This is a genomic window from Pseudodesulfovibrio halophilus DSM 5663 (genome assembly GCF_059568665.1).
This window is the reverse complement of record NZ_JCANTV010000008.1, coordinates 404,594-519,936: the sequence shown is the minus strand read 5'-3', so window position 1 is coordinate 519,936 and position 115,343 is coordinate 404,594. Positions and strand designations below refer to the sequence as shown.

Annotated in this window: 104 protein-coding genes, 2 tRNA genes and 1 pseudogene (2 of these 107 running past the window's edge); 75 read left to right on the top strand and 32 right to left on the bottom strand. The window is 60.0% G+C overall.

Annotation, left to right across the window (positions count from 1 at the left end; genetic code table 11):
- The 6 genes from potC to BR24_RS04535 form a co-directional block, all read left to right on the top strand.
- Positions 1-113, top strand: partial view of a spermidine/putrescine ABC transporter permease PotC gene (gene potC, locus BR24_RS04560; protein ID WP_496540315.1) — the 3' end only. It extends 655 nt beyond the left edge of the window; only the last 113 of its 768 coding nucleotides appear in the window; the start codon falls outside the window, past its left edge; the stop codon is at positions 111-113.
- Positions 110-1,153 (top strand): ABC transporter substrate-binding protein, encoded by a 1,044-nt coding sequence (locus BR24_RS04555; RefSeq protein WP_496540314.1) that lies wholly within the window; start codon positions 110-112, stop codon positions 1,151-1,153. The genes potC and BR24_RS04555 overlap by 4 nt, the downstream gene beginning before the upstream one ends.
- 158 nt (positions 1,154-1,311) lie before the next feature.
- Positions 1,312-1,917, top strand: coding sequence for a cobalt transporter CbiM (gene cbiM, locus BR24_RS04550; RefSeq protein ID WP_496540313.1), 606 nt, complete (start codon positions 1,312-1,314; stop codon positions 1,915-1,917).
- A gap of 8 nt (positions 1,918-1,925) precedes the next feature.
- Entirely contained in the window at positions 1,926-2,516 is a 591-nt protein-coding gene (locus BR24_RS04545; protein ID WP_496540312.1) for a NikL family nickel/cobalt ECF transporter subunit, read from the top strand.
- 140 nt (positions 2,517-2,656) lie between these two features.
- A complete protein-coding gene (locus BR24_RS04540) occupies positions 2,657-3,103 on the top strand; it encodes an RrF2 family transcriptional regulator (protein ID WP_496540311.1) in 447 nt (148 codons plus the stop codon).
- Positions 3,104-3,337: 234 nt separating this feature from the next.
- Positions 3,338-4,948: a methyl-accepting chemotaxis protein gene (locus BR24_RS04535; RefSeq protein WP_496540310.1), complete on the top strand. Its 1,611-nt coding sequence runs from the start codon at positions 3,338-3,340 to the stop codon at positions 4,946-4,948.
- Between the two features lie 152 nt (positions 4,949-5,100).
- Here BR24_RS04535 and BR24_RS04530 read toward each other — a convergent pair whose 3' ends face one another.
- From BR24_RS04530 to BR24_RS04510, 5 genes are all read right to left on the bottom strand, one after another.
- Entirely contained in the window at positions 5,101-6,693 is a 1,593-nt protein-coding gene (locus tag BR24_RS04530) for a methyl-accepting chemotaxis protein (protein ID WP_496540309.1), read from the bottom strand.
- 132 nt (positions 6,694-6,825) lie between these two features.
- On the bottom strand, positions 6,826-7,554 hold the full coding sequence (locus tag BR24_RS04525) for an amino acid ABC transporter ATP-binding protein (RefSeq protein ID WP_496540308.1): 729 nt from the start codon (positions 7,552-7,554) through the stop codon (positions 6,826-6,828).
- Between the two features lie 10 nt (positions 7,555-7,564).
- Entirely contained in the window at positions 7,565-8,236 is a 672-nt protein-coding gene (locus BR24_RS04520; RefSeq protein ID WP_496540307.1) for an amino acid ABC transporter permease, read from the bottom strand.
- Between the two features lie 81 nt (positions 8,237-8,317).
- Positions 8,318-9,061, bottom strand: a complete 744-nt coding sequence (gene glnH / locus BR24_RS04515; protein WP_496540306.1) for a glutamine ABC transporter substrate-binding protein GlnH — start codon at positions 9,059-9,061, stop codon at positions 8,318-8,320.
- A gap of 215 nt (positions 9,062-9,276) precedes the next feature.
- Positions 9,277-10,125, bottom strand: a complete 849-nt coding sequence (locus tag BR24_RS04510; protein ID WP_496540305.1) for a hypothetical protein — start codon at positions 10,123-10,125, stop codon at positions 9,277-9,279.
- Positions 10,126-10,268: 143 nt separating this feature from the next.
- Between BR24_RS04510 and BR24_RS04505 the strand changes: the two genes are divergently transcribed.
- On the top strand, positions 10,269-13,136 hold the full coding sequence (locus tag BR24_RS04505) for a PAS domain S-box protein (protein ID WP_496540304.1): 2,868 nt from the start codon (positions 10,269-10,271) through the stop codon (positions 13,134-13,136).
- Here BR24_RS04505 and BR24_RS04500 read toward each other — a convergent pair.
- Positions 13,131-13,598: an Lrp/AsnC family transcriptional regulator gene (locus tag BR24_RS04500; protein ID WP_496540303.1), complete on the bottom strand. Its 468-nt coding sequence runs from the start codon at positions 13,596-13,598 to the stop codon at positions 13,131-13,133. The genes BR24_RS04505 and BR24_RS04500 overlap by 6 nt on opposite strands.
- A 206-nt stretch (positions 13,599-13,804) precedes the next feature.
- Between BR24_RS04500 and BR24_RS04495 the strand changes: the two genes are divergently transcribed.
- A complete protein-coding gene (locus tag BR24_RS04495) occupies positions 13,805-14,995 on the top strand; it encodes a glycine C-acetyltransferase (protein ID WP_496540302.1) in 1,191 nt (396 codons plus the stop codon).
- Positions 14,996-15,018: 23 nt separating this feature from the next.
- Entirely contained in the window at positions 15,019-16,062 is a 1,044-nt protein-coding gene (gene tdh, locus BR24_RS04490) for an L-threonine 3-dehydrogenase (RefSeq protein WP_496540301.1), read from the top strand.
- A gap of 120 nt (positions 16,063-16,182) precedes the next feature.
- Here the strand turns inward: tdh and BR24_RS04485 are convergent, their stop codons facing one another.
- Positions 16,183-18,264, bottom strand: coding sequence for a molybdopterin-containing oxidoreductase family protein (locus BR24_RS04485; protein WP_496540300.1), 2,082 nt, complete (start codon positions 18,262-18,264; stop codon positions 16,183-16,185).
- 315 nt (positions 18,265-18,579) lie between these two features.
- Here BR24_RS04485 and BR24_RS04480 point away from each other — a divergent pair, with 315 nt between their 5' ends.
- The 16 genes and pseudogenes from BR24_RS04480 to BR24_RS04405 all read left to right on the top strand — a co-directional run bounded on the left by BR24_RS04480 (position 18,580) and on the right by BR24_RS04405 (position 32,627).
- On the top strand, positions 18,580-18,957 hold the full coding sequence (locus BR24_RS04480) for an NADH-quinone oxidoreductase subunit A (RefSeq protein WP_496540299.1): 378 nt from the start codon (positions 18,580-18,582) through the stop codon (positions 18,955-18,957).
- Positions 18,936-19,472 (top strand): NADH-quinone oxidoreductase subunit B, encoded by a 537-nt coding sequence (locus BR24_RS04475; RefSeq protein ID WP_496540298.1) that lies wholly within the window; start codon positions 18,936-18,938, stop codon positions 19,470-19,472. The genes BR24_RS04480 and BR24_RS04475 overlap by 22 nt, the downstream gene beginning before the upstream one ends.
- Positions 19,433-19,882: pseudogene (locus BR24_RS04470) on the top strand (NADH-quinone oxidoreductase subunit C); the annotation flags it as partial. The gene BR24_RS04475 and the pseudogene BR24_RS04470, both read left to right, overlap by 40 nt.
- 183 nt (positions 19,883-20,065) lie before the next feature.
- The gene (locus BR24_RS04465; protein WP_496540358.1) at positions 20,066-21,211 is read left to right on the top strand and encodes an NADH-quinone oxidoreductase subunit D; all 1,146 of its coding nucleotides are present in this window, start codon (positions 20,066-20,068) and stop codon (positions 21,209-21,211) included.
- The gene (gene nuoH, locus BR24_RS04460) at positions 21,208-22,191 is read left to right on the top strand and encodes an NADH-quinone oxidoreductase subunit NuoH (protein ID WP_496540297.1); all 984 of its coding nucleotides are present in this window, start codon (positions 21,208-21,210) and stop codon (positions 22,189-22,191) included. The genes BR24_RS04465 and nuoH overlap by 4 nt, the downstream gene beginning before the upstream one ends.
- An 8-nt stretch (positions 22,192-22,199) precedes the next feature.
- Positions 22,200-22,814, top strand: coding sequence for a 4Fe-4S binding protein (locus BR24_RS04455; RefSeq protein WP_496540296.1), 615 nt, complete (start codon positions 22,200-22,202; stop codon positions 22,812-22,814).
- Positions 22,815-23,315, top strand: coding sequence for an NADH-quinone oxidoreductase subunit J family protein (locus BR24_RS04450; RefSeq protein ID WP_496540295.1), 501 nt, complete (start codon positions 22,815-22,817; stop codon positions 23,313-23,315).
- Positions 23,312-23,620, top strand: coding sequence for an NADH-quinone oxidoreductase subunit NuoK (nuoK, locus tag BR24_RS04445; RefSeq protein WP_496540294.1), 309 nt, complete (start codon positions 23,312-23,314; stop codon positions 23,618-23,620). The genes BR24_RS04450 and nuoK overlap by 4 nt, the downstream gene beginning before the upstream one ends.
- Positions 23,621-23,624: 4 nt before the next feature.
- Entirely contained in the window at positions 23,625-25,109 is a 1,485-nt protein-coding gene (locus BR24_RS04440) for a monovalent cation/H+ antiporter subunit D family protein (protein WP_496540293.1), read from the top strand.
- A 1-nt stretch (position 25,110) separates the two neighbouring features.
- Positions 25,111-25,374 carry a hypothetical protein gene (locus BR24_RS04435; protein WP_496540292.1) on the top strand — a complete coding sequence of 88 codons (264 nt, stop codon included), beginning with the start codon at positions 25,111-25,113 and terminating at the stop codon, positions 25,372-25,374.
- A complete protein-coding gene (locus tag BR24_RS04430) occupies positions 25,361-27,196 on the top strand; it encodes a Na(+)/H(+) antiporter subunit D (RefSeq protein ID WP_496540291.1) in 1,836 nt (611 codons plus the stop codon). The genes BR24_RS04435 and BR24_RS04430 overlap by 14 nt, the downstream gene beginning before the upstream one ends.
- A 13-nt stretch (positions 27,197-27,209) precedes the next feature.
- Complete coding sequence (locus BR24_RS04425; RefSeq protein WP_496540290.1) at positions 27,210-28,754, top strand: complex I subunit 4 family protein; 1,545 nt, start codon at positions 27,210-27,212, stop codon at positions 28,752-28,754.
- A gap of 12 nt (positions 28,755-28,766) precedes the next feature.
- A complete protein-coding gene (locus BR24_RS04420; RefSeq protein ID WP_496540289.1) occupies positions 28,767-30,191 on the top strand; it encodes an NADH-quinone oxidoreductase subunit N in 1,425 nt (474 codons plus the stop codon).
- A gap of 49 nt (positions 30,192-30,240) precedes the next feature.
- Complete coding sequence (locus tag BR24_RS04415) at positions 30,241-30,780, top strand: 4Fe-4S dicluster domain-containing protein (protein ID WP_018125099.1); 540 nt, start codon at positions 30,241-30,243, stop codon at positions 30,778-30,780.
- Between the two features lie 23 nt (positions 30,781-30,803).
- Positions 30,804-31,928, top strand: coding sequence for a sulfite exporter TauE/SafE family protein (locus tag BR24_RS04410; RefSeq protein ID WP_496540288.1), 1,125 nt, complete (start codon positions 30,804-30,806; stop codon positions 31,926-31,928).
- A 60-nt stretch (positions 31,929-31,988) separates the two neighbouring features.
- Positions 31,989-32,627, top strand: a complete 639-nt coding sequence (locus BR24_RS04405; protein ID WP_496540287.1) for a hypothetical protein — start codon at positions 31,989-31,991, stop codon at positions 32,625-32,627.
- Positions 32,628-32,652: 25 nt separating this feature from the next.
- Here BR24_RS04405 and BR24_RS04400 read toward each other — a convergent pair whose 3' ends face one another.
- From BR24_RS04400 to BR24_RS04370, 7 genes are all read right to left on the bottom strand, one after another.
- Positions 32,653-33,699 (bottom strand): protein-tyrosine phosphatase family protein, encoded by a 1,047-nt coding sequence (locus BR24_RS04400; RefSeq protein WP_496540286.1) that lies wholly within the window; start codon positions 33,697-33,699, stop codon positions 32,653-32,655.
- A gap of 2 nt (positions 33,700-33,701) precedes the next feature.
- Entirely contained in the window at positions 33,702-36,152 is a 2,451-nt protein-coding gene (locus tag BR24_RS04395) for a PEP/pyruvate-binding domain-containing protein (RefSeq protein ID WP_496540285.1), read from the bottom strand.
- A gap of 10 nt (positions 36,153-36,162) precedes the next feature.
- Complete coding sequence (locus BR24_RS04390; protein WP_496540284.1) at positions 36,163-36,528, bottom strand: response regulator; 366 nt, start codon at positions 36,526-36,528, stop codon at positions 36,163-36,165.
- 30 nt (positions 36,529-36,558) lie between these two features.
- Complete coding sequence (locus tag BR24_RS04385; RefSeq protein ID WP_496540283.1) at positions 36,559-38,571, bottom strand: ATP-binding protein; 2,013 nt, start codon at positions 38,569-38,571, stop codon at positions 36,559-36,561.
- Positions 38,568-39,515, bottom strand: a complete 948-nt coding sequence (locus BR24_RS04380; RefSeq protein ID WP_496540282.1) for a phosphate/phosphite/phosphonate ABC transporter substrate-binding protein — start codon at positions 39,513-39,515, stop codon at positions 38,568-38,570. The genes BR24_RS04385 and BR24_RS04380 overlap by 4 nt, the downstream gene beginning before the upstream one ends.
- Before the next feature lie 158 nt (positions 39,516-39,673).
- Positions 39,674-39,775, bottom strand: coding sequence for a MetS family NSS transporter small subunit (locus BR24_RS04375; RefSeq protein ID WP_496540281.1), 102 nt, complete (start codon positions 39,773-39,775; stop codon positions 39,674-39,676).
- A gap of 3 nt (positions 39,776-39,778) precedes the next feature.
- Positions 39,779-41,287 carry a sodium-dependent transporter gene (locus tag BR24_RS04370; RefSeq protein WP_496540280.1) on the bottom strand — a complete coding sequence of 503 codons (1,509 nt, stop codon included), beginning with the start codon at positions 41,285-41,287 and terminating at the stop codon, positions 39,779-39,781.
- Positions 41,288-41,489: 202 nt separating this feature from the next.
- On the opposite strand from BR24_RS04370, the gene BR24_RS04365 reads away from it, so the two are divergent.
- Both BR24_RS04365 and BR24_RS04360 read left to right on the top strand, forming a co-directional pair.
- Positions 41,490-42,329 carry a substrate-binding periplasmic protein gene (locus tag BR24_RS04365; protein ID WP_496540279.1) on the top strand — a complete coding sequence of 280 codons (840 nt, stop codon included), beginning with the start codon at positions 41,490-41,492 and terminating at the stop codon, positions 42,327-42,329.
- A gap of 54 nt (positions 42,330-42,383) precedes the next feature.
- Complete coding sequence (locus tag BR24_RS04360) at positions 42,384-42,728, top strand: hypothetical protein (protein WP_496540278.1); 345 nt, start codon at positions 42,384-42,386, stop codon at positions 42,726-42,728.
- Positions 42,729-42,794: 66 nt separating this feature from the next.
- Here the strand turns inward: BR24_RS04360 and BR24_RS04355 are convergent, their stop codons facing one another.
- Positions 42,795-44,750, bottom strand: a complete 1,956-nt coding sequence (locus BR24_RS04355; RefSeq protein ID WP_496540277.1) for a HAMP domain-containing methyl-accepting chemotaxis protein — start codon at positions 44,748-44,750, stop codon at positions 42,795-42,797.
- Between the two features lie 261 nt (positions 44,751-45,011).
- On the opposite strand from BR24_RS04355, the gene BR24_RS04350 reads away from it, so the two are divergent.
- Complete coding sequence (locus BR24_RS04350) at positions 45,012-46,994, top strand: methyl-accepting chemotaxis protein (protein WP_496540276.1); 1,983 nt, start codon at positions 45,012-45,014, stop codon at positions 46,992-46,994.
- Positions 46,995-47,218: 224 nt separating this feature from the next.
- Here BR24_RS04350 and BR24_RS04345 read toward each other — a convergent pair.
- Positions 47,219-47,295 (bottom strand) — tRNA-Arg (locus BR24_RS04345).
- Between the two features lie 235 nt (positions 47,296-47,530).
- Between BR24_RS04345 and BR24_RS04340 the strand changes: the two genes are divergently transcribed.
- The 17 genes from BR24_RS04340 (at position 47,531) to BR24_RS04260 (ending at position 64,172) form a co-directional block, all read left to right on the top strand.
- Positions 47,531-48,685 (top strand): Bcr/CflA family efflux MFS transporter, encoded by a 1,155-nt coding sequence (locus tag BR24_RS04340; protein ID WP_496540275.1) that lies wholly within the window; start codon positions 47,531-47,533, stop codon positions 48,683-48,685.
- Positions 48,686-48,822: 137 nt separating this feature from the next.
- Complete coding sequence (locus BR24_RS04335; RefSeq protein WP_496540274.1) at positions 48,823-50,247, top strand: DegQ family serine endoprotease; 1,425 nt, start codon at positions 48,823-48,825, stop codon at positions 50,245-50,247.
- Positions 50,248-50,291: 44 nt separating this feature from the next.
- On the top strand, positions 50,292-51,161 hold the full coding sequence (ispE, locus tag BR24_RS04330; RefSeq protein ID WP_496540273.1) for a 4-(cytidine 5'-diphospho)-2-C-methyl-D-erythritol kinase: 870 nt from the start codon (positions 50,292-50,294) through the stop codon (positions 51,159-51,161).
- Positions 51,162-51,168: 7 nt separating this feature from the next.
- Positions 51,169-51,244 (top strand) — tRNA-Gln (locus BR24_RS04325).
- 26 nt (positions 51,245-51,270) lie between these two features.
- Complete coding sequence (locus BR24_RS04320; protein ID WP_496540272.1) at positions 51,271-52,209, top strand: ribose-phosphate diphosphokinase; 939 nt, start codon at positions 51,271-51,273, stop codon at positions 52,207-52,209.
- Between the two features lie 69 nt (positions 52,210-52,278).
- Positions 52,279-52,932, top strand: a complete 654-nt coding sequence (locus BR24_RS04315) for a 50S ribosomal protein L25 (protein ID WP_496540271.1) — start codon at positions 52,279-52,281, stop codon at positions 52,930-52,932.
- Between the two features lie 72 nt (positions 52,933-53,004).
- A complete protein-coding gene (pth, locus tag BR24_RS04310) occupies positions 53,005-53,652 on the top strand; it encodes an aminoacyl-tRNA hydrolase (RefSeq protein WP_496540270.1) in 648 nt (215 codons plus the stop codon).
- Positions 53,653-53,701: 49 nt separating this feature from the next.
- Complete coding sequence (locus BR24_RS04305; protein ID WP_496540269.1) at positions 53,702-54,229, top strand: CarD family transcriptional regulator; 528 nt, start codon at positions 53,702-53,704, stop codon at positions 54,227-54,229.
- A gap of 301 nt (positions 54,230-54,530) precedes the next feature.
- Entirely contained in the window at positions 54,531-55,832 is a 1,302-nt protein-coding gene (rho, locus tag BR24_RS04300; protein ID WP_496540268.1) for a transcription termination factor Rho, read from the top strand.
- 120 nt (positions 55,833-55,952) lie between these two features.
- Positions 55,953-57,353: a beta-barrel assembly-enhancing protease gene (locus tag BR24_RS04295; RefSeq protein WP_496540267.1), complete on the top strand. Its 1,401-nt coding sequence runs from the start codon at positions 55,953-55,955 to the stop codon at positions 57,351-57,353.
- A gap of 111 nt (positions 57,354-57,464) precedes the next feature.
- Entirely contained in the window at positions 57,465-58,442 is a 978-nt protein-coding gene (locus BR24_RS04290; RefSeq protein WP_496540266.1) for a bifunctional riboflavin kinase/FAD synthetase, read from the top strand.
- A gap of 4 nt (positions 58,443-58,446) precedes the next feature.
- A complete protein-coding gene (locus tag BR24_RS04285) occupies positions 58,447-60,276 on the top strand; it encodes a chloride channel protein (protein ID WP_496540265.1) in 1,830 nt (609 codons plus the stop codon).
- A gap of 8 nt (positions 60,277-60,284) precedes the next feature.
- The gene (locus tag BR24_RS04280; protein ID WP_496540264.1) at positions 60,285-61,253 is read left to right on the top strand and encodes a hypothetical protein; all 969 of its coding nucleotides are present in this window, start codon (positions 60,285-60,287) and stop codon (positions 61,251-61,253) included.
- A 53-nt stretch (positions 61,254-61,306) separates the two neighbouring features.
- Complete coding sequence (locus BR24_RS04275; RefSeq protein ID WP_496540263.1) at positions 61,307-61,855, top strand: macro domain-containing protein; 549 nt, start codon at positions 61,307-61,309, stop codon at positions 61,853-61,855.
- 18 nt (positions 61,856-61,873) lie between these two features.
- Positions 61,874-62,413, top strand: a complete 540-nt coding sequence (gene hslV / locus BR24_RS04270) for an ATP-dependent protease subunit HslV (protein WP_496540262.1) — start codon at positions 61,874-61,876, stop codon at positions 62,411-62,413.
- The gene (hslU, locus tag BR24_RS04265) at positions 62,414-63,778 is read left to right on the top strand and encodes an ATP-dependent protease ATPase subunit HslU (RefSeq protein WP_496540261.1); all 1,365 of its coding nucleotides are present in this window, start codon (positions 62,414-62,416) and stop codon (positions 63,776-63,778) included.
- Positions 63,779-63,977: 199 nt separating this feature from the next.
- Positions 63,978-64,172, top strand: coding sequence for a hypothetical protein (locus BR24_RS04260; protein WP_496540260.1), 195 nt, complete (start codon positions 63,978-63,980; stop codon positions 64,170-64,172).
- A gap of 35 nt (positions 64,173-64,207) precedes the next feature.
- Here BR24_RS04260 and BR24_RS04255 read toward each other — a convergent pair whose 3' ends face one another.
- The 3 genes from BR24_RS04255 to BR24_RS04245 form a co-directional block, all read right to left on the bottom strand.
- Positions 64,208-64,408 (bottom strand): heavy-metal-associated domain-containing protein, encoded by a 201-nt coding sequence (locus BR24_RS04255; RefSeq protein ID WP_496540259.1) that lies wholly within the window; start codon positions 64,406-64,408, stop codon positions 64,208-64,210.
- Positions 64,409-64,434: 26 nt separating this feature from the next.
- Positions 64,435-66,918 (bottom strand): heavy metal translocating P-type ATPase, encoded by a 2,484-nt coding sequence (locus tag BR24_RS04250; protein ID WP_496540258.1) that lies wholly within the window; start codon positions 66,916-66,918, stop codon positions 64,435-64,437.
- Between the two features lie 121 nt (positions 66,919-67,039).
- Positions 67,040-67,441, bottom strand: a complete 402-nt coding sequence (locus BR24_RS04245) for a hypothetical protein (RefSeq protein WP_496540257.1) — start codon at positions 67,439-67,441, stop codon at positions 67,040-67,042.
- Positions 67,442-67,706: 265 nt separating this feature from the next.
- Between BR24_RS04245 and BR24_RS04240 the strand changes: the two genes are divergently transcribed.
- The 4 genes from BR24_RS04240 to cysC all read left to right on the top strand — a co-directional run bounded on the left by BR24_RS04240 (position 67,707) and on the right by cysC (position 71,521).
- Positions 67,707-68,552, top strand: coding sequence for a sulfide/dihydroorotate dehydrogenase-like FAD/NAD-binding protein (locus BR24_RS04240; RefSeq protein ID WP_496540256.1), 846 nt, complete (start codon positions 67,707-67,709; stop codon positions 68,550-68,552).
- Entirely contained in the window at positions 68,545-69,966 is a 1,422-nt protein-coding gene (gene gltA, locus BR24_RS04235) for an NADPH-dependent glutamate synthase (RefSeq protein ID WP_496540255.1), read from the top strand. The genes BR24_RS04240 and gltA overlap by 8 nt, the downstream gene beginning before the upstream one ends.
- A gap of 128 nt (positions 69,967-70,094) precedes the next feature.
- On the top strand, positions 70,095-70,919 hold the full coding sequence (cysQ, locus tag BR24_RS04230) for a 3'(2'),5'-bisphosphate nucleotidase CysQ (protein ID WP_496540254.1): 825 nt from the start codon (positions 70,095-70,097) through the stop codon (positions 70,917-70,919).
- A 2-nt stretch (positions 70,920-70,921) separates the two neighbouring features.
- Positions 70,922-71,521 carry an adenylyl-sulfate kinase gene (gene cysC, locus BR24_RS04225; protein WP_496540253.1) on the top strand — a complete coding sequence of 200 codons (600 nt, stop codon included), beginning with the start codon at positions 70,922-70,924 and terminating at the stop codon, positions 71,519-71,521.
- Positions 71,522-71,595: 74 nt separating this feature from the next.
- Here cysC and BR24_RS04220 read toward each other — a convergent pair whose 3' ends face one another.
- From BR24_RS04220 to BR24_RS04195, 6 genes are all read right to left on the bottom strand, one after another.
- A complete protein-coding gene (locus BR24_RS04220) occupies positions 71,596-72,429 on the bottom strand; it encodes a glycine betaine ABC transporter substrate-binding protein (protein ID WP_496540357.1) in 834 nt (277 codons plus the stop codon).
- A gap of 154 nt (positions 72,430-72,583) precedes the next feature.
- Positions 72,584-73,432: a glycine betaine ABC transporter substrate-binding protein gene (locus tag BR24_RS04215; RefSeq protein ID WP_496540252.1), complete on the bottom strand. Its 849-nt coding sequence runs from the start codon at positions 73,430-73,432 to the stop codon at positions 72,584-72,586.
- Positions 73,433-73,466: 34 nt separating this feature from the next.
- Positions 73,467-74,303 (bottom strand): ABC transporter permease, encoded by an 837-nt coding sequence (locus tag BR24_RS04210; RefSeq protein ID WP_496540251.1) that lies wholly within the window; start codon positions 74,301-74,303, stop codon positions 73,467-73,469.
- Positions 74,290-75,492, bottom strand: coding sequence for a quaternary amine ABC transporter ATP-binding protein (locus BR24_RS04205; RefSeq protein ID WP_496540250.1), 1,203 nt, complete (start codon positions 75,490-75,492; stop codon positions 74,290-74,292). The genes BR24_RS04210 and BR24_RS04205 overlap by 14 nt, the downstream gene beginning before the upstream one ends.
- Before the next feature lie 884 nt (positions 75,493-76,376).
- On the bottom strand, positions 76,377-79,061 hold the full coding sequence (locus tag BR24_RS04200; protein ID WP_496540249.1) for a PAS domain S-box protein: 2,685 nt from the start codon (positions 79,059-79,061) through the stop codon (positions 76,377-76,379).
- Between the two features lie 128 nt (positions 79,062-79,189).
- Complete coding sequence (locus tag BR24_RS04195) at positions 79,190-79,372, bottom strand: ferredoxin (protein ID WP_496540248.1); 183 nt, start codon at positions 79,370-79,372, stop codon at positions 79,190-79,192.
- Between the two features lie 123 nt (positions 79,373-79,495).
- Between BR24_RS04195 and BR24_RS04190 the strand changes: the two genes are divergently transcribed.
- On the top strand, positions 79,496-80,218 hold the full coding sequence (locus tag BR24_RS04190) for a sulfite exporter TauE/SafE family protein (RefSeq protein ID WP_496540247.1): 723 nt from the start codon (positions 79,496-79,498) through the stop codon (positions 80,216-80,218).
- A gap of 72 nt (positions 80,219-80,290) precedes the next feature.
- Here BR24_RS04190 and BR24_RS04185 read toward each other — a convergent pair whose 3' ends face one another.
- The gene (locus tag BR24_RS04185) at positions 80,291-80,785 is read right to left on the bottom strand and encodes a peptidylprolyl isomerase (protein ID WP_496540246.1); all 495 of its coding nucleotides are present in this window, start codon (positions 80,783-80,785) and stop codon (positions 80,291-80,293) included.
- 126 nt (positions 80,786-80,911) lie between these two features.
- Between BR24_RS04185 and BR24_RS04180 the strand changes: the two genes are divergently transcribed.
- The 3 genes from BR24_RS04180 (at position 80,912) to ilvN (ending at position 83,137) form a co-directional block, all read left to right on the top strand.
- Positions 80,912-81,049: a hypothetical protein gene (locus tag BR24_RS04180; protein WP_496540245.1), complete on the top strand. Its 138-nt coding sequence runs from the start codon at positions 80,912-80,914 to the stop codon at positions 81,047-81,049.
- 122 nt (positions 81,050-81,171) lie between these two features.
- Positions 81,172-82,851: an acetolactate synthase large subunit gene (ilvB, locus tag BR24_RS04175; protein ID WP_496540244.1), complete on the top strand. Its 1,680-nt coding sequence runs from the start codon at positions 81,172-81,174 to the stop codon at positions 82,849-82,851.
- Positions 82,844-83,137, top strand: coding sequence for an acetolactate synthase small subunit (ilvN, locus tag BR24_RS04170; protein ID WP_496540243.1), 294 nt, complete (start codon positions 82,844-82,846; stop codon positions 83,135-83,137). The genes ilvB and ilvN overlap by 8 nt, the downstream gene beginning before the upstream one ends.
- Positions 83,138-83,140: 3 nt before the next feature.
- On the opposite strand, the gene BR24_RS04165 is transcribed toward ilvN, so the two are convergent.
- From BR24_RS04165 to dsrA, 4 genes are all read right to left on the bottom strand, one after another.
- Positions 83,141-84,532 (bottom strand): cobyrinic acid a,c-diamide synthase CobB, encoded by a 1,392-nt coding sequence (locus BR24_RS04165; RefSeq protein WP_496540242.1) that lies wholly within the window; start codon positions 84,530-84,532, stop codon positions 83,141-83,143.
- A gap of 74 nt (positions 84,533-84,606) precedes the next feature.
- Entirely contained in the window at positions 84,607-84,855 is a 249-nt protein-coding gene (locus BR24_RS04160; RefSeq protein WP_496540241.1) for a dissimilatory sulfite reductase D family protein, read from the bottom strand.
- Positions 84,856-84,930: 75 nt separating this feature from the next.
- Complete coding sequence (gene dsrB, locus BR24_RS04155) at positions 84,931-86,076, bottom strand: dissimilatory-type sulfite reductase subunit beta (RefSeq protein ID WP_496540240.1); 1,146 nt, start codon at positions 86,074-86,076, stop codon at positions 84,931-84,933.
- A gap of 18 nt (positions 86,077-86,094) precedes the next feature.
- The gene (gene dsrA, locus BR24_RS04150) at positions 86,095-87,414 is read right to left on the bottom strand and encodes a dissimilatory-type sulfite reductase subunit alpha (protein WP_496540239.1); all 1,320 of its coding nucleotides are present in this window, start codon (positions 87,412-87,414) and stop codon (positions 86,095-86,097) included.
- 479 nt (positions 87,415-87,893) lie between these two features.
- Here dsrA and BR24_RS04145 point away from each other — a divergent pair, with 479 nt between their 5' ends.
- The 20 genes from BR24_RS04145 (at position 87,894) to BR24_RS04050 (ending at position 109,713) form a co-directional block, all read left to right on the top strand.
- The gene (locus BR24_RS04145; RefSeq protein ID WP_496540238.1) at positions 87,894-88,562 is read left to right on the top strand and encodes a YkgJ family cysteine cluster protein; all 669 of its coding nucleotides are present in this window, start codon (positions 87,894-87,896) and stop codon (positions 88,560-88,562) included.
- Positions 88,563-88,574: 12 nt separating this feature from the next.
- Positions 88,575-88,832: a hypothetical protein gene (locus BR24_RS04140; RefSeq protein WP_496540237.1), complete on the top strand. Its 258-nt coding sequence runs from the start codon at positions 88,575-88,577 to the stop codon at positions 88,830-88,832.
- A gap of 6 nt (positions 88,833-88,838) precedes the next feature.
- Positions 88,839-89,918, top strand: a complete 1,080-nt coding sequence (locus BR24_RS04135; RefSeq protein ID WP_496540236.1) for an SGNH/GDSL hydrolase family protein — start codon at positions 88,839-88,841, stop codon at positions 89,916-89,918.
- A gap of 815 nt (positions 89,919-90,733) precedes the next feature.
- Complete coding sequence (locus tag BR24_RS04130) at positions 90,734-92,542, top strand: ABC transporter ATP-binding protein (RefSeq protein WP_496540235.1); 1,809 nt, start codon at positions 90,734-90,736, stop codon at positions 92,540-92,542.
- Between the two features lie 122 nt (positions 92,543-92,664).
- Entirely contained in the window at positions 92,665-93,189 is a 525-nt protein-coding gene (locus BR24_RS04125; RefSeq protein WP_496540234.1) for a winged helix-turn-helix domain-containing protein, read from the top strand.
- Between the two features lie 55 nt (positions 93,190-93,244).
- Positions 93,245-94,195, top strand: a complete 951-nt coding sequence (locus BR24_RS04120) for an aldolase/citrate lyase family protein (RefSeq protein WP_496540233.1) — start codon at positions 93,245-93,247, stop codon at positions 94,193-94,195.
- Between the two features lie 2 nt (positions 94,196-94,197).
- A complete protein-coding gene (locus tag BR24_RS04115) occupies positions 94,198-94,890 on the top strand; it encodes a GNAT family N-acetyltransferase (RefSeq protein WP_496540232.1) in 693 nt (230 codons plus the stop codon).
- Positions 94,891-94,987: 97 nt separating this feature from the next.
- Entirely contained in the window at positions 94,988-96,076 is a 1,089-nt protein-coding gene (locus BR24_RS04110; protein ID WP_496540231.1) for a glycosyltransferase family 4 protein, read from the top strand.
- Between the two features lie 29 nt (positions 96,077-96,105).
- The gene (gene pseB, locus BR24_RS04105; protein ID WP_496540356.1) at positions 96,106-97,089 is read left to right on the top strand and encodes a UDP-N-acetylglucosamine 4,6-dehydratase (inverting); all 984 of its coding nucleotides are present in this window, start codon (positions 96,106-96,108) and stop codon (positions 97,087-97,089) included.
- Entirely contained in the window at positions 97,086-98,219 is a 1,134-nt protein-coding gene (gene pseC, locus BR24_RS04100; protein ID WP_496540230.1) for a UDP-4-amino-4,6-dideoxy-N-acetyl-beta-L-altrosamine transaminase, read from the top strand. Before pseB ends, pseC begins: the two co-directional genes overlap by 4 nt.
- Entirely contained in the window at positions 98,216-99,112 is an 897-nt protein-coding gene (locus BR24_RS04095) for an aldo/keto reductase (RefSeq protein WP_496540229.1), read from the top strand. Before pseC ends, BR24_RS04095 begins: the two co-directional genes overlap by 4 nt.
- A complete protein-coding gene (locus tag BR24_RS04090) occupies positions 99,109-100,413 on the top strand; it encodes an aminotransferase class III-fold pyridoxal phosphate-dependent enzyme (protein WP_496540228.1) in 1,305 nt (434 codons plus the stop codon). The genes BR24_RS04095 and BR24_RS04090 overlap by 4 nt, the downstream gene beginning before the upstream one ends.
- 1 nt (position 100,414) lies before the next feature.
- The gene (locus BR24_RS04085) at positions 100,415-101,176 is read left to right on the top strand and encodes a cytidylyltransferase domain-containing protein (protein WP_496540227.1); all 762 of its coding nucleotides are present in this window, start codon (positions 100,415-100,417) and stop codon (positions 101,174-101,176) included.
- Complete coding sequence (gene pseG, locus BR24_RS04080) at positions 101,173-102,651, top strand: UDP-2,4-diacetamido-2,4,6-trideoxy-beta-L-altropyranose hydrolase (RefSeq protein WP_496540226.1); 1,479 nt, start codon at positions 101,173-101,175, stop codon at positions 102,649-102,651. Before BR24_RS04085 ends, pseG begins: the two co-directional genes overlap by 4 nt.
- A gap of 11 nt (positions 102,652-102,662) precedes the next feature.
- On the top strand, positions 102,663-103,682 hold the full coding sequence (gene pseI, locus BR24_RS04075; protein WP_496540225.1) for a pseudaminic acid synthase: 1,020 nt from the start codon (positions 102,663-102,665) through the stop codon (positions 103,680-103,682).
- A 41-nt stretch (positions 103,683-103,723) separates the two neighbouring features.
- Positions 103,724-105,232, top strand: a complete 1,509-nt coding sequence (locus BR24_RS04070) for a hypothetical protein (RefSeq protein WP_496540224.1) — start codon at positions 103,724-103,726, stop codon at positions 105,230-105,232.
- A 1-nt stretch (position 105,233) separates the two neighbouring features.
- A complete protein-coding gene (locus BR24_RS04065; protein ID WP_496540223.1) occupies positions 105,234-107,069 on the top strand; it encodes a DEAD/DEAH box helicase family protein in 1,836 nt (611 codons plus the stop codon).
- A gap of 192 nt (positions 107,070-107,261) precedes the next feature.
- A complete protein-coding gene (locus BR24_RS04060; RefSeq protein WP_496540222.1) occupies positions 107,262-107,825 on the top strand; it encodes a phosphotransferase in 564 nt (187 codons plus the stop codon).
- Positions 107,822-108,673 carry a glycosyltransferase family 2 protein gene (locus BR24_RS04055; protein WP_496540221.1) on the top strand — a complete coding sequence of 284 codons (852 nt, stop codon included), beginning with the start codon at positions 107,822-107,824 and terminating at the stop codon, positions 108,671-108,673. Before BR24_RS04060 ends, BR24_RS04055 begins: the two co-directional genes overlap by 4 nt.
- 50 nt (positions 108,674-108,723) lie before the next feature.
- On the top strand, positions 108,724-109,713 hold the full coding sequence (locus BR24_RS04050) for a GHMP family kinase ATP-binding protein (protein ID WP_496540220.1): 990 nt from the start codon (positions 108,724-108,726) through the stop codon (positions 109,711-109,713).
- Here BR24_RS04050 and BR24_RS04045 read toward each other — a convergent pair.
- A complete protein-coding gene (locus BR24_RS04045) occupies positions 109,710-111,326 on the bottom strand; it encodes an SGNH/GDSL hydrolase family protein (RefSeq protein ID WP_496540219.1) in 1,617 nt (538 codons plus the stop codon). The genes BR24_RS04050 and BR24_RS04045 overlap by 4 nt on opposite strands.
- A gap of 91 nt (positions 111,327-111,417) precedes the next feature.
- Between BR24_RS04045 and BR24_RS04040 the strand changes: the two genes are divergently transcribed.
- A complete protein-coding gene (locus BR24_RS04040; RefSeq protein WP_496540218.1) occupies positions 111,418-112,461 on the top strand; it encodes a glycosyltransferase in 1,044 nt (347 codons plus the stop codon).
- Here the strand turns inward: BR24_RS04040 and BR24_RS04035 are convergent.
- The gene (locus BR24_RS04035) at positions 112,454-114,661 is read right to left on the bottom strand and encodes a hypothetical protein (protein WP_496540217.1); all 2,208 of its coding nucleotides are present in this window, start codon (positions 114,659-114,661) and stop codon (positions 112,454-112,456) included. The two genes, BR24_RS04040 and BR24_RS04035, sit on opposite strands and share 8 nt — an antisense overlap.
- Before the next feature lie 261 nt (positions 114,662-114,922).
- Between BR24_RS04035 and BR24_RS04030 the strand changes: the two genes are divergently transcribed.
- Positions 114,923-115,343: the 5' portion of an MBOAT family O-acyltransferase gene (locus BR24_RS04030; protein WP_496540216.1), read on the top strand. It continues 989 nt past the right edge of the window; the window shows 421 of its 1,410 coding nt (coding positions 1-421); its start codon is at positions 114,923-114,925; its stop codon lies beyond the right edge, outside the window.

Below are 115,343 nucleotides of genomic sequence, written 5' to 3'. Positions count from 1 at the left end.
CAATGGTGAGGATGGGCGTGAAACCGGACGTCAACGCCCTGAGTGCGATCATGGTCGGCATCACCGTATGCCTTGTTTTCACTTCGCAACTGCTGATGAGGAAAAAGAAATGAAACGACTCGTGACCGTCGCCGCGCTTCTCGCCGCGGCACTGCTGTCTGCGGCCACGGCCTTTGCCGGTTCCGGAAAAGTGTACGTGTACAACTGGACCGAATACATCCCCGAGGGCGTGCTGGAGCAGTTCACGGAGGAGACCGGCATCGAGGTGGTCTACTCCACCTATGACAGCAACGAAGCCATGTATGCCAAGCTCAAGCTCATGGACGGCAAGGGCTTCGACGTCATCGTGCCCTCCACCTACTTCGTGAGCAAGATGCGCCGCGAAGGCCTGCTGCGCGAGCTCGACAAATCCATGCTTCCCAACTGGAAAAATCTTGACAAGGACTTCCTCGGCAAGAGCTTCGACCCCGAGGCCGCCTACTCGGTCCCATACAGCTGGGGCGGCAGCGGCCTCCTGCTGAACACCGAATGGTACGAGAACCCCGGATCCATGTCGTGGGACGACCTCTGGGACGAGAAGTACAAAGGACAGATCCAGCTGCAGAACGACGTTCGCGAAGTCTTCGGCATGGCGCTGGCGTCACTCGGCTACTCCATCAACGACACCGACCACGCGCACATTGAAGAGGCCTACGAGAAACTCAAGAAGCTCTTCCCCGCCGTGCGCACCTTCAACAACGACACGCCCAAGACGCCTTTCCTCAACGGGGAGGTTTCCGTGGGCATGATCTGGAACGGCGAGGCCTACGTGGCGTCGGGCGAAATCGAGTCTCTCGAGTTCCACTGGCCAGAAGAAGGCGGCATCATGTGGATGGACTGTCTGGCCATCCCCGCCGGCGCCGAGAACGTGGAGGAGGCGCACGCCTTCATCAACTACATCCTGCGCCCGGAAGTGGCGGCGCAGATGGTGCGCGAGTGGGGCTACGGCACCCCGAACAAGGCGGCCATGGACCTGCTGCCCGAAGAGCTGCGCAACAACCCGGTCATTTTCCCGCCCGCGGAAGTCATGAAGAAGTCCGACTTTCAGGATGACGTGGGAGAAGCCGTGGTTACCTACGAAAAATACTGGAACCTGCTCAAAAGCGGCAATTAAGCCCCCTACAGCTACCGTCCATGCAGGGCCGTCCCGAGTCTTCGGGGCGGCCCTTTTCATTTTTTCCGCTTCAAGCGCACCCCGACTTGCTTTCCTTTTTGCCGGGGTGTATACGTCTTTTTCATTCTTCACACGAAACATGGCCCACCGGAGAATTCATGCACATTTCGGAAGGCGTACTCACGGCACAGGTGCTCATCGGCGGAGGCCTGCTCGGCGCAGCGGGAACCGCCATCGGCCTTGGCAAAATGGATTACGACAAGGTCATGGGGGCAGCCATCATGTCCGCCGCGTTCTTCGTGGCCTCACTGATTCACGTCCCCATCGGCCCGGCCAACGCCCATCTGATACTCAACGGCCTGCTGGGCGTCATTCTGGGCTGGGCCGCGTTCCCCGCCATACTCACCGGCCTGCTTCTGCAGGCGGTTCTTTTTCAATACGGGGGCCTCACCGTGCTGTGCCTGAACACGTTCAACATGGCCGCCCCGGCCGTACTGTGCTGGTATGTCTTCGGCCCCATGCTCCGCTCAGGCGGCAGCCGCAGCTTTGCGGGCGCGTTCGCCTGCGGCTTTTCGGCGGTCCTTTTGAGCACATTGCTCACCGCCGCCTCGCTGGCCTTCTCCGGCGAAGCGTTCATTGCACCTGCCAAAGCAATGGCACTGGCCCACCTGCCCGTCATGATAATCGAAGGCATCGTCACCGGCTTCGCCTACACCTTTCTCGCCCGTGTCAAACCCGAAATCCTGCACGGCAGCGCCGCCTAGGAGTCCACATGCGCCACTTCATCCTTGCTCTCGCCCTCACCCTGTGTCTCCCCGCCCTCGCCCCGGCCCACGGAGTGAACATTTTCGCCTATGTCGACGGTGACCGCATCGTCACGGACAGCGGCTACAGCCGCAGCAACCGGGTCAACAAAGGGACTGTCACCGTGCACGCCCCCGACGGCCGGGAGCTGCTCTCAGGCACCACCGATGAAACTGGCCACTTCGCTTTCACCATACCGAAAGAGGCTCGCGACGGCAGCATGGACCTCAAGCTCGTCATACACGCCGGAGAAGGGCATCAGGCCGACTGGACCGTACGCGCCTCTGAGATAGTTCCGCAGGCTGCCCCCAGTCCCCCCGAAGGCGGCAATGACGCAGCGCCCTCCGCGAAGGCTGAACGAACCGGCGCACCTGTCCCGACAGAGGCCGACCTGCGGCGCATGGTTCGCGAAGAGCTTCGGAAGGAGCTGGCTCCCGTCAAGTCCATGCTCTCCCAGATGCAGGACAAGGGCCCAGGAATGAAGGAAATATTCGGCGGTATCGGTTGGCTTGTCGGCCTTGGCGGTCTGCTGGCATACGCTCGCTCCCGTCGCGGCTGAGCAGGTTTTCTTATCGAAAATCCGGACTTGCCAGCCTCTCGAATTTTTCCTACCATAATGGAATGAAATGTTGCATTGGCGTAATCGGTATTGATTTACCGTCCGAATTGATATATCCGCACATTTTGTAGGGAATAATCATGAGACTCACGACACGAAGCAGATACGGCACAAGGATGGCGCTGGACATTGCCCAGAACGGCCAGGAGACCCCGGTTCGCATCGGCGACATCGCCGAACGGCAGGGCGTTTCCGTCAAATACCTCGAAAAGCTCATTCGCGAACTCAAGATGGCCGGATTCATCAAGAGCAAGCGCGGCCCCCGCGGCGGCCACATGCTCGCCCGGGACCCGTCCGAGATCACGGTGGGAGAGATCGTGCGCGTTCTGGAAGGCGGCACCAGCCTCGTCGAGTGCACCGGCGATCCGTCCGTTTGCTCCCGTGCGGAGTCATGCCTGACGCGCTCTCTCTGGCAGCAGGCTGCGGAAGCCATGTACGACAAGCTCAACTCCATCACGCTCTCAGAGCTTCTCAGTGACGTGGGCCAGTGCTCGGAGCCGGATAAAATCGGCACCCCCCTCTTCTGATTCAAAGAACCAAGATGGTATCTCAAGGCCGTCCCCGATATCGGGGTCGGCCTTTTTTACGCACATCAATATACGTCATTATAATAATTCGCCCACACGTTTGATCTGATACGGTTTTCAATAATCGGACGTGCAGCCCGGCAGTCTTCTGGCGACGGGGTTTCTGGCCATGAGACAGCTTGAAGCGGGCACACGAGCCGCCTGGACGGGAACCGCCAAACATCAGGAGTGAAAATGCTCAAGAACATGAGCGTCAAATGGAAAACACTGGGCATAGCGGTCGCGGGCCCGGTCATCGTGGCGCTGATCATGGCGTATCAGGAAGTGCGAGCCATTCGTACCGGTGCGGACGAGTCGTTGCTGGAAAAAAGCAGGGCCATCGTCCTCATGGCGGAAGCCGCGAGAACTGAAATGTCCAACAAGCTGGCCAAGGGAATCATCAGACCGCTCGATGAACTCCCGGATGAGAAGGTGGTTCAGGCCGTCCCGGTCATCACGGCCATCCGCATGGCGGAAACCAATGCGGAAAAAGCCGGATACAAGTTCCGAGTCCCCAAGGAGGACCCGCGAAACCCGAAGAACAAACCCACCGAGTTGGAACGGAAGGTCCTGCGGGAGATGAAGGCCGAGAATCTCACCGAGAAAGTCGTCCATGAAGAAAACCAGATACGGTATTTTCGCGCAATCCGGCTGACGGAGGATTGTCTATACTGCCACGGATACCCGTCCGGGGAAAAGGATGCCGTGGGCGGCACCAAGGAAGGCTGGAAAGCCGGAGAAATACACGGGGCGTTCGAGATCATCACCTCTCTTGAAGAGGCGAACGCCAAGGTCCGCTCCGCCGCACTTTCCACCACAGCCTGGACCATGCTCATCCTCGCGGGCATCGCCACAGCGGTCTGGATGCTGATGCGCAGCTCGGTCATACGTCCGCTGTTCAGCATCAAGGGCCTGTCGGAGTCCATGGCATCCGGCGACTTCACGACAAAGCTCGACACTGACTCGCGAGACGAGATCGGCCTTGTCAGCCGCTCCCTGAACAGGATGGTCGGCTCACTGTCCGGCGTCATCGCCCGGGTCCGGAACGTGACCATCGGCGTGGCGGACATGAGTCAGGAACTTTCCGGAGCGGCGAACAGCCTCTCGGCAGGCGCTTCGCAACAGGCCGCCAACATTGAGCAGGTGGCTTCCAGCGTTGCGCAGATCACGAGCAGTATCGGCCAGACAGCCGAGAACTCAGACAACACGGAGTCCATAGCGAACAAGGCCGCCAGCGATGCGGAGGAGTGCGGCAATGCCCTTGGCGAAGCGCTGGACGCGCTGAAGCATATTGCGGAAAAGATTTCCATCATCGAGGAAATCGCACGCCAGACCAATCTGCTGGCGCTGAACGCCGCCATCGAGGCCGCCCGCGCCGGAGAAGCAGGCAAGGGATTCGCCGTCGTAGCCGCAGAAGTCCGCAAGCTCGCGGAGCGAAGCGGCAATGCGGCAGGTGAAATCAGCGAGCTCTCCAATTCAAGCGTTCAGGTCGCGGACCGCGCGGGCAAACTCCTTGCGGACCTCGTGCCCGACATCAAGCGCACGGCGGAGCTGGTTCAGGAGATTTCCTCCGCCTGCAACGAGCAGAGTTCCGGCGCGGAGCAGATCAACACGGCCATACAGGACCTGGACGACGTGATCCAGCAAAATGCCGCAGCAGCCGAACAGATTGCCTCCACGGCCAACGGCCTCTCCGATCAGTCTGACGACCTCAAGGACACCACGGCGTTTTTCCGGGTGAATGAAACCGAGGACAGTTATGATGACGATGACCTTGCCCCCGACATGAAGCAGCTGCCGGAATAGCCTCCTCCCCGGCAGTGGGTACGGGTGCGGAAATGGTTCCGCACCCGTTTTTTCTGTGCTCCCGCCATTGAAACAATGCATTCGATTGCCGCCTCTCGGGGCAAAAAAAGGCCGCCCTTCCGTGCGGCCTCGCTTATCGACATGGGTCCTGCCTACGCAGGTGGCAGCGGCTGGCGCTTATTGTCGCCATGGCGTTCCTTGACCTTGAAGAAGCCCATCACACGCAGAAGCTGTTCGGCCTGTGCGCTGAGCTCCTCGGCTGTGGAGGCCAGCTCCTCGGAGGCGGCGGCATTGTTCTGGACAACCCCGTCCAGTTCCCGGATGGCCGTGGCGATCTCCTTGACTCCCGAGCCCTGCTCTTCACTGGCGCTGACGATTTCCTTGACCAGCTCGGCGGTGCGCTGAATGTCGGGGACCATGTTGCGCAGCAGTTCGCCGGCTTCATCCGCCTTGCCGAGCGTGGCGGAAGACAGTTCGCCGATCTCGGCGGCGGCGCCGCCGCTTCGCTCCGCGAGCTTGCGGACTTCCGCCGCGACCACGGCGAATCCCTTGCCCGCTTCGCCCGCGCGGGCAGCCTCGATGGCGGCGTTCAGCGCCAACAGGTTGGTCTGACGCGCTATCTCTTCAATAATGGAAATCTTCTGCGCGATGTCCTTCATGGACTCCACGGCCTCGAGCATGGTGTCCCCGCCCCGTTCGGCATCCTGCGCGGACTTGACCGCGATTCGCTCGGTCTCGCGGGCATTTTCCGAATTTCGCTCGATGTTGCCCAGCATCTCTTCCACGGAAGACGAGACCTGCTCCACGGAGGCCGCCTGCGAGCTGGCTCCGGAGGAAAGGTCGTTGGCAGAGTTGCTCACCTCGTGACTGCCGTCGCCCACGTTTTCCGCCGTGCTCTTGACTTCACCCACGATGCCGCTGAGCTTCTCGGTCATGCTCTTGAGGGTGTTGTTCACCATCCCCGGCAGATCAAGATACTGAATGGAGAACGAGCGGGTCAGATCGCCCTTCGCGACCATGCCCGCGGCCTCCACCGACACCTCGAGCGGCTTGACGATGCTCCGGTTGATGAAAAGACACAGCGGCAGGATGACAATGATGAAGAAGCCGACAACAGCGGCCCCGACGCCCCATGTATACGAATCGGTTACAGTGTCGATCTTGGATTCGAGGGCCTTGCGCTCCGCGGCGACATTATCCATGTAGACGCCGGTCCCGATCCACATGTCGGTGCCGGGAATCATTTCGGCATAGGAAACCTTGGGCTGGTCGCCCTTGCCCGGCTTGGGAAAGACGTAGTTCACGAACCCACCCCCGGATGCCGCCTGCCGGCTCAGTTCGGTCACGAAGCGTACGCCGTTAACGTCCTCGGCGCCTCCCAGGTCCTTGCCTTGCAGTTCGGGCTTGGGCGGTACGCTGACCACCGTGGTTCCACGGTAGACGAAGAAATAGCCGGACTTGTCCTTTTCGAAACGGATGTCCTTGATGAGTCCGCGGATGACATCATCCCGCTCATTCTGCGGCACATTTTGCACCGCCTCGGAAAGCGCCAGCGCCAGCGAATGAGTCGAGACCTCGAGCTTGCGGTGCTCGCCTTTGGTCATGGCTTCCACGGAATTGTCGATTCCTATGTCGGCAACGGAGCCAATCCCCTGCAGGAACACAAACAGACACACGGCGGAAAAAACCGCCATGAGCCCTGTCAGTCCGAGCATTCGGGCGTTGATTGAAAGTCTGCGCAACATGTCATCCCCCTCGATAATGGAAAGTTTTACGCAAAATTAGCAGTAAACAGCGGGCGTGTCTGTGATAATTTTCATGCCAACAAAAAAGGGCACCTCGAGGGTGCCCTTTGCGCAGGTCATGTTCGAACGAATCTACTCGGCAACCACTTTGCTCAGGAAGTCCCTGAGTCTGGGGTGCTTGGGGTTGGAGAAAAACTCTTCGGGCTCCGCCTCTTCCTGAATGCGGCCTTCGTCGATGAAGATGACGCGGTCGGCCACTTCCTTGGCAAAGCCCATCTCGTGGGTCACCACGACCATGGTCATGCCCTCGCGGGCCAGACGCTTCATGACTTCGAGCACTTCACCGACCAGCTCCGGGTCCAGCGCGGAGGTGGGCTCGTCAAAGAGGATGACCTTGGGGCGCAGAGCGAGCGAGCGCGCTATTGCCACACGCTGCTTCTGGCCGCCGGAGAGCTGGTCCGGGTAGTTGTGCGCCTTGTCTTCGAGTCCGACCTTGGCGAGCAGGTCGAGGCCGAGCGAGTTGGCCTCGTTGCGGGTCATGCCGCGAACCTTGATGGGGCCGAGCGTCACGTTGTCCAGCACCGACATGTGAGGGAAAAGGTTGAACTGCTGGAAGACCATGGTGGCCTCGGTGCGGACGTAGTTGATGTCCGTTCGGGGATCCATGATGTCGAACCCGTCGACCACGATGGTGCCGTCGGTGGGCTCCTCCAGCTTGTTGATACAGCGCAGCACGGTGGATTTGCCGGAGCCCGAAGGCCCGAGAATGACCACCACCTCGCCCTGCTTCACGTGCAGGTCAACGCCCTTGAGAACCTGAAAGTCCCCGAAACTCTTGTGCAGCTTATCTATCTTGATCACGGGCGGCCTCCTAGCGCTTGCTCTTCAGATGCAGTCGCTTTTCCACGACGTTGAGCACCTTGGCGATGGACATGGTCATGGCGAGATACATCAGCCCGACGGTCAGGTAGACCTCGAAGGCGCGGAAGTTCACGGCCACAATCTCGTCGCCGGTGCGCAGCAGCTCGCCCACCCCGATGATCATGAGCAGGGACGTGTCCTTGAGGCTGATGATGAACTGGTTGCCAAGCGGCGGAATCATGCGCTTGAAGGCCTGTGGCCAGATGATGTAGCGCATGGTCTGGCCCCGCGTCAGGCCGATGGTCCGCCCCGCCTCCATCTGGCCAACGTCGATGGACTGCACCGCGCCGCGCACGATCTCGGCGATGTAGGCGCCGGAGTTGATGGCGATGATGATTATCCCTGCCGCGAGAGCGGAAATGCGGATGCCAAGGGCCATCGGCAGGCCGAAGTAGAGGAACATCGCCTGAACGAGCATTGGCGTACCGCGAATCACCTCGACGTATACCCCTGCGATCTTTCGCACGAGCATGCTTCTGGACAGTTTCATCAATCCCGCCACGGCTCCGAGGGCGAAGCCGAACATCAGACCGCCGAGGGTGATGACGATGGTCATCCCAGCGCCCGACATCAAGGTGGGGACCGAGTCGATCATCACGGAAGGTTCGAAATCAAAGGCCATGGCTATATTCCCGATGAGTATGAAAAAAGTGCGGGGAGGCCCAAGGCCTCCCCGTAAACATTATTCAGCTATTGCGACGAGTTACTCGGGAGCAACTCCAAACCACTTGGTGTAGATTTCGGCGTAGGTGCCGTTTTCGCGCAGGGTCTTGAGTGCGGCGTTGACCTTTTCCACGAGGTCGGAGCCCTTGGGAAAGCCAATGCCGTAGGGCTGGCCCTGGTAGAGGTCGCCGACGACCTTGACCTTGCCCTGACCACGCTTGCCGATGAAGTTTTCGACAACGGGCTTGTCGAACATCACCGCGTCGACGCCGCCGGTCATGAGTTCCATGAACATCGCGTTATCGTTGGGGAACAGCTTGAGTTCCTCGGGCTTGGCGTTTTCCTTGAGGTACTTCTCGGAGGTGGTGCCCTGCTTGGTGGCCACCATTTTGCCGTCGAGGTCGTCGATGCCCTTGATGTCGGAATCGCTCGGAACCGCGATCAGCAGACCGGACTTGTAGTAGCCGTCGGAAAAGTCGATGGTCTTCTTGCGCTCTTCGGTGATGGACATGCCGGCGATGCCCGCATCCAGCTGACCGGCCTGAAGGCCCGGCACGATGCCCTTGAAGGCCATGGGCTGCAGCTCGTATTCCACGCCGATTTCCTTGGCGATGGCGTCCCAGAGTTCCACGTCGAAACCGGTGTGCTCGCCGGTGTCGGGGTCCTTGAATTCAAACGGGGGGAAGTTGGTGTCGGTGGCCACGACGAGCTTGCCGGCAAACGCGGGCGCGCACATGGCGACGGTCACGACAACGGCACACAGAAGGGTCAGAATGCGTTTCATGGGTTACCTCTCTCTCTGGTTGCGGTTCTTGCGGGAAGGTCTCCCGCTCACGGCCCCGCGTCGGGGCGGGATGGCGCAATCGGAAGGACGGCTCTCTCCGTCCTTATCTGAAGCCCGGTTGTTTTGCACCATAATGAGATTTTTTTCAAGCCTGACGAACATCGCCGGATTGCCGTCGCAATCATTGAAAAAATCGCCGCTTCGTCCGCACAGCTTCAGCTGTTGTCCAAGAGCTCCCTCACCTGCTTCAGCATGCGCTCGGCCTGCATGTCGGCTCCCGGCACATCCTCCGTGCGGTAGGCCTCCAGCGCATCCGCGTAGGCCTTCTCGGCCTCCCGGAGCCTGTCGGGATCGTTCATGGCCTGCCCCAGCGTGAGCGCCACGCCGCCCTGCGCCTGCCTTGCCTGTGCCCAGTTGAGCGGCAGCTCCTCACGGGTCCAGAGGCTCAGACAGTTCTCCAGCGCCTCGGCGGCCTCACCCATCAACTCAACGTCGCAGTCTCCGAACTGCTGGGACATGAGCAGCGCGTCCGCAAGGCTGTAGTTGAGCGAAGCCCACCAGTCCGGCTGGACGTCATGGGTTATGACAGCCAGCATGGAGCGCAGGATCCTCGCGGTGGCGAGGTACGCCTCGGGCGTGCCGACCATGACCGCGCGGCGGCCTCTGGCCATGGCCATGTTGCTCATGAGACGGGACCAGGTGTCCCGATCGTTTTCGAGCGTATACACCTTCAGCGCGTTCTCATAGGCCTCGGAAGCCTTGGCGAGCGCGACCTCGTCATCGCCCATGTGCCCCTTGCCGTAGAGGATGTTCCCCATGTTCACCCAAGCGTCCGCCCAGCGCGCCGGATTGCGGGTGCGGTTGTATATGCCCAGCGCCTTGCGGCAGGCGTTCTCCGCTTCCCGAAAGAACTCCTTCTCCCCCTCTTCGGCGAGCTGGCGCAGCCGAACGGCAAGGTTGTTCTGGATACCAGCCCACCTGAGGGGCTCCTTGGCCTTCTTCACCTGCTTGAGCCCTGCCCGATACTGCTCCACCATTTCCAGAAGTTCCTGCCTGTCAGCCACGTTGTCCTCCTTGCCCTTCGGGGGTATTTCAGGCGTGGATTCTGCCCGAAATCCGCCTCGGGCACAAACCCCGGAATAATAGAAGGTGACGTATCACCTAACAAGATTCTTGACTTGAGGCGGTATTTCTGCACCATTGGCGGATGGTGCAAGACAGTATCAGACTCTCCCCGCTCGAAGACGGCGCCCATTCGCAATGGGATGATCAGTTCATCGACTCGCTGTTCCTCCCGGTCTTCGAAGTGCGAGAGGACGGCGCCATAATTTATATCAATGTGGCCGGGAAGGACCTTCTGGGTATTGAAGACGACAGGGACATCCCGGCGCTTGCGACCGACGTGCTGCACCCGCAGGACAGGGACCGCTTTCTCACCGAACTGCGGTCCGCCGGAAGACTGCCCAGCCAGAGAAACGAGTACAGGCTGACGCCGGGGAACGGGTCGATCATCCACGTCACCGGCTCCATGGCCCCCTGCAGAAAAGACGAAGACCTTGTCGTGCAGCGGGGCTTTTTTGTGGACATCTCCCCGGTTGTCGAAGCCGAACAACAGCTTCGCATCAGCGACGAACGCTACGCGCTCGTGACCCGCGGAGCCAACGACGGCATCTGGGACTGGGACCTCCTCACCGACGAAGTCTATTTCTCCCCGCGCTACAAGGAGATCATCGGCTACGCGGAGGACGAGTTCGCCAACCACGCGGATGAGTGGCGGCGGCGCATCCACCCGGACGATCTGGACATGGTCGTGGAGGAGAACATGCGCTGCGTGCGTGGCGAGACCGATCAGTTCGAGGTCGAGTTCCGCATGCTGCACCGCGACGGCAACTGGAAGTGGATTCTCGGGCGCGGCGCGGGACTTGCCGACGAGGAAGGCAAGGTCATCCGACTCGCGGGCACCCACACCGACATCAGCCGCAGCAAGAACGCCGAGGCCGCCCTGCGGGCCAGCGAGGAACTGCACAGCGCCCTCTCCAGAGCCAGCTTCGAAGCCGTGCTCATTATCGAAAACGGCGTCATCGTGGCCGCCAACGAAGCCACGCGCAGGCTCTTCGGGCACGGCCTCTCCGAGATCGGCGGCAGGGCGCCTTCATCCCTCATGAGCCCTTCATCGCGCGCCCTCGTACGCCAGCATCTGCACAGGGACAGCGGGGCAGCCTTCGAGGCCACCGGCCAGAAGCTCGACGGCGGCACGTTTCACGCCGAGCTGCGCAGCCGGAGCTTCCGCTATCAGGGCCGCCAGACGCAGGTCCTGAGCATCCGCGACATTTCCCGCCGCAAGCAGGCCGAGGAGCGCTATCGTACCATCTTCGAAAACGCACTCGAGGGGATCTACCAGAGCACGCCGGAGGGCCGGTTCATCACAGCCAACTCCACCCTCGCCACCATGCTCGGTTACGACTCACCGACCCAGCTCATGGAAGAGGTCACCAACATTGGGGACCAGATCTACATCGACCGCAGGGAAAGAAACGAGCTCGTCAGACAGCTCTCCCTGCACGGGCAGGTGCGCGACTTCGAGACGCGGGTTCGCAAACGCGACGGCTCGCTGGTCTGGATTTCGCAGTCCGTTCGCGCGGAAGTCGACAGCTCCGGCGGGTTCCTGCATTACGAAGGCTTCGCGCAGGACATCACGACCCGCAAGACCAATGAACTCATCTCCGGCGCCCTGTACAAGATTTCCCGGGCGGTCAGCGCCACCGCAGACCTCACCGAACTGTACCAGACCATTCATCAGGTGCTTCGGGAGGCCATCAACGCAAACAATTTCTTCATCGCGCGAGTCTACGCCGAGGAAAATCGACTCTCCTTTTCGCATTTCAAGGACGAGCGCGACCACATGTACGACCTGTTCGACATCGACAACCCCGAGACGAGAGGGTTGACGCTGGATGTGGTGCGCGACGGAAGGTCGCTGCTGCTCAAGCGCGAACAGCTGGAACGGGAGATGGCGGAAGGCAAGCGCGTTGTCCGGGGGACCATCCCCGCGGTCTGGATCGGCGTTCCCCTCACTTCGCGGGGCAAAATCATCGGCGCCATGGCGGTGCAGGATTATGAAAACCCCAACCAGTTCACCGAGCGCGACGTGCTCTTTCTGGAATCGGTTTCCGACCAGATCGCCCTCGCCATCGAACGCAAAAGCAACGAAGAGCGGATCATCCGCCTGAACGAAACGCTTGAAAGCAAGGTCGTGCAGCGAACCGCCGAACTGGAGAGAAAGGCCTGCGAACTCGAGGCCGCCAACCTCCGCCTCCGGGAACTGGACCAGCTCAAATCCACGCTCATTTCCTCCATCTCCCACGAGCTCCGCACGCCGCTGACCTCCATCCGCGGGTTCGCCAAGATCGTGGCGCGCGACATTTCCCGCAAGCTGTGCCCCATGTTGGAGCCGGATGTCTCCGACAGGCTTACCGGTCGCATGATCGGCAACCTCTCGATAATCGAGAGCGAAGGTGAACGGCTCACGCGGCTCATCAACGATTTTCTGGATCTGAGCCGCATCGAGTCCGGCAAGACCTTCTGGAACGATGTGGAGTTCGACCCGGTACCGCTGCTGCGCGAGACGGGGCACTCCATCGCGGGCCAGCTCGCCGGGCGTCCGGTGGAACTTGAAGTTGACGTGCCCGACGGGCTGCCGCTGGTCGTCATGGACAAGGACAGGCTGAAGCAGGTCATGATCAACCTGCTGAACAACGCGGCCAAGTTCACGGATCACGGGCGGATACGCGTACTTGCCGGAGAGGCGGACGAGAGGCTTTTCGTACGGGTGGAAGACACAGGCATCGGCATAGCGCCGGAGCATCACCGCCAGATTTTCGACCGCTTTCACAAGGCAGGCGAAGGAGACACGGTCCCCGGCAGGGGCGGGACCGGCCTCGGCCTTTCCATCTGCAAGGAAATCGTGGAACACTACGGCGGCGAGGTCCACCTGGACTCGCAGCCGGAACAGGGGAGCCGTTTTACGGTTTTCCTTCCGAAAAAAACGGCTGTTTTTTCATCCAGAGCGTCATGAACCGTTTTTCTGCTCGGCCCACTTCCCGATACCGTCGAGCAGCACGAAACTCTCCGTAGAGGTGATGCCCCCGACCTCGGAAAGGTCGTCGATAAGAAAACGCCGGAGTTCGTCGCGGGAATTCACGAAAACCTCCACCATCAGATCGAACCGGCCGGAGACGTTGACGACGGACTGAACGCCCGGCAGCCCGGCGATACGGCTCATGATCTCCCGGCTTGCGGGATTGGCGAGGTTGAGCCCGACCAGCGCCAGCAGCGAGTCGCCAAAGTACAGGGGATTCACGGAAGCGGAGATGCGCAGGTAACCGCTCTTGACCATGCGTTCCGTGCGCAAACGCACGGTTCCGTCGGACACGCCGAGCTTTTTGGCGATGTTTTTGTAGGATTCCCTGCCGTTTTTTTCCAGTTCGGCAATAATGGCCTTGTCGGTGTCGTCGAGCACGAGTGATTTGCTTTTCACAACTCTTCCTTCCCGTTGTTGGCGTATCGTGGATAAATTCAGCCGGTTAGTTTATATAGTAGGCATTTAACACCCGCGTCAACACTATGGTGCAAGATGCCTCTTGATTCGTATCTCCTTTTTTTCTACACCTCTGACAACCCGTCGTGCAACGACGCAGTTATTTTTTTACGGAATACACAAAAAAAGATCAGCAGGAGAGTGTCATGCGGCATCCGTTGCTAGCCGAGCTTTCGGCCCAGTTGGAGGAGCTCAGGGAACAGGGCCTTTTCAAAGAGGAAAGGGTCATCACCTCCCCGCAGCAGGCGGCCATCGAGGTACAAAATGCCGACGAGGTGCTCAACTTCTGCGCAAACAATTACCTCGGGCTGTCCAACCACCCCGACCTCGTGCGCACCGCCAAGGACGCGCTGGACAAATACGGCTTCGGCCTGTCCTCGGTGCGCTTCATCTGCGGCACGCAGGACATCCACAAGGAACTTGAGGACAAGCTCTCCGAGTTTCTGGGCATGGAGGACACCATCCTCTACTCTTCCTGCTTCGACGCCAACGGCGGACTCTTCGAATCCATCCTCGGCCCCGAGGACGCCATCATCAGCGACCAGCTCAATCACGCGTCCATCATCGACGGCATCCGCCTGTGCAAGGCCAAGCGCTTCCGCTACGCCAACAACGACATGGGCGAGCTGGAACAGTGCCTCAAGGACGCATCCGACTGCCGCCACAAGCTCATCGTCACCGACGGCGTGTTCTCCATGGACGGCATCATCGCCAACCTTGAAGGTGTCTGCGATCTGGCAGAAAAATACGGCGCCCTGACCATGGTGGACGATTCGCACGCCGTGGGCTTCGTGGGCCAGAACGGCCGCGGCACCCACGAGCATTGCGGCGTCATGGACCGCATCGACATCATCACCGGCACGCTGGGCAAGGCGCTCGGCGGCGCTTCCGGCGGCTACACCGCCGCTCGCAAGGAGATCGTGGACTGGCTGCGCCAGCGTTCCCGTCCGTACCTCTTCTCCAATTCGCTGGCGCCGGTCATCGCCGCCACCTCCATCGCGGTTCTGGACATGCTCAACAGCACCAACGAACTGCGTGACCGTCTGAACGCCAACAGCGTCCGTTTCCGCGAGCGCATGACCGAAGCCGGGTTCGATCTGGTGCCGGGCGAGCACGCCATCATCCCGGTGATGCTTGGCGATGCTGCACTGGCCCAGAAATTCGCCGCCAGAATGCTGGAGGAAGGCATCTACGTCATCGGCTTCAGCTTCCCCGTGGTTCCGCGCGGACAGGCGCGCATCCGCACACAGATGTCCGCGGGCCACACCCCCGAGCAGATGGACCGCTGCGTGGACGCCTTCATCAAGGTGGGCCGCGAACTGGGCGTCATCAACTAGCAACTTCTCAGGATCGACAGAAAATGCAGACCGTCAAGACCATGAAGGCGCTCGTCAAGAGCAAGGCCGAACCCGGCATCTGGATGGAGGAAGTCCCCGTCCCGGAATGCGGGCCCAACGACGCGCTCATTCGCGTGAAAAAGACCGCCATCTGCGGCACCGACGTCCACATCTACAACTGGGACCAGTGGTCGCAGCAGACCATCCCCGTGCCCATGGTTGTGGGACACGAATTCTCCGGCGAAGTGGTGGCCGTCGGTTGCGAGGTTCCCGGGCTGGAACCCGGCGACCGCGTCTCCGCGGAGGGACACATTACCTGCGGACACTGCCGCAACTGCCGCGCCGGGAAACGCCACCTGTGCCGCAACACCACCGGCGTGGGTGTGAACCGCCCCGGCTGCTTCGCGGAGTACCTCTGCGTACCCGCCACCAACGTCTTCAAGCTGCCAGAGGCCCTCTCGGACGACGAAGGCGCGGTGCTCGACCCGCTCGGCAACGCGGTGCACACCGCCCTGTCCTTCGATCTGGTTGGCGAGGACGTGCTCATCACCGGGGCCGGGCCCATCGGCATGATGGCCGCCGCCGTCTGCCGCCGCGCCGGTGCCCGTCACATCGTCATCACCGACATCAACGACTATCGCCTCGAACTTGCCAAGCAGCTCGGCGCGACCCGCGCGGTGAACGTCATGAACGAAAAACTTCAGGACGTCATGGACGAGGTGGGCATGGTCGAAGGGTTCGACGTGGGGCTGGAGATGTCCGGCAACCCGTCGGCGTTCCATGAAATGATCGACAAGATGAACCACGGCGGCAAGGTGGGCCTGCTGGGCATCATGCCCGGCGAAACACAGGTGGACTGGAACCAGATCGTGTTCAAGGGCCTCGTGCTCAAGGGCATCTACGGCCGCGAGATGTTCGAGACGTGGTACAAGATGGCCGCCATGATCCAGAGCGGCCTCGACATCTGCCCCGCCATCACGCACCACTTCAAGGCCGACGATTACGAGAAAGGCTTTGAAGTCATGCGCTCGGGCCAGTCCGGCAAGGTCATCCTCGACTGGAGCTAGGTCCAAAGCGCCGCATCACTCCGGTCTCCCTGAGCGGAAACCGGACATTCCACACAAGAAAAGGGCCGTCCGCGTCAGCGCGGGCGGCCCTTTCCCTACCTTGTTTCGTTTCGGGGAGGCTTACGCCCTGGCCACCGTGACGAAATGTTCCTGCAGCGCGAGACCGCCGCCGGCCTTGTCCATCTTGTCCAGCCCGCCCTTCATGAGTTCATGGTCGGCAGCGCCCTTGCCGTAGGCGCGGGACTCGATGGGCAGCTTGTGACCGAAGCCGTGCACCATGAACACGCAGTCCGGATGCACAAAGTCGGTGACGTAGGCCCGGATGCGACCGTCCGCACCCTCGTTGTTCACGGTAACGTAGTCGCCGTCACCGATCCCCAGTTCCTCGGCGCGGGAGGTGTGAATCCAGAGCTTGTTTTCGGGCATCTGCTCGTTGAGCAACGGATTGTTCACGGTATGCCCCTGAGTATGCAGGGCGCAGCGGCCGAAGGTGATGCGGAAGCGGCCTTCCGGCACACGCTCGGGCGACTCGTACGGCTTGAGGCTCGGCAGGTCCATCTCCTCCCAGACCGGATTGATGACCTCGATCTTGCCCGAGGGGGTCTTGAAAGAGATTTCGTCCATTGTGCGGTACTTGGGCTTGTCCGTGAGCCAGACTTCGCCGGTTGCCTTGAAGTCCTCGCGAGTCACGCCGGTGTCCTTGAGCTGATACTCGTGCAGGTCTTCGAGCGACTTGCCGGAGAGCTCCTCCAAACCGAGCCGCTCGGCGATGCCGCAGATGATTTCCCAGTCCGCGCGGGTCTCGTAGCGCGGCTCCACGGCTCTGTCGCGATAGAAGAAGTAGGACTTGATGCCGTTCTTGCAGGCGATGATGGAGTCGCGCTCCAGATACGGTGACATGGGCAGCACCACGTCGGCGTGCCATGCCGTATCGGACCAGCTGAAAGTGGTGGCCACCAGCAGGTCGAGATTTTTCCACTTCTCCTTGATGGCTTCGGGGTCGGGGAGGGCCATGAGCGGGTCGTGACGGTGAACGATGTAGGCCTTGATGGGGTACGGGTCGCCGGAGACCATGACGTCGTAATTGAGATGGATCAGGCCCGGACCGCCGTCGATGTGCTTGAGGGTGGAGCCGCAGCCGTCGGCGCGGGGCTTGTCCGGCTTGGGGTAAAGGTCCACGAACTTCTTGAGACCCTTACGCCCGAAGTCACCCGGCTTGTTGGTAATCGGCAGGCCGCCCTTGGCGCCGAGGGAACCCAGCAGCGCGTTGATGAGGTAGGCGGTGCGGCTGACATAGAAGGAGTCGGAGTAGCGGGCGACCATCCAGCCGGGATGCCAGATCACCGCCGGGGCCGCGTGGGCGAGTTCGCGCGCCAGCGCCTTGATGCTGGAGGCCTTGATGCCGGTCTCTTCCTCGGCCCATTCGGGCGTGTATTCCTTTACGAAGGTCCGCAGCTTGTCGAGGTCGTGGATGTGTTTGGCCGCGAATTCCTTGTTGTAGAGGTTCGAGGCCAAAAGCTCGTGGATCATGGCGAGGTTGAAGGCGTAGTCCGTGCCGGGACGGATCAGGAAGAAGTTGTCGGCCTTGCTGGCGGAAATATTGGCCCGGATGTCGATGACGGTGAGTTTGCCGCCCTTGTCCTTCATGTCCAGTACGCCGTTGACTTCCTTGACGTTGATGGCCTCGAAGATGTTTCGGGTCTGCAACACGAGGTGCTTGCAGTTCTTGTAGTCGTAAGAGACGTCCTTGCGGCCCATGCCCATGACGGACTTGGCGGCGTGCTGCACGTTGCGCGCGCACGAAGAGTCGTGGTTGCAGTAATTGGGAGAGCCGAGTCCGCGGACAAAGGCCATGTGCAGGTCGCGAAACGGGCCGCCGCGGTCGGACCAGAGGACGGACTCGGGGCCGTGTTCGTCGATGATGCCCTTGAGCTTGTCGGCCACGTAGTCGAGGGCTTCATCCCACGAAACCCGCCGCCATTTGCCTTCCCCGCGTTCACCGTCGCGAATCATCGGAAACTGCGGCCGCTCGTCGTCGAGGGTCAGGGCGTAGCCGGCTCCGCCTCTGGGGCAAAGCGCACCTGCCATCCCCGGATCGTGGGGGTTGCCTTTGATAAAGGAAACCTCCCCGTTATCGACTTCCACCTCGATGGGACACCGCACGGTGCACATTCCGCACACGCTGTAGACTTTTTCCGCCATGACCTCTTTTCTCCTTGAAATATGACCAAACGCATCCCCCGCCCGGACCATGCACGGACGGCCTATAGAGTACCACGTTATGATCTTCGGGTAGCAACGTCATGAACGGTAGCGCAACGGCATTATGAACTTGTGAAAAATCTCACTTGCCAAAGGGGAATTCTTCCCGGCTCGGCTGGTGGAAACACGCCGACTTTGTGAAAATGAAAACATGGGCATGTTTTCCTTTACGATTGGGCAACTATCGGCAATCTCCAATAGTACGTGGAATGATGCGTTTTCGCGTCCCAACGTAAGAAAAGGGGGTGGAGGAACATGGTTTTTTCGTGGCTCAACGTGGCAATCATTGCGGCCCTTGCCCTCGGTGCGGTCTTTGCCGCCGCGCCCATGGCCGGTTCGCTGCTGCTTGCCCCCAAAGCCAAAGGCGGTGAGCTGAACACGCCGTACGAATGCGGCATCCGCCCCCACGGCACGCCGTGGATGCGCTTCGGGATCAACTACTTCTTCTACGCGCTGCTGTTCCTGGCCTTCGACGTGGACGTGCTCTACCTCTTCCCGGCCGCCGCAGCGTGGCCGCAGGCCGAAGGAATCGCCCCGCTCGTCAAGATCACCATCTTCCTCGGCGCCCTCGCCGCGGGCTGCCTGTACTTCGTCAAAAAGGGAGTGTTCGAATGGCCGCGCAGGATTCGCTAAACAGGGCGGTCACCACCGTCGATTCCGCCATGATCTCGGCGGAACCCGTGCAGAAAATCGTGGACGTCTGCAGGGCAATGTCCCTGTGGCCCATGACCTTCGGGCTGGCCTGCTGCGCCATCGAGATGATGGCCGTCGGCATGTCGCGCTTCGACATCTCCCGGTTCGGAGCGGAGGTCTTTCGTCCCTCACCTCGCCAGTCCGACCTCATGATCGTGGCCGGTACGGTGTCAAAGAAGATGGCCCCCTCCGTGGTCCGGCTCTACGAGCAGATGCCTGCGCCGCGCTGGGTTCTGGCCCTCGGGAACTGCGCCATCTCGGGCGGTCCGTTCTCGTTCAAGGGTCAATACGGCATTGTGGAGGGTGTTGACAAGCTCATTCCCGTGGACGTCTACGTCCCCGGCTGCCCGCCGCGTCCCGAAGGACTGCTGGAGGGCCTCTTCCAGTTGCAGGAAAAGATCACCGGCAGACGCTGGTGGCCTGTTCCAGAAGGCTACGAGGAACACGGGAGGTAGGCGTGCGCGACGAGATACTTTTCGAATACGAGAATGAAAACCGCGCGGTGAGCGACGACGGAAAATCCGGTCAGGGCTGCACCGTCCACATCGCGCGGGAGCGGCTCACGGAAGCGGCCCGGACCATGCTCTCCGAAGATTACCTTCTGGAAGACGTGACCGTCTCCGACTTCAAGGAAGGCTTTCAGGCGCAGTACCACTTCGCTCGCTGGGGCAACAAGGGGCGCATCACCCTGCGCACCCACGCCCCGCACGCTGACGCCTGCTTCCCCTCCATCAGCCACATCTATCAGGGCGCAGACTGGCACGAGCGCGAAGCCATGGACTTCTACCCCGTGCAGTTCAACGGGCACCCGAACCCGGCCCCGCTGCTGCTGCCCGAAGACATGGAGACCGAATTCCCCCTTGAAAAGAAGGAGGACAAGCGCAAGTCGTTCTTCGAGATCGTCTGCTGCCAGAAGATCATCGAGACCGACGGCGAGCATCTGCTCTGCAACTGCGGCATGAACCTCGGCTACGACGAGCTGGCCGACGAAATCCGCTGCGCCCCGGACTTCCGTAACGAAACGCACCCCGAAGCCAAGCGGCTCGAAGTGGAGGACGGCGACTTCTACACCCGGAATTTCGAAGAGGGAACCGAAGACCGCCTGATCCTCAACATGGGCCCCCAGCACCCGTCCACCCACGGCGTGCTTCGCGTGGTCCTCGAACTCGACGGTGAATACGTCATGCGCGCGGAGCCGGTCCTCGGCTATGTCCACCGCATGCACGAGAAGATGGGCGAGATAAAGCAGTGGCATCAGTACCTGCCCAACATGGGCCGCGTGGACTATCTGCACGCCCTGGCGTGGAACGAGGCTTACTGTCAGGCCGTGGAAAAACTCGCGGACATGGAGCTGCCCCGCCGGGCGCAGGTCATCCGCGTCATCGCCTCCGAGCTCAACCGCATCACCTCCCACCTGCTGTGGTGGGGCGCGTATCTGCTGGACCTCGGCGCCTTCACGCCCATCATGTACGGCTTTGAGGACCGGGAGCGGATCATGGACCTGCTGCAGAAGGTCACCGGGTCGCGCCTGACCTACTGCTACTACCGCTTTGGCGGCGTCAGCCACGACTTTCCCAACGAGCTCATCCCAGAAACGCGGGAGATTCTCAAGATCCTCCGCGACCGGCTGCCCATGTTCAAGGCGCTGGTCACGGACAACGTCATCCTCCGCAAACGCGTGGAGGACATCGGCATCATCGACGACTCCATGTGCCTGCGCTACGGGGCCAGCGGCCCGGTCCTGCGCGGCTCCGGCGTGGCCTGCGACGTGCGCCGCTCCGACCCGTACTCCATTTACCCGGAGCTGGACTTCGAGGTTCCGGCGTACGGCGGACAGGACGCCTTCGCACGGTACCTGGTGCGCATGGACGAGATCGAACAGAGCATTCACATCGTGGAACAGGCCCTGGACATGCTCCCGGGGTGCGACGACGGCCATATAATGAAGAAGGCTCCCAAGCCGGGCTTCAAGCCCCCGACCGGAGAGGCTTACGGCTGCGTGGAGGGCGGACGCGGGCGCATCGGCGTCTACGTCGCCAGCGACGGCACCAACACCCCCTACCGGGTGAAGCTGCGCGCGCCGAGCTTCTGCAATCTGAGCCTCTTCTCCGAGTGCGCTTCGGGCGTGCTCCTGGCCGACGCCGTGTCCATTCTGGGCAGCCTTGACCTCGTCATCCCGGAGATCGACCGATGAACGCCGTATTGCAATCCATACCGGAACCAGCGCTGAGACTCGGTCTCGGCCTGATGGTCTTCGCGAGCTTCATAGCCCTGAATGCGCTGGTGCTCGTGTACCTCGAAAGAAAGGTGGCGGGCCACATTCAGCGGCGGCCCGGACCGTTCGAGGTCGGCCCGCACGGCATCCTCACTCCCGTGTGCGACGCGCTCAAACTCGTGGGCAAGCAGCTCACCAGCCCGAGCGGTTCGGACCGCCTCCTGTTCTGGACGGCGCCGATCCTGTCCTTTGCGCCGATCTTTCTGCTGTTTCTGCCCATCGAGTTCGGGCCGGGGCTCTACGCCCTCAAGTTCGACCTCGGGCTGCTGCTGATCCTCGCCTTCGCCGGATTCAACGTGCTGGCGCTGTGTCTGGCTGGCTGGGGCTCCAACAACAAATGGTCGCTGTTGGGCGCCGCGCGCGCCGTGGCCCAGTCCGTGGCTTACGAGATCCCCCTGCTGCTGACCGTGCTGGCGGTGGTCTTCATGTCAGGCTCGCTTGACATGGGCCAGCTCGTCTCCTCGCAGGGACCGTGGCCGTGGCAGTGGAACGCCGCGGTGCAGCCGCTGGCCTTCGTTATCTTCTTTACCTGCGCGGTGGCCGAGACCAACCGCGCCCCGTTCGACATGCCGGAGGCCGAGTCCGAGCTCACCGCTGGCTTCCACACCGAGTATTCGGGCATGGGCTTCGGCCTGTTCTTCCTCGCCGAGTACGCCGAGATGATCGTGGTCTGCTCCGTGGCGACCGCGCTGTTCCTCGGCGGCTGGCAGGGCCCCTTCGCGCCCGGACCGTGGTGGTTCCTGCTCAAGATGTACGCGCTGCTGCTGGTCATGATGTGGTTCCGCTGGACCTACCCCCGCGTGCGCTTCGACCAGGTGCTCAACATCTGCTGGAAATGGTTCATCCCGCTGGCTCTGGCGAACCTGTTCGTCACCGCCGTAGTGGTCAAGGTTTTCTAGGAGGCACCGTGAACGACCGGACACACATGCAGCAAGCCAAACGGATGCCCGCGCCGCCTGAAGGGTTCGCGGGCCGCCTGAAGGAGACGGCCAAGGGGCTCTGGAGCCTTGTGGTGGGCCTCGGCGTCACCGGACGCGTTTTCACGAAGAAGCAGGACACCGTCCACTATCCGCGCGTCACCGTCCCCGAGACCGCACTCGAGGGCTACCGGGGACACATCGAACTCGTCTCCAAGGAAGAAGACCCGCACACCGCGCGCTGCATCATGTGCATGCGCTGCGTCAAGGTCTGTCCTTCGGGGTGCATCACCATCAAGTCCAAGAAAATCGAGCACGTTGAACACAAGGAGCAGGACCCGGACCCCAACACCCATCACAACGGGGGTCTGCAACCGCTTCCCAAGCAGTCCGTCCCGCGCCCAGGCAAGGGCAAGCGCGAACTGACCATGTTCAAGCTCGACTACTCGCTGTGCAGCCTCTGCGGCCTGTGCGTGCAGACCTGCCCCGCGAGCTCCCTGCGACACTCCAAGCACGTCTACTGGGCCGGACTCGAACGCAAGGATTTCACTCTCGACCTCCTCGACCGCATGCACAGGCAGGCCGAGGCAAAGGAGGAAAGCTAGATGACGGCTGACATCGCGGCAAAAGTCCTCTTCGGCCTCTACGCGCTGGTGATCCTCGCCGGAGGCGCGCTGGCGGTCTCGTCGGCTAGCCTCGTCAGAGCGATGATCGGCCTGATCATGACGCTTTTCGGCGTGGCGGGCATGTATCTCCTCATGAACGCGCCCTTCCTGGCCATGATGCAGGTGCTCATCTACGTGGGCGCCGTGGCGGTCCTGATCTTTTTCGCCATCATGCTGACCCGGGGCGACGACGCAGGCTCTCCCGGCGTGGGGCTGCCCATGGGCCTCGGCGCGGCAGTGTTGCCCACGGCGATCATCGCCACGGTAATCGGCAAGTCCAATCTGCAGACCACGGCGGTTCCCGTGGACCTGCCCCTCTCCACCGTGGGCACCGTGCTCATGAACGAATACGTGCTGGCCTTCGAGCTCATCTCGGTGGTGCTCTTCGTTGCCATGGCGGGCGCGGTGGTGCTCGGATTCGAAAAAAGGAGGCCCAGATGAGCGCCCTCACCGCATATCATCTCGTGGCCCTGGTCCTTCTGGCGTTCGGCATCTTCGGCTTCGTACGCCGGAAAAGCCTCGTGGGGATGCTTATCAGCGTGGAGCTGATGCTCAACGGCGCAGGCCTTTCCATCGCGGCCTCCGGCCAGCTCACAGACGCGGATGCCGCGATGGCTCAACTCTCTTCCCTGCTGGTCATGGGACTGGCTGCCGCGGAGGCCACACTGGCGCTCGCCATCATTCTGGTGGTCGCCAAGCGCTTCGGCTCCAGCGGCACGGAAGACGTTACGGAACTGAAGGGGTAACGGCATGATGCAGTTCATCGACACTCCCAGCGTCCTGATCCCGCTCGCCGTGACCTTTGTTGCGCCGCTGCTCGTCTGGCTGCTCAGGCACGACCAGAACAAGCGCGAGGCCGTGAGCTTCGCCGCCGCGGCCTCGGCGTTCCTGTCCGTGCTTTCCTTCGCCCCGGGCGTGCTGGACGGCAACATCTACGTGTACACGCTGTTCACCATCCTGCCGGGCATCACGGTCAAGTTCACCTTCGACGGGCTGGCGATGATCTTCGGACTCATCGCCCCGTTCCTGTGGTTCCTGGTCACCGCCTATAACATCGGCTACATGCGCAGCCTCGACGAGCACGCGCAGACCCGGTACTACTTCTGCTTCGCCGTCGCCATCTTTGGCGCCCTCGGCGTGGCCACCGCGGCCAACGTGTTCACGCTCTATCTCTTCTACGAGATCATCTCGCTCTTCACCTACCCGCTGGTCGCCCACCACGAGGACGATGAAGCCTTCGCCGGAGCGCGCAAATACTTCGTCTACCTCATGGGCACCTCCAAGCTGTTCCTGCTGCCCGCCATGGTGCTGACCTACGTGCTGGCCGGAACGCTGGATTTCAACCTCGGCGGCCTCGTGAACGGCGTATTCCCGGCGGACGCGAATCCGACCCTCGTGACCCTGACCTACGTGCTCTACGTGGCGGGGCTCGCCAAGGCGGCCATCATGCCGCTGCACAACTGGCTGCCCTCGGCCATGGTCGCACCCACCCCGGTCTCCGCACTGCTGCACGCGGTGGCGGTGGTCAAGGCGGGCGTATTCTCCATGAGCCGCATCATGCTCTCGCTCTTCGGCGTGGACACGCTGGACCGCCTTTTCCTCGGCATCCCCACGGCGTACCTCGCGGCCTTCACCATCGTGGCGGCCTCGATCATCGCCCTGACCAAGGACGACATCAAGGCGCGACTGGCCTACTCCACGGTGAGCCAGCTCTCTTACATCATCATCGGCGTGGCCATGCTGACCCCGGCCGCGGTGCAGGGCGGGCTGATGCACATCGCCCACCACGCCTTCAGCAAGATCACCCTCTTTATGGGCGCGGGCGCCATCTACGTGGCCGCGCACATCAAGAAGATCAGCCTCATGAACGGGCTGGGCCGCCGCATGCCGTGGACCTTCGGCGCCTTCGCGGTGGCGAGCCTGAGCATGATCGGCGTGCCGCCGGTCTGCGGGTTCGTGAGCAAGTGGTACATGGCGCAGGGCGCGGTCACCATTCATCACTGGTGGCTGCTCGGCGCGCTGCTGGCCTCCACCATCCTCAACGCCGGGTACTTCGGCCCCATCATCCTGCGGGCCTTCTTCAAGGCACCCGACCCCGGCGCGAACATGGAGCAGTACTCCGAAGCCCCGGCCATCATGGTGGTCCCCCTCATGATCACCTCCGCCATCTCGGTACTTCTCGGGCTGTATCCCGAGACGTTCCTGAACTTCATCCACACCTTCAAGGGGTTCTAGCATGTTCAGGGAATCACTCGGCAAATGGCTCTACGCGCAGCGCAACAAGTCGGACGGCTGGTTCTGGGCGCTGCTGGCATTCCTCGGCTTTCTGGTGCTGGGCAACGTCTTCGTCAAGCCGCACCATCCGCACTTCGGGCTGGACGCCTACCCCGGATTCTGGGCCATCTTCGGGTTCTGCGGCGCGGTGATCATGGTCTTCGTACTCAAGAAATTCGTCGCACCGCTGCTGGCACGGGAGGAGGACTGCTATGACCGCGACTAACAGCTTTCTCGCCCATCCGGCGCTCTATTTCCTGCTGGCGTCGTTCGCGGTGCCCTTCATTCCGGGCAGGCTGCTCAAGTGGCTGCTGCCGCTGCCCGCCGTGCTGGCCGTCCTGTCCGTGATCGGCCTCGACCACGGCACCAGCGGCGTGTTCCAGTGGCTGGACACAGACCTGACCCTGTTCCGCGTGGACCAGCTTTCCGTGGTCTTCGCGCACGTCTTCGCCATTCAGGGCGTCATCGCGCTGATCTTCGCCATGCACATCAAGGACAAGGGCCAGCACATGGCCGCGCTGGCCTACGTTGGCGGCGGGTTCGGCTGCCTGTTCGCGGGCGACTACCTGACGCTTTTCATTTTCTGGGAAATCATGTCCGTGGCCTCCACCATGCTGGTGTGGCTCAACCGCTCCGACCGCTCGGTGCGCGCGGGCTTCCGCTACTTCATGTTCCACACCCTCGGCGGCCTGTTCATGCTGGCCGGCCTGCTGCTGCGCTGGGGCCACCTCGGCACGCTGGCCTTCACGCCCGTGGATCCCGCCGGGGCCATGTACTACGACTGGCTGATCATGATCGGCTTCTGCGTCAACGCCGCCGTGGTGCCCCTGCACGCTTGGCTGCCCGACGCCTACCCCGAAGCCACGGTCACCGGCGCGGTCTTCATGAGCGCCTACACCACCAAGACCGCCGTGTACGTTCTGGCCCGCGCCTTCGCCGGATTCGAGGTGCTGGCCATCGCCGGAACGGTCATGTGCGTCTACGGCGTCTTTTACGCGACCATCGAGAACAACGCCCGCCGCATCCTCGGTTATCACATCGTCTCGCAGGTGGGATACATGGTGGCGGGCATCGGCATCGGCACGGCCATGACGGTCAACGGGGCCAGCGCCCACGCGTATGCGCACATCCTCTACAAGGGGCTGCTGTTCATGGGCGCGGGCTGCCTGCTCTACTCCGCAGGGACCGCCAAGCTCACGGAACTGGGCGGCCTCGTGAAGCGGCTGCCGCTGGTCTTCGTCTTCTATATGGTGGCCGCGGTCTCCATTTCGGGCATGCCCTTCTTCAACGGCTTCGTGTCCAAGACCATGACCATCACCGGCGCGGCCGAGGCGCACCGCACCTGGCTGGCGCTCGGCATGGAACTGGCCGCGGTGGGTACTTTCCTCTCGGTGGGACTGAAGCTGCCGTACTTCGCGTTCTTCTCCAAGGACGACAACCCGCAGCGTGAACTCAAGCCCATCCCCGTGAACATGTACGTGGCCATGGGCATCGGCTCGGTGCTCTGCTTCTTTACCGGCATCTACCCGGACTTCCTGTACAACCTGCTGCCGATTCAGGAAGGCATCGCCGCATACAGTCCGTACGTCACCCACGTGGCCGAAGCCATCGAGCATCCGTACGTGCCCTACACCACCTGGCATGTGCTGCAGGCCTTCATGATCCTCGGCTTCACGGGCCTCGGCTTCTGGGCCATGCGCCGCATCGTGGTCCCCCACGCCCAGCGCAACGTGGACTTCGAATGGTTCTACATCCTCGGCGGCAAGGCGTTTCTGGCCATATTCTCCCGCACTTTCGCATGGATCGACAGCCGCTGGAGCGAAGTCTACCGCACCGTTGGCCTGCGCGGCCTCGTGGGGACGGCGGACAGCTCCGCAAAGTTCGACCGTGTCGGCATCGACGGCGCTGTGGACGGCACGGCCCGAGGTGTGGCGGGAATCGGCTCGGCACTGACCCGAATCCAGACCGGAAGGCTCCAGTCGTACGCCTCGGCCGCGCTCGTGGCCGCGTTCGTCATCGGCGCGCTGGCCTTCGTACTGGTGAAATAGGAAGGAGAACGAGATGATGCACTACCCTGTCCTGAGCGTTCTGATCTTCTTCCCGCTGGCGGCGGCCCTGTTGCTTATGGTGCTGCCGCTGAACGAAGACGCCGTGCGCCGCTACACCTTCGCGGTGGGCATCGCGGAGTGCCTGCTGGCACTGCCGCTGCTCACGGGATTCCAACTCGGCGAGGCCGGGTTCCAGTTTGCCGAAAAAGCCGTCTGGGTACCCCAGTGGGATCTGGCATATTCGCTGGCGGTGGACGGCATCAGCCTGCTCATGGTCATCCTGAGCGTTGCCCTGCTTCCGTTGTGCGTACTCTGTTCGTGGACCTACGTGGGCAAGCGGCTCAAGGAGTTCCACATCTGCCTGCTGCTCATGACCACGGCCTGCGTGGGCGTGTTCACGGCCATGGATCTGGTGCTCTTCTATATCTTCTGGGAGGCCATGCTCATCCCCATGTACCTGCTCATCGCGGTCTGGGGCGGTCCGGAGCGTCGCTACGCCTCCATCAAGTTCTTCCTGTACACGCTGGCGGGCTCCACCCTGCTGCTGGCGGCCGTGGTGGGGCTGTTCCATCAGGGCGGCACCTTCAGCATCCCGCAGCTCATGCAGACCGACTTCCCCATGGGCTTCCAGACGTGGGTCTTTTTGTTCATGGCGCTGGCCTTCGCCATCAAGGTGCCCATGTTCCCGTTCCATACGTGGCTTCCGGCCGCGCACGTGCAGGCCCCTTCGGCCGGGTCCGTGCTGCTGGCATCGGTGCTGCTGAAGATGGGAACCTACGGATTCCTTCGCTTCTGCCTGCCCATGTGCCCTGACGCGTCGCTGTACTTCGCGCCAATGATGATCGCCCTGTCGCTGGCCTCCATCATCTACGGCGGGCTCGTGGCGCTCGGACAGACCGACATCAAGAAACTCATCGCATACTCGTCCGTGGCCCACATGGGCTTCGTGACGCTGGGCATCTTCCTTTTCAACGCACGCGGGGCCGAAGGTGCGGTCATGGTCATGCTGAACCACGGCATCGTCACCGGGGCGCTCTTCATGATGATCGGCGCCATCTACGAACGCAGCCACAGCCGGGAGCTGTCGGACCATCTCGGCATGGGCAAGTACCTGCCCGCCTACATGGGCCTGTTCGGGCTGTTCGCGGTCTCGTCCTTCGGATTCCCGGGGCTGAACAGCTTCGTGGGCGAGGCGCTGGTGCTCATCGGCGCGTTCGAGGCCAAGGTCTCCATCGGTCTGCTGGCGATTCCCGGCGCCATGCTCGCGGCAGCCTACATGCTGCGGCTGGGCATCAAAATGGCCTGGGGCCGTCCGGCATCCCCCAAGGACAAGGGCTGGAGCGACCTCAACACCCGCGAATGGGCCTATCTGCTGCCGCTGGCGGTACTCGTGGTCTACATCGGCCTCGCTCCGGGACTGACGCTGCGCGTCATCAGCCCCTCCACCGGCAAGATGATCAACGATTTCCACGCGCGTACGACCGTTGTCGCGGAAACGCCGGAACACGAAGCACCCGCCACGGTCGCGGCAAACACGCTGCCCGGCGCAGAACAATAACGGGGGAACGAGATGAATTTCGACATCATGCTTGTACTGCCGGAACTGGCGCTGCTTCTGGTGGCGGCGGCGCTGTTCGTCCGCTCCATCGCGGCCCCGGCCTCCGCCTCTCCCAGAGCCGGATGGCTCCCGACCGCCTCTATCGCGGTGCTGGCGGTAAGCCTGTTCTCGCTCGGCGCACGGGGCGAGATGTTCCACGGCACCTATGTGGTGGACGGGCTTTCCCAGCTCTTCAAGGCGGCCATTGCGGCGGGCTTCCTCATCACCTCGCTCTTCACGCCCGAAGCGCGCGGCGTGGATGAAGACAAACGCGACGACTATCTGATGTTTCTTGCCTTCTCAGCCTGGGGGCTGATGCTGCTCTCGTCCGCTGCCGAGCTGATGACGCTGTACGTGGCCATGGAGATTTCCTCATACAGCCTGTACGCCGTCATCCCCCTGCGGGCCGGGAACAGAAATGCCGCGGAATCAGGCATCAAGTACATCATGTTCGGGGCCATGGCCACGGCGCTGGCCCTGTTCGGCTATTCCTACATCCTCGCGGCGCATGGGACCGCCTACATCTCGCAGCTTGCGGGGCTGGACTGGAGCTTTGCCGGGAACCCCACCGCCATGATCGGGCTGATCCTGTTCCTGTGCGGGGTGCTGTTCAAGCTGGCGCTGTTCCCGTTCCACTTCTGGGCTCCCGACGTCTACGAGGGTACCGGAAACGAAACCGCGGCCTTTGCCGCGACCCTTCCCAAGCTGGGCGCCGCCGCCGTGCTGGTGCGACTGGCCGCCCTGCTGAAACCCGATATGGAGATAACCTTCCTGCTGGCGCTGTTCGCCGCCGTGTCCATGACGCTCGGCAACCTCTCGGCGCTAGTGCAGAAGGACCTCAAGCGAATGCTCGGATACTCCGGCATCGCCCACGCCGGCTACCTGGTCATCGGGCTGGCTGCGGGCACCGCCGAGGGTCTCGGGGCAATGAGCTTCTATGCCGTTGTCTACCTGCTCATGAACATGGCCTGCTTCTGGGTGGTCTGCCACCTGCGCTGCGACGGGCGCAACCCGGTCTACACGGATCTGGACGGCCTGAGCCGACGCGCCCCGGCGATGGCACTGGTCCTTGCCGTATCCGCTTTCGCCCTGGTGGGACTGCCTCCCACGGCGGGCTTCATGGGCAAGCTTTTCCTGCTCACGAGCGCGTGGAACCACGGGTACGCGTGGCTGGTCATCGTCGCGGTGGTGAACACCGCGCTGGCCATCTACTACTACCTTGGCCTGTTCCGGCACGCGTACACGGCGGAAACCGCCGACAGTACGCCGCTTCGCGACAGGAGCTGGATGGGTGTCGTCGCCGGCACGGCCATGGCCGCGGCCATTCTCGTGCTGGGAGCGCTGCCCGGCGGGCTGTACAGCATGGCAGTCGAAGCCGGGACCGGCCTGCTGCCCTAACAACTAGGCCGGGTCGGTCTCCACCGGCCGGTATTCAGGAGGATAACCAATGGCTGACTTCGTGATAACCTTCAACCAGGACCGTTGCATAAACTGCTACGCCTGCGAGACCCACTGCAAGGCCAAGAACCACGTGCCCGAGGGAGCGCGTCTGGGCCAGCTTATTTCCGTGGGTCCTGTGAACCGGGGCGGCAAGCCCCGCATTCTCAACATGTACATGACCTGTTTCCACTGTGCGCAACCGTGGTGCGTGGGCGCGTGCCCCACGGGTGCCATGATGCGTCGCGAGGACGGCATCGTATACGTGGATCAGGATCTTTGCGTGGGATGCAAGGCATGCATCCAAGCCTGTCCGTGGCGCATTCCCCAGTGGGATTCGCTGCAGGGCAAGGTGGTCAAGTGCGACTACTGCCGCGACCGCATCGATCGCGGCCAGAAGCCCGCTTGCGTGGATGCCTGCTGCGGCCATGCGCTGGAGTTCAAGGAAGCCAACGATGCATCGGCCGACGCCAGGCGGTCCTATGCGGAGAAGGCGCTTTTGAAAACAAATGACCCGCACGCGGTATTTGCCGCTGCAAGAAAAGCCTAACAACCTTTGAGAGGAGGGAACTCATGTCCAAACATCGCAATGTATTCATTGTGCTCGCTGCCTTCGCAGCGGTACTGCTGATCCAGGAGTCGGCCCTTGCCGCACGTCTTGGTGACGCAATCAACGAAGCCGTGGCCACCGGGGCCATGGACGCAGGTGCCGACAAAGGCTACCTCGGCATCCCCGGCGCTCCGGAGCTCACCTGGTGGTGGGGCCTGATCTGGGCGATCTGGGTAGGCTGGATTTTCTCCACCGTCGGCGCGTTCGGCGGCATCATGGCCGGTGTCGGTCACATCACCATCTACGGTCTGGGCGACTACGCCAAGAGCTTCGGCAAGACCATGAAGATCAACAAGGTGGTCACCGACTCCATCCGCGTGTCCAACCAGTGGCTCGTCGGCTGCTCCGCCGGTCTGTCCTCCTTCAACTACTGGAAGATGGGCCGCCTCGTGCTGCCGCTGGGCATCGCGCTCGCCATCGGCTCCGTGGCCGGTTCCTGGCTCGTCCCGGCACTGACCGCGGGCAAGATCAGCCTGAAGGCCTACATCGGCTACTTCGGCCTGTTCGTGCTCTTCCTGGGCTGCTACCTGTTCTACGAAACCACTCCGGCAGGACAGGCCAGCAAGAAGGCCGCCAAGGAAGCCGCCAAGAAGTTCCAGGATTCCGTCGCCTCCGGTGAAGCCACCGCCGACATGGGCGTCAAGGTTCAGACCTTCACCCCGACCAAGTGCATCTTCACCTTCTTCGGCGTGGAATTCTCCTTCAATCCGCTCATCCCGGTCGTCGGTGGCTTCGTCATCGCGGCTCTGGCCTCCTTCCTCGGTGTCGGCGGCGGCTTCCTGCTGGTGCCGTTCCTGACCTCCGTGGCCGGCCTGCCCATGTATCTCGTCGCAGGCACCTCCGCCGCGGCGGTGTTCATCGGCATGATCAACTCCATCGCATCCTACATGCTGCTGCGCGGCACCCCGGTGGAATGGTCCCTGATCGGCGCCGAACTCGTGGGTATCGTGATCGGTTCCCTCATCGGCCCCCGTACCTCCAAGTACATCCCGGACGTGTGGCTGAAGCGCCTGTTCGTGGTGCTGGCCGTCTACGTCGGCATGCGCTACACCCTCAAGGGCTTCTTCGACATCGCCCTGTGGCCGTAAGCCTGAACTGAACCAAAACGGGGGCTGCTTCGGCGGCCCCCTTCCAAGAACGGAGCGACAATGGGAATCTTCGAATCCCTCCATATTTTTCTGGACCCGTACTTCATCTGGATCTTCCGCCTGCCGGAGACCCCGTGGATCGGGTTCGCCCTGGGCGTGGCCTTCCTCTGCCTGCTGACCACGGTCATCGGCGAGCTGTCCATGGCCGGAATCTACTTCTTCAACAAGGAGCATTTCGCGGAGCACAACCGCGAGATGGTGCGACACAACAACATGTCCCTGCGCTCCCTGCTCGTGAAGAACAAGGAAGGCTTCAAGGCGCTCAACAAGCGCGCCAACGACGAGTTCGGCAAGAACTTCTTCTCCCGCATCGCGCTGTTCGGCGCATCGCTCTGGCCCGCGTTCTTCATCATGGGCTGGCTGGACTTCCGCTTCGCCGAAGTGGACTTCACCGTCCCGTGGGTCGGCCTGGTGGGACCGGGCTTTTTCTTCGTGCCAGCCTACATCCTGACCCGCATCCTGTTCGAGAAGAACAAGAAGCGGCTTCCCGTTTTCCGCGCCATCGCCCGCAAGGTCGCCGAAAACGAAGAAACCGACGAGGAGCTCATGGGCTTCAAGGAAATGGAACAGGAGGCCCACGCAATGAACTCACGGGTGGCCGACTCAAAGAAGACCGAAGAGGCCGAAGCGACAGGATAGCGCCTGCAAGGGCTCTGCCCGCGCGCTAGACGCAGCCGGTGGAACCCACCATGAGCGTGAAGAAGCGTTCGATGTATTTGCCCGAGATGACTTCGGACAGAGGGAATTCGGGCTGGGTCTCGAGAAATTCGCCGGTAAGGGCAAACCAGATGTCGGCCGAGAGCTCGTTGAGCCTCGGCTGAATCTTTTCCCAGAGCCGTTCGCTGGCCTCCCCCTCCAATCCGTAGACGCGGCACAGCACGGGCCTGTGCGCATACAGGCGACAGCCATGCTCACCCCACAGCGGACACTTTGCCCCCACATCCGCCATGCAGACCCTTGCCCCCCGCTGCCGCCTGATGGCCGACCGCTCCTTGCGGGAGACCTCCACGGCGCGATCAATGAGTTCAAGACGGGTCTCGCTGGATAACACCGTGTTGCGGGCCCTTGCCAGCGCCACGGCCTCCACGAAGCAAAGGTGGATGGGGATGCTCGAGCAGCCGTCGTGATCCTTGCCGCAGCGGCTGATTCCGGCTTCCTCCACGGTCTGCTCAATCTGCGCAACCAGCTCCAGATAATCCTTGATGAACGGGCCAAGGTCCACAGTCCGGTTGAATTCCAGCGAAGGCTCGCGGCAGGTCAGCTGCCCGGTTTCCTTGCCGTAGTTGCGCACGGCGCGCCACTGGGTGAAGTTGGCCGGACCACCGTGGACGCCCTTGAGCCGTCGTCCCGCCAGCTTGTGTCCGAGGCCTCGGCGCAGGAGGTAGGAGTTGAGCACGGTTCCGGTGCGTCCCACACCATGACGGCAGTGGATGTAGACTTTCTTGCCGAGATAGAGCGCCTCGTCGAGCCATGCCAGCGCCTTTTCCAGCTCCTTGAGCGCCGGGGCCTCCTCGTCGGGAACAGGCAGGTAGTAGACCTCGAAGCCGTACTTTTCCTCGATGCCCTTGAGGTCGGGGAACTCGCCGCAAAGGTTCAGTATCGCCGAGATGCCCTGATCGCGCAGCCACTTCAGGGCGGTGGCGGATGCCGGCGCCGGCCCTGCGGCAAGATAGTCCGTGACCCATGCGACGGGTTCCTTGCGCCCGAACATGGTCAGTCCTCCGAGGCGGGCGCTTCCGCTTCTTCAAGAAATTTACGGGCCATTTCCTCGGTGTCCGCGTCGCCGTCGAGCCGGATGTCCAGAAGCCGGCTCTGGGCGAGCAGTCGCCCCACGAGCACCAACCGGCGTCTGGTGTCGTTCTCGCCGAGCCTTGCGCAGCGGGCGTCCAGCATGTCGCCCCTGATCGTCACCTCGAAATCGCGGGCCTCCAGCACGGCGCGGATGTACTCCAGCCGCCGCAGACGCTGTTCCCAGTGTCCGCCGCCGCCCTTGAAGCGAAGATTGATGTGATTGCCGGTCGCTTCCGAACCGCAGACAGAGTCCACCACTGCGAAGTGGTACCCGAAGCGGAACATGAAATGGGCATAGTCCGAGGCCACCACGGCGTAGCTTGCCAAGGCGCGGGAATCCTTGGTCATGATACCCGCGCTCAGACGGTCGAACTCTTCCCAGTCGATGACCGGCATGCTCTCGTTCCACTCCACTCCGCTGCGGGAAAGCCCCCACCACAGTGCCCACATGGGGGAACTGGTCACATCCTCGGGGGAGACGATGTTGCGTTCGCGCGCATGGGCGAAGAGCCCGCCGCCGAGGTCGAGCAGATACATGGCGATGGGCAGGCGTGTCTTGAGCCGCTTGACACGGCCCAGCCCCTTGCCCCCGCGTCCCACCAGAGAGAACATCTCCCTTACGGCGGTCTCGTGCGCGAAACGAATCACGTCGTGCACGGAACGGCACCCTTCGGGCGCAAAGCGGTCGTCTTCGGGATCGGTAAGATACAGCACCGAGAGGTTCGGCATGACATCTTCGAGCCTCCGGGCCACAACACTCTTCTCGGGCGTGCGCTTCTCCGAAAATCCGGGCAGCTTGCCCGCGTAAACGCTCCCAGTGTCGGCGTCCACCGTGACCATCCGGCCCTCGGCCAGTTCCGAGGCGTAGGCGGAGGCCATCACGGGCAGGCCGAACTCGCGCGCAACCGAGGCAAAATGCCCTGCCCGGCTGCCTGTCACGGCGACCACGGCAGTAAGGCGATCCATGACGCCTACGAGATCGGGAGTGAGCGAACGGGCCACGAGCACCGCCCCTTCCGGGACGTTCTCCGGCACGCCCACGGCGTGGACCACGCGGCCGTAGCCGATACCCGAGGAGATGCGCGTTCCGCCGGAGAGCAGCACCTCGGCGCCTTCCGGCTCTTCGCGCCGCAAGCCGGTCACCGCCTCGCGCTGCATGGGTCGCGACTGAAGGATGTGAAGCCCGCCCTTCGTGTCCGCCACCCATTCGACATCCTGAGCACCGCCCTGCACCTCTTCCAGACGGTGCCCGCTGCGGGCCAATTCGAGCAGCATCCCGGCGCCGGGCTTTTCGTGGTGCGCGGGCTTCTGCAGGATCACCGGCTCATCCTCGCGGGTGAGGCAGTAGACCTGCGGCTCGCGCCTGCCGCTGACAAGGCCCTCTCCCTGCCCTTCCACGGCATACACGGCGGTGACGCCATCCACACACTGAGTCGCGTCCGCGTCCGCGGTATACATGATGCCGGAGACGGAGGCCGGAATCATGGGCTGAAAAAGCACGGCCATATGGGTCTCATCGTCGGCCAGCCCCTTGAGTATGCGATAGGTCACCGCCTTGGGCGAGTACTTGCCAGCCAGCACATTTCGGTAGGCATCCACCAGATCCTCACGCGAAACGTCGAGCACCGAGTCATACTGGCCCGCAAAGGAGAAGCGGCCGTCCTCGGCCACCGCGCTGGAGCGCACCGCATAGGACGCGTCCCCAAAATCGGCGGCGGCCTCCATGAGCGGCTCCGCCACCTCGTCCGGCACCGGGGCTTCGAGGACCATACGGCGCATGGCCCGACAGGTCTCCTCTATTCCCGCGTGGTCGTCCAGACGCAGGGTGCTGAGCAACGCGTCCAACGGCTCGCGCAGGTTGTTGACTTCCAGAAAATAATGAAACGCGCTCGCCGTGACCACGAAGCCGTCCGGGACGGAGAGGTCGGTCTCGCGCATGACCCGGGCCAGCGCCGCAGCCTTGCCGCCCCCCACTTCGGGACTTCTCACTTCGGCCAGCGGCAGCACATACGGCGGCTCAAGAGCGGGCTGCCCGACGTCGAGCCCCATACGCACATAGAAGGCGGCCTTTCGGAAATATTCCTCAAGCCCCATGGCGGCGGTGGGCGAAAGCTCCTTGAGGCTCTCCACCATGGCCCCGACCTCGGCCTCGAGCTCCTCCTCGAGCTGCATGACCCTGCTGTAATCCACGACCTCGACCCCGGACTGCACTTCCTCGAGGTCCGCGAGCCGCTCCAGCGCCCTGACATCGTGTTCAAGCAGCGCCCGAAAGGCACCGTACCGCTTCCTCAGCAGCGCGCCCGGGGCGAAAACTCCGTACGTCCAGCGGCGCAGCAGTTCCTTGATGAGCATGGCCTCTCCCGTCGGTTTCATGGCGTCGTTCTCAGCCCTGTCCCTCCAGAACGCCCTGAACCTTGCTTTCGAGTTCGTCCTTGTCGATGGGCTTGACGCAGTATTCCGATGCGCCCAGCCGCACGGATTCCCTCGCGGTCTCCAGCGTGGGATATCCGGTGAGCATGATGATGCGTGTATCCGGGCTGACCTTGCGAATCTCCTCAAGCACCTCCACTCCGGTCATCTTCTTGAGCTTGATGTCGAGAATCGCCAGATCCGGCTTGTGCTTTTCCGCATAGCTGAGCGCCTCCTCCTCTTCGGTGAAGGGCGTCACAACGTGACCCTTGCGGGTCAGGATGCGTTTGATGAGCAGGCCGGAGTCGTAAACGTCGTCCAGTACGATGATATTAGCCATGGCTGTATGTCACTCCATTTCTCGGCCGCGTCAGGAATTGTCCAGCGGCAGTTCCACTACGAACAGGGCTCCGGGCCCCGCGGGTAAATCCCCGTCCTTGTCGGGTCGCCATTCCGGGGGCACGGGGCTCTCCACCTCGATGCTGCCCTCGTGGTCCTCGATGATGCCGAAGGAGACGGACAGGCCGAGCCCGGTGCCCTTGCCCACTCCCTTGGTGCTGAAAAACGGATCGAAAACCTTCTTGAGGTGGTCCGGGTCTATGCCGGGACCGCTGTCCGCGAACCGGGCGCGGATGGTTCGCCGCGAAATATCCAGCTCCGTGGACACCTTGATGACGCCGCCGTCGGGCATGGCGTCGCGAGCGTTGTTGAGCAGGTTGATCCAGACCTGTTTGAGCTTCTCGGGGTCACCGTAAATGATGGGCATTCGTTCGTCGAGCGCCGTGAGGATTTCCACCCGCTCCATCTGGAAGGTGTGCCGCACCAGCGTCACCGCCTCCATGACCGAGTTGTTGAAGCACATCTCCTGCTTCTCGCTGACGGACCGACGCGAGAAGCCCAGCAGGTCCGCCACGATCTTCCGGCAGACCTTGGTCTGCTCCTCGACGATGCCCAGCTCCTCGCGCACCTCGTCATCCGTGGCGTCCTCCTTGAGCAGCTGCGCGTACCCCAGGATGATGCCCAGCGGCGTATTGATCTCGTGCGCGACGCCGCCCGCGAGTTTGCCCAGCGACTCCATCTTCTGGGCCTGAATGAGCTGCTCCTGATAGCTCTTGAGTTCCGTGACGTCACGGGCCGTCCGCAGCGCTGCGGTGACCTCGCCGTCATGCCCGTAGACGGGAACGCGGATGACGTGCAGCCAGCTGACGCCCTCGGTGTCGAGCTGGCGGACCTCATCCTCGACGCCCTCGCCCGTGGCGAATACGCGCGCGAGCTTGGCCTCGGCGATGCGGGCCTCGCTTCCGGTCAGGAACTCGGACTCCCTGCGCCCAACGACCTTGTCCGGGCTCATGCCCAGCGAGTCGGCATACGCGCGGTTCACGGCCAGATACGAGCCGTCGCGGTCCTGAAGCGTCACCCAGTCCGGCGTTGAGTCAAGCACCGTACGCAGAAGCTGCTGCTGGCGCGCCATGGTCCGCTCCGCCTCGTGCAGCTCGTCGAGGTGCATCTTGAGGGTGTGGGCCAGATAGTCGAAGGTTTCGGCAAGGTCCTGAATCTCGTCCCCCGCGTTCTCGCGGTAGACGATGCATTCCCGGCAGGACTCGGAAGCGCCCGGGCGGTCGTCCGCGAGCGTTCCGGCCAGATACCAGCAGCGCCGCTCAGAATCGCCGTAGGCCGGGCACTGCGTCACCTTGCAGTCGCGCAGCTCCCAGCAGTTGCGGGTGAGCGTGGGACCGGACTGGGCACCGAGATCGCCCGTCACCAGCGCTTCGGCGTGGCGTCTGAGCTGATTGATGCGGCTGGTCACCTTGTTCGCGAACAGCGAGCCGAGAAAGACCGCAACGATGAGCGTACCGAGCGAAACGCCCATGACCGGATTCAGCAGGTCGTTGATGACACCCTGAATCTTTGAACGTGACAGGCCGATGCGCACGGTGCCGAACCGGTTGCGGTCGATGTCCACCGGCACGGCGAAGTCGAAGACGTAGTTGCGCCCCGTGTCGATGAGCGTGATGGCGCTCTCCTGCGACAGGGGCAGGACGTTCGCCTCCGGCAGCCCCGCGGGCATTCCGCCTGTGAATGTATGCGCCAGGACGTTGCCGCGGTGGTCGAGGATGAAGGCGTAGACCACGTTTTCGCCGACCTCGCGCACCCCGTCCACGAGGTCCTTGAGTTGCAGAAAGTCCGCGGAGAATATGGGGTCGAGCGCACGCAGGGAGAGGTTCTCCGCCAGCACGAGGCCGTGCTTCTTGTTCTCCTCCACCAACACCCGCGTTGCCAGCGTGCTGAAGGTCAGCGCCAGCAGCACCGCGGCCAGCAGCACGATCATGCTGGTGCCCATGCCTATCTTGGTGCTGAAACGGAGACGGTCGAAAGCCTTCACTGCCGCCCCCCCGCGCCCGTGGCGTCGAGCCCCAGCTCGGACATGAGCCCGCGCACCGGGGCGTAATCGCCGTCAGATGCCGGGATGATGCCCCTGATGCCCGCCGCGTTGAGGATGACGGCCTCGTCGGGCGTGTTGAGGTCGAGCTCCAACATGGCCTCGGCGATCCGGGAAACCTGCTCCCTGGGCATGTTCCGGCGCGCGGCGTAGACCCAGCCGGGATAGGACCGGGTGCTCTTCACCACGCGGATCTGGGAAATGTCGATCTTGTCCTTGAGGATGTCGAGGGTGCCCTCGCGGATGGAGCCTATGTCGTAGGCCCCGGCGTATACGGCCAGCACGACCTTCTCCTGCTTGCCGCCGGGACCGGGCGCAAAATCGATGCGTCGGAAGTCGTCCTGCGTGATGCCGTTTTCAACGAACATGCCCAGCGGGAAAAGATAGCCGCCTGCCGAGGAGTGGTCCACGGCGATCCAGCGGGCGCCGCGACAGTCTTCGAGGGTCTGGATGAACCGGTTGTCGTCGCGGCAGATGACCTGCCCCCGGAAGCTCGGCCTGCCCGACGGCTCGATGACGCGGGCGAAGGCCCGGGCCCCGCTGCGGGCGAGACGCACGTAAATCATTGGGTTGGAGAACGATATGTCGATTTCGCCGCGCTGCACCATCTTGACGTGCTCGTCGAAGGTGTCCGGGAATACCTGTCGGAAAGTCATGCCCGTGGCGCGGCCAAGATATTCGATGAGCAGGTGGTGCCGCCCGTAGGACACGGCGTGGGAATACTGCGGCAGATACGCGTAGGTGATGGCGTCCTTCTGCACCGGCAGCAGCACTTCCTTGCGCTTGGAGAAGTCCACGTAGACCGCGTCCTCCTCGCCCGAGCAGCCGACCAACAGGACCGACAGGGTCAGGGTCAGCGCCAGCAGCATCCTGAAAACGTTCTTCATCCATCCTCCGTTAGCACACCCCCCGGCCGGAGAAAAGCGGGGGAGACCGCTTTTTCCAACTCCCACCACGCCGCGATGGAATTCGTCGGGTGCATTAAAAGAAAGGGGCCGGACTTTGCAAAAAGTCCGGCCCCGTTTTGACGAATCGTGCCGTCGGCTTACTTATTGCGGCCCTTGACGGCGAGGCGCAGGCACAGAAACGCGCCGCCCCAGGTCAGACCGAGTCCGAAGATCATCATGATGAGTGCACCGGTTTCCATGGGCTAGCTCCTCTTGCGGAAGTTGTTGTTGATTGCCACGTGGTTGCTGAAGGCGCACTCACGGCAGGGGAACACCCAGGAAAGCACCAGAATGCCCAGCAGCACCAGCCAGCCGAACATGACCACGGCGGCGGTGGAGTAATCTCCGTAGTTGGCGCTCAGGTCGGTGTACATGTTCATCAGGACCATGGAGCCCAGCATGAGCGGGGCGATGATGCGCAGGCAGATCACCCAGATGCCGCCGACGGCGAAATCGGACATCTTGTTGATGTAGCGGTGCATGCCTTCGAGGTCGCAGAACCACGCGATGAACACGATCTCCAGCAGGCCGCCGAGCAGCACGCCGAAGTTGTTGATGAAGTGGTCAACGATATCGAGCAGGTACAGGCCGCCGCCGGTGGTATACAGGCAGCTGATCATGAAGCCCACGGCGCAGACCATGGTCGCGGCCTTCTTGCGGGTCATGCCCAGCTTGTCGATGAGCGAGGAGACCACGGCCTCGGTGATGGAGATGAGCGAGGAAAGCCCGGCCACCACAAGCGCGAGGAAGAACAGCGCGCCGAAGAACATGGGCATGGGCATCAGGTTCACCGCGGTGGGCAGGGTGACGAAGGCCAGACCGACGCCCGCGCCGGCCACTTCGCTGATGGGCACGCCCTGCTGACCGGCCATGTATCCGAGCACGCTGAAGATCATCACGCCGGAGAGCATGCTGAACCCGCAGTTGATGAACACGGTCATGCAGCCGTTGTTGTTGATGTCCGAGTCTTCCGGGAGGTAGCTGGAGTAGGCCAGCATGATCGCGAAGCCGACGGAGATGCTGTAGAAGATCTGTCCGAAGGCGTCGGACCAGACCTTGGCGTCAAGCAGCGCGGAGAAGTCGGGGCGGAACAGCCAGTTCAGGCCGTCCACGGCGCCCGGCAGCATGATGCCGCGGCCGATGAAGACCAGCACCAGCAGGAACAGCACGGGCATGAATATCTTGTTGAGCCGCTCCACGCCGCCGCGGATACCCGTGAACACGGCCAGGAAGGCCACGCCCCAGGCCACGCAGGTGGCGGTGAAGATGGTCCACTGGATGCCCCCGAGGTTCATGGGCGAGTCGGTGAGCCCCAGATATTCGCCGAAGAAGAAGCCCTTCGGGTCGTTGCCCCAGCCGAGATCGAACGACATGAGGAAGTAGTCCATGGCCCATGCTATGACCACCACGTAGTATGTGGCGATGACGAAGGCCACCAGCACCTGCCACCACCCGAGCCACTCCCAGCGACGGGAGATGGAGGCGAAAATTCTCGGTGCGGAGCCCTTGAAGCGGTGCCCCAGACCGTATTCCAGAATGATGAACGGAATGCCCGCGAACAGCATTGCCACAAAGTAGGGCAGCAGGAACGCGCCGCCGCCGTTTTCGTAAGCCATGTAGGGGAAGCGCCAGATGTTCCCCAATCCGATGGCGGAGCCGACCGCGGCCATGATGAAGCCGCCGCGAGAGCCCCACGTCTCCCTTTTCTGCATTTCCTCTCTCCTTGATTCTTGCCGATAAGCGGCTTGCTCTCGCAAGTCGAACCACGTTTTGCACAAAAAATCGCCGCCAAACTTCGCGTTATGAGCGGCGGCAAACAATTAGAACACATTCGCGCAATTGTCTATCGACAGGTTTTTGCAAATGATTATGGTTGCCTATAGACTTGTCACGCCCAATAGGATATTTTGCGGCATGCTTCGAGACTGCATTCTGGCCCTCCTGTTCGCCGCATTGATCGGCGCTGTGCCCTCCGTGACCTTTGCCGGGACACGGCCGGAAGGGACCGTGCGGATCGTCACGCTCTACGGGTATGCGCCATACTGTTTTACGGTTCCTGCGGAAACCAATGTCATTTCGGAGCATATCCCGCCCGGCTCGCATTCGGCCACGCTTCGCGGGTACAGCTGGGACATAGTGCGCACGGCATTTCACAACGCGGGGTATGACATCGAACTGACCGTCATGCCGTGGAAGCGCTCCCTCGCGGCCATAAGCCACGGCGAGTACGACCTGCTCTTTCCGGCTTCCCCCAACAGCGAACGCCGCAAGCGGTATGCCTACGGCAAAATCCCCATCAACGATGCCAGATGCCGGCTCTACGTCCGCAAGGAGAGCCTCATCGACTGGCCGGGTCTCGAGAACCTTCCACCCATCACCGTGGCGGTCCAGCGTGGATTCAACTACGGGGACCGCTGGGAAGCCCTGCCCCCGGATCATGTGCGCAAGAAGCCGGTAGACAGTATCCGTCAGGGGTTCCAGATGCTTCTGCTCGGGCGCGTGGACGCCTTCGCCGGATACGAGGCGAACTGGGATTACGCGATCCAGCAGCTGGGGATTCGCGGGAAGGTTCGCAAGCTCCCCGTTTTCGAAAGCACGTCCGAGTATGCCATAGCCCCGAGGGACGCCCCCGACTCCCTGCGCGTGCTGAAGGTTCTGGACGAGCAGCTGTTCCGGCTGTTCGACAGCGGCCGGATCGACCAGCTGCGCGAAGAGTGGAGCCTGCCCGCCCGCTCTTCCATCCCCGCGCCCTAAATTTCCCCTCCGCTCCGTCCGATAAGGCTGCAAACGGCGACAAGGAGCGTTGCCATGCATACAGCCACGGATTGGCCTCTTGCCGGAATGCCCGGGTTCGTTTCGACGCGCCCGGCATCCGCCCCGGTACGCCATCTGTTCCGGAACCATGAGGCGGACGACAGGGAATCGCTCTTCGGGCAAAACGACACTGAACGGGACTCCCCCGGCAGAGGATACAGTCTGGAGAGCATGCAGCAGAGAATCGACGCCGTCAGGCAGGAAATCGCGCAGGTCCGGTCATCGCCGTACTCGCCCGAGGTGAAGGCCAGACTGCTGGAGGCTGCGAGAAACGAACTCTCGCTGCTTCAGGCGGGTCAGTACTCCTTTGCCCGGGCAGGATTGAGCGTAAGGGTCTGACCGGAAAGCACAAAAGGCCCGCGTCTCACGAGACGCGGGCCTTTGTCGTGCATGGGGGCAGGAGGCTTAGAACCGCTCGAATTCGTCCTCCGAATCACTCTGGTCCGAGGCGTGATAAGGTTCATGGTCCTTCTTGGCCTCCGGCAGAGGCTTGGCCTTGGGCGTCGGCGCGGAATATGCCTTCACCGTCGGCCTGCCGCGCCCCTGCCCGTCGAACCGGAAAAAGCCGACAACATCAAGCAGCGCCTTGCTCTGGCCTGCCAGCTCCTCACTGGTGGAGGCCATCTCCTCGGAGGCGGAGGCGTTCTGCTGGATGACCGCGTCCAGCTGGCTGATGGCGGTATTGATCTGCTCCGCGCCCGCGCTCTGCTCACGGCTCGCGGCGGTGATTTCCTGCACCAGCTCTGCGGTCTTGCTGATATTCGGGACCAGCTCGTCAAGCATATTCCCAGCCTTTTCCGCCACGTCCACGCTGGAAACGGACAGTTCGCTGATCTCTCCGGCAGCCTCGCCGCTTCGCTCCGCCAGCTTGCGGACCTCGGCCGCGACCACGGCGAATCCCTTGCCGTGTTCGCCGGCCCGCGCCGCCTCGATGGCCGCGTTTAGCGCCAGCAGGTTGGTCTGGCGAGCGATCTCCTCGATGATGGAGATCTTCTCCGCGATCTCCTTCATGGCGACGACGGACTCGCGCACGGCCTTGCCGCTCTCTTCAGCGTCCTTGGCCGCCTTGTAGGCAAGCTCTTCCGTGCCCTGCGCGTTGTCAGTGGTCTGAGCTATGTTCGAGGCCATCTCCTCGACGCTGGAGGACACTTCTTCAACGGATGCGGCCTGCTCGGTCGCGCCCTGCGAAACGCCCTGCGAGGAGCCGGAAAGCTGCTGGCTGCCGCTGGCGACGTTCTCGGAACTGCCGCGGACCTCGGCAACCACCCCGCCGATCTTGTCCACCATGTTCTTCATGTCTCCGTAAACGCCTTCGAGGTGGCCGTCGTCGAACTCGATACCGAGGTTGCCGTCGGCAATCTCCTTGGTGATCTTGGCGATCTCCGACGGATCCTTGCCAAGCTGCCCCAGAACACTGCGCACGATGAACATCGCCGTCAGAATACCGAAGAGCAACGCACCGGCGCTCAGACCGATGACCATGTACACGGCGCGGGTATTCGCAGCCTGAAGCGCGGGACCGAGCGTATTCTGCTCCTGCATGACGGAGAGCTTGACGTCCTCCATGTCCGAGGCGATTTCGGGTCCGAGGACGTCGAGGCTGCTGCCAATCAGCCGGTTGCGTTCGGTGATGACCTGCACCAGCTCCTCAAAGGCGTCCTGATACGCGTCCTGAAGGGGAATGATCTGATCCAGCAGGCCCAACCGTTCGGCGCTGGTAAGGGCACCTCGCATCCGCTCGAACCACTGGTCCAGATCGACCAGCTCCTTCTCCACCTGATTTGCAAAGGCAGCCGAATTATCCTCCAGATACTTGACCACGTGCAGCCGCGCAAGAAGCAGTGCGCGGAGAGCATTGGCCGTGGTGGCGGCCGCATCGGTGTCTCCCGCCAGTTCGGCGCTGCGCAGAATCTCAGTCATCCGCTCCTCAATCACGGGGCCGTTGCGATTCAGGACGCCGTCCACCAGTTCATTCCGTCTGCGCTGAAGCTCCACGACCCTGTCGAAGCTCGCATTGTACTGATTCAGACGATCGGATGCCGCGGAAATCATGGCTGCGCGCTCCGGCTGACTGATATCGGCCCGCGCCTTTTCCATGAACTCCTTTACCTGGGCGAACTCCTTGTCAAAGATCTTGAGGTCTTCCTCATTGGCGGTGATGACATAGTCCTTCACCGCCATCCGCGCAGAGAGCATATTCGCCTGAAGTCTTCCGGCCATGTTGGTATCTCTGGCCAACTCTCTGTAGACCTCGAAACCGTTGGTGGAGTTTTCCAGCGCATAATAGGATACGCCGGAAACCACCATGAGAAGCGCCAACACCATACCAAAACCAATTATCAACTTAGCGGAAAGCTTCATCGGGACCCCCCATGCGTGAAAGTTAAGGCAGCTTTTCCGATGTAACGGTATCAAGCGGTTAGGGGCGGTCAATTGTATATCATGGCCCAATCGACTTTTATAACGGTGCTAATATATTCATCCACGACTTACGATATCGTCTAGCCTTACGCCGTCACTCAATGGCTATCTCCTCGCGCACACAATGTGACCAAATACTAATTCTCACGAGAATCACGGTGGGGTATTTCGGGACCAGAAGACTATCACTCGGAGGGAACCATGCGACTGCTTTCCAGCATAGGCACACGCCTCAATCTGATCATCGTCCTGCTTCTGCTCGTCACGTGTTCGGTCATCACCGGCCTGAACTATTTCGTGGCGCGGGACAGCCTTGAAACCCAGCTTTCCCGGGACATGCTCCCCGCCAAGCTCGAGAACATCATCGGCATCGTCGAAGGAGAACTGGTCATGCCGGCGGCAGGACTCGGGGTGGCCGTGGACGACCCCTTCTTCCGCGAATGGATCGAACAGGGCGAACCCGAATCGGGAACCGAGAACCTCTTCGGCCTGCTGCGCAACATCGCCGGACAGTTCGACACGAACGGATGCAACTTCGTTTCCAACCGCTCCAAGCTCTATTACGACCTGAGCAGCGGCGAGAGGGACATCAGGAAACTCGGCCCGCAGGACGGGTGGTTCAAGGCCTTCGGCGACTCCGGACAGGACGTGGGCATCAATGTCTACGTGGACGACCCGGATTTCGGCTCCACGGCGTTCATCAACCGGCGTATCGACCGAAACGGCGAATACCTCGGCATCATATCCACCGCCATCGGCCTCGACAGTTTTATCGACGAAGTCACCTCCATGGTCATCGGCAAAAAAGGGATGACCTACATGGTGGACAAACAGGGCGTCATCCGGCTCCACCCGAACCGGGAATTCATCAACGAAAGACGCATCAGCAGCTTCGAGGGAATCGGCAAAAACGCCTCGGACATGCTCTCGCGTGAACGGTTTCAGTTTCAATACACCGATGGCGAGGGCGAAGGCTGGTACGTCATGTCCCGCTTCGTTCCGGAGCTCGGCTGGTACCTCGTCACCGAGGCCAACCGGGCGGAGCTGCTCTCCGACGTTAACGACGCCCTTTACCTGACCGTTGGCATCGCCCTGCTCCTGCTCCTGCTCGGCGTCATCGTGGCCTACCTTTTCGTCAGGACCATCACCGGCTCGCTTTCCCGCTGCGTCAGCTACGCGGAAAGCATCGCCTCGGGCGATTTGAACGTGTCGCCGGAAACAGGCCGCCGGGACGAACTCGGCAGGCTCCAATCCGCCATGTCGGACATGGTCTCCAAGCTGCGGGAAGTGGTCTCAGCGGTTCAGGGCTCGGCGTCGGACGTGGAAGACGGGGGCAGAGAACTCTCCGACTCCTCCGCCGAGCTCGCTCAGGGAGCCACGGAGCAGGCCGCATCCGTCGAAGAGGTCTCCTCATCCATGGAGGAGATGACCTCGAACATCCACAGCAATGCCGAAAACGCCAAGCAGACCGAAGAGGTCGCCACCAGCGCCGCCCGGGACATCGAGGGCGGTGCGAAGGCTGTGTCCGAGGCCGTGGAATCCATGCAGAGCATCGCGGAACGCATCACCATCATCGAGGAGATCGCCCGCCAGACCAACCTGCTGGCCCTGAACGCTGCCATCGAGGCGGCCCGGGCCGGTGAACACGGCAAGGGGTTCGCCGTGGTCGCGGCCGAGGTCCGCAAGCTGGCGGAACGCTCCGGCAATGCGGCCGGCGAGATCGTGGAACTCTCCAAAACAAGCACGGAAACCGCCAGCAAGGCGGGGGATATGCTGGAACGCACGGTCCCCGAGATTCGCCGCACCGCGGAGCTCGTGCAGGAGATATCCACCGCCAGCATCGAACAGAGCTCCGGGGCCGAAGAAGTGAACAAGGCCATTCAGGAGCTGGACAAGGTGATACAGCAGACGGCCTCGTCTTCGGAAGAAATCTCCGCCACATCCGACGCCCTGCTCGGCAAGGCGCAACGGCTGGAGGACGTCACATCGTTCTTCCGCATAGGCAGGGACAAACGCGAACGCAGGCAGGCCACGGCGCGTAAGAAGCAGCCCGCCAGAGCTCTCCCCGGCGCGCAGAAGCAGTCTCGTCCGGAAAAAGGGAAGTCGTCCGACTCTCCCAAACCGAAGCCTTCCGGCAGTGGTGCTGAATTGAACATGGATGACGATGAGTTCGAACGCTTCTGATTCGAGCGGTGATTCCCTCTCCCAACAAGAGGAGGATTGGTGGCTACATACATGGGTCTTGACAGAGCTTCATTCAACTCCCCGACCGGATCATCCAGGAATAAATCTGAATGACACAATTGTTGCCCTCGCACACCCCATTGGCATACCTCCCCTCACCTTGGGCATTTACTTAGAGGCAAAAAAGAAAGGGTCTAGCTGCAAAGCTAGACCCTTGAAATATCTGGTGCCCCCGGCGCGATTCGAACACGCGGCACCAGGATTAGGAATCCTGTGCTCTATCCTACTGAGCTACGGGGGCACATGATGTGGGTTTTGATATACATGCTCGTTTCCATGGTCAAGCCTTTTCCCGAATGAAAGCGAGACAATGCCGCTCCCCAAAGAGCCCGTCACGCAACAGATTCCCGCTATTCGCGTCTTGCCGGTTGACGATGCCGACACAGAGGCATACAAGTTGCGCTCTCAACCACTTTGCCCACGCAGGGCTTCCCAAGGCCGGGCCGAGCAATAGTTCAATTCAGCGACAATAACATATGCACCATTTCATCCTCATCCTGCTTCTCGCGGCCTTCCCCGCGCTCTCCACGGACATGTATCTGCCTGCACTGCCCACGCTGTGCGACACGTGGGACATCTCCTCTGCACAGGCGAACCTGTCACTGGTCTCGTTCTTCGTGACGTTCAGCCTGTTTCTGCTCATCCACGGACCGCTCTCCGACCGCCACGGCCGACGTCCGGTGCTGCTTGGAGGCATATCCCTTTATATAGGCGGCAGCCTGCTGTGTGCAGCATCGCCCGGAATCACGGTGCTCGTCCTCGCCCGCGCCGTGCAGGCCATGGGCGCGGCAGCTGCGTCCTCGGTGGCGCTGGCGCTGGTCAAGGACCTGTACGAGGGCGACAAGCGAAAGAAGCTGCTGGCCTACATCGGGGTCATCGTGCCCCTGTGCCCAATGGTAGCCCCGACTCTCGGAGCGTTGCTGCTGGAATTCGTATCGTGGCGCGGCATATTCATTTCCCAGTCCATACTGGCCCTGCCCGCGCTCATCGGCTCGCTCCGGCTTAAGGAACCGCTGGAGGAAATGGGCAGCGGCGGCGTGGGCGAAGCCATGCGTCGATACGGCAGACTGGCGCGCAACGGCGCGTTCATGGGCTACTCCATCGCCTTTTCCATGGCCGGATTCGCTTTCTTCTGCTTTATTGGCGGCTCCGCAGAAATCTACATAAGCAGCTTCGGCATGACCGAGCAGACCTACGGGCTCTATTTCGCCTTCAACGCGCTGGCGCTGATGCTCGGCTCCTTCCTGTGCTCGAGGCTCTGCGTGGCCTTCGACTCCAAGCAACTGCTCATCATGTCCTTCAGCGGCATGATCCTGTCCGCGGCAGCCATATACCTTTCGGTGGGCGACACGGCGGCCAGCTTCGCGGTGCCCATGTTCGGGTATACGTTTTTCCTCGGCCTGAGCAGACCCCTGAGCAACCACGTCATTCTGGAGCAGGTCAACACCGACACCGGAACCGCGGCATCGGTCATCACCTTCTTCTTTTTCATCGTCGGGGCCATCGCCATGGAGGTCATCACTATTCCCTGGGATTCCAAGCCGCTATTCATCGCGATCGCCGGCGTGACGGGCGCGCTGATCCCCTTCCTGTTTCTGCTCAGGATCATGCGGAGAGGCCGGGCCGTCTAGCTCGGGACATTCCATCGCCGGACAAGAGACGCAATCTATACCGTCGCACCTATTTACAAAAGCGAACGACGGCTTATACTGTCTGATCAGGGTAGCAATGCCCTTACTACCGTTTTCAAGTAGTTCAGGAGGACTTCATGATTCGCAAACTCCAGCCGCTGGCGCTTGCCGCGGTAATTGTAATTACCTTGCCGGCGCTTGCGCTGGCCAAAGCGACCCTGCCCGTCTTCACCGACCTCGCTGCTTCGGCGGGGCGTGCCGTTGTGAACATCAGCACGGAAAGCACGAGCAGCGGCGGACAGATGCAGCAGTTCTTCAATCAGGAGCAGCTGCCCGAAGGACATCCCTTCCGCGAGTTTTTCGAGCGCTTTTTCGGCGGCCAGATGCCCAACCAGCCCCGAAAACAGAGCTCTCTCGGCTCCGGATTCATCATCTCCCCCGACGGGTACGTCGTCACCAACAACCACGTCATCCAGCGCGCTGACAAGGTGACCGTTCGCCTGCAAGGAGAGAAAAAGGAATATGAAGCCGAAGTAGTCGGCGGCGACCCCGAAACCGACCTCGCCCTGCTGAAGATCGAGGCGGACCGCAAGCTGCCGGTTCTGGCCTTCGGCGACTCCGATACGGCGCAAGTGGGCGACTGGGTACTGGCCATTGGCAACCCCTTCGGCCTCGGGCACACCGTGACGCAGGGGATCATCAGCGCCAAGGGCAGAATCCTCGGCGCAGGCCCCTTCGACGACTTCCTGCAGACCGACGCGAGCATCAACCCCGGCAACTCCGGCGGACCGCTCGTGGACCTCAACGGACGGGTCATCGGCATCAACACCGCCATCATCCCCTCCGGTGAAGGACTCGGCTTCGCCATCCCGGCCAACATGGCATCCGACATCATCGCCCAGCTCAAGAGCGGCAAGTCCATCAAGCGCGGCTGGCTCGGCGTGAGCATCCGCGGACTTTCCGATACCGACGCCAAGGCGCTCGGTCTGGAGAAGCCCATGGGCGCGCTCGTGGCACAGGTCTTCCCCGAAGATCCCGCAGGCAAGGCCGGCGTCAAGCAGGGTGACGTGATCGTCGGCGTCAACGGCCAGCCGGTCGAGGACAACAACGACCTGCTGCGCAAGATCGCGGGCCTCAAGCCCGGCGACAAGGCCCACCTCAAGCTGTGGCGCAACGGCGACACCATCAAGCGCACCGTGGTGCTCGGCGACCGCTCCGATCAGGTCAGGAAGGCAGGCCCCGAAGGAACCCGCCCGCCCAAGGACGAAAAGTCAGGCGAACTGGGCATTACCCTGCGCCCCGTCACCACGGAACAGGAAGCCCGCGCCCTCGGACTGGAAAGCCCCAAGGGACTCGTCATCACCGGCGTCACCGCCAACTCCCCGGCACAGCGCAACGGCCTGCGTCAGGGCGACGTGATCCTGCAGGCAAATCAGGAGGACATGAACACCGTGAGCGAACTGCGCGACGCCCTTGGCGAAGCAAAGGAACGCGGCGCGATCATGCTCTTCGTCAAGCGGCAGGGCCGCACCATCTTCGTCTCCATACCCTTCGACGAATAACCGATACAGGGAGGGGCCTCCGGGTCCCTCCTTTTTTTCATGCCATGAACTTCACCCCCGCCACCATCACCGCCCCGTGCAAGGTCAACCTCACACTGGAACTGCTGGACCTTCGCGAGGACGGGTATCACGACCTACGCACCCTGTTCCTGCCTGTGCCGTTGCCCTGCGACGAGCTTCACATCACGCCGGCTTCCGAGTTCTCCATGAGCTGTCCCGGACATGAGGACATCGAAGGGCCTGACAACCTCGTGCACCGCGCATGGACCGCATACCGAGAGGCTGGGGGGCCAGCCCCCGCCATGCGCGTCACGCTGAGGAAAGGTATTCCCATGGGGGCCGGACTCGGCGGAGGCAGCACGGACGCGGCCGCCCTGTTGCGCTGGCTGGAACAAAACGCTCGGGATGACGGGATAGGTGAAACGCGTCTGCATGCAATCGCAGCCCGACTCGGCGCGGACGTCCCCTTCTTTCTGGACGGCGTCCCGGCATGGGCCGAGGGAATCGGCGAGAAGCTAACCCCCGCCCGGATCGACCTGACCGGGACACGCCTGCTGGTGGCCAACCCGGGAATCCATGTGAACACGGGCTGGGCATATGCGGAGTGGGACCGGACCTGCCTGCCCGCGAAAAGGAAAAGCGGCCGACCCTTGACAAGCGCAAATGACGATAATAAGAACTCGACTCCCGCGGCGCACCTCGTCGTTGCCAACGACTTCGAGGGGCCGGTTTTCCGGGCGCATCCAGCCATCCGGAAAATAAAGGAATTATTCCTTCGCGCGGGTGCCCGCGCGGCAGCCATGAGCGGCTCGGGGTCCAGCGTTTTCGCGCTTTTCGGATCCGACGAGACCATGAACAGGGCGGCGGAAATCGCCCGGAATCAGGGCTGCGACGCGTGGAAAAACATGCTCTGATCAGTTCTGGGGTGTAGCCAAGTCGGCAAGGCAACGGGTTTTGGTCCCGTCATTCGCGGGTTCGAGTCCTGCCACCCCAGCCATAATTTCTTTCAGGGGGCGAGAGTCCATGCACGGCGAATTGAAGATCATCAGCGGTTCCGCCAACACCAAGCTCGCGGAGGCCATCTGCGAGCATCTCGGCTGCAAGCTGTCTCCCGCGCTGCGGGAAACCTTCAGCGACGGTGAGATCCGCATCGAAATCGGGGAAAACGTCCGCGGCGACGACGTCTTCGTTGTCCAGCCCATCTGCGCCCCGGTCAACTACCACCTCATGGAACTCTGCCTGATGCTCGACGCGCTCAAGCGCGCCAGCGCCTCCCGCGTCACCGCGGTGGTTCCGTACTACGGGTACTCCCGTCAGGACCGCAAGGTGGTCCCCCGCGCGCCCATCAGCGCCAAACTGGTTGCGGATATCCTGTCCACCGCAGGGATGCAGCGCCTCGTGACCGTGGACCTGCACGCGGGCCAGATCCAGGGCTTCTTCAACTGTCCGGTGGACAACCTCTATGCCGCACCGGTTCTGCTTGAGCACCTCAAGGAGATGGATGAAGACTTCGTCATCATTTCGCCCGACGCGGGCGGTGTGGAGCGCGCCCGCGCCTACGCCAAGCGCCTCGGCGCATCCCTGGCCATCGTGGACAAGCGTCGCGACGCGCCCAACCAGGCCCAGGCCATGCACATCATCGGCGACGTCACCGACAAGGTGGCCGTGGTCATCGACGACATGATCGACACCGCCGGCACCATGTGCGCCGCCGCCAACGTCCTGCGCGAGAACGGCGCCAAGGACGTCATGGCTTGTGTGACCCATCCGGTCCTCTCCGGCCCGGCCATCCAGCGACTCGAAGAGTCCGTCTTCTCTCAGGTCGTCGTCACCGACACCATCCCGCTGGACGAGACCAAGAAGCAGTGCAGCAAGATCAAGCAGCTTTCCGTTGCCAGCCTGCTCGCCAAAGCCATCAACAACGTTCACACCGAATCGTCGGTGAGCGTTCTTTTCGTATAACTACGGCCCACAGGGCCGCGCCCGTCCGTCCATGGGGGACGGCCACGGCGTACCGAAGGAGAAACTAAAATGTCCGATCGCATGACCGTCAAAGTGTATGAGCGCAAGGAAACCGGCAAGGGACCCAACCGCCGCCTGCGCAGCAGCGGCTTCGTCCCCGGCGTCTTCTACAACCAGAAGGGCGTCAACATCCCGGTGAAAGTCCCCTACGCTCCGCTGCAGAAGGCCTATGCCAAGCTGCGCAACACTCAGCTGTTGAACCTTGAACTGGAGCGCGACGGGAAGGTCGAAACGATCACTTCGCTCATCTGGCGCATGAAATACGATCCGGTCAAACCGCTGCCCATTCACGTCGACTTCTTCGGCGTCGACATGGAAAAGCCCCTCAAGGTCACCGTGCCCTTCAAGCTCGAAGGTACCGCCAAGGGCGTCAAGGCCGGTGGTCGGCTGGAGCAGTATCGCGAACAGTGCGAAATCATCGCCCTGCCCGCCGACATTCCGGTCAGCATCCCCATCGACATCTCCAAGCTGGGCATCAATGCTCGCGTCCACATCGAGGACGTGCCCATGCCCGAAGGCGTCTCCCCGCAGTACGACGACAACTTCGCCGTCCTGACCATTCTCGCCAAGGGCGCCGCCAGCGGCGTTGAAGACGAGCTGGAAGAACTCGACGCCGAACAGGAAGAGAGTGAAGAGGAAGCCGGCGAAGAGGCTTCCGAATAACCCTTCCCAGCCGAAACCATACGGCCCCGGATCGTTGATGCGGTCCGGGGCCTTTTTTGATAGGCAGACCACATGGACTCCGACACGCTCATCGTCGGACTCGGCAACCCGGGTCCGAAATACGAACACACCCGCCACAACTTTGGTTTCATGGTCGTGGACGCCCTGCTCGAGCTCGGCGCCGCCCGCAAGAGCATGCGTCTGAAAAAGCTCGACGAATCCGGCGACTACGAACTCTGGAAAGCCGCCTACGGCGGCAAGCCGTGCTTTCTCTGCAAGCCGATGACGTATATGAACCTCTCCGGCAAGGCCGTGGGCCGAATCTGCGGCCGTCACGGCATCAGCCCTGAGAACGTCGTGGTCATGCATGACGAGCTGGATCTGCCGCTTGGTCGCATCAAGCTCAAGAAGGGCGGCGGAAACAACGGACACAACGGGCTCGAGGACATCCAGCAGCGCCTCGGAACGCCCGATTTCTGGCGCGTCAGGCTCGGCATCGGCCGCCCGCCGGCCGAACGTCCCGACGTCAGCGGCTGGGTGCTGGCCGACTTCCCGCAGGAGCGCGCGCAAACCGTCGATGAGACGGTCAAGGCCACCCTCAAGGGGCTGGATCTGTACCTTCGCCGCGGGCATGGCATGGCCCAGCAATTCCTGCATCGATTCCGCCCCGATAGCGAATCCGACAACGAGGCCATGGACTCCGGGCGCCAAATGGGGTAAAGTGGACGTTGCCGCTTCCGGCAGAGAGCAACCAAGGAGTCCCCTTCCAGTGTTCAAGTTAAATGACTTGGTCGTATATCCTTCCCAAGGTGTTGGAAAGGTAGAGCGCATCGAGACGCAGGAAATCGGCGGTGCAACCGCCGAGTTATATATCGTTCGCATCCTGAGCAACAATGTCACGCTCATGGTGCCTGTCATCAATGCAGAGAACGTCGGCCTCCGCGCCGTCAGCACCCTGCGCGTCGGTCAGGAGATTTTCGAATCCCTCAGGGACCGCTCCGATTTCACGGGATACACCGGGCAGAACTGGAACAGGCGTTACCGCGAGTACTCTGAAAAGCTCAAGAGCGGCGACCTCGAAGACGTGGCCTATGTCCTCAAGGAGCTCTTCCTCATCGGTCGCGACAAGGAGCTGTCCTTCGGAGAGCGCAGACTTCTGGAACAGGCCATGGGGCTGGTCTCCATGGAGCTGGCCTACTCTCTGGACCGTGATCAGGAAGACATCAAGGAAGAGATTCACGAAATGTTCGCCGATGTCATTCGAACGGATGACGAAAATGACGAGGAGTCCTCGTAAACGACTTGTCATCCGGTACGCTTTCGGGTAGGTGCACAGAAGACCTCTGCATCGGCAGGCTTTTTTCCGCCGACAGGTGCTCGCTGGTAACGCAACTCCCCGCTTGAAGCAGAACAGGAGACACGTCCCACCGACCCGGTCCCCCGCCGATGACAATCCGGCCGGTCTTCCGGCCCCTCCGATAGATACACGCTCTTGCAGACACCCCCGCCTCAGCGGGGTCGAGATACAATGATGCAGGCATGCAGCTGTCAGCCTCAGGCTGCCAGAACTGTTTTCTTACACGCAACGCCAGTAGACCATGACAGTTAAGAAAAAAAACGCTCCCAAAAACGAACAGGGCAACGGCGAGAAAATGAATCTCACCGAACTCAAGCGCAGCTCCATGCCCGACCTCATGGACCTCGCGCAGCAGTACAAAGTCGAAAACCCCAGCGGCATGCGCAAACAGGAGCTGATCTTCGCTCTGCTGCAGCAGTGCGCCTCCCGCAACGGGCAGATATTCGGCGGTGGCGTACTGGAAGTGCTGCCGGACGGCTTCGGCTTCCTGCGCTCTCCCATGTACAGCTACATGCCCGGACCGGATGACATTTACGTCTCCCCCTCGCAAATACGACGCTTCGGTCTGAGAAAAGGGGATGTCGTAGCCGGGCAGATCCGCCCGCCCAAGGAAGGGGAACGATATTTCGCCCTGCTACGAGTCAGCGAAATAGGATTCGAAAAACCGGAAAAATCCAAGAACCTCGTCCTCTTCGACAACCTGACCCCCCTCTTCCCCGAAGAAATGCTCCGCATGGAGAACGGGGACAAGAACTACACCTCCCGCATCATCGACCTTCTCGCTCCCATAGGAAAGGGACAGCGCGGCCTTCTCGTGGCGCCGCCCCGCACCGGCAAGACGGTCATGCTCCAGTCCATCGCCAACTCCATCAACGCCAACCACCCCGAGGTGGACCTCATCGTGCTGCTCATCGACGAGCGGCCCGAGGAAGTGACCGACATGCAGCGCACGGTCAACGCCGAAGTGGTCAGCTCCACCTTCGACGAGCCGCCGAGCCGTCACGTGCAGGTAGCCGAGATGGTGCTCTCCAAGGCCAAACGCCTTGTGGAACGCAAGCGCGACGTGGTTGTCCTGCTGGACTCCATCACCCGGCTGGGACGCGCCTACAACGCCGTGACCCCGTCCTCGGGACGCGTGCTCTCCGGCGGTATCGACGCCAACGCCCTGCAGCGTCCCAAGCGCTTCTTCGGCGCTGCGCGGAACATCGAGGAAGGCGGCTCCCTGACCATCATCGCCACCGCGCTCATCGACACCGGCTCGCGCATGGACGAAGTTATTTTCGAAGAGTTCAAGGGCACCGGCAACATGGAAATCTACCTGGACCGCCACCTGGCCCAGAAGCGCGTGTTCCCTGCCATCGACATCAGCCGCTCCGGCACCCGCAAGGAAGAGCTGCTGCTCACGCAGGAAGTGCTCAACCGCGTCTGGATTCTCAGAAAACTCATGTCCCCCATGAACTCCATCGACGCCATGGAGTTCCTCATCGACAAGATGAAGGGGTCCAAGAACAACAAAGAATTCATGGACATGATGAATCGGTAGCCTCTCGGCGACATCTGACGAAACGGAAAGGATACGAGGCCGCCTCGTATCCTTTTTTCTTTGGCGCTTGCCCGAGGTTGTCCCGATGCTTACAGTGATGCAGAAACCAACGGAGAGACCATGAAAGCGACGGTCACCATAATAACGCTTCTGGCGGTGCTGCTCACTCCGGCCCGGTCCCTCGCCATGTTCGGCGAGACGCTGACAATCGCCAAGGAAAAAGAGATCGGCCGGGAATTCGACGAGAAAATACACAACCAGATGAACGTCCTCGACGACCCCGCAGTCACCGGCTTCGTCGAAAACATCGTCAACCGTATAGTCGAAGCCAAGGACCCGATCCCCTTCAAAATCAAGAGCCGGGTGATACGCAACCCGTCACTGAACGCGTTCGCCGTGCCCGGCGGATACATCTACACCTTCACCGGCCTGATCGAGAGCGTCTCCACGGAGTCCGAACTGGCCGGGGTCATCTCTCACGAGCTGGCACACGTGTCCCAGCGACACATCGCGGGAAGGCTCGACAAGGCCAGCAAGGTCGGCGCCCTCAGCATGGCCGGAATGCTCGCGGGAGTCTTTCTCGGCGTAGCGGGCGGCGGCGAAACCTCCGGCAAACTGGCGCAGGGGCTCATGATCGGCTCGCAGGCTGCCGGAACCGCGGCCATGCTCACCTACTCCCAACAGGACGAACGTGACGCCGACCACGTGGGGCTCACCTCGCTGGTCAAGGCCGGATACAACCCAGAGGGGATGCCCGCCACCTTCAAGACCATGCTCAAGAAGCAGTGGTACGCCTCGCCCGGAGAGAACGGCATCCCGCCGTACCTGTCCACCCACCCCGGCCTGTCCGAACGCATCGGGTATCTGCAGGACCGCATCCAGCGGCTGCCCGCCGACTTTCAGAACCGTCGCGACGACAACAGTGACCTGCACCGGGTTCAGGCTCTTCTGCACGGCAAATATGATCCGGTGACCGTGGCGCTGGGCCACTTCAGCGACAAGCCTGAAGACCAGTACACGGCGCTCGACTGGATGAGCTACGGGCTGGTGCTCGAGCGCGCCAGCAAACCCGCGCAAGCCCGAAAGGCCATGGATCGGGCCCTCGCGCTCGATTCTTCCGACCCGCTGCTGCTGCGAGAAGTCGGAGCGTTCATGACCCGGCGGGGCGACCTCGACAAGGCCGCCTCCTTGCTCCAGAAGGCCATGTTCCGCTCGCCATCCGATCCGGTGATCCTGCTCAGGCTCGGCCAGCTGCAGCTGCAGCGCAAGAATTACAAGCAGGCCGAAGAACTGCTGCGCAAGGCCGTGGACGCCATGCCGCGCAACGCCGAAGCGCACAGCTCTCTCGGGCGCACACTGGGCGAATCCGGAGACGTCTTCAGCGGGCACCTCCAACTCGGCTGGGGATTCCACTATTCCAAGAAGAGGCGCAAGGCCCGCATCCACGCGAACAAGGCGCAGGAACTCGCCAATACCGAGGAACAAAAGAAGAAAGCCGCCGAACTGAAGAAGGCGCTTTGATCCATATGCCGAAAGGCGCGGCCTCCGGCGGCCGCGAGGCGCATCCGAACCTTGAAGCCGGACGGGAATTGCGGTAGCAATACCCCCCTAAATCGCTCCGTGGAAAGGACCATGATAGTCGCAAAGACAATTGAAGAGATACAAGACGCCGTACAAGGCGCCAGCGTGACCATTGGCAACTTCGACGGCGTCCACCTCGGACACCAGAAGCTGATCGGCCTCACCTGCGACAAGGCACAGCAGAACGACCTCAGCAGCGTGGTCGTCACCTTCGACCCGCACCCGCTCAGGGTGCTCACGGGCCGGAAGACGCCGCCCTTCATCACCCTCATCGACCAGAAGCTGCGCCTCATCTCCCAGTACGGGCCACAGGCGGCGCTGGTGCTGGAATTCACCCGCGAACTCGCCGCGCTCTCGCCCGACCAGTTCGTCAAGCGCTTCCTCGTGGACGGCCTCGGCATGAAGGAGCTGGTGATCGGCCACGACTACCACATGGGCAAGGGACGTTCCGGCAACTACGACACCCTCTCGCAGATCGGCGAGGACATGGGCTTCAACGTGGAACGCCTTGATCCGGTGACCTACGACGGCGCCGTCGTCAGCTCGACGCGCATCCGCGACATGGTGCACGCCGGAGATGTCTGGGGCGCCATGCCCCTGCTCGGCCGATTCTATCAGGTGGAAGGCGAAGTGGTGCACGGCATGAAGCGCGGCGGCAAGCTGCTTGGATTCCCCACCGCCAACCTCAAGCTGGTGGACGAGCTGTTCCCGAAGCCCGGCGTCTACGCCATCTGGGTGGAAGTGGACGGCGACGTGCACCGCGGAGTCGCCAACATCGGCAAGAACCCGACGTTCGGCAACGACGCCCTCTCTGTGGAGGCGCACCTGCTGGACTACGCCTCCGACCTTTACGGACGCAGCATCCGCGTCCATTTCGTGCAGCGCATCCGGGACGAAAAGAAATTCAACGGCATCGACGAGCTCAAGGCGCGCATAACCCGCGACGTGGAGATCGGCAGACAGATTCTCGCCGAACCCGAAGCCGCCATCCGCCTGACCCGCGCGAACATCCAAAAGGCGGCTAATTAAGGCCATGAAAGCCCTCTCCTTCATCTTTGATTACTGGCGCGATTTCGTTAAAGCGTACAGACACATAGCCTCGTTTCGATGGCTCGTCATGGGCTGCTTCGTGGGTGTCTTCTCCGGGCTCGTCGCGGTGCTGTTCTTCGGCGCCATCGAGCTTGGCAAATTTCTGATTCAGGCCAAACTGGCCGGAATCATCTCTCCGCACCCCGCCGGCGAGCAGCTCTTCCACGCCCATGCCGAGGAAATTCGCGGCTGGGTCATCCCCATCGCCACCACGGCCACGGGCCTGCTCACGGGATGGCTGGTGAGCCGGTTCATCCCCGACACCGTCAGCGGAGGCACCGACGGCACCGACGCCACCATCAACGCCTTCCACAACAAGGGCGGCTTCATCCGTCCGCTCGTGCCCATCATCAAAGGATTCACATCGATCCTGACCATCGCCTCCGGTGGCAGCGCGGGCCGCGAAGGACCAATCACGCAGATCGGCGCCGGCATCGGCTGCTGGATCTCGGAACGGCTTCACTTTTCCGCCAAGGAGCGCCGCCTGCTCCTGCTGGCCGGCGCCGCGGGCGGTCTCGGAGCCGTCTTTCGCGCACCGCTCGGCGGCGCGCTGACCGCCATCGAGGTCATCTACCGCGAGGACTTCGAAGCAGAGGCCATCCTGCCCTCGGTCATGAGCTCCGTGGTGGCCTACTCCATCTTCACCTTCTTCTACGGGACGGAGCCCATCTTCGGCATCCCCCGCTTCGAATTCAGCGACCCGCGCGAGCTCATTTTCTACACGATTCTCGCGTTCGTCTGCGCCGGGTCCGGCTGGCTGTACGTGAAGACCTTCTACACCATCAAATACAAGATTTTCCTGCCGCTTACGGACAAGATGGGCCTCATGTGGGCCACCGGTCTCGGCGGGCTGGCCATGGGTCTGCTCGGCTGGGCCTATCCTGAAGTGCTCTCCGGCGGCTACGGCTGGCTTGAGCTGGCCATCCTCGGCCAGATGCCGCTGATGGCCATGTGCGCCATCATCATCGGCAAGACCTTCGCCACGTCACTGACCATCGGCTCCGGCATGTCCGGCGGCATGTTCGCGCCCGCGCTGTTCGTGGGAGGCATGTCCGGCGGGCTGGTGGGCAAGATCGGCAACCAGCTCTTTCCGCAGATCGTCACGCAGCCCGGTGCGTACATTCTGGTCGGCATGGCAGCGTTCTTCGCGGGCGTGGCCAACGCGCCCATCGGGCCGCTGATCATGGTCACCGAACTGACGCAGGGCTACGGCCTGCTGGCACCGCTCATGCTCGCCTCCGCCCTGTGCATAGTTCTCGGACGCACCTATTCGCTCTACGAACATCAGGTGGAGAACAAGTTCGACTCGCCGGCGCACCTCGGCGACGCCACCATCAACGTACTGGAACAGCTCAAGGTCAAGGACTTCTTCCGCCCCGAGCGCGTGACCATCCTCGAAGAGGCCACCACGCTCAAGGCACTGACGGATATCATCGCCAACACCAACCAGCTCTTTTTCCCGGTACGCAACGACGAAGGAAAGTTCACGGGCATCCTCTCCATTCACAACGTGCGAAACTGGATGTTCGAGGAGGACCTGTTCGAGCTGGTGGTGGTCCGCGACCTTGCGACCCGGCCCGCATACGTGCGCGCTGACTATGACCTGTATCAAGCCCTGCTGCGCTTCGTGGATACCGACTACGGTCAGATACCCGTGCTCAAGGAGGACTCCGAGGACGAGATCATCGGACTCATCAATCGTGAGGACGTGTTCAACGCCTACGCCAAGGCCATCAAGGAGCTTCGCCCCGAAGAGGAGAAGCACCCGGCCTAGGAGGTAACGTGAGGTCATCCGCGATCCAAGCCGTAACGCCGTCACCCCCATGGACGACCCTTCTGGCCCTTGTCGCGGCCTGCGTTCTGCTGTGCGCGGCGCCTGCTGCAACGCAGGAAATCGGCATCGTGGACCAGCCGAGCCTGACACTCGACTCGCTGGATGATGATAACGAGAAGGATCTTTCCGTCGGCACGGCCTTTTCCCTGATCCCGTCCTCCGAGCTTTCCGGCTCCGGGGGCGACGTGACCGCCATACGGACCGATGTCAACCTGCACTATTCCATATTCTCGCTGGCCTACGGATATTCTTCATACGACTGGACGTCGGAGACCTCCATCGGCCCTGACGGCGGCAGCTCCAATCCGTGGAACTCCCTGCACGACGTAACGCTGCAGGCCCGCGTACTCAAGGGGAGCTACAACGACCGCTGGCACTACTGGGTCAACGCAGAGGCGACAGCGGCCTTCGAGGAGTACTTCCCCGGCGCGCTCGGCGCGGGTTTCAGCGGCGAGCTGGCCTACGACATCTGGGAAGGCTGGATGATCGGGGGCCTCATGCGACTGACCGCCCTGAATCCACTGAACCAGGATCTCTTCGCTGACGGCGAGGTCGGGCTGGCCGTGCACGTCTCCCAGAAGCACGTTCGACAGGCGCTCATCGCGCTCGGGCTCGTGGAGGAGAAGGAAAGCAACAAGGACCGGTTCGCCCTGCGTTTCGCGTATTCCGCCATGGACCGCACCTACCGCCTCTCCCCGCACAGCGACTTCGTGCGCAACGGTTATGTGGGCATCAGACGCTCCAAACTTGCCGCCTACCTCGATCTGGACCTCGACCATGGATTCCACATGGTCCTCGGCCCCGAATATCATTTCAACCGCAAGTACGCTGTATACGGCAGCACCGGCAGTCGCCGGTCCACCACCGGGATAGCCAACTCGGGGGGCGGGTACATCGGATTGAACTGGACCTACTGAACCCGGCCCCTCCCCCTTGCCAAGCGCGCCCGAGGTCTTATGTAAGTCGAATGATGAGCCAATGGACCTTCGGCAACGCCACCCTTCATATCGTTCAGGGCGACCTGACCCGGATGGACACCGACGCCGTGGTCAACGCCGCCAACTCCCGGCTCGCGGGCGGAGGCGGGGTCGACGGCGCCATCCACCGCGCCGCAGGGCATCAGCGACTTCAGCGCGCCTGCCGCGAAATCATCGAAGACATCGGGGAACTGCCGACCGGACAGGCCGTGGTCACCCCCGGCTTCTCGCTCCCGGCCAGATACATCATCCACACCGTGGGCCCCATCTGGCGCGGCGGAACCGAAAATGAACCGCAACTGCTGGCCGACGCATACGACAACAGTCTTCGCAAGGCGGCCGAGCACGGCATCGGGACCGTAGCCTTTCCCGCCATCTCCTGCGGCGTATACGGCTTTCCGCCGGATCGGGCCGCCAAAATCGCTCTTTCCCGCCTCGCCGACGGCCTCCGACAGGGGCAGGTTAGCGAGGCATTCATGGTCCTGCGCGGCGATTCATCCCACAACACGTGGCTCGACGCGGCACGCGACATACTCAGCTAGACACTCAACGAGGATACAATGGAACTCAAAGGAACCACCATCATTGCGGTCAAGGACGACAACGGAACCGCCGTGGCGGGTGACGGACAGGTCACCTTCGGACAGGCAATCTGCATGAAGCACGGAGCCCGCAAGGTTCGCAAGCTCTACAAGGACAAGGTCTCCGTAGGATTCGCCGGTGCCACCGCCGACGCCTTCACCCTGTGCGAACGCTTCGAACAAAAGCTGGAGACCTTCTCCGGCAATCTGACCCGCGCCGCCGTGGAGCTCGCCAAGGACTGGCGCACGGACAAGTACCTGCGCAAGCTCGAAGCCATGCTGCTCGCGGCCGACGCGGAGCATATTTTGATAATTTCCGGCAACGGCGACGTCATCGAGCCGGACGAAGGCATCGCGGCCATCGGTTCCGGGGGCGCATACGCCCTCTCCGCCGGGCGCGCCCTCAAGGACAACACCGACCTGAGCGCCCGCGACATCGCCGAGAAGGCCATGAAGATCGCGGCATCCGTCTGCGTGTACACCAACGAAAACATTACCATCGAGACACAGGAAAAGTAGATGAGCAACCTCACGCCCCGCGAAATAGTCACCGAACTGGACAAATACATCATCGGACAGGACGCGGCCAAGAGGATGGTCGCCGTAGCCATGCGCAACCGCTGGCGCAGGCAGCAGCTCGACCCGGAGCTGCGCGAGGAAATCGCGCCCAAGAACATCATAATGATGGGTCCCACCGGGGTGGGCAAGACCGAAATCGCCCGACGCCTTGCACGCTTGGCGAAATGCCCCTTCCTCAAGGTCGAGGCCACCAAGTTCACCGAGGTGGGCTACGTGGGCCGTGACGTGGAATCCATGATCCGCGACCTCACGGAGATCGCCGTGAACCTCGTCCGCCAGGAGGAGACCGAGCGGGTCCGCCAGCGCGCCGAAAAGAACGCCGAGGAGCGCATACTGGACCTGCTGCTGCCCGGCTCCGTCCCCAAGACCGAGAAGAACTTCTTCCAGCTCAGCACGCCGGATCAAGAGCCGCCCAAGCCCCGTGACACGGAGACCCGCGAGAAATTCCGCGACATGTTCCGCCGCGGCGTGCTCGACGAACGCGAGATCGAAGTCGAGGTCACCTCGCAGGCTCCGCAGATGGGCATGGTGGGGATGCCCGGCATGGAAGACATGGGCATGCAGATGCAGGACATGCTCGGCCGCATGTTCCCCACCCAGAAAAAAGCCCGGAAAATGCGGGTGCGCGACGCCTACGAGACACTTATCGACGAGGAAGCCGAAAAACTCATCGACATGGACAAGGTCTCCGACATCGCCCGCGAGCGCGTGGAACAGGGCGGCATCATCTTCATCGACGAGTTGGACAAGGTGGCGGCTCGGCAGGACCAGCAGGGAGGCGCGGACGTCTCCCGCGAGGGCGTGCAACGCGACCTGCTGCCCATCGTCGAAGGCTGCGTGGTCAACACCAAGCACGGCATGGTGCGCACCGACCACATCCTGTTCATCGCGGCAGGCGCCTTCCACTACTCCAAGCCCTCGGACCTCATTCCCGAGCTTCAGGGCCGCTTCCCGCTCCGAGAGGAGCTGCAGGCTCTCGGCAAGGAGGAGTTCTACCGCATCCTCACCGAACCCAAGAACGCGCTTACCGTGCAGTACAAGGCCCTGCTCCAGACCGAAGGCATCAGCGTGGACTACACGCGCGAAGCGCTGGAGGAGCTCTCCGAAATGGCCCAGCGGGTGAACGAGGAGACAGAGAACATCGGCGCACGTCGCCTCTACACGCTCATGGAGAAGATCCTTGCGGACCTCTCCTTCCATGCGCCGGAACGCAGCGGCCAGACTGTGCAGATTGACCGCAGCTACGTTCAGGACAACCTCGGCGAAGTGGTGGAAGATCGCGACCTGTCGCGTTTCATCCTTTAGCCCTGCACCGTCCCGGAAACATTTGCCCGGCTCCGTCAAAGCGGTTGCCGGGCTTTTTTCATGCCATCCAGCCGAAATGATTGCCTCGCTTGAGGCACCATGCATCCGGATTCGAGAAAGTGCGCCGGTTGGAATGTCATCTGCATCATCTCCCGAAACGGCAAGCACGTCCCGTTACCGCCACTTCAGGAGGCCCACCATGAGCAAACACTGCTGCGTATGCAGACAGAAGATTCCGTCCCACGACTTCGCCATGCAGACCATTGACGGTCCCGCATGCAGCGACTGCCTCGTGGCCGCAAAGCGAAGCGTTCCCGCCTACGGCTCCGCTCTTCAGCGCAAGAAAACGAAACGAGCCGCCGAGGGATGGCGACTCGTCGTCAACGGAGCCTAAAAAAGCGTCCGGGCCGCATCGCGGCCCGGTGCGCTCTACTCTTCCACTTCAAAGCCGATCCGGGTGATCGCGTCCTTGACCGCCTGCGGATCGACGGGCTTTTCCTCGTCGTACTGCGCGATGCCGGTTTCAAGCGTCACGTTCACGTTCGTCACGCCTTCCAGCGCCTCCAGCGCCTGCGTCACAGAGGCGGTGCAGTGCCCGCAGCTCATGCCTTTCACTTTCACCTGTGCCATGGATATTCCTCCTGTTGATTTCGTTTTTATTGACGACTGCCGAAAAAGCGCAACCTGAGTGCGTTTGAGACTACGGTGACCGAGCTGAGGGCCATGGCCGTCCCGGCTATCATGGGGTTCAGCGTGGGGCCGCCAAAGATGTGCAGCACGCCCGCAGCCACGGGGATGCCGATGGTGTTGAAGGCAAAGGCCCAGAAAAGGTTCTGTCTGATGTTGCGCATGGTGGCGCGGCTGAGATCAAGGGCCGTGAGCACGGCTCGCAGATCGCCCTTCATGAGCACCACGTCCCCGGACTCCACGGCCACGTCGATGCCGGACCCCATGGCCATGCCGATATCGGCACGGGCCAGCGCGGGCGCGTCGTTGATGCCGTCACCCACCATGGCCACCTTGAGCCCCTTGCCCTGCAGCTTCTCCACTTCCTCGGACTTCCTGTCCGGCATGACCTGCGCCAGCACGCCGCTGATGCCCGCGCTGGAGGCCACGGCCCGAGCCGTTGTCTCATTGTCGCCCGTGAGCATGATCACCGCCATGTCGCGGTCCTTGAGCCGGGAGATGACGCCCGGCACCTCGGCCCGGATGCGGTCCGCTATGCCCAGCACCGCAGACAGCGCCCCGTCCACGGAAAGGTACAGCGCGGTCATACCCTCGGCCGCCATCTGCTTTCCAGACTCTTCGGCCTCGTGAATGCCCGACACCTCTCGCTCCCGCATGTACTCGAGGTTGCCGATGAGCACGTCGCGTCCCTTGGCGCGGGCGGCGATGCCGCGTCCCGCCACGGTGGCGAAGTCTTCCGGCGCGGAGAGCTTGAGTCCGCGTTCGGCGGCGGCCCCGGTTATGGCCAGCGCAAGCGGATGCTCGGAGTCGCGCTCTGCCGACGCCGCCAGCCGCAGGGCATCATCCTCGCTCATGCCGAAAGAGGCTACGCGCACCAGCTCGGGCTTGCCGTGGGTCAGGGTGCCGGTCTTGTCGAAAACAAGCGCGTCGATCTTCTCGGCTTCCTGAAGGGCCAGCCCGCTTTTGATGAGTACGCCCAGTTGCGCCCCTCGCCCGGTGCCGACCATGATGGAGACCGGCGTGGCCAGCCCCATGGCGCAGGGGCAGGCGATGACCATCACGGCCACGAAGATACGCAGGCTGAAAGGGAACCCGGCGCCGGAGACATACCACGCCACACCAGAAATCAGCGCCACGACCATCACGGCGGGTACAAAGTAATAGCTGATGGTGTCCGCGAGGTTGGCGATTGGCGCCTTGGAGCCCTGCGCCTCCTGCACCAGCCGGATGATGCGGGCAAGCATGGTGTCCCCGCCCACCCGGTCCGCCTTCATGGTCAGGGAGCCGTGGGTATTGAGCGTACCGCCCGCGAGAGGATCGTCCACGGCCTTGTCCACCGGGATGGGCTCCCCGGTGAGCATGGATTCATCCACGCTGGAGGTTCCCGACAGCACGGTGCCGTCCACGGGAACGCGCGCTCCCGGCTTGACCAGCAAAGTGTCGCCCGGCTCCACCTCGGTCACCGGGATTTCACGCGTATCTTCGCCTTCCATCAGTATCGCCGTGTCGGGCGTAAGGTTCATGAGCGCCCGGATGGCGTCGGAGGTCTTGAGCCTGCTGGACGCCTCGAAATACTTGCCGAGGGAGATCATGGCGATGAGCACGGCCGCAGACTCGAAATACAGGTCCATGGCCCGGGCCTGCGGGTCAATGCCGAGGCCTATCTCCACGGTGTTCCAGACGGAATACAGAAAGGCCGCGCCGGTTCCCATGGCCACGAGAGAGTCCATGTTCGGACCGCCTCGCAACAACGCCGGGATGCCCTGCGTATAGAAATGCCGTCCGGCCCAGATCACCGGGAGAGTCAGCGCTAGCTGCGCCAGCGCGAAGGTCAGGGGGGCGTGCATGGGATCCAGCCACGCGGGCAGCGGCATGCCCCACATATGTCCCATGCTCAGTATGAGCAGCGGGAAGGCAAAAAGAAACGCCGGGATCAGCTCGCGCCTTTTCTCTGCAAGCCTGTCCTCGGCCTCCTGCCTGCGCTGCTGGAACATGTTTGCGGCGGGATCCTGCACCTCGGTGGTGAACCCCGCATCGGCAATGGCCTTTCGGATTTCACGCCTGGAGACCGTCTGCGGATCGAATCGGAACACACCCTCTTCCGAAGCAAGGCTCACCTCGGCTGACTCCACGCCCTCCATGCCGCCAACGACTCGCTCTATGCGGCTGGAGCAGGCGGCGCAGTGCATTCCGCCAATGTTCAGCCGAAGCTCCTGAACGCCTCCTTCCTCTCCCGAAGTGTCATCAATGAACTCGGCTCCGAAGCCCAGATCCTCGATTCGCCTGGATACCGCCTCCGGTCCCAGCACTTCCGGATCGAACGAGAGGTTCATCGTTTCAGCGGCCAGATTGACGTTCACCTCGTCCACGCCTTCCATGCCGCCCACCACTTTTTCTATTCTGGTCGAACAGGCGGCACAATGCATGCCGCTTATCTTCGCTTCCTTTTTCATGAGCACCGGCCTGTTTCGTTGATAATGAAAATCCATTGCAACACGGGTCGAGGGTAAAATCAACCCTTGGTTGCAATACCACAAGCGGGTCGTGATGTCAGCGAAGAGAGAGCGTTCGCGACTAGGCGACCGCGGAAAAGGAGGTGCCGGGAAGCGGGCTTTCCGGCTGCATGGCGCGGGAATACGCCTGACGGGCCTGCCGGCGGGGAGAGCTGTCCGCCCCGGGCAGGGAGTCCGCCCAGTTGACGCGGGCATCCACTGCGCGGGAGGTGACTTCGGCGGCGAGGTCGCGCACCGCCGTTTCCGTTTCAAAGGCACGCTCAAGACGTCTGGCCGCTTTGGCCTGCGGAGAGTGCTCGGCATCAACGCTGATTTCTTCGGACTCGTAGGAGAGCCCGAAACCGCCGAAGGACAGGCCGGCCTTGCGGGTGCGCACCACGGCCTCTGGCCGGGACTGGCGTTCCGGACCGCGTATGCCGTCTATCTCACGGTAAAGATTGTGGGGATCGGGATCGATGCGCATGGGTCCCTCGCAACCTGTCGATGTCTTCCCGTGCGAGGGGAAGACGCCGTTAGTCGGTCCGGACGTCCCTGCGGCACAGCACCGCGCTCACTCCAGAGGGACCCGAGACCCGTCTCCGCCGATCCATGGCGAAAACGGAAGCGTATGAAGTCATGATAAACAAATTCATGTTTTTTGACAAGTCACCACCGAGGTTGTACCGTGCTTCACCCTCGCCGCGTCCAGTGCGGCGAAACGATAAATCCACACATAAAGGCGGGTATTCATGGGATTCAAGATTCTCAAAAAGGAAGAACTCATCCCCGGTCAGACGTCGCTTTTCGTCATAGACGCACCGCAAATCGCCAAGAAGGCGATGCCGGGCAATTTCGTCATCATCCGCATTGACGAAAACGGCGAGCGCATCCCCCTGACTATTGCGGACAAGAACCGCGAAGCGGGAACCATAACCATCGTATTTCTCGTGGTCGGCAAATCCACCGCACAACTCAACTCGCTGCAGGAAGGGGAAGAGATTCTCGACGTCTGCGGTCCGCTGGGCAAGGCCACGCATATCGAGGAGCAGGGAACGGTCATCTGCGTCGGCGGCGGCACCGGCATTGCGGCCATGCACCACATCGCCAAGGGACACTGGGAGGCCGGAAACCACGTGGTCGCCCTCATCGGCGCAAGGACCGAGAACCTCCTGCTTTTCCGGTGCGAACTCAACGGATTCTGCCCCGAGGTCATGGTCGCCACCGATGACGGCAGCGTCGGCCACAAGGGCTTCGTCACCGAGGTTCTCAAGGACCGTCTGGAGCGCGACCGCAACGTGACCGAGGTTGTCGCGGTCGGCCCTGTTCCCATGATGGAGGCCGTTGCCAAGGTCACGGAACCCTTCGGCGTCAAGACCACTGTCAGCCTGAACTCCATCATGGTGGACGGCATCGGCATGTGCGGTGCCTGCCGCTGCAGCGTGGGCGGCAAGACCAAGTTCGCCTGTGTGGACGGCCCGGAATTCGACGGGCACAAAGTGGACTTCTCCGAACTCAAGGCCCGGCTCTGGCAGTTCAAGGATCAGGAAGAGGAGTCCATGGGCAAATTCAAGAAGGAGTGCACCTGTCATGGATAACAAACCCCGCAAGCCCGCCGACATCGGGCCCCGCGTTCCCATGCCCGAGCAGCCCGCGGCCGAACGCGTCCGAAACTTCTCCGAAGTGGCTCTGGGCTTCACGCTCGATCAGGCGGTCGAAGAGGCGGAGCGTTGCCTCCAGTGCAAAAAGCCACTGTGCCAGAAGGGCTGTCCCGTTGAAATCGACATCAAGTCCTTCATCGCCAAATTGGCCGACAAGGACGTTCCCGGCGCTTACGAGGTCATCCGCAGGACCAACTCCCTGCCCGCCGTGTGCGGCCGCGTCTGCCCGCAGGAAAGCCAGTGCGAAGGCATGTGCATCCTCGGCAAGAAGAACGAGCCCGTCGCCATCGGTCGCCTCGAGCGCTATGTGGCCGACACCTTCATGGCTTCAGACGCCTGCGAGGAGATAACCGGCACCCATGAATGCGCCCTCGTGCGCGACGACCTTCAGGTCGCCTGCATCGGTGCCGGCCCCGCCTCGCTGACCGTGGCGGGCTACCTCGCCTCCAAGGGCATCAAGGTTACGCTTTTCGAAGGGCTCCACGAACCAGGCGGTGTGCTGATATACGGCATTCCCGAGTTCCGCCTGCCCAAGAGCATTGTTGGCCGCGAGGTCAACGCCCTCAAGGACCTCGGCGTTGAGATCCGCACCAACTGGGTCGGCGGCAAGACCGTCACCATTCAGGATCTGCAGGACGAAGGCTACGACGCGATCTTCATCGGCGTGGGCGCCGGGCTGCCCCGCTTCCTGAACATTCCGGGCGACAACCTCGTGGGCGTGTTTTCCGCCAACGAATATCTCACCCGCGTGAACCTCGGACGGGCCTACGACTTCCCCAACTACGACACCCCGACCTTCAGGGCGGACGATGTGGTGGTGATTGGCGGCGGCAACGTGGCGATGGACGCCGCGCGCACCGCCAAACGCATGGGCGCCGAGCGCGTGTCCATCGTGTACCGCCGCACGCAGGACGAGATGCCCGCCCGCCTCGAGGAGCTGCACCACGCCATCGAGGAAGGCATCGAAATTCGTGCCCTGTGCGGCCCGCTGGCCTTTAACCCCGGCGAATCCGGACGGCTGGAATCCATGACCGTCCAGAAGATGTGTCTTGGCGAACCGGACGAATCCGGTCGCCGCAGTCCGGTCTGCATCGAGGGGGAGACCGAGGAAATCCCCTGCGACATGGCAGTGGTCGCGGTCGGCACACGTCCCAACCCGATCCTTCTGGAAGCCACGCCCGAGCTGGAGCTCAACAAATGGGGCTACATAGCTGCTGACCCCGATACAGGCGAGACCTCCATGAGGAACGTCTTCGCAGGGGGTGACATCGTCACCGGCGCGGCCACGGTCATTTCCGCCATGGGCGCGGGAAGGCGAGCGGCAAGGGAAATCGCCGAGCGCCTCCTCTAGCGGGGTGGAAAGCAATCATTCTCATGACGGGGCGGCCAGATAGCCGCCCCGTTTTCGTTTCACCTTCTTGCCTGAACGCTTCGAAAAGGCTAACAAACCCAGCAGAATGATCATCCAAAGGAGTCCGCATGGACCACATGGACTACGACAATCTTGACACTCTGAACAGCATCGCACGCAACGCCGGGTCGGCCATCATGGAGATATACGCCCGTGATTTCGAAGTGATGACCAAGCCGGACCAGTCGCCGCTGACCGAAGCCGATCTGGCATCCCATCGTTGCATCGTAAACGAGCTGCAGAAACACTTTCCCGACATTCCGGTACTTTCTGAAGAGTCAAAAGCCATCAGCTACGACCAGCGTTCCGGCTGGGACCGGTTCTTCCTCATTGACCCGCTTGACGGTACCAAGGAGTTCGTCAAACGTAACGGCGAGTTTACCGTCAATATCGCCCTGATCGAAGATGGCCGTGCGGTGGCCGGTATCGTCTTTGCGCCAGAGCCGGACACGTTGTGGTTTGCCGCAGAAGGACTCGGGGCATGGTGCTCGAAAAACGGGGCCGCGGCTGAACGTATAGAAGCTGCGAGGTTCGAATCGCTCGCCGGACTCCGCGTTGTGGGCAGCCGCTCCCACCCTTCGATCGCCATGCAGGCCTTTCTGGATGAACTGCCGGATCATGAGCTGCTCGCCATGGGCAGCTCCATCAAGCTCTGCGCCGTGGCGGACGCAAGCGCCGACGTGTACCCCCGCCTGAGCCCCACGAGCGAATGGGACACAGCGGCCGCACACTGCGTTGTCGAACAGGCCGGAGGAGTCGTTGTGCGACTCGACGGCGAGCCGCTCGCATACAACAAGGAAAGCATCCTTAATCCGGCCTTTATGGTTCTAGGCAACTGCCCTGGCGAAATATTGGACGTCCTCACCGCTTCGGCACGGGAAAAGGTGAAGTAAGCATGAGAAAGCATGTAACGCCTCATCGGGGCGAGGTTTTCCGCCCTGACCGTGAGCAACGGAACGGGCACCGAGGTGCCGTTTTCTGGTTTACCGGCCTCTCCGGGTCCGGCAAGTCCACCATTGCCCACAAAGTCGAGAAGGCCCTGTTCGACGAGGGAAGCAAGGCCTACGTGTTTGACGGCGACAATGTCAGGCACGGTCTGTGCGGCGATCTCAGTTTTTCCCGGGAAGCACGAGCCGAAAACATCCGTCGCATCGCCGAGGTCACCAAGCTCTTCGTGGAGAACGGCATCATCTGCATGTGCGCGTTCATCACCCCCCTCAAGGCTGATCGCGACCGCGTTCGCGCCATCATCGGAGATGAGGATTTTCACGAGGTCTACATCGCCTGCCCCGTGGAAGTCTGCGAAGAACGTGACGTCAAGGGATACTACAAGCTGGCCCGTGAAGGAAAAATCAAGAACTATACCGGCATATCCGCCCCGTATGAAGAACCCGAGAACGCGGACATCGTGATTCACAGCGATCGCACGAGCATCGAAGACTCGGTCGAGCAGGTGCTGCGATATGTTCGTGAATGCACGTCAAACGGCTACTGATTTTCATACGAACAAAAAAACGCCCCGCCAGATGGCGGGGCGTTTTTTAATGCGTGAAGACAGGTAGGCCGGTCTTACTTGACCCAGCTCTGAACCTGTTCGGGGTTTTCCTTGATGAAACGCAGAGCGTTTTCATAACGGTCGGCCCCTTCCTCCTGATTCCAGGCCATAACCATTTGAAGCTGGCTGGAGGACTTCCACTTGAAGTTCTTGAAGAACTCATACACTTCCGGCATGTCGTCCTTCAGGTCATTGCGAACGATCGTGTAGATCTGCTCTTCGCCACCCATGACGCCCTTGGGGTCCTTGAGATACTTGAGGTCCCACTTGCCAAACATCCAGTGCGGAGACCAGGTGGTGATGACGATGGGTTCCTTCTTCTTGTAGGCATTGGCGAGCATACCGACCATGGTCGCGCCGGAGCCTTCCATCAGCTCCATCTTGTCCAGGTCGTATTCTTTCATGGCCTTGTCGGAAAGGCGCATCAGGCCCGCGCCGGGGTCGATGCCGTAGATCTTTCCGCCGAACATGTCGGCATTTTCGTTGAGCTGATCAATGGAGTCCACTTCGGTGACATAGGACGGGACCGCCCAGCCGAGACGGGCGCCGCCTGCGATCGGACCGAGTTTTTCCACGCTGTCCTTTACCTTATCATAGTACTCGGCATGCGTGACCGGCAGCCATGCAGTGACCATTGCGTCAACATCGCCGGTTCCGACAGCCTGCCACATAGCCGCAGCGGCAACCGGATACAGTTCAACGTCATACCCCATCTCCTCTTCCAGTGCCGCCTTGACCACGTTGGTGGATGCGGCTGCGCAGTCCCATTCGACGTACGCGATTTTCACCGGCCCCTTGTCTGCGTTGGCAAGTGCCGGGAAGCTGAAGAGAACTATGGACAAGGCCATGATGAGAAGAGCAAATCTGGTCCGCAAAAGAACCTCCTGATTGAAATTGAACATCCCCGACATAAAGGTGGGTGTCCGCCTTTCGGACTCACTGCCGGGACCTGACAGGATGCCGCCCTTGAAGGGCGGCATCCCTATCTGCACAGGTGAGAGCTTAGTTCAGCCAGCCGTCGACCTGTTCCTTGTGCTTTTCGATGTACTTCTTGGCAGCATCGTACGGTTCCATACCTTCACGGATCCAGACCATGACTTCAGCCATTTCGTCCGGGGTCCACTGGAAGCTGTCCAGGAAGGAACTGACTTCGGGCATGTCGCTGTCCAGGCCCTTGCGGACGAGGGTCAGGATGGTGCCGTCTTCGGGATCGCCGAACACGTTCTTGGGGTCCTTGAGGTACTTGAGGTCCCAGGTTCCCCACTTCCAGTGCGGGGTCCAGCCGGTGACCACGACCCAGTCGTTGCGGCGGATGCCGTCCTTGAGAGCGGCGGTCATCATGGCGCCGGTGGAGTCGATGAGTTCCATTTCGTCCAGGCCATACTGTTCAATGGCGTTGTCGGCCTGCTGCATGACGCCTGCGCCCGGGTCGATGCCGATGATCTCGCCGTCGAACTTGTCGGCGTTGGCGTTGATTTCATCAATGGAATCGATGGTCACGTAGGACGGAACGACAAAACCGGACTGCACGCCGACCATGTTCGGGCCGAGGTTGACCAGATCCTTTTCGGTGCGCTTCAGGTTGTCGGACTGGATGGGCTGCCAGGAGGAGACCATGCCGTCCACGTCGCCTGCTGCGACGGCTGCGTACATCGGACCAACGGAAACCGGGATGATTTCGCATTCGTAGCCCATACGCTCCTGAAGCACGGCTTTCACCACGTTGGTGGAGGCGACTTCGGAAGACCATTCGACGTAGGCCAGTTCGACCTTGCCCTTGGAGGCGAATGCCGGGAAGGCCATAGCCAGGCACAGGACCATGGCCATGACGGAAACGATGACTTTTTTCATTGGTTAAGCTCCGTTTTGATAATTGTTGAAAGGTTTACGCCTTAGAGCGCGAACCAAGTTTCTGAAGAATACGGTCAAGCGCGATGGCTACGATGACGATGCCGATACCGGCTTCAAAACCGTCGCCCATCTGCATGCGCTGAATCGCCTTCCAGACTTCGCCACCAAGACCGCGCGCACCGATCATCGCCGCGATGACGACCATGGACAGGGCCAGCATGACGGTCTGGTTCACGCCCGCCATGATGGTGGGAGTGGCCATGGGCAGCTCAAGTTTGAAAAGGCGCTGCCAGCGCGTGGAACCAAAGGCCTCGGCGCATTCCACCAGCTCGCCCGGCACCTGCTTGATGCCCAGACAGGTCAGACGGATGGACGGCGGCATGGCGAACACGACGGTGGAGAAGATCGCCGCAACCTTGCCGAGACCGAAGAACGGAATCGCCGGAATGAGGTAGACGAACGCGGGCATGGTCTGCATGACGTCGAGAATCGGCATCACGACTCGGTAGACCGGACGGCTCATGGCCGCGAAAATACCCACGGGCACCCCGATGGCGATGGACACCAGTGTGGAGACGAGGACCAGCGCCAGCGTGGAGATCGTGGCGTTCCAGAGGTCCATGCTCCAGATGAGCAGGAACCCGAAGAAGCAGAATATGCCGACGCCGCGGTTTCTGGTCAGGCGCCAGGCCATAAGCGCGAACAGCGGAATGAACAGCCATTCGGGAATGGCCTTGAGGCCTGCTTCAATCCAGTCCAGACCGTTTTCCGTGATCTCAGAAAAGGCCTTGGTCAGGAACGAAAGGTTCTCGACCAGGAAATTGATAGTGGCTTCAATCCAATCGCCTAAAGGCAGCCTAGGAATTGTCATCGGTGTTCCCCCTTTCCGCAAGTGCACCCAGCAGGGTTCCGCGCACGATCACGCCCTTGAGCCTGCCGTTTTCGTTGACGACCGCCAGCGGATACGGAAGGTCGTAAATGATCTGGATGAGTTCGCTTGCCGGAGTGTCCAGCGTAACCGTCTTCGGATCCTTGGTCATGGCGCTGGAGAGATCGCGGCTGCCCTTTTCGACCAGAGTCCGGCAGTCTTCGACGGAGAGGACGCCGGCAACACGGTGCTCGCTGTCGATGACGAACAGGCTGGAGATGGCGTGCTTGCGCATTTTGCGCAGGGCGGAGCGAGGACCGTCGGACTTGAGGTATGCCACGGCTTCGCAACGCTTCATGACGGATTCGGCAGTCAGGACCTGAGCGATGTCGGCATTTTCCACGAAGCGTTCGACATAGTCGTCGGCGGGATTGGTGAGAATGTCTTCGGGAGTGCCGGTCTGCACGATGCGTCCGTCCTTCATCAGCACGATGCGGTCACCCAGCTTCAGGGCTTCGTCGAGGTCGTGCGAGATGAAGAGGATGGTCTTCTGCATGTCATCCTGGAGGCTGATGAGCTCGTCCTGCATGTCGCTGCGGATCAGCGGGTCGAGCGCGGAAAACGCTTCGTCCATGAGCAGGATGTCCGGGTCCAGCGCCAGAGCGCGGGCAAGGCCCACACGCTGCTGCATGCCGCCGGAGAGCTGCGAGGGCAGGGAATCTTCCCAGCCGCCGAGGCCGACGATGCCCAGCGCATTGGCGGCCTTCTCGCGCCTGACGGCTGCGTCAACGCCCTGAATCTCCAGCCCGTACTCGGCATTTTGCAGCACGGTGCGGTGCGGGTAGAGCGCAAAATTCTGAAAGACCATTCCCAGTTTGGTCAGCCGCATCTTGCGCAGTTCCTCGCTGTCCAGGCTCGTGACGTCCTGTCCGTCGATGCGCACGGTGCCCGATGTGGGCTCGATGAGGCGGTTGATGCAGCGAACCAGCGTGGATTTCCCGGAACCGGAAAGACCCATGACGACAACGATCTCGCCCTCTTCAACGGAGAAAGAAGCGTTGTTGATGCCAACGCCGTGTTTTGTCTTCTCCATGATCTCGTCTTTGGCTATTCCCTTTTCAAGCATGGGAATAACCTTCGACGGGTTGGGGCCGAAGATCTTGTATAAGTTCTCAACTTCGATTTTGGCCATAAATGCTCCTGATATATTAATGAAAGCGGCTTCAACTACCAGAGAAACCGCGCCTGACGATACATGATTCGACGGTCACGAACTATCCTCGGCAACAGCCGACGGGACCGACCACGGAGGTCGCGATGAGTTTGGGATATGCGGGCGGGGAGGGACGTCGTCCACCCTGCCGGGAGAGTCTGGATCGCTCAAAGAGTTCATAAATAATGATAAGTAGCAATACGGACGACATACAAAACAAGGCAATGCAAAACACATCGTTTTGCAATGCATTACGACAATCACCTATGTTGCACCGTTGTAACGGCCCGCATTTTTTCAATTGCATCTCCGACGAAACTGCGAAACAGGTGCAGAAACACAACATCCACACGAAATATCGTGCAGACCCCGCCGGGAGCGTTATTGTAATACACAATCGACCACCTTCTGTCAAATGCAGTCAGATTTCAAGATTTCTCCTTCATAGACGCCATTAAACCCAAATAAACCCGATCTGAGTCGATTAGCACCTCAAAATCTCAACCAAGCACACCCTTAGCATCGCTGACCATCCGACCCTCACCCATGCTCGTGTGCATTTTTCCTCCCGCCCACCTCCTCCACCAAGCTCGTTCAAACTCGTGTTTTCGACATAAATCAACGCATGAGGCGCGTTCCGCCATGTGCTACCCGCAAGATTTTCCAAAGAGGTGGCAGGACAAGACGTTTGTGGATCAGCACATTATAATCTCGTCTGCCTGCAAAAGAAATCCAGCAAATCAGAATTCACAAACATCTCTCGATTATTAAAGCAAAACCCGCAGGGCCGCACTTTCATCCGCTTAAGAAGGCTCTTGACCGAGCCCCGAATTCCCTCTGGCGCAACGTTCCAGCCACTGCGGTCATTCGGAAGCCTTGCCACCCTTCGGCCCCAGAGGGATGACGATCCGGAAGGTGGCCCCGTTTCCGGGGCTGCTCTGACAGCTGATGGTGCCCTGAAGCCGCTGAATCACCAGATTGTACACCATGTGCATACCAAGGCCCGTGCCGCCCTGACCGCGTTTGGTGGTGTAGAAAGGCTCGAAAATCCTTGCCCGGGTTTCCTCGTCCATCCCGTTTCCGTCGTCGGAATACTTGATGACCACGCTGTCGCCCTGCAACTCGGTACTGATGGCTATGTGCCCGGCCTCGATGCCGTCGAGACCGTGCGTCAGAGAGTTCATGAGCAGATTCGTCAGCACCTGCATCACTGCGCCGGGGTAGCTGTCCAACTCCACTTCGGGACCGCTGACCGATATTTCGTGTTTGGTGCGCTTGTACTTGGAGCGCAAGCTCAACAGCACTTCATCAATATACTGCTTGAGTTCGAAGGTGCGGCGTTCTTCCGAGGTCTGATCCACCGCGACCTGCTTGAAGCTCTGGATAAGCTCGGACGCCCGGCTCAGATTCAGCAGGACCGCGGATGACGACTCCATGGAAAGTTTGATGAACTTCTCGAAATCGGACCGCTTGAGCCTGCCGTCCTTGTAGACACGGTCCATCTCGTCGGCCTTCTGCTGAAGGTACGAAATAGTGGTGACCCCGACACCGATGGGCGTGTTGATCTCATGCGCCACACCAGCCACAAGCCCTCCGAGCGAGGCCATCTTTTCGGACTCCACCAGCTGCTCCTGCGCCTTCTTGAGGGACTCCAGAGACTCCTTGAGTTCGTTGGTGCGGGCCTCCACGCGCTGCTCGAGTTCCTCGTTGAGTGCGCGCAGCTCGTCCTGTGCCTCGCGACGTTCCGTGCTGTCGAGCCCAACGGAGAGAATTTCGGTGAGGTTGCCGTTGGAGTCAAAAAGCGGCTTGCTCGTCCAGGCCATCCAGAGCTTCTGCCCGTCCTTTCTGAGGTTCCACATTTCGGTGGAATGATAGTTGTCGGGTGTCATGGCGATGGTCTTGGTCAGCTCGGCCATGCTTTCTTCCATGTCGCTCTCGGGCATGATGGTGCTCTGCATCTCGTGCCCCACCAGCTCTTCCTCGGAGTAGCCGAACAGCTTCTGCGCAAATTCATTGGCGAAGAGTATGGTTCCGTCGGTCCGCCAGCGCAGGATGACACTCTGCGCGTCCTGAACGAGGTCGCGATACTTTTCCTCGCTCAGGCGAAGCTCCTCCTCGGCCTGCTTGAGGTCGGTGATATCCTCAACGGAGAACATGAATCGCTCCTGACCGGTCGTCTCAAACCGGATGGAGGCGATTCGCACCGGCACCACATTGCCGTCCTGTCGGAGCATCCACTTTTCCACCGGATCCATTGACTCGGCCTGCATCAGCTGGTCCCGCTCGCGGGTGCCTCCGGGCAGCCAGTCGGAAAGCATGGTTCCGGAAATATGCTCGGCCCGCCCGCGCAGGATGTCGGCAAAAGTCTGGTTTACATCCGTGAACCGCCCATCCGCATCCACAACGCCGAGGCCGACGGCGGCCTGCTCGAACAGCATCCTGCTGTACCGCTCGCTGGCCCTCAGGGCCAGCTCGGCCGTTTTCCAGTCGGTCACGTCCCGGCCTTCGGCCAACAGGTAGATGATGTGCCCGCCCTCGTCGCGCACGGGCTTGAGCGAATAGTCTATGACGCGCAATTCGCCGAGGAAATTCTTGTGCCGGGCTTCGCCGCGCACGATCTCTCCCAGCGCGGCACGAGAGATGGCGTCGCGGCACTGCTGCATCTGCTCAGGGGAGTGGTTCCACCAGGCGGTCTCCCAGAACGGCTTGCCCACGACCTCGCGCGGCATGATGCCAAGAAAACCGAGGGCGCTCTGGTTGGCACGCAGGAGCCTCCCGTCCACTCTGAGGAGTCCGATGAACTGGTAGGTCTGGTTGAAGATGGCGCGGAACATGCCCGCCGTCCTTGCCATGTCGCGGTCCGCCCGGACGCCCTGCCAGATGGAGAGGCCGCCCAGCAGCAGGATTATCAGGGTGATGCCCAGCAGCGTCCAGAGCTGCTTGCGCAGGAACTGCTGCATCTCGCGCTCGACATCGTCGAGATACAGACCCGACCCCACGATCCACCCCCACGGCTCGAAACCCTGTACATAGGAAATCTTCTGCTCGATCCGACCGGGCTGATCCTGCCATTGCCAATAGTACGACACAAAGCTGCCGCCCTTTTCGGAAACGGCCTCCACAAACTCACCGATGAATTTTTTCCCGGTGATATCCTCAAGATCAAGCACGTTCTTGTTTTCAAGGTCACGGCGGTAAGGATGCATGAGCATGACGCCGTCCATGTCGTTGACCCAGTAGTACGCCTTGCCCTGGGGGCCGTAGCGCATGGTGGCAAGCAGAGCCAGCGCCCGCTTTTGTGCCTCCTCGCGAGAGATGATGCCGGCGGTTTCCAGCTTGTATTGCCGGTTGACGATGTCGATGCCGAGCTGGACGACATTGCGGATGCCGCCCTTTTTCTGCTCGATGAGACCGTCGCGGAAGTTGGGGAGTTCGACAAAGAATATGGCCACGAAGAACAGCAGAAGCGACATGAGAGTCGGGATCGCGACGCGTATCCACGTTCCTCTGGGGTCGGTTTTGACTGCTGCTCCGTTCCTGCCTGCCATGCCGGCCTCCGATTGCATTTCAGATACAGCCCTTACCGTAGCCGCAGGCTGGCCATGTACATATTATAAATGAATATTCGGGAGAAGAAGAGAAGGGGGGCGAGGATACGCCCCCCCGTCTGGGTGTGTTATTCTCTGGATATCGCCTCAGAGGGGCAGGTATCAATGCATTCGTCGACGCATTCGGCATCGGAGTCCGGCTTGATGACAATGGCCTTTTCGCCGTCATCGTCCATTTCGAAAACTTCGGGGCAAAGCTCCACGCAGGTTTCGCATCCCACACATTCTTCTGCATCAATGACAATGGCCATGTACTTCCTCCTTGCGTTTTTCACGATTAGGACCCTTATAAAAGATTATGGCTTTCATGTGCAAGGCAAAAGACCATTGTATTTATTGCCGCTCCCCTCCGCCTCTGATAGGCCATTCGAACAATGCTTGAATATGCGCTCATTTTTTCCGTGGTGATGCTCGGCGGCTTCGTTCAGGGGCTGACGGGGTTCGGCTCCGTTATGCTCTCGCTTCCATTGCTGTCGCTGATGCTCGACATCAAAACGGTCATCCCCCTCATCAGCCTGCTGGCGCTCTGCCTGAACGCGTCGGTCTGCTATTCCGTGCGGCGCAGCATCTCGGTCGGGCGACTGTCCGTGCTGCTGCTCTCCACCCTGCCGGGGCTTCCGCTCGGCGCGTGGGCCCTCAAGTATGTGGATCAGACGTCGCTCAGCCTTCTGCTGGGGCTGCTCATCGTGGCGTTCATGGGCCACCAGCTGCTGTTTCGCCCCGCCAGGCGGGAGCTGGGCAAGCCCTGGGCAGTGGCCACTGGCGTTACGGCGGGCTTTCTCGGTGGGAGCGTTGGCGCCAACGGACCGCCCGTCATCGTCTACGTCACCTCCCAGCCGTGGCACACGGACGAGATCAAGGCCACGCTCGCAGGCTACTTCCTCATGGCGGGCATCGGCATTTCCGGCTCTCACTACTTCTTCGGGATGATCACGCCCGAGGTCATCGACCTGTTCCTGCGCCTGCTGCCCGCTCTGGCGCTGGGGATAATTGTGGGGATCAAGTGCTACGGAAGACTTTCCGAGGAACTCTTCAGGCGGGGCGCCATGATCATGGCCTTCATTCTGGGCCTCGTGATAACCTTCAAGGCGCTCTAGCCGGCCGGACGTCAGACACGAAAAAGGCCGGAGGTTTCCCCCCGGCCCGGTGCTGACGTATGGATGTCGGCGCTATTCCACTTCGTAGGCCTTCTTGATGACAACCTGCTCAACGGGAACATTCTCGTGAAAGCCGAAGGTGCCGGTTTCCACGGTGCGAATCTGGTCGATCACATCCATGCCTTCCACGACCTTGGCGAACACGCAGTATCCCCACCCCTGAGGGTTTTTGGCCCGGAAGTCCAGAAAGCTGTTGTCGGATACGTTCACGAAGAACTGGGAGGTGGCGGAGTGCGGCTCCATGGTGCGGGCCATGGACACCGTGTACTTTTCATTCTTGAGCCCGTTGTCGGCCTCGTTCTCAACCGGGTCGCCGGTCGGCTTCTGGGACATCTCGGGGGTAAATCCGCCGCCCTGCACCATGAAGCCGTCTATGACGCGGTGAAAGATGGTCCCATCGTAAAAGCCGTCACGGACATAGCCGAGGAAGTTCTCGACGGTCTTGGGCGCCTCTTCCGGGTAAAGCTCGAGCGCGAAATCGCCCATGCTGGTTTCAAACTTTATCATGATCGCATTCTCCTTTTTGCGCGTGTAGTCGGGGTTGGGCTTATCAAAGCCCGCCGGGTCTGGCAATCGCAGTGTTATGATAAAATCCTCTTTTTCAGCAGGACATCTTGACAGCCTTTCGCGTTCATGCATATTCTAGCTTTGGAAAAAGTAAAAGGATTCCAAAAGATGAAACGCGACAGCATCCATACCGACAACCGCTTCCAGTACGCCTCCGGCGCGCTGGTAGTAGTAGTACGCGTAGTAGATGCGGTCGCGCCGTAACGGGGTCCACGCTACTACGAAGCGAAACGCCCCCGCCGGTGCAAACCGGCGGGGGCGATGTTTTTCCGGGAGGACATGCGCAGCCGCTGGTCACCGAAAGGGGGCAAACCGAGGAGGTTGCCATGCCGTCCATGACCGGAGCCGAACTGCTCATCCGCCTGCTTGAACGACAGGAGATCACCACCGTCGCCGGAATCCCCGGCGGAACGAACCTTCCCATCTACGACGCGCTCGGCCGGAGCTCCCGCATCCGGCACGTTCTCGCCCGGCACGAACAGGGCGCGGCCTTCATGGCGCAGGGCATGGCCCGCTCTACGGGCACCCCCGCCGTCTGCATGGCCACATCCGGACCGGGCGCAACCAATCTGCTCACCGCCATCGCCGACGCCAAGCTCGACTCCGTGCCCATCGTCTGCATCACCGGACAGGTCCCTCTCGGCCTCGTCGGCACTGACGCCTTTCAGGAAATGGACATCTACGGAATGAGCATCCCGGTGACCAAGCACAACTATCTGGTGCGCTCGGCCCGCGAGCTGCTTCATGTCATTCCCGAAGCCTTTCGCATCTCCGCATCCGGCAGGCCGGGGCCCGTGCTTGTGGACATACCCAAGGACATCCAGTGCCAGACCGTTTCCTTCGACATGCTGCCCGCCCCCGGCGCACCGGAGTCCGCGCCGGAACCGGCCCTCGAACAGCTGGACCGGGCGGCGGCAATGATCGCCCGCTCTCGCAAGCCCATCCTCTACCTCGGCGGCGGCGTCACGCAGTCCGGCGCATCCGAAACCGCAGCACGCCTTGCGGAAAAGAACACCCTTCCTTCCGTCATGACGCTCATGGGACTCGGCGCCATGCCCCACGACCACCCCCTTTCTCTCGGGATGCTGGGCATGCACGCCGCCAAGCATACCAACCTCGCGCTTCAGGAGTGCGACCTGCTCATCGCCGCCGGCGTGCGCTTCGACGACCGTGCCACCGGCCGACTGGAGGAGTTCTGTCCCGACGCGGACATCATCCACATCGACATCGACCCGAGCGAACTCGGCAAACTCAAGACCGACTGCGTGGGCATCGTCTGCGACGTGAAGTCCGCGCTGGAGCATCTGCTCTACAAGGTGAAGGAAGAACATCGGCAAGACTGGACTGATCGGATCGCGACGCTCAAGCGCCAGTACCCCGCCCTGCTTCCCGACACCGCTTCCCCGCTCTCCGCATACGGACTGGTGAAGCATACCGCCGAGTGCATGGGCCCCGACGCCATCGTGACCACGGATGTCGGTCAGCATCAGATGCGAGCCGCACAGGCCTACCCGGTCACACGGGCAAGGCAGTTTCTGACCTCCGGCGGGCTCGGCACAATGGGATTCGGGCTGCCCGCTGCCATCGGCGCGTCCCTTGCGCACCCTGAACGCACTGTCATCTGTTTCACCGGGGATGGAAGCCTGCTCATGAACATTCAGGAGCTCGCCACGGCGGCCGAGCACAACCTGAATATCAAGATCGTCCTTGCGGACAACCGGGCACTCGGACTGGTTCAACAACAGCAGGAGCTGTTCTACGAGAACAGGAAGTTTGCGTCCGGTTATGAAAACGCTCTGGACTTCACCACCATAGCAAAAGGATTCGGCATTGCGTCCGCCGACCTCTCACACTCAGAGAATCCAGCATCAGACCTGAAAAGTATTCTCGCGTGCGACGGTCCTGCTCTGGTCCGGATTCCCGTCAACGCGGCCGAGAACGTCTACCCCATGGTGCCTCCGGGTGCCGCAAACACCACCATGATAGAAGGAGCCGCCAATGATTAGCCTCGAAAACCGCGTAGTCCTTGAACTGAACGTCAACAACCATCCCGGCGTGATGTCGCATGTCTGCGGACTGTTCGCACGACGGGCATTCAACGTGGAAGCGATCCTCGTGCTGCCGCTCGGAGGCGGCGAGACCAGTCGAATCCAGTTGCTTGTGGATGCGGATCAGCGCCTTGACCAGATGGTCAAGCAGGCGGAAAAGCTCCGCGACGTGCACGAGGTACAGGTCAGGGAAGCCGCAGGCTCCTCTTTCGAGCGTATGGAGAAGGAGTATTCGGCGGCGTAAGGCCTAGCGTCCGCTCCGGCAGGTCTCGGCTGCGGCGACGAACCGCGTCGCCCAGTCGGGAACCGCCAGCGCATGAATATGGTTGTAGGCCGCGAACGTATTGCCCCGCACGAGGCCGTCCATTCCCTTGACCATGCCGCCGCCGCGCTTCATGCGCAGGGCAAAATCTGACGGCTTCGCATCCCCTACGCAGTGCGAATAGTGAAACTCGTGCCCGAGCAGCTCATCGCCGACCGCGAAGAAAGGCGTCTCCGACACGACCTCTGAACAGGTGTATCCGAGCCCCTGCGGCCGCGGACAGAAGGAGGTCGTCACAGGAAACACACCGGCCATGGGGTAGGACGCGCCTTCAAACTCCAGCGCGTCGCAGAGATACATGAACCCGCCGCATTCAGCGTAAATGGGTACCCCGGCCTCGGCCATGGCACGAACCCGCTGGCGAGTGGCGCGCATCTCGGCCAGAGCGGAGGCGAACGTCTCCGGGAACCCGCCGCCGATATACAGTCCGTCCAGCTCCGGCCATGGGTCGCCGGCAAGCAGCGAGAGACGAACCAAATCGGCCCCGGCACGTTCGAGTGCTTCCAGATTTTCTCGATAGTAGAACCAGAAGGCGTCATCGTAAACGTAGCCTATGCGTACCGACTTCGCACCATTTGCCTCAGACCAAAGAGGAGCCGCAGCAGGCAGATCAGGTGCCGCACTGGCGATGCCACGCACCGCGTCCGTATCGACATTGTCGCGGATGAGGTCCGCCACGGCGTCCAGCGCCCGCTCGCGTCCCTTGTAGCCTTCCGCATCATATTCGGTATCGGACACCAGCCCCATGTGTCGCTCTGGGATCGGGTTGTGACGAATCTTCGGCAGCATGCCCAGCACAGGGATATCCGTATGCGTGCGGATGCTTTTTTCAAGAATGGCGCGGTGGCGCTCTCCCGCCGTTCGGTTAAGAATGACGCCGGCCAGATTCAGATTTTCTTCAAACGCGGCACACCCTGCCACCACTGCGGCAGCCGTGCGGGTCATCTTGGTGGCGTCGAGCACCATGATGACCGGGGCGTCGAGTTGTCTGGCGAGCTCGGCGGTGGAGCAGCTTCCATGCTCGTCCTTGCCGTCGAACAGGCCACGGTTGCCCTCGATGACAGCCAGCTGACCGCCCTCGGAGTAGTGAGCGAACTGGGAGCGGATGCGCTCCATGGGGAGAAAGTGGGGGTCGAGATTGGAGCAGGTGCCTCCGGCCGCAATGCCGAGCCACCTCGCATCTATGTAGTCCGGGCCTTTCTTGAATGGTCTGACGTCGATTGCGCGGCGGCTGAATTCGCGGCAGAGACCGAGAGAGACGATGGTCTTGCCGGACCCGCCGGAAAGCCCGGTGATGACGAAGCGGGATATGGACACGCTGATAAGACCCCGAATGAGAAAAGCCTTGCCCAGAGGATGGGCAAGGCTTGCTTACCGTCGTAAGAGAAAGACTAGCCTTCGCCCTCGGCGGCGGACTGCTTGCCGGCACCGGCAAGACCGTACATGGTGGTGCTGCCGGAGGACCAGAAGACCAGCTTCTCTTCGTTCACCAGAGCGGTGAGGACCTTCTTGACCTCGCGGCTCTTGGCGTCCGGGAAAAGCTTGGTGAAATCATTGAAGTAGAACTTCGACTTGTTTTTGGCCTTGGATTCGCAGAACTGAAGGATTTCTTCCTTGGCAGCGTCAAAATCGAGAGGCATATCGCTCGCTCCTTCTCGTTTGAGAGAAAATGGGGTGCGGGGAAATCCCGCACCCCTTGATTGCCTAAAGGCTTCTTACCACTTGAACTGAGTGGTCTGGCGCCAGGTGTAGTAGGCGGGATCGCGGAAGTCGTCGATCAGGTGTTCGGAGAACTCCAGTTCGCAGACTTCGAAGAAGCGTTCCCAACCGATACGGTTGGCCCAGTCGCCGAGGCGCTCATACTTGTTGGCGCCTTCGGAGTAAGCGGTGAGAATCTTCTCGATCACATCGGTCATTTCAGGCCAACGCGGGGTGTTGTTCGGGAGGAACGGCACCACGACCTTGGAGAAAGCCGGCTTGGTGATACGGTTGGAGATCTTACCGCCGACCATGATGGCGACACCGTCACCCTGGCTGTCGGACAGCGGCAGGGACGGGCACATGGTGTAGCAGTTACCACAGAACATGCAGCGTTCTTCCTTGATCGCCACGGTCTTGTACTGGGTACCTTCGATTTCCACCTTGGAGGGGCGGATAGCGCCGGTGGGGCAGGAAGCCACGGCCAGCGGGATTTCGCAAAGGTTGTCCAGGTACTGGTGGTCGATCATCGGCGGCTTGCGGTGCACGCCGAGGATAGCGATGTCGGAGCAGTGGACTGCGCCGCACATGTTCAGGCAGCAAGCCATGGCGATACGGACCGGAGCGGGCAGCTTCATGTCGGTGAACTGATCGAACACGGCGTCCATGGTAGCCTTGACGGTACCGGAAGCGTCAGTTGCCGGGGTGTGGCAGTGCACCCAGCCCTGAGTGTGAACGATGTTGGAGACACCGGCGCCGGTGCCGCCGACCGGGAACTTGTAGGAGCCCTGCTCGAACTTCTGTTCGTTCAGGAACTTCTTCAGTTCCATAGCCTCTTCCTTGGTCTCCACCATGAACTCGACGTTGTTGCGAGTGGTGAAGCGCATGTATCCGCCGCAGAACTTGTCGGCCACGTCGCAGATTTCGCGAATCATGGTCACGGTCATCAGGCGGGCGGTACCGGCACGGACGGTGTACACTTCGTCACCGGACTCGGCGACGTGCAGCAGCACGCCCGGCTCGATGATTTCGTGGTAGACCCACTTGCCGAAGTTCTTCTTGATAACCGGCTGCAAGAACTCGGTGAAGTGCTGGGGCCCGATGTCCGTGATGCGGTTTTCCATCGGTTTTTCAGGATTGTATCCGGAAGAAATGAAAGCCATATCTGTTTCCTCCTAAGCTTAGCGCTGGTGACGTTCGCGGTATTCGTTGATGTCGCGGTCCCATCCGCCTTCCACTTCATCAGCCTTCCAGAAGATGTAGGGGTTGTGGCGGGGTTCCTGAACCATACGTACATCGACCGGGACGCCGGCGGCTTCAGCCAGAGCAGCAAAGCCGAGACGCTTCATGGTTTCACCGAGACGCTCGCGGTTCTTGCCTTCTTCCATCCACCAGTCCCAGACACCTTCGACGATGTCCTTGACGGCCTGGTAGTCGTCGTCCTTGTTCACTTCGACGAACGGGACGAGCAGGGAGCCCATCTGCGGGCCGTCGAGAATCGGGGCCTTCGCACCGCAGAGGATGGAGGTACCGGTTTCTTCGCCGATCCGCAGAGCGCGCGGCATGGTGTTGATGCAGTGCATGCAGCGGACGCATTCTTTGTTGTTGATGGCGAGCTTGCCGTCTTCGTAGCTGATGCACTGGGACGGGCAGAGGCCAACAACTTCCTTCTGAATGTCGAACTTGCCCCAGTCACGACCGGAGTGAGCACCGGCGTTCGGGGCGAATTCGCCACCGACGTAGGCGGCAACGGCTTCCTGGTCGATGCGGATGTCGCCCTTCCAGGTGCCGACGAACGCCATGTCGGAGCGGGCCATTGCGGCCACGCAGCCGTTGGGGCATGCGTCGAACTTGAACTTGAACTTGTACGGGAATGCCGGGCGGTGCAGTTCGTCCTGGTACTCCATGGTCAGGTTGTAGCAGAGCTCCTGAGAGTCGTAGCAGGCGTATTCGCAACGGGACATGCCCATGCAGGCGGCGGGGGTACGCAGGTTGGAACCGGAGCCGCCAAGGTCGTTGTTCAGGTTGTGAGTCAGTTCAAAGAAGATTTCTTCGAGCTGCGGGGTCTGGGTACCGAGAAGCACGATGTCACCGGTGGAGCCGTGCATGTTGGTCAGACCGGAACCGCGGAGGTCCCACAGGTCGCAGAGATCACGCAGGAACTTGGTGGTGTAGAACTTACCGGCGGGCTGAGCCACGCGAACGGTATGGAAGTGCGCCACGCCGGGGAACATTTCCGGCTGGTCACAGTAACGGCCGATAACGCCGCCGCCGTAACCGAAGACGCCGACGATGCCGCCGTGCTTCCAGTGGGTTTCACCATCGGTGAAGGACAGTTCAAGAACACCGAGCAGGTCCTCGGGGCAGTCAACAGGAATCTGATAGTCGAGACCCTTCTCGTTCTTGGAGCGAGCCTCGGCCTCCTGCTTGATGTCGGACACGAAGCTGGGCCACGGGCCGCTTTCCAGCTGGTCCAACAGAGGAGTTTTGTGTTTCGCCATTCCCTTAACCTCCATAGTTTGGTTAAAACGTTGCCATCAACCGTTGTTTTCGTCCGGGACGATTGAGCTCCACTCGAAAAGTATCCCCGGACGCCTTTCTCAACATGGCAAGCCAACGAAAGCGCCCATGGGAGGCGGCGCCTTTCGCTGAATACTGGGGAGGCCCAACCTACTGGACCCTCCAGTTTTTTGTCAACCCCAAAACCCCCGAACCTATTGTAATATAGGTAATGAAAGGGGTCTCCAGGGAGTTGTTCGCCTCTACATGTGCAACCTTTGCACCTCGACTCACAAGGCACTGGGCTGCAGGTTTCAAACTGACAATTGGTTACCTCAAAATCATTTGCCCGGCAAGCACTCAAATCCGTTTTCAATTCCTCCCTGCGCACCCTTGCGCTCGGTGCCGTCTCAGAGTATCAGTACCCCGGATTCGCGCCGGGTCAAATCCCGACGCCGAGAAACGTCCAAAGGAGATTTTGATGACCAACCCCGGTGAAACACCGAGCTGCGTAATGTGCGGCACCTGCTGCATCAAAGGCGGCCCCACGCTGCACCATGAAGACATGGAACTCATCCGCGAGGCCGTCCTCGACCTGACGGATCTGGTAACACTGCGGCGGGGCGAGATGGCACACGATCCGGTTCAGGAAGTGCTGACTCCGCTCTCCGAGGAAATCATCAAGATTCGCGGCAAAGACAGCACATGGACCTGCATTTTCTACGAGACCGAAGGACACACGTGTACCATGTATGACCAGCGCCCGGCCGAATGTCGCGTGCTCGACTGTCATAATCCTTCCCCGCTCGCCGCCATGTACGATCAGGACCGCATCTCCCGCGCCGACCTGCTCCCCGAAGGGCACCCGCTTTTCGAACTCATCGCGGACCACGACGCCAAGTGCGACCCGCACGGCCTGACACAGCTCGCCAAGGCTGCGCGGCACGACGACGTGGACGCCTACCGGGAGCTTGTCGAGAAAATCACATACGACCGGGAAATCCGGCGCCTCGCGGTCGAGAAGGGCGGCCTGCCCGAGGAGAGCCTCGACTTCTTCTTCGGCCGGTCCATCGAGGCGCTGCTGGCAAACATGGGCGTTCGCGTAAGGCAGGGCGCACAGGGCATGAAACTGGTTTTCCGAGGCAAGTAAGGAGATTCGAGGATGAAGGACGAACGCGGCTACTACTACCACCCCTCCCTTCAGGACAAGAGCGTACGCATGTACGTGCGTCAGGGCGACGAGGAGATCGAATTCCGCCTGTATAACGACGGTCAGCCCGAGATATGGGACCGTCACGGCTGGCTGCCCCTGAGCGTGATCGAGCAGGCCGCCGAGATGTACCGCCAGCGCGGCACCGGCCGCAATCCCATGGCGCTCTACGACGTGGAGACCGCGAGGTTGCTGCTCAGCGGGAAGTAACGACTCATGCTCAAGAACCTGCTCCTCGCACTTGGATCCGTCCTGCTCTGCCTGTTGGTGCTGGAGTTGGGGTTACGCTTTTTCCCAGTCCACGAAGGCCTGCGGACGCAACCGGTCAATCGGGCCAACCCGATCGTTCATTTCGAGCCGGACAGGACCGCGACATGGTCCCGCCTTCCTGACTTTTCGCTGAAAAACGAGATTCGCAGCAACAATTACGGCTTCATTAACGACCAGGATTACGATCCCGACGGAGAGCTGCCCCTGTTGGCAGTCATCGGCGACTCCTACGTCGAAGCGGCCATGGTCCCCTACGAAAAAACAGTCCATGGTCGCCTTGCCAAAGCCCTGCGCGGCAAATGGCGTGTATACAGCTTCGGCGTCTCCGGCGCTCCTCTCAGTCAGTACCTCGCCTTTGCCCGCTTCGCACGCGACGAGTTCGCCCCGCAAAAAATGGCGTTCGTCATCGTCGGCAACGACTTTGACGAGAGCCTTATAGAATACAAACAGTCGCCGGGCTTCCATTATTTCAAGGAGACCGGCGAAGGCAGGCTTGCCCTTCACCTCCAAGAGTATGAGCCCTCCATGGTGCGCCGCCTGCTTCGTCATTCCCGTCTGGCAATGTATCTTGCTGTTAACACGCATGCCCTGAGCACACTCGCAAACCTCTTCTCTTCGCCGAACGACGCAAAATACGTCGGTCAGACGCTGGCAACATCAGACCAACGCAAGATCCTCGACTCCAAGCGCGCCGCGTCGGAGTTCCTCCGGCTGTTGCCTGAGTACTCTGGCCTGTCGCCGGACGACATCATCTTTCTCGTGGACGGCAGCAGGCCGCACCTTTATGACGAAGCCCGGATCTCAGCGACGCAAGGCAGCTACTTCGATATCATGCGGACATTCTTCCTGAATGAGGCCCGCGGCAAAGGATTCACAGCCATAGACATGACGCCTGCCTTCATCAGGGACTACCATAGGCACGGGCTCCGTTTCGAGCACTCGCAGGATGCGCACTGGAATGGAAGAGGCCACATGATAGCCGCTCAATTGATCAGGAAAAGTCTGATGGATTCCCAGACGAAGTAAGGCTTCAGCTGCGTTGCTTCACGGCTTAGGCGCATGCCCACGGGCCTTCATCCCGGACTGCTGAAATAATACCGCCCTCGGGATGTCCATCACCCACACGCATCTATACGGCTTCCCCTAGGCCATGTACGCTTCTGCTGCATTTGGGCATTGAACGACATGCTCTCCGCCATGCTTTCGTCGGCAGGAAGAGGATTAGAACTGCAGGTGGGCCCACTGTCTGTTTCAGCTTTCATGAGAGCAGCACTGGCAAGAGCATTGGCCCTATGCCTGCGTGTCGGACCTGCGCACCCGCTTGCGTTTGCCTGTCATGAAGCGTATCGGTTTTCGTCTGCGGGGTACGCTCCGGCAAGGTCGAAACAAGGATACGATTTCGAAGGGCAAAAAAGCAATGCAAGCACCTTGCTTGGTGTTCCGAGCATGACCCGACAGAGCCAACCGTATACTTCGTTCTGCCGAATGAGGACAGGGGCCGGGCGGTGTGGATATCAACTCGGGAAATGTTCGCCGCATTTGTTTGCACACCCCGGCCGTGCATTCGTACTGTTGTGCAGGACCTCCGACAGGCTATGTCCGCTACGTTGAACCAAAGAGAAAATACGGCAGCCCCTTAGCATCCGTAACATACTAAATCACATGCAGCTTCACACTCAGCAAAGAACTCGGGCGACCGGCGTGGCGACTTGACCGGCTGTTTCATCGGACTTCCCTCCGCAGAATAAGAATGATGGCTCTCCTGCTGTTAATGCCTGTTCTTTAACGAGAAGATTTGCACCGCTTTTGCACCCATTGCCTAAACATATGGATGGATTTACATGTCGAACTCACTTCAGCCAACAGGCGTAGCCGAATTTTTCTCGAAGATTCTGAAGGGGGTCTCCCCCCAGCTGCGCAAACGACTGATATGCGTTCTGTTGGGACTCATTGGAGTAGCTGCACTTGAAACGACCTCCGTGGTCGTTATTGCCGCCTTCATTTCAGCCATCGCTTCCCCTGACACGACCGTCGAATCGACATATTTCTCGTGGCTGGTCGACACCCCTGTAGGCCACCTCGCAACGAATCCGGATACGGTTGTACCCTTCCTTGGCGCGTGTGTCCTCGCGTCCATAATAATCAAAAACGTCCTGCATATCGTTGTAGCCTACTATCAGGCCAGGTACGTCACCAAACTCGAGGCTATTTACGGCGAACGGATGCTGTCAGGCTTTTTGTTCATGCCTTACGAGTGGCATTTGAAGCAAAATTCGGCAGACCTCGTCTGTGTTCTTGACTGGCGAGTTTTCTTCGGACGCAATTTCATCGCTCCCTGCCTTCAGCTGATCAGCGACATCGTCATCGTAGCCTCCATGCTTGGCGTACTTCTTTTTGTTCAGCCAGCCATCTCCCTTTCCGTCCTGCTTATCGCAGGCAGCATCGCATTCATCATATACAAGATCACCCGCATAAGGCTGGACAGCGTGGCGTCAGTCTGTCTGGAGTTCCGGCGCAGCATGTCCCGTCAGACAACCAAATCCATCCACGGAATCAAAGACGTCCTTATCAAGGGAGTGCAAAATCTATTCGTCGATGGATTCAGCGACCTTGCCCACCCCATCACCAAGCATAACGGCGAGCAGCAGATTTATACCAAGCTCCCGATGCTCATACTTGAAATGGTGGGTTTCATTCTCCTCGTTGGCACGGTTTGCTTCCTGCTGATAATCGCAGACGAAGACCCAGTAGTCACCACAGGCACAATCACGCTACTCGGCCTCACCGCGTGGAGGGTACTGCCAGCAGTTGGCCGCATCCTCGGGGCACTCAGCCAGATTCGCGGAGCCCTTCCCTACCTGCGAATGAACTTCGAATACCTCGACGAGCAGGAACGCGTGCTGGGCAGCCTCACCAAACTGCGTGAAACGGAAGCAACGCCCCCTCGTTTTGACAAGAGGATTGATTTCAACGAGGTATCATTCAAGTACTCCGAAGCGGACAGAGAGTCGCTCAAGAATGTCTCGTTTTCCATCAACAAGGGAGAAACCATCGGCATCGTGGGGAGCTCCGGCGCCGGCAAAAGCACACTCGTAGACATCCTGACCGGACTGCTCAAGCCCTCCTCCGGAGAAATCCGAGTCGACGGGGCCCCCTTCAGGCACAGCCCGGGACAAGGGTGGGGAGACACACTCGGCTACGTTCCACAGTCCACTTACATATGTGACGGCACTCTCCTTGAAAACATCGCCTTCGGCATTCCCGTCAACTGCATCGACAGGGACAGGGTCCAACTCTGCTGTGACCTGGCAGCCATCGATTTTCTTTCACAGCTCTCTGACGGTCTCGATACGCAGATAGGAGAACGGGGGATCAAACTTTCAGGCGGACAACGCCAGAGAGTGGCAATTGCCAGAGCTCTTTACTCGGACCCCGAACTGATCATTTTCGACGAAGCCACCAGCGCCCTGGACGGGGCCAACGAAAAGGCAATTCAGGACACTATCTACTCTCTTAAAGGCAAGCGCACCCTGCTTATTGTAGCCCACCGCCTGAGCACCGTCCGCGACTGTGATTTCCTCGTATGGCTCGAAGACGGCAGGATAAGGAAGATCGGCGCTCCGGACGACATCATCAGCGAGATCGGCTAGCACAGAGCAACCCGCTGAACAGAATTCATCGAGAAGCACACTCACATTCGCACTGAAAATTCGACACTTTTAGACACGAACACCCTGTTGCTTTTTACGCGGGAAATACGTACAAAAAACTCATGTTGGACAGCTTATTCTCATCGAAAACACGCATAAAGGTCTTGCTCAAACTTTTTCTGAATCCAGAAATCTCCTGCTATCTTAGAGAGTTGTCAAAAGAATTCGACACATCTCCGAACAGTCTCAAGGAAGAATTGGATAGACTGAGCGATGCGGGTTACCTTGAACGCGAACAGAACGGAAGAAGCGTTTTTTTTCGGGCCAATCAAAAACATCCTTTTTTTCCCGAGATCAATTCGATTGTCCGCAAGACCTTTGGAATCGACAAATTATTGGACGAGCTGGTGCAGAGCATTGGCAATCTAGAAGAAGCGTATATTCTTGACGACTACGCACAGGGCAGGGACACCGGCGTCATTGATCTGCTTCTCGTGGGCGATATCGACAGGGCAAGGGTTGAAGACCTGCGTCAGATTTCAGAAAGAAAGATCAACCGGATAATCCGTGTCGCCTGCATTGGAGCCGACGAGTTGGAATCCAAGGGAAAGATTTTCCTGCAACGCCCGCACTGGAAAGTCATTTAGCACCGCAAGCGACGCTTCTGCCAACATAGCGACACATTCACATCGGAGGCTTCTCTTGATTCAATGCTATCAATATGTCCCCCTTATAAAAGCCAAGGCGCTGTCTCGCCTGATCCCCAAGATACTCAAGCTGGGGTCCACCATAATCGCCGATATCGAAGACAGTGTTCAGGATACGCTGGCCCCCGAAAACACACCACACCTCAAGGCGCAGGCCCGCGACGGACTTGCAATGCTTCAGGGCAAGCTCCCCCTGCTCTTCGAAGAAGGAAGAATCGGGGTCAGGATCAACGCCATGGACACGCCGGAATACGCGCTGGATGTCGAAGCAATCGGCAACCTGCCTCGCTCGGTGAACTGGAACGCCATTTGGCTGCCCATGGTTGAAAGTCCTGAGATGATTGCCCGGTGCAGGAGCGATTTCGCTGCAGCAGGCATTCCGGAAATCAACATCATCCCGATCATCGAAACCGTTGAGGGAGTTCGCAATCTCCCGACCATTCTCGAGCACAAGGCAGACTACTCGCTGAAGGCAGTTCACTACGGCCATTACGATTACAGCCTTGATGCGGGGCACTGGCCCTTTTTCAGGCAGGATAACGAAGAGTTCTGGTCTGTCGTGTCACCGATCATCAGACTTGTGGAGGACCACGAGTGCCTGTATGTCCACACCCCGCTCGGCGAATTGAACAACGAGCAGTTGTACAGCGCCGTAAGCGAAAAACTCAAGGCAATCTGCGACCGCCCCTTTGCCCGGACAGCCCTCAACATCGGGCAATCACAACAGTGCCGGCAGCCCTCAGGTGAGCCTTTCAAGTGGAAGACCTCAAGGGCCCTGGACGACGAACAGCGCCTGGCCCTCGCCCATGAGACCGTGGAAGCCTTTCGTGCTCACAGGTGCAGTCGAAGGAGCTTTTCGGTTCACGCGACACTCGGAGAGTTCATAACCCCGCATGAATACAAGGCAGCTTGCCGATATCTGAAAAACAACGGATGCGATGTGTAGTCATGAAACAACTTGATGTTTTTATCGAAGGCGAATTGATCGACCTGTGCATTCCAACTCTGGAATTTGCCCAGAAATCCGAGTGGTACTCATGGTTCAACAACCCACAACTCACCCGCTACCTTGATCAGGGTCATTTTCCCAACGATCCAAGAAAGCAGGAAGAGTTCTATTTGTCCGAAAAGGACAAACGCCTTCTTCTCATCGTATCCAACAAGCAGGATTACATCGGCGTCATTTCCCTCAATGAAATAGACAAGATAAAGAGAAGCGCCACCATGGCGATGGTACTGGACAACACCAGATATCGCCGGATGCTGGGCTACATATCCATGGAGGCCATCGCTCGCGTTACCGAGCACGCTCTGTCTACGATGGGTATCGACAGGATAAAATCAGGGCAGCATATCGACCTTGCCGGTTGGCAACAGCGCAAGGAGTTGCTTGGTTATCGTCTTGAAGGCATTACACGCAACACCTTTGTCAAGGGAAGAGAGGTTGCCGATGTTATGGTCAGCTCCATTACCTACGAAGACTACCTGACTCTGGTTGAAAAAAGAGGCCGATACTGGGATGGTATAGACCAAATGCGCCAGCGCGTAAAAAAGCTCCCGAAGTCCAGATTCATCGACCGGTACAAGGAGTTCATGGAAGAAGTGGGCAACGATTATTACGATAAGGTTTTCGACCTGTAGACAGGCTATCGGCAGCCTTTCACGGAGCAGTCTTGTGAAGCTCACATATTGCGCCCCCGCAATCCTTCCATCCAGAGCCGCAAACAGCGTCCACGTCATGAAGATGTGCGCCGCTTTTGCGAGCCACGGCCACGAAGTCACTCTTCTGGCTCCTAACAGAGACGAGGAAGCCATAGCGGGCGTGGAAGACATTTTCGATTTCTATGGCGTCCAGAGATCCTTCACCGTCAAAAAACTCCCCTACCTGCACCCCCAAGGCAACCCATACCGTAATGTCATGGGGTCCGTACTCTTTGGCAGCGCCATCGCTTTCGAGTTATTACGACTCAAGCCCGAGTTGGTGTACGGCAGAGATTTCTGTGCATGCGCCACCGCAGCGCGGCTCGGTTTCAGAACCGTCTTTGAGACACATGCTCCCGTACACGAGTCACGGCTGGACCAGTTCTTCTACCGGCAGCTGCTGCGCTCTGCGAATGTAGAAAGGTTCATTCTGATCTCTCATGCCTTGAAACGTATTTTCACCGACTCCTTCGGCTTGGCGGAAGAGCGAATTCTCGTGGCCCACGATGGTGCCGACCCGGTTTCGAAATGTGGGACGCCTCCCCTCGCCGGAAGGCCCGGCGCCCTCAGGGCCGGATATATCGGCAGCCTCTATAAGGGCCGCGGCATCAACCTTCTGCTTGAGCTGGCCCGCAGAAAACCGGATATTGACTTCCACATCATCGGCGGCTCTGACGAGGATGTCGCGGCAAGAAAACAGCAGGCTGCAAGCACCAACGTTCATTTCCACGGTCATGTCCCTCACGGGGAGGCGGCTTCCTACGGGTGCCAATGCGACATCCTTCTGGCGCCGTACAAGACCGGCCTCACGGTGTACGGCGGGGGCGCCGATACGAGCTCGTTCATGTCCCCCCTCAAAATTTTCGAATACATGTCATTCGGCAAAGCCATTCTCACGTCAAACCTTCCGGTGCTGACGGAAGTGCTGACCGAGGAGAACGCGGTCATGGCAAAACCAGACGACCCTGACGAATGGTGCAACGCACTGGAAGAATTGAAAGACTCTTCCTTGAGGGAACGACTGGGAAAGCAAGCCCTTAAGGATTTCAACGAAAAGCATACGTGGAGAAAACGGGCGCAGACAGTCTTGCAACCCGTTCTGCAGCAGACTTTTCATCAAGTTTAACCGTACATTGCGCAATGGAAGAAACGACTATGTTCACTGACAAAACCATACTGATTACAGGCGGAACAGGCTCCTTCGGCACCAAATGCGTGCAAACCCTGCTGCAAAAGCATTCCCCGCAAAAAGTGATCATCTTCAGCAGGGATGAATTGAAGCAGTTTGAAATGCAGCAGGCCTTCGCTTCGGCCGGACTTGGCTCCAAGCTGCGGTTCTTTATTGGTGATGTCCGCGACCAGCAACGCCTTTACAGGGCATTCAGAGGCGTTGACTATGTCATTCACGCAGCCGCGATGAAGCAGGTCCCCGCATCCGAGTACAACCCCTTGGAGGCTATCAAGACCAACATCATGGGGGCGCAGAACATCATCAACGCAGCCATAGACTGCAAGGTGGAGAAAGTCATTGCCCTTTCCACCGACAAGGCAGCAAATCCCGCGAACCTCTATGGTGCGACAAAGCTCTGTTCGGACAAACTCTTCATCGCAGCCAACGCCTACGCCGGTGACCGCGACACCTTCTTCTCGGTCGTACGATACGGCAATGTGCTGGGCAGCAGGGGGAGCGTCATTCCCTTCTTCCTGAAGAAACGCGACGAAGGCGTGCTCCCCATTACGGACCCTGAGATGACTCGTTTCTGGATCACGCTGGAAAGAGGGGTTGATTTCGTCCTGCAGAGCATGGGCCGCATGGTCGGCGGGGAGCTTTTCGTTCCCAAGCTGCCGAGTATGTGCATCATGGACCTTGCGCGTGCGATCTGCCCCGACTGCAAGACAGAGGTGGTGGGCATCCGCCCCGGCGAGAAGCTCCATGAAGTGATGATCCCTCAGGACGAGGCTGTCAACACTGTCGAATTCGATGACTACTATGTCATCAAGCCGCCTTTCAAATACTTCACAATGCGATTCAACGAAGAGCTCGGAAAGCAGGTTCCCAAGGGGTTCGAATACAACTCGCGAGACAACGCCGACTGGCTCTCGGTTGCCGAACTCGAAAAACACATCGAAAACCTATGATCCCATACGGCAGACAGTCCATCTCCGAAGAAGACATCGCGGCAATCTGTGACGTCTTGCGATCCAACTGGCTGACGACAGGCCCTGAAGTGGCTGCCTTTGAGGAGAACCTGTCAGCATTTGCGGGGAGCAGGTTCGGCGTTGCCGTGAATAGCGGCACAGCAGCTCTCCACTGCGCCATGCATGCCCTCGGAGTCGGAAAAGGCGATGAAGTCATCGTCCCTCCCATCACTTTTGCCGCGACCTCCAACGCCGTCCTGTACACCGGCGCCAAGCCGGTATTCGCAGACGTCGACGAGCAGTCGCTTCTGCTTGACCCGCGAAAGGTCGCGGACAAGATAACGCCTCAAACGCGGGCGATCGTCGGCGTTGACTACGCCGGGCACCCCTGCGACTGGGATGCCTTGAGACACATTGCCGACGAACACGGTCTGAGTCTTATCGCAGATGCCTGTCATGCAATTGGCGGCGAATACAAGGGGCGCATGGTCGGCTCTCTCGCGGACATTTCCGTCTTCAGTTTTCACCCGGTTAAGCACATCGCTACCGGAGAGGGCGGAATGGTCCTGACCGACTCCAAGCAATACGATACCGCGATGCGCACTTTCAGGAACCACGGCATAACGACGGACTTCAAGCAACGAGAGCAATCAGGCACCTGGGCATACGACATGGTCGAGCTGGGGCATAACCTGCGAATCCCCGACATTCTGTGCGCCCTTGGAAACAGCCAGCTCAAACGGCTGCCCTTATTCGTTCAACGACGCCGGGAGATTGCCCGCCGTTATGACGACCTTTTCAGCAGTGTTGCAGGAGTCACGCCTCTTTCCGTCGCTGCAGACGTCAAGCACTCCTACCACCTCTATCCGGTCAAAGTGTCACCGGAAGTGCGGCAGGAGCTTTTCACCTATCTCAGGGATCACGGCATCGGCGTGAACGTACACTACAGGCCCGTCCATCTTCACTCCTACTACCGGAACAATCTTGGCACCCGGGATGGAGATTGCCCTGTCGCAGAAAGCGAGTACCGGAAGCTGCTAAGCCTTCCGATGTTCCCGGACCTTACGCGCGAGGAGCAGGACCACGTTGTCATGACGATTCAGACCGGGCTGGAGCTGCTGGAAAAATGAATGAAAATGAGCGTCTGGTTCTCGGCACAGCACAGCTAGGCATGCCTTACGGAGTCGCCAACCAGTCGGGCCAGCCCGACCAGGCAACGGCGAACACGATCATCAAGGCTGCGTGGGACAGAGGCATAAGGGAATTCGACACCGCCCGCCAATACGGCGAGAGCGAAGACGTGCTCGGCAATGCCCTCGACGCTCTTCACATAAACACTCAGGTCAGGATCACCACAAAACTCGGGGACTGCCGCTCTTTAGCAGCTGCCAGCATTCGGGAGCAGGTGGCGGAGGCCCTTGAAAAGCTCAGGGTGGAAAAACTGCATTGCCTTATGCTTCATTCGGAAGAGGACGGCACACACTGGGAACAGCTCGCCTCCAAACTCTTTCCACTTGTCGAGGACGGACTTGTCGACCACCTGGGGATATCGGTCTACTCTCCGGCAGCCGCGGAAAGAGCCATCGCTTCGGAAGGCCTGACCTGCCTCCAGATTCCGGCAAGTGCTTTTGACAGGCGATTCCTGAAGGACGACATTCCAGCGCGCGCCCAAGCTGCGGGAATGACCGTATACATAAGGAGCATTTTTCTTCAGGGACTGCTCGCCATGCGCGCTGAAGATGTTCCGGATCATTTGATCCAGGCAGTGCCGCACGTAAGGAAGTTTGAAAATATTGCCAAACGACATGACATCAAGCCGCTTGCAATGGCCATGGCTTACATCCGTCAGACCTGTCCGGGCTGCCGCGTCCTTTTCGGAGCCGAGACTCTTTGCCAAGTGAATGAAAACATCGTGAACTGGAACGCCAGCATCTCCGGGGTTGCACTCAGGGAGATCGAGCAGAGCTTTGCAGATGTTCCAGATTCAATCGTGAACCCGACCCTCTGGGAGAAGACAGAATGAACAATGAGAGATGCCTCGACATGCAGCGCAGGGCCAAGGACCGCATTCCGGGAATGACCCAGCTTCTCTCTAAAAGGCCCGACATGTTCTCTTACGGAACCTGGCCCACCTACTACTCGCGAGCCGAAGGCGCCAGAGTGTGGGACCTCGACGGAAACGAGTACCTCGACATGAGCATCGCCGGCATCGGGGCGAATGTCCTCGGCTATGCAGACCCGGATGTAGACAGGGCCGTGGTGGACATTATCAGGCTGGGGACAAGCAGTTCGCTCAACTGCCCCGAGGAGGTCGAGCTGGCTGAGCTCCTGTGCGACATCCACCCATGGGCAGACATGGCCCGCTTCACCCGCGCCGGCGGGGAGGCAATGGCCATGGCAGTCAGGATTGCTCGAGCGGCGACCGGCAGGGACAAGGTCGCCTTTTGCGGCTATCATGGTTGGCACGACTGGTATCTTGCCGCCAACGTCGGGACGGAAAACGCGCTCGGGGAACATCTGCTGCCGGGTCTTGACCCTGCCGGGGTTCCGTCCGGTCTCTCCGGGACCGCCTTGCCTTTTCGCTACAACCACCCTGAAGAGTTGAAAGCGATCGCCTCGGAAAACTCCCTTGCCGCCATCATCATGGAGCCCATCCGCAACACGCCGCCCGACCCTGACTTTCTGAGTACGGTCAGGTCGATTGCCGACGCCCAAGGCGCCGTCATGATTTTCGACGAAATCTCCGCCGGCTTCAGGCTCTGCTCATCCGGCGCGCACATGGAGCTCTCGGAGACGCGCCCTGATATGGCAGTCTTTTCCAAGGCCCTCGGCAACGGCTACCCCATAGCCGCAGCCATCGGAAAGAAAGAATTCATGCAGGCTGCGCAGGACACGTTCATCAGCTCCACCAACTGGACCGAGCGAGTAGGCCCCGTGGCGGCTCTGGCAACCATTCGGAAACATATCCAGCTCGATGTCTCATCCCGGCTGAAGACACTCGGTGAAGCCGTGCAGGAGGGATGGTCACGGCTTTCAAAGCGCCATGGCTTGACTCTGGAAATAAGCGGCATTCCACCGCTTTCCCATTTTTCGTTCCCCGGGAAAGACGCTCTGACGCAAAAGGCCCTCTTTGTCCAGTTGATGCTTGAAAAGGGCATTCTCGCGTCCAACCTCTACTACTCCATGTACGCCCACTCCGATGACGATATCGCCGAATATCTTCAGGCCTGCGACGAGGTTTTCGAAGTGATGGGGAGCACTGACGACCCGGCGGCACTCCTCAAAGGATCACCATCCGCAGCGGGCTTCAAGAGGATTGCATAGAATGAAGCGCGTCACAGCAATAATTCAGGCCAGGATGGGGTCGACCCGTCTTCCGGGGAAGGTCCTCATGCCAATCATGGGTCGCCCCCTGTTGGACTACCTGATGGAACGGATAAAGCGTTGCAGCAGTGTAGATGACATCATCATAGCCACGACGCGACTCGCCGAGGACGACGCCATCGCCCAGTACTGTGAAGAACGCGAAATTCATTGCTACAGAGGGTCTTCCGAGAACGTCCTCGAACGATACCATGATGCTGCCCGCACGTTCGAGGCCAAGCACATCATGCGCTTGACCGGTGATTGTCCGCTGTGCGAGCCGGCGATTTGCGACAAGGTCGCCGAAGAGTTCTTCCAGCATGAGGCCGACTATGTCTTCACCGGGAGCAGCTTTGCCGAAGGGCTTGACTGCGAAGTCTTCTCCTTTCATGCCCTCAAGATCGCCAGTGAGCAGGCGCTCTTGTCTTCGGAAAAAGAGCACGCGACCCTCTTTTTCCGCAACCACCCGGAGCTGTTCCAGACTCTTGCATTGGAAAACGAAACCGATGACAGCCTCTATCGCGTTACCGTCGACGAGAGTGAAGATTTCGCTGTTGTAGAGGCTGTGATTGAAGCCCTTGTCCCCACCCTCGGGCTTGGCTTCACTTTTGACGACGTAAGGAATTTCCTCGAGAAGGCCCCGGCGATACGGTCAATGAATACCCATATAGTCCGAAACGAGGGGCTCATGAAGTCACTTGCCGACGAGGAAGAATCCCGGTGAACGGCGAAATGCTGACCATACGAGCCGACAGCACCCCCACGATAGGTGCGGGCCATGTCATGCGAATGATCGCCCTTGCTCAGGCATGGACAGATCTGGGCGGTCGTGTTCGTTTCGTCGGCGAAGTCGAAAGGCACGGGGCGCTGCTCGACAAAGAAGGGTTCGAAGTCGTTTCCCTTGAATCGCCCTCTCAGCAAAAAGACAGGCAAGTGCTCTACAGCCTTGTTCAGGACAGTTCATGGTTGGCCATTGACGGCTACCAGTTTGACAAGGCTTACCAGCATGACATGAGAGCAGCCGGGTTCAAGACCCTCGTGGTCGATGACGTCTGCGACAGAGGGCAATATGAAGCAGACATTCTGCTGAACTACACCCCGAATGCAGCTGAAAGCCCATACGACATTAATTCGGACGCAGAGCTGCTGCTGGGAAGTCGCTTCACTCTGTTGCGTCGCGAATTTCGCAAGTACCCCACGCACGCCACCTCCATTCCCGCCAAAGCCCGCAATCTGCTCCTGACGATGGGTGGAGCCGATCCCGCCGATGCAACCAGCGCTGCCCTGACAGCGCTCTCCGGACTCGACGCAGACGAGTTGCACATCAAGGTGGTTCTGGGGCCTTCATACCAACACAGGAACAGGCTCACTTCGGCTCTTGGAAAGGTGCGTTTCACAACGGAAGTTCTTTCCGATGTCGCGGACATGGCCCCCCTCATGAGTTGGGCCGACCTAGCCGTCACAGCCGCCGGTTCGACGTGCTGGGAGCTCTGTGCTCTGGGTGTGCCTTTCATCTGTGTCCGCACGGCAGACAATCAGCGCGGCGTTTGCGCTGAAACCAATGCAAGGGGCGCGGGGATATGCATTGGCGGACCGGAGTCCATGGACACGCTCGCTACGCTGGCTGAAGCTCTCTTAAACGATCAGGCGAAAAGGCGTGGCATGGCTACCGCCGGAAAGCAGCTCGTTGACGGTTCAGGCGCATCCCGAGTAGCAAAGCGCATGTATTGCTCCGGCATTACCCTGCGCCCCGCAACACAACATGACGCTGACCTCCTACTGACATGGCGCAACCACCCGATCACGCGATGCAATTCGCTCTGTCAGGATGAGATTGACAGGGCGACCCATTTAGAATGGCTGGACAGCAGGCTGAACAGCAGCGATTGCCATCTTTTCATCGCACAGAATTCGAAAGGGACACCTGTCGGGCAGGTTCGATTTGAAATCAGAGGGAAGGAAGCATATATCAGCATCGGCACGGCTCCGGAGCGCTTCGGCTTCGGCATCGGCGGCACAATGGTGCGCCTCGCGCTTGCGTGGCTTGCACAAGCGCATCCCCGAGCCACTGCTGTCGCCCTTGTGAGACCCGAGAACCACATCTCGCGAAAAATGTTCGAACATGCAGGATTCTCCCTGACGGACAGGGGACTGGAACCCGATACTGCTTTGCGATATGAATCGAAACAACTCAGGTAGGTCAACAACCGATGTTCACTCCAGACACCCCGGTTTTCATCATTGCGGAGATGAGTGCCAACCACGGGCAGGACTTCGCCAAGGCGGTAAACATACTTCATGCGGCCCGCGAGGCTGGTGCCGACGCCGTAAAGATTCAGACCTATACCCCCGACACCATCACGATCGACTGCGACTCTGATCTCTTTCGCATCGACACCCCCCCGTGGGAGGGACGCACGCTTCATGAACTCTACGGGGAGGCTTACACACCTTGGGAGTGGCAGCCTGAGCTGAAGCGGATCGCCGACGACCTTGGCATCGTATTGTTCTCGTCACCATTTGACGAAACCGCCGTTGACTTCCTCGAGACGATCAACGTGCCCTGCTACAAGATCGCATCATTCGAACTCGTCGACATCCCCCTGATCAGAAAGGTCGCCCGGACGAACAAGCCGGTTATCATGTCAACCGGCATGTCCACCAAAGCAGAGATCGAAGAAGCGGTCTCCGCGTTTCATCAGGCGGGAGGTACCGAACTGGCGCTCCTGAAGTGCGTCTCTTCGTACCCTGCCCCTCCGGAAGCGATGAATCTCAACACGATTCCCGATATGGCCCGGCGCTTCTCCGTCGCCACGGGGCTTTCCGATCACACTTTAGGCTCCTCTGTCGCTGTGGCCTCCGTGGCGCTTGGAGCACGTATAGTGGAAAAACATTTCACCCTCTCCCGTGACGACCAGGGACCGGACAGCTCTTTTTCCATGGAACCAAAAGAGTTTGCAGACATGGTTCAGGCGATTCGGACCGTGGAAAAAGCCCTTGGATCTCCTTCCTACGGTCCGGGCAAGTCGGAGAAGTCCTCGGGAAAATACCGTCGCTCTCTTTTTGTAACTGCAGACATGGATCAGGGCGATACGTTCACGGAGGCCAATGTCCGCTCAATTCGCCCTGCAATGGGACTGCACACGCGGCACCGCGATGAAATCCTCGGCCGCAAGGCCAAAACGGCAATCAGCAGGGGGACCCCGCTTGCCTGGGATTTGATCGATTAACGCAAAGACGAAAATCTGCGCCATACTCCACGGAGATCATAATGTCTCAACTTGCCAACCTACGTGTTCTCATCTTTCAGCAGCGCGGCTGGGGCCTGAATGTCGGGCACCCTCTGGCGAAACGCCTGCAGGCCGAAGGATGCAGGCTGGCTGCGCTCACAATCAAGCACAACACGCACCTGTTTACGACGACGCAGACCGAGGTGACGTACGAGCACATCTTCAACGCTGACAAGGTGAAGGAGAATCCCGAGGAATTCCTTGGCGATTACGACGTCTCCCTTACGGAAATATGTAAGGAACTCGGGATCGACAGCATCTGGCCGCTGGTCCAGACCATGCGCAACCATGTGAAGACATATGCCGACAAATACTATTACGGCTTCAGGCAAAACATAGATGACGATGGCATCATTGCGTACGTTAAAGCCATTTTCAAAAACATACGCACCATCTTCGACACCTTCGACCCCGAGATAATCGTCGTTCCGAACCACGCGGGGCTGCAACATATCATCTTCAACCTCTTCGCGCGGAAACGCGGCGTGCGCACCCTGGCGCTGACAGACTCCAAGATCGGAGGCCTGTTCTACTTCGACATGGGCTACCTCATGGACGACGGCCCGATGCACGACCGGTATGAGGAGCTCTGTCGAGGAGAGAAGAGCCCCAACGAAGCGAAGGCCAAGGAATTCATCAAAGGTTTCAGGCAACGCCTCGTCAAATCCGTCGTTTCCCGCACCCCTGCAAAGAAGCTGGATTTCAAGGCTCGGGTCCTCAAAGAGGTCATGCCTTTTATCCAGTGCATCCAGTATTACAGAACCGACAAGTCCCGAAGGCACAGCAACCTCGGGGTGACCATCGACTACAAAAACCCTCGAGTCTTCCTGCGTGACCACTTCATGCCCAAGTATTACAAATGGAGAACCTGCAACATGCAGTACTATCCGTTTGAGAAACTGGACAAATTCATCTTCTTCCCGCTTCAGTTTCAGCCCGAGGCATCCATCGATGTCCATGCCCCCTTCTTCAACAACCAGCTTGAGACCGCGCGGCAGGTGGCAATGTCCATGCCCGGTGACTATACCTTGTGTGTGAAGGAACACCCCGCAATGGTCGGCAAGCGCCCCCCTTCATATCTGGAGAAAGTGGCCCGGACGCCCAACGTCAAGCTCATAGATCACAGAACGCCTTCATATGACATCATGAAGCGCGCCGCCATGCTCGTAGCCCCCAGCGGCACAATTCTCTCCGAAGCGGCGATGATGCATGTCCCCGCGATTCAGCTGGGCGGACTCGGAAAGACCGCCTGCCTGCCCAATGTGCACAAACACACCGACATGTCGACCCTTGCCGCCAAGATCAAGGAAGTCCTCGCCATGGACTTGAACTCTGAAGAATACGAGCAGCAGCTGGTAAACTACTACGCCGCCAACTACGACGTCGGACTGGAAGTCCCGTATTATGCGATCTGGGAGCAAGGGAAGCCCGAAGGCACGGACAGACTTGTGGATTTCTACGTTCAGGAAATCCGAAGGGTGACGAGGTAGCATGCTCTCCAGCCTCCAGACTGTATTTTCGGACCTGACCGCGCGCGGGGTTCGATACGCCGCATGGAAGAGCCTCGAAAACCTTGAGGACTCCCTCAGGGGCGGCAATGACGTCGATGTTCTTTTCCTTGATAAAGACCGCGAAAAGGTCTTTGACAGCCTGAGCGCGAGCGGTTTCGTTGTAGACGATGAATCACCTGCGACGCTTGACGACCAACTGATTGAATTTCGTGGATTTGATCCCGAAAGCGGACGATTTGCAGCCTTTCATGTCCATTTTGCCTGCCGTTTTGGCTCAAAGCGCTTCAAGGAATACCGCTTTCCATACGAGGAAGAAATGATCACCGACGCCATAGAGAGCCTCGGGATAAAAACCATAAACCAAGCCCACTTTTTCGTGACGCGGCTTCTCCATGTGGTGGCCAAGGAAAACTGGGACGACAGCTATCTGACAAAGCTGGCCAGCGAGTTCTCCTCTTCACCCGAAATACGGCGGGAAAGGGGCGCACGGCACCTTGAGCGATACCTCGGCTCCGGATGGGAGGATATGATCTCCCGCCTTGCACAAAGCGGCCCCACGGCCCTGAAGCCCGTAGCCGATCAAATCAGGAGGCAGCTTGAGCAGGAAGCCCCCACGCATCCGGTCATCGAGCGGATCAAAGCCCACTCGCGCCCCAAGCATCGTCTGAACGGTTGGGCCCGTAAAATCTTGCCGATAGCCCGCACCAAAATCGGCACCGGAGCGGAAGTCCTTGTCGCCGGACATGACGGAGCAGGAAAGACAACGACTACCGACGCTCTCGAAAGGATGCTGAGTCCCGTTGCTCCAACCAGGCGTATCTATCTGGGAAGGAACACATGGTCACGCTTGAACGCGTGGATAAACAAGAGGCGTGAAGGTCGCTTCCCCTTCCTGAACCACGTCTGGCCCTACACTTCGACCATTGAACTGGTGCTTCGACTTCTTGGAGGAAAGCTGAGAAAAGCCCTCGGATTCATAGTCCTGTACGACCGGAGTCTCAGCGACCTGGAACTCAAATATCGAAAGGAGTCCCGGCTCAAAAAATGGTTCCCGGTGCTAGCCTCGAAGCTATTCTCCCGTCTTCAGGGGGCCGAGTTTCTTCTTGTGGCGGAACCCGAAGAAGTTATCCGACGCAAAGGAAAGCATTCCCGCGAAGAGATTGCCAACCTGCGCGACTGGTATCAGCAAAAAATGCCGCGAGCCCGAATCATAGACACAACGTCGACTCCTCCTGAACTGGTTGCCGGGATGATCGCTGAAAATGTCATGAAGGGCATCGCCAGCAGGATGCGCAGACCATCCAGGATAGCATTCGTGGGCACTGACGGCGTGGGCAAGACGACCATCGCCAACGCACTGAGGCAAGGACCGCTCGGGGATGCCGTTTATGTGTATTTCGGCATGAAACATCACCACTTCAAGGCACTGGACGGTTACCGTCAGGCCGGCACCTTGCGGTGGCCACTTTATAAATGGCTTCTCCTCCCAGTTGACCTCTTCCTCAGAGCACGTTCACTGGACCCGACCCGGCCCCACATCATCGACAGGATCCCGATCTACCCGTTTGTAAAAGAAGGTGCCGCAAGCCGCATTTACGGCGCCGCACTGCCCCGAATCGACAACCTCATATGGCTCAGGGCGGCCCCCGAGGAAATTCATGCCCGCAAACCGGACAACTCGCTTGAACGCATAGAATACGATCACGAGAAAATACGTCTGGCCTTCGACCTCATCCCGGCAAAGCGCAGGACGCTTGTCGATGTCACCGGTTTGAACAAGCACGAGGCGTTGGAAGCAGTGAAGGCGGCCCTGTAAATGATTCGCTTTTTTTTGACGGAAATGAACGCACTCTTGCTGCTCGGTCCCCGCCGAGTGGCCCGCATCCCCTTCGGGACAGGGGCGACAAGAGAAGCCATGCGCGAATCTCGGCGACTGCGCCAAGCACAACGGGACCCTTTTTATGCCCAGTACGTTCCGCAGATATCGTCATTGGGGCCCTTGCTGCTGATGGAGCGGCTGACCCCCACCTCTTATTCACCGGAATCAATGGAGCCTTTCTTCACCTCCGCCCTCGAGGCAGAAGAGGCAATGCCGACGGTCCCAGCCATTGAGCTCATAGACCGGGAACAGCTCGAATTTCTTCTGTCGGCATGCGGGCTCACCCCTGAAAAGTACCAACGATTCCTTTCCGACATATACCTGCCCTCCTCCTCTGCCCACGGGGACTTCCACGCGGGGAATATCATGTTGAGAGGAGACGACATAAAACTCATCGACTGGAGCAACTTCAGCCTGAACTCCTCGAGGCTTTTCGACCTCATTGACTACCACGTCTGCGCAGATGGAAGTGTCTCATGGATAGAACGCCTGGGCACATTCCTTGAAACGGAGCCGTGTCTTGCAGGACGCCAGACATCTTGCAGCGAACTCGCTGCGTACAGCCTCTGGAAGGCAGCAAAAGAGACTCGTGCTCTGCGCCTTTACGGTCGTTTCGGCAGTGCCAAGGTCAAAAAATACAAGGTGTTGCTGAACAAAATCGATACAACCGTTTCAAAAAGGAACGACCCATGAACTGCTCTGTGGTCATCATAACCCACGACAGACTGCACCATCTTGAGAACGCGATAAAAACGGTTGACTCGCAACGTCGGAGACCGGAAGAAATCATCGTTGTCGACGACGGAAGTCCGACCCCTATCGAGCCACGTCTTGCACCACGGCTGCCTGAGCTTACCACCATCCCTGTCCGCTTTGTTCGCACTGACGATCTGGGGCCCTCAGGCGCAAGAAACGCCGGAGCCGAAGCTGCCTCCGGCAGGGTCATGGCGTTTCTGGATGATGACGACCTCTGGCACGAAGACTATCTGGCAACCGCACTTGACCGCCTTGATGACCGGAATGCGGACGTTGTCTTCACCTGGATGGACAACAAGACCGGACAAACCGTGTCACCCGGCAAACACCTTCCGCCGGATTTTCCCAAACAGGACTATTTTCGGTCTAATCTGGGTGTCACTGGAAGCAATATCCTAGTTCTGGCCAAGGCATACCGAGCCATGGGGGGCTTCGATGCCGAGCTGCTCGCCTCCGAGGACAAGGACTTCCTCATCCGCTGTCTGGAAGCCGACCTTACCGTCGATGTTCTGCAACAACCGCTTGTATACCACTGCATCTACGACACTCATAGTCAGTTGTCCGGGAACAATGTCAACCGCTTCAAACTCTCGGGCAAGCGGCTGTTTCTGGAACGGCACGGGCACAAGATGCCACGGGCGACGCGAAACCACCTCAAGGGCCAGCTAGGCTATTATTATGTCCTGAAGGGAGGCGGATTGGCACGCGAGGGGTGGGCATTAATCCTGCGCAATGCGCCCTCCTTCATACTCAAAGTCATCAGGCACAGACTCAACGCCGCATAAGCCGCCAAGAAAGTGTCCTTTTCAACCAACTACACCGTCACGAGAATATCATGATTCTAGTTCGTACCCCCTTCAGAGTCAGCATTGCCGGCGGCGGCAGTGACGTCCAATGGTTCTACCGTAGCAAGGGTCAAGGCAAAGTCCTGAATATGGGTATCAGGCGATACATGTACATTGCCATCCATCCATACCTCCACCCGGACTTTCGCAACAGCCGCATCCGACTCAAGTACTCGCAAACCGAGGACGTCGGCTGCCTTGAGGAGATCAAACACCCGATCATTCGTGAGAGCTTGCGGCGCCTCGACCTGCCGCACGGCATGGAAATCGCCAGCTTTGCCGACATTCCGGCAGGAACGGGCCTTGGCTCGTCCAGTTCATTTACAGTCGGCCTGCTGCACGGTCTGTATGGCTGGAAGGGTGAGCAGGTGGAGCGCGAGCGCATCGCCCGGGAAGCCTGCGAGATTGAAATACAGGACCTCAAAAGTCCTATTGGTAAACAGGATCAGTATGCCGCGGCTCACGGAGGGGTCAACGTCATACACTTCAATGCGGACGAGTCAGTGGAAGTGTCTCCGGTAGGAATCGACGACGACCGTCGCGCCGCCCTTGAGCAGAGCCTCAGGCTTTACTATTTGAACAACTCTCGCAGCGCCAATGAAATTCTCTCGAGACAGAACTCCGCTAACGATGTCGACAAGAAGTATCACACACTCTCGCGGATGATAGAACAGGTGGAGCAACTGCAGGACATTATTCAGAGTGGAGACATCGCCGATATCGGCCCCGTATTGGATGAAGGCTGGCGCATGAAAAAGCAGCTGGACAAGGGCATCGCGAACTCGGATGTGGATATGCTGTACGAAAAGGCCATGCGTAACGGAGCGACGGGAGGCAAGCTGCTCGGTGCAGGCGGGACCGGGTTTCTTCTGCTTCAATCTAAAGATCACGCGCGCCTGGAGGAGGCTCTCGGGTGCACTTCAATCCCTCTTGAAATAGATTCCCACGGATCCAGGATCCTATTCAACGATTACGTTTAGGGGGCCGGACTGCTCAGGTAATCAGCTACATGGCCGGCAATTATCTCGGCCACTGCAGAGTTGCCCCGCTCATTCCAGTGGCCGTCGAAGGTCCAGTACCCTCCGCGCAAAGCCTGAGGGTAGTCGTGAAGATCCAGCAGCAGTGCATCGTCATTCAACAGTGAAACCGATCTTCTGGCTATTGCAGTCTGCACCCTGAAATGCTCCGCATAGTTGTAGACGGGCATCCAGCTTTCTCGAAAATCGGCATCGCCGACACTGGCCTCGGGGATGATAACGAACAGGATAGATGCGTTGTGGCTGGAAGCCGAGGCCGCCATGTCAGAGAACAGGCGAGCATACTCCCGAGCTACCCGGTCAAGCTCTGCAGCGGAAACTGTCGGGCGTTCGGGGGGGCCTTCGAACGAATACTCAAGCGCCTTGATGAGATAGTAGGCACTTTCGTATTCTTCAATCAGTTCCGCCCTGAAGGAATCCGACATTCTGGAGAGGCGTTCTTCCACCTCTGCCTGCTCACGGTTCAACATCTCGGCCAGCACCTTTTCCATCGCATCCAGCCGCTCTTCTCGAGGAAGGGAAAAAACGGCTTCAAACTTCCCTGCGGATACCCTGTTCTCCGTTGTGTTCCCACCATGACCAATGGCCTGAATCATTCTGAGAAGATCAACGGTCCTGTTGACGATATTCCAACGGGAGAAGTTGGGGTATTCAGGACTCCATGTCGGAGAATATGCCAGCCCGTACTGGTATGCAGCCTGAACTGCATGCCGGGCATAATCTTCACCAGAGAATCGGGCCTTAAAGCGATCGCGGCTGCGGAATGACTGTCCGACCATATCGGCAAGGCGCTTTTTGGCACCGGCAGGGATATCCTCCTCGCGCGCAACACGTTCCGCGGCCTTTTCGGAAACCGTGAGCAAGGGGTGAACATATGGCGAATAGGTATAGGCGGTATCAAAATCATTTCCCGCGAACAGAAAGACTACAACCAAATCCGGTGAGAGGTCGAATCCTCCCTGCATCAGGCGGCTTCGGTAAAGAGGCGGGCCAGTGCCGGCCTGACCGAGCGAAACCACTTCCGCTCCGCCCACTCGAGCATCAAGCAGAGGTTGCAACCTCTGCCCCAGAGTCCTGCTGGACATCTTCTCCAGAAAGGAATCCCCGACCAGCATAATGCGCTTACCGGTTTTTCTGCCCCAATCCTTATCTCTCCACCCGAGGTGATTGTAAGACTCACGGATCTCGATGCCTCGCAAGGTGGAAACTGATTCGCTGTTCCGACGCTTGAGGCGCTCCTGTATCATGACCTGCTCGAAAGTATAATCCTGTCCCGTCGCAGGTAGGACAAACTCGACCACTCCCACCAGCAACAGGGCCATCAAGGATGAGAGAATCAAGGAAACCTTTGCAATTTTACCGCTATTCTGCTTATCAAAAAGGCAGATCGCCGCCTGCAAAAGCAAAGCCAGCCCACCGGCGGCCATCATGCTTTTGCCGATTCCCGGCCAAGGGCCGTTGATGTTGCCGGATACGATCAAGGCATTCCCGACGAGAAGCAAGCAGTATCCTGCGTAGGGCAAAAACGATACAATGATATTCTTCAATACTCTCATTCCCAAAGCGTCGCACATTCAGTCTGATTACAAAAAAAAACAGTTGCAAGCCTTTCTCCCTTCAACCAACCCGGCCTACCACCTTAACGATATGATCACCGTCGTCGCCATACCAGCCTACCAGCCGCAACCGATTCTTCTCGACCTTGTCGACCAACTATTGCAGGCCAGGGAAGACCTGCATGTTATAATAGTGGACGATGGTTCCTCAGAAGAGCACTCGGCGATCTTCGCGAAACTCTCCGGCAATGAACGGGTCACACTGCTCAGGCACGCCGTAAACATGGGCAAGGGGCAGGCCCTCAAGACCGCGTTCAACCACTATCTCCTGCACATGGCCATAGAGGCGGGAGGGATAATCACTGCGGACGCCGATGGTCAGCACAAGGTGAATGACATCCTTCACCTCATAGACACCCTTGCTTCAAAACCCAAGGCACTTTGCCTCGGCATGCGCACATTCGGTCAGGGTGTTCCGTTCAGGAGCAGGCTGGGCAACACTGTCACCAACAAAATCTTCAGGTTCCTGATCGGCAAGAAAATATCCGACACCCAGACAGGTCTCAGAGCACTCCCAAACCCGTTTGTCAAATCAATCATGACCATATCCTCGATGGGATATGAATTTGAACTGGAGATGCTCATTCAGGCAGCAAAGGACGGCGTCCCAATACACGAAGTCCCGATCCAGACCATCTACGAATCGGGAAACAAGTCTTCGCACTTCAATATCCTGCTCGACTCGCTCAAGATTTACTTCGTCTTTCTTAGGTTTTCGGCCTTGGCGCTGTCGACTGCGTTTCTCGACTACTTGGCATTTTCCACTCTTTTTCTACTCGACTACAGCGTGCTTCAAAGCATCATCGCAGCCCGCATCGTTGCAGGCAGCTACAATTTTCTGCTCGGGAAGACATTCGTCTTTCATTCTAAAGGAAAAATCCTCATAGAATTCGCAAAATACAGCTTCACCGTCATCGCCCTGATGCTGGTCTCCTACCACATGATAATGCTCATGCACGACGTATGGGGACTCAATGTAGTTTTGAGCAAGGCACTTGTTGAAGGAACACTGTTTTTCATAAGCTTCACTGTTCTCAACACATTCGTTTTCCGCAGGCACACCGACTCTATTTGATCAACACGAGAAGATAGCCGTCCATCCTTCCCGAGACGGCATACTCTCCGCTTCGGATTCGCTCCTTGACATACTTGTGCACAGGAGCGTTTCTCGGGTCGTTGGTATTGTAGAATACAGCTGCTGCATGCTTCTCGTCGGCGGCCGCCAGAAAAGCGCTGAAGTCTCCGAGATCAACCTTGATCGAACGCTCGGTAAAAATCGGGAGAAAGCTCAGGACATCACCACGTGCCAGGACATCTCCATCGAGCTCCCCATTGCGGTAGGCATCGTACAGCAGCCCATGAACTTTGGGCCTGATAGAGTCCATGTGCTGAAGAGTCTGGGAATGCAGCAGTTCCGATTTGGGCGGCAGCAGAAAAGCGCCAGCGACACATACCGCAACCGCAAGGCTCCACACCACGCCACGTCCCCTGAAATCAGAGGCCGCTTCCACTCTCTTCTCAGGCTCCCTGTCGGGACGCAAAGCCAACGGGATCGTCACGGTCAGAAACGGTATGGCAAACATGAAGTTTCGCGCGTCATAGCTGAACAACAGGGCCCATAGAAAAAAGAAAGGAATGACGACGATGAGCGCCACCGGGCGACTGCCGCGCGCCATAACGCCCAGAAGTGGCACAGAACCGAACAGCGCTGCCAATGCACCGGTCCCGATGAGATTGCGTATAAAAGAAACCGCATGGACCAGCCTCTCCAACGGCCCCCTGCCAGCGTGCAGCACCGTTGTGAGCTTGACGAACTTTGTGGGATAGTAACCGTGAAAAATGCGAAGATACAGTCTGTGTCCATACCAGAAAGATGGAACAGCCACGCTCAGCAAACAAATCTTCGCGAGTATCCCCTTCTGGGACCAAGGCGCGCCGGGTCTGTCCTTGAGAACGAAGAAATAGGCAAGCAGGGGGTATGCGATAAGCATGTACAGCCCGGCCTGCTTAGTCAAAGCGCTGGCTCCTGCAAAGAGGGCCCCGAGCAGCAGCACCCTTTCCGCCTCCCGTCTCCCCGGTATTTTCTGCGCTAGGAGGATCGCATACAGGGCGACAAAGCCTGTTGTGGCAATGGGTACGTCGACAAACCCCTGCCACGCCCTTCCTTCAAGCAAGCACTCCATAAGGAAAAGGGTCAGCGCGGCCGAGAGCAAATTGAGTGGATTCCGGGTCTTGCAGAAGAGATCAAAAAAGATGCAGAAAATCGCAAGATGAAAAAGGGGGACCAGCCCCTTGGGGAACGCCTCCAGCATGTCCCCCATGAACGCATAAGGGATCGACCATACCGCCGGAATCAGCTGGGGATAATCGTATGCGCCCTGAGGCATGATCCCAGACGCCAGATTGACGGCCCACCTGTTCCATGAAAGGCGGGAGTCCCAACCGAGAAAGACCGAACCTGTAGTCTGGTAGGTATTATACAGTATGTAGCCCAAAGCAACAGCGGCTATACCTGCACTGCAATACCAGACAACCTTCCAGCCCACACTTCGCCTACCACTGTTGGCAGCCATCGCCCCATACAGTTGCTCGCTGAAACTTGCTTTTACAGAATCGCTGCCGGAGTAGAACACCGTTATGCCGGCAAGCGCTGCGAGTTCGACCAAGACTATCGTCAGCATGGTCATTTGATCGTACGATTTGAGAAAGACGAGTCCGAAAGCGAGATAGGTGTTTATCGGCAGACTTGCGGCAAAGGACAGCAACATGGTGGTCAGCCCGCCATACCTGTCGAAACGAAAGAGCTTTATCAGTATGAAACCGGGCAGAAAAACCGCCTGCACCAACCCCAGAATACCCAGTAGCGGAGTCAGATAGTCCGGTCGGTCAACTACTACCGAGACCCGGCCCCCATTTCTCTGGGGGGTCAAACTAATCCCCGGATCTCCCCAGCTTCGTTCATACTCCACCTTTCCATCTTCAGACCATGAGGATTCAAAGTAGGCGACACGATGATTCCCGCCCTCGTATCTGGCGGTGATGGACACTACCTCGGCGCCCGCCACGACATCACCAGAACGCAAAACATATTCGCCGTCAGCACCGCGCTGCACCGTCAGCGACTCCTGCGCGGAAAACGAGAACTCATCCGCGCCTTGCCCCAATTGAGCACTGACCCCAACAATCGACTCATGGCTTTTATACAATAAAACTGCAGCCACAACCGCGGCAGCCAGGATAAGAACTAGGCATTTCAGGACAACGGACCGATTCATTGGATATAATCTCGATACTTGCTAAGGACCGTCCACAAAGGACTGCAACTGCATGACGAATATGCAGACTCACTATCTTTTTAGTCAGAAAGCCGTCAACGCCAAAGAGTCTCTTCACAGAAAGGAGCAAGGCATAAAGTAGGAAACCGGCATTGACTTGCGCGATTGGGAGGGTTTATTCTCGCGCAACTCACCAGCCACCTTCAACACCCTCCAATAATGCTCTTTAACTCTCTCCATTTCATAATTTTTTTCTCAGTGGTGAGTTGCCTGTTCTTTGCGTCGCCGCGCCGATGGCGAGGCCTGCTCCTCCTTGTTGCGAGCTACTGGTTCTATATCTCCTGGGAGCCGGCCTACGGGGCCCTGCTCCTGCTCGCCACCAGTACCAGCTACTTCGTAGCGCGAAGCGTCCACACCGCAAAAAACCAACGCCGAAAGCAGCTTCTGTTTGCCGCAGGTTGCACCTTCAATCTGGGGTTGCTGTTTATTTTCAAATATTTCAATTTCTTCAGCCAGCACCTGTCACCGCTTTTCCTGCAAGGCGAGACCACCCCTGCTCCGGTGCTCGATCTCCTTCTGCCTATCGGGATATCCTTTTACACCTTTCAGACCGTTGGCTACCTTGCCGATGTATACCGCGGCGAGCAGCTGCCGGAAAAACGCTTCGGCAAATACGCGCTTT

Coding starts and splice junctions, on each gene's coding strand:
- BR24_RS04555 (WP_496540314.1), top strand. CDS start 110: ATGAAACGACTCGTGACCGTCGCCGCGCTTCTCGCCGCGGCACTGCTG.
- cbiM (WP_496540313.1), top strand. CDS start 1,312: ATGCACATTTCGGAAGGCGTACTCACGGCACAGGTGCTCATCGGCGGA.
- BR24_RS04545 (WP_496540312.1), top strand. CDS start 1,926: ATGCGCCACTTCATCCTTGCTCTCGCCCTCACCCTGTGTCTCCCCGCC.
- BR24_RS04540 (WP_496540311.1), top strand. CDS start 2,657: ATGAGACTCACGACACGAAGCAGATACGGCACAAGGATGGCGCTGGAC.
- BR24_RS04535 (WP_496540310.1), top strand. CDS start 3,338: ATGCTCAAGAACATGAGCGTCAAATGGAAAACACTGGGCATAGCGGTC.
- BR24_RS04530 (WP_496540309.1), bottom strand. CDS start 6,693: ATGTTGCGCAGACTTTCAATCAACGCCCGAATGCTCGGACTGACAGGG.
- BR24_RS04520 (WP_496540307.1), bottom strand. CDS start 8,236: ATGGCCTTTGATTTCGAACCTTCCGTGATGATCGACTCGGTCCCCACC.
- glnH (WP_496540306.1), bottom strand. CDS start 9,061: ATGAAACGCATTCTGACCCTTCTGTGTGCCGTTGTCGTGACCGTCGCC.
- BR24_RS04505 (WP_496540304.1), top strand. CDS start 10,269: ATGGTGCAAGACAGTATCAGACTCTCCCCGCTCGAAGACGGCGCCCAT.
- BR24_RS04495 (WP_496540302.1), top strand. CDS start 13,805: ATGCGGCATCCGTTGCTAGCCGAGCTTTCGGCCCAGTTGGAGGAGCTC.
- tdh (WP_496540301.1), top strand. CDS start 15,019: ATGCAGACCGTCAAGACCATGAAGGCGCTCGTCAAGAGCAAGGCCGAA.
- BR24_RS04485 (WP_496540300.1), bottom strand. CDS start 18,264: ATGGCGGAAAAAGTCTACAGCGTGTGCGGAATGTGCACCGTGCGGTGT.
- BR24_RS04480 (WP_496540299.1), top strand. CDS start 18,580: ATGGTTTTTTCGTGGCTCAACGTGGCAATCATTGCGGCCCTTGCCCTC.
- BR24_RS04475 (WP_496540298.1), top strand. CDS start 18,936: ATGGCCGCGCAGGATTCGCTAAACAGGGCGGTCACCACCGTCGATTCC.
- nuoH (WP_496540297.1), top strand. CDS start 21,208: ATGAACGCCGTATTGCAATCCATACCGGAACCAGCGCTGAGACTCGGT.
- BR24_RS04450 (WP_496540295.1), top strand. CDS start 22,815: ATGACGGCTGACATCGCGGCAAAAGTCCTCTTCGGCCTCTACGCGCTG.
- nuoK (WP_496540294.1), top strand. CDS start 23,312: ATGAGCGCCCTCACCGCATATCATCTCGTGGCCCTGGTCCTTCTGGCG.
- BR24_RS04440 (WP_496540293.1), top strand. CDS start 23,625: ATGATGCAGTTCATCGACACTCCCAGCGTCCTGATCCCGCTCGCCGTG.
- BR24_RS04435 (WP_496540292.1), top strand. CDS start 25,111: ATGTTCAGGGAATCACTCGGCAAATGGCTCTACGCGCAGCGCAACAAG.
- BR24_RS04430 (WP_496540291.1), top strand. CDS start 25,361: ATGACCGCGACTAACAGCTTTCTCGCCCATCCGGCGCTCTATTTCCTG.
- BR24_RS04425 (WP_496540290.1), top strand. CDS start 27,210: ATGATGCACTACCCTGTCCTGAGCGTTCTGATCTTCTTCCCGCTGGCG.
- BR24_RS04420 (WP_496540289.1), top strand. CDS start 28,767: ATGAATTTCGACATCATGCTTGTACTGCCGGAACTGGCGCTGCTTCTG.
- BR24_RS04415 (WP_018125099.1), top strand. CDS start 30,241: ATGGCTGACTTCGTGATAACCTTCAACCAGGACCGTTGCATAAACTGC.
- BR24_RS04410 (WP_496540288.1), top strand. CDS start 30,804: ATGTCCAAACATCGCAATGTATTCATTGTGCTCGCTGCCTTCGCAGCG.
- BR24_RS04405 (WP_496540287.1), top strand. CDS start 31,989: ATGGGAATCTTCGAATCCCTCCATATTTTTCTGGACCCGTACTTCATC.
- BR24_RS04400 (WP_496540286.1), bottom strand. CDS start 33,699: ATGTTCGGGCGCAAGGAACCCGTCGCATGGGTCACGGACTATCTTGCC.
- BR24_RS04395 (WP_496540285.1), bottom strand. CDS start 36,152: ATGAAACCGACGGGAGAGGCCATGCTCATCAAGGAACTGCTGCGCCGC.
- BR24_RS04390 (WP_496540284.1), bottom strand. CDS start 36,528: ATGGCTAATATCATCGTACTGGACGACGTTTACGACTCCGGCCTGCTC.
- BR24_RS04380 (WP_496540282.1), bottom strand. CDS start 39,515: ATGAAGAACGTTTTCAGGATGCTGCTGGCGCTGACCCTGACCCTGTCG.
- BR24_RS04375 (WP_496540281.1), bottom strand. CDS start 39,775: ATGGAAACCGGTGCACTCATCATGATGATCTTCGGACTCGGTCTGACC.
- BR24_RS04370 (WP_496540280.1), bottom strand. CDS start 41,287: ATGCAGAAAAGGGAGACGTGGGGCTCTCGCGGCGGCTTCATCATGGCC.
- BR24_RS04365 (WP_496540279.1), top strand. CDS start 41,490: ATGCTTCGAGACTGCATTCTGGCCCTCCTGTTCGCCGCATTGATCGGC.
- BR24_RS04360 (WP_496540278.1), top strand. CDS start 42,384: ATGCATACAGCCACGGATTGGCCTCTTGCCGGAATGCCCGGGTTCGTT.
- BR24_RS04355 (WP_496540277.1), bottom strand. CDS start 44,750: ATGAAGCTTTCCGCTAAGTTGATAATTGGTTTTGGTATGGTGTTGGCG.
- BR24_RS04350 (WP_496540276.1), top strand. CDS start 45,012: ATGCGACTGCTTTCCAGCATAGGCACACGCCTCAATCTGATCATCGTC.
- BR24_RS04340 (WP_496540275.1), top strand. CDS start 47,531: ATGCACCATTTCATCCTCATCCTGCTTCTCGCGGCCTTCCCCGCGCTC.
- BR24_RS04335 (WP_496540274.1), top strand. CDS start 48,823: ATGATTCGCAAACTCCAGCCGCTGGCGCTTGCCGCGGTAATTGTAATT.
- ispE (WP_496540273.1), top strand. CDS start 50,292: ATGAACTTCACCCCCGCCACCATCACCGCCCCGTGCAAGGTCAACCTC.
- BR24_RS04320 (WP_496540272.1), top strand. CDS start 51,271: ATGCACGGCGAATTGAAGATCATCAGCGGTTCCGCCAACACCAAGCTC.
- BR24_RS04315 (WP_496540271.1), top strand. CDS start 52,279: ATGTCCGATCGCATGACCGTCAAAGTGTATGAGCGCAAGGAAACCGGC.
- pth (WP_496540270.1), top strand. CDS start 53,005: ATGGACTCCGACACGCTCATCGTCGGACTCGGCAACCCGGGTCCGAAA.
- rho (WP_496540268.1), top strand. CDS start 54,531: ATGACAGTTAAGAAAAAAAACGCTCCCAAAAACGAACAGGGCAACGGC.
- BR24_RS04295 (WP_496540267.1), top strand. CDS start 55,953: ATGAAAGCGACGGTCACCATAATAACGCTTCTGGCGGTGCTGCTCACT.
- BR24_RS04290 (WP_496540266.1), top strand. CDS start 57,465: ATGATAGTCGCAAAGACAATTGAAGAGATACAAGACGCCGTACAAGGC.
- BR24_RS04285 (WP_496540265.1), top strand. CDS start 58,447: ATGAAAGCCCTCTCCTTCATCTTTGATTACTGGCGCGATTTCGTTAAA.
- BR24_RS04275 (WP_496540263.1), top strand. CDS start 61,307: ATGAGCCAATGGACCTTCGGCAACGCCACCCTTCATATCGTTCAGGGC.
- hslV (WP_496540262.1), top strand. CDS start 61,874: ATGGAACTCAAAGGAACCACCATCATTGCGGTCAAGGACGACAACGGA.
- hslU (WP_496540261.1), top strand. CDS start 62,414: ATGAGCAACCTCACGCCCCGCGAAATAGTCACCGAACTGGACAAATAC.
- BR24_RS04260 (WP_496540260.1), top strand. CDS start 63,978: ATGAGCAAACACTGCTGCGTATGCAGACAGAAGATTCCGTCCCACGAC.
- BR24_RS04255 (WP_496540259.1), bottom strand. CDS start 64,408: ATGGCACAGGTGAAAGTGAAAGGCATGAGCTGCGGGCACTGCACCGCC.
- BR24_RS04250 (WP_496540258.1), bottom strand. CDS start 66,918: ATGAAAAAGGAAGCGAAGATAAGCGGCATGCATTGTGCCGCCTGTTCG.
- BR24_RS04245 (WP_496540257.1), bottom strand. CDS start 67,441: ATGCGCATCGATCCCGATCCCCACAATCTTTACCGTGAGATAGACGGC.
- BR24_RS04240 (WP_496540256.1), top strand. CDS start 67,707: ATGGGATTCAAGATTCTCAAAAAGGAAGAACTCATCCCCGGTCAGACG.
- gltA (WP_496540255.1), top strand. CDS start 68,545: ATGGATAACAAACCCCGCAAGCCCGCCGACATCGGGCCCCGCGTTCCC.
- cysQ (WP_496540254.1), top strand. CDS start 70,095: ATGGACCACATGGACTACGACAATCTTGACACTCTGAACAGCATCGCA.
- cysC (WP_496540253.1), top strand. CDS start 70,922: ATGAGAAAGCATGTAACGCCTCATCGGGGCGAGGTTTTCCGCCCTGAC.
- BR24_RS04220 (WP_496540357.1), bottom strand. CDS start 72,429: ATGGCCTTGTCCATAGTTCTCTTCAGCTTCCCGGCACTTGCCAACGCA.
- BR24_RS04215 (WP_496540252.1), bottom strand. CDS start 73,432: ATGAAAAAAGTCATCGTTTCCGTCATGGCCATGGTCCTGTGCCTGGCT.
- BR24_RS04210 (WP_496540251.1), bottom strand. CDS start 74,303: ATGACAATTCCTAGGCTGCCTTTAGGCGATTGGATTGAAGCCACTATC.
- BR24_RS04205 (WP_496540250.1), bottom strand. CDS start 75,492: ATGGCCAAAATCGAAGTTGAGAACTTATACAAGATCTTCGGCCCCAAC.
- BR24_RS04200 (WP_496540249.1), bottom strand. CDS start 79,061: ATGGCAGGCAGGAACGGAGCAGCAGTCAAAACCGACCCCAGAGGAACG.
- BR24_RS04195 (WP_496540248.1), bottom strand. CDS start 79,372: ATGGCCATTGTCATTGATGCAGAAGAATGTGTGGGATGCGAAACCTGC.
- BR24_RS04190 (WP_496540247.1), top strand. CDS start 79,496: ATGCTTGAATATGCGCTCATTTTTTCCGTGGTGATGCTCGGCGGCTTC.
- BR24_RS04185 (WP_496540246.1), bottom strand. CDS start 80,785: ATGATAAAGTTTGAAACCAGCATGGGCGATTTCGCGCTCGAGCTTTAC.
- BR24_RS04180 (WP_496540245.1), top strand. CDS start 80,912: ATGCATATTCTAGCTTTGGAAAAAGTAAAAGGATTCCAAAAGATGAAA.
- ilvB (WP_496540244.1), top strand. CDS start 81,172: ATGCCGTCCATGACCGGAGCCGAACTGCTCATCCGCCTGCTTGAACGA.
- ilvN (WP_496540243.1), top strand. CDS start 82,844: ATGATTAGCCTCGAAAACCGCGTAGTCCTTGAACTGAACGTCAACAAC.
- BR24_RS04160 (WP_496540241.1), bottom strand. CDS start 84,855: ATGCCTCTCGATTTTGACGCTGCCAAGGAAGAAATCCTTCAGTTCTGC.
- dsrB (WP_496540240.1), bottom strand. CDS start 86,076: ATGGCTTTCATTTCTTCCGGATACAATCCTGAAAAACCGATGGAAAAC.
- dsrA (WP_496540239.1), bottom strand. CDS start 87,414: ATGGCGAAACACAAAACTCCTCTGTTGGACCAGCTGGAAAGCGGCCCG.
- BR24_RS04145 (WP_496540238.1), top strand. CDS start 87,894: ATGACCAACCCCGGTGAAACACCGAGCTGCGTAATGTGCGGCACCTGC.
- BR24_RS04140 (WP_496540237.1), top strand. CDS start 88,575: ATGAAGGACGAACGCGGCTACTACTACCACCCCTCCCTTCAGGACAAG.
- BR24_RS04135 (WP_496540236.1), top strand. CDS start 88,839: ATGCTCAAGAACCTGCTCCTCGCACTTGGATCCGTCCTGCTCTGCCTG.
- BR24_RS04130 (WP_496540235.1), top strand. CDS start 90,734: ATGTCGAACTCACTTCAGCCAACAGGCGTAGCCGAATTTTTCTCGAAG.
- BR24_RS04125 (WP_496540234.1), top strand. CDS start 92,665: ATGTTGGACAGCTTATTCTCATCGAAAACACGCATAAAGGTCTTGCTC.
- BR24_RS04115 (WP_496540232.1), top strand. CDS start 94,198: ATGAAACAACTTGATGTTTTTATCGAAGGCGAATTGATCGACCTGTGC.
- BR24_RS04110 (WP_496540231.1), top strand. CDS start 94,988: ATGAAGATGTGCGCCGCTTTTGCGAGCCACGGCCACGAAGTCACTCTT.
- pseB (WP_496540356.1), top strand. CDS start 96,106: ATGTTCACTGACAAAACCATACTGATTACAGGCGGAACAGGCTCCTTC.
- pseC (WP_496540230.1), top strand. CDS start 97,086: ATGATCCCATACGGCAGACAGTCCATCTCCGAAGAAGACATCGCGGCA.
- BR24_RS04095 (WP_496540229.1), top strand. CDS start 98,216: ATGAATGAAAATGAGCGTCTGGTTCTCGGCACAGCACAGCTAGGCATG.
- BR24_RS04090 (WP_496540228.1), top strand. CDS start 99,109: ATGAACAATGAGAGATGCCTCGACATGCAGCGCAGGGCCAAGGACCGC.
- BR24_RS04085 (WP_496540227.1), top strand. CDS start 100,415: ATGAAGCGCGTCACAGCAATAATTCAGGCCAGGATGGGGTCGACCCGT.
- pseI (WP_496540225.1), top strand. CDS start 102,663: ATGTTCACTCCAGACACCCCGGTTTTCATCATTGCGGAGATGAGTGCC.
- BR24_RS04070 (WP_496540224.1), top strand. CDS start 103,724: ATGTCTCAACTTGCCAACCTACGTGTTCTCATCTTTCAGCAGCGCGGC.
- BR24_RS04065 (WP_496540223.1), top strand. CDS start 105,234: ATGCTCTCCAGCCTCCAGACTGTATTTTCGGACCTGACCGCGCGCGGG.
- BR24_RS04060 (WP_496540222.1), top strand. CDS start 107,262: ATGGAGCGGCTGACCCCCACCTCTTATTCACCGGAATCAATGGAGCCT.
- BR24_RS04055 (WP_496540221.1), top strand. CDS start 107,822: ATGAACTGCTCTGTGGTCATCATAACCCACGACAGACTGCACCATCTT.
- BR24_RS04050 (WP_496540220.1), top strand. CDS start 108,724: ATGATTCTAGTTCGTACCCCCTTCAGAGTCAGCATTGCCGGCGGCGGC.
- BR24_RS04045 (WP_496540219.1), bottom strand. CDS start 111,326: ATGAGAGTATTGAAGAATATCATTGTATCGTTTTTGCCCTACGCAGGA.
- BR24_RS04040 (WP_496540218.1), top strand. CDS start 111,418: ATGATCACCGTCGTCGCCATACCAGCCTACCAGCCGCAACCGATTCTT.
- BR24_RS04035 (WP_496540217.1), bottom strand. CDS start 114,661: ATGAATCGGTCCGTTGTCCTGAAATGCCTAGTTCTTATCCTGGCTGCC.